111 protein-coding genes, 1 tRNA gene and 3 pseudogenes are annotated in these 110,937 nt (G+C 65.0%); 45 read left to right on the plus strand and 70 right to left on the minus strand.

All coding sequences use genetic code 11. The features are described from left to right. The coding region (locus E4K65_RS30015) for an IS5 family transposase (protein ID WP_135177204.1) at positions 1 to 584 on the plus strand (584 nt) is incomplete at its 5' end. 67 nt (positions 585 to 651) lie between these two features. On the opposite strand, the gene E4K65_RS30020 is transcribed toward E4K65_RS30015, so the two are convergent. The 13 genes from E4K65_RS30020 to rpoZ form a co-directional block, all read right to left on the minus strand. Beyond that, positions 652 to 2,196, minus strand: a complete 1,545-nt coding sequence (locus tag E4K65_RS30020; protein ID WP_135177205.1) for a GMC family oxidoreductase — start codon at positions 2,194 to 2,196, stop codon at positions 652 to 654. Between the two features lie 4 nt (positions 2,197 to 2,200). After that, entirely contained in the window at positions 2,201 to 3,751 is a 1,551-nt protein-coding gene (locus tag E4K65_RS30025; protein ID WP_135177206.1) for an ABC transporter substrate-binding protein, read from the minus strand. 463 nt (positions 3,752 to 4,214) lie between these two features. After that, positions 4,215 to 6,470: a DNA topoisomerase IV subunit A gene (gene parC / locus E4K65_RS30035; protein ID WP_135177208.1), complete on the minus strand. Its 2,256-nt coding sequence runs from the start codon at positions 6,468 to 6,470 to the stop codon at positions 4,215 to 4,217. 61 nt (positions 6,471 to 6,531) lie between these two features. Then, positions 6,532 to 6,816: a hypothetical protein gene (locus tag E4K65_RS30040; RefSeq protein WP_135177209.1), complete on the minus strand. Its 285-nt coding sequence runs from the start codon at positions 6,814 to 6,816 to the stop codon at positions 6,532 to 6,534. Between the two features lie 100 nt (positions 6,817 to 6,916). Continuing rightward, positions 6,917 to 7,669, minus strand: coding sequence for a DNA repair protein RecO (recO, locus tag E4K65_RS30045; RefSeq protein ID WP_135177210.1), 753 nt, complete (start codon positions 7,667 to 7,669; stop codon positions 6,917 to 6,919). Between the two features lie 137 nt (positions 7,670 to 7,806). Then, positions 7,807 to 8,187 (minus strand): hypothetical protein, encoded by a 381-nt coding sequence (locus tag E4K65_RS30050; protein WP_027547161.1) that lies wholly within the window; start codon positions 8,185 to 8,187, stop codon positions 7,807 to 7,809. 21 nt (positions 8,188 to 8,208) lie between these two features. Further along, positions 8,209 to 9,135, minus strand: coding sequence for a GTPase Era (era, locus tag E4K65_RS30055; protein ID WP_135177211.1), 927 nt, complete (start codon positions 9,133 to 9,135; stop codon positions 8,209 to 8,211). Beyond that, positions 9,125 to 9,940, minus strand: coding sequence for a ribonuclease III (gene rnc / locus E4K65_RS30060; protein ID WP_027547163.1), 816 nt, complete (start codon positions 9,938 to 9,940; stop codon positions 9,125 to 9,127). The genes era and rnc overlap by 11 nt, the downstream gene beginning before the upstream one ends. After that, positions 9,937 to 10,701, minus strand: coding sequence for a signal peptidase I (gene lepB / locus E4K65_RS30065; protein WP_011087823.1), 765 nt, complete (start codon positions 10,699 to 10,701; stop codon positions 9,937 to 9,939). Before lepB ends, rnc begins: the two co-directional genes overlap by 4 nt. A 249-nt stretch (positions 10,702 to 10,950) precedes the next feature. Then, entirely contained in the window at positions 10,951 to 11,370 is a 420-nt protein-coding gene (gene acpS, locus E4K65_RS30070) for a holo-ACP synthase (RefSeq protein WP_027547164.1), read from the minus strand. Then, positions 11,367 to 12,119, minus strand: coding sequence for a pyridoxine 5'-phosphate synthase (locus E4K65_RS30075; protein ID WP_135177212.1), 753 nt, complete (start codon positions 12,117 to 12,119; stop codon positions 11,367 to 11,369). Before E4K65_RS30075 ends, acpS begins: the two co-directional genes overlap by 4 nt. A 44-nt stretch (positions 12,120 to 12,163) precedes the next feature. Further along, entirely contained in the window at positions 12,164 to 14,452 is a 2,289-nt protein-coding gene (locus tag E4K65_RS30080; protein WP_135177213.1) for a RelA/SpoT family protein, read from the minus strand. A 209-nt stretch (positions 14,453 to 14,661) separates the two neighbouring features. Then, positions 14,662 to 15,054, minus strand: a complete 393-nt coding sequence (gene rpoZ / locus E4K65_RS30085; protein ID WP_027522935.1) for a DNA-directed RNA polymerase subunit omega — start codon at positions 15,052 to 15,054, stop codon at positions 14,662 to 14,664. 326 nt (positions 15,055 to 15,380) lie between these two features. On the opposite strand from rpoZ, the gene E4K65_RS30090 reads away from it, so the two are divergent. Continuing rightward, positions 15,381 to 16,025: a LabA-like NYN domain-containing protein gene (locus E4K65_RS30090; RefSeq protein ID WP_092193220.1), complete on the plus strand. Its 645-nt coding sequence runs from the start codon at positions 15,381 to 15,383 to the stop codon at positions 16,023 to 16,025. Continuing rightward, positions 16,006 to 16,680: a uracil-DNA glycosylase gene (locus E4K65_RS30095; protein WP_135177214.1), complete on the plus strand. Its 675-nt coding sequence runs from the start codon at positions 16,006 to 16,008 to the stop codon at positions 16,678 to 16,680. Before E4K65_RS30090 ends, E4K65_RS30095 begins: the two co-directional genes overlap by 20 nt. 8 nt (positions 16,681 to 16,688) lie before the next feature. On the opposite strand, the gene E4K65_RS30100 is transcribed toward E4K65_RS30095, so the two are convergent. From E4K65_RS30100 to dapA, 4 genes are read right to left on the minus strand one after another with little or no spacing between them, the layout of a single operon-like run. After that, on the minus strand, positions 16,689 to 17,270 hold the full coding sequence (locus tag E4K65_RS30100; protein WP_135177215.1) for a peroxiredoxin: 582 nt from the start codon (positions 17,268 to 17,270) through the stop codon (positions 16,689 to 16,691). Between the two features lie 4 nt (positions 17,271 to 17,274). Next, entirely contained in the window at positions 17,275 to 17,748 is a 474-nt protein-coding gene (gene smpB, locus E4K65_RS30105; RefSeq protein WP_011087830.1) for an SsrA-binding protein SmpB, read from the minus strand. Between the two features lie 59 nt (positions 17,749 to 17,807). Then, positions 17,808 to 18,224, minus strand: a complete 417-nt coding sequence (gene mscL / locus E4K65_RS30110; protein WP_027547170.1) for a large conductance mechanosensitive channel protein MscL — start codon at positions 18,222 to 18,224, stop codon at positions 17,808 to 17,810. A 57-nt stretch (positions 18,225 to 18,281) separates the two neighbouring features. Beyond that, on the minus strand, positions 18,282 to 19,172 hold the full coding sequence (gene dapA / locus E4K65_RS30115) for a 4-hydroxy-tetrahydrodipicolinate synthase (protein WP_167771265.1): 891 nt from the start codon (positions 19,170 to 19,172) through the stop codon (positions 18,282 to 18,284). A gap of 281 nt (positions 19,173 to 19,453) precedes the next feature. Between dapA and E4K65_RS30120 the strand changes: the two genes are divergently transcribed. Continuing rightward, entirely contained in the window at positions 19,454 to 21,853 is a 2,400-nt protein-coding gene (locus E4K65_RS30120; RefSeq protein ID WP_167771282.1) for a lytic transglycosylase domain-containing protein, read from the plus strand. A gap of 149 nt (positions 21,854 to 22,002) precedes the next feature. Then, on the plus strand, positions 22,003 to 22,278 hold the full coding sequence (locus E4K65_RS30125) for a DUF3551 domain-containing protein (RefSeq protein ID WP_209312097.1): 276 nt from the start codon (positions 22,003 to 22,005) through the stop codon (positions 22,276 to 22,278). A 76-nt stretch (positions 22,279 to 22,354) separates the two neighbouring features. Here the strand turns inward: E4K65_RS30125 and E4K65_RS30130 are convergent, their stop codons facing one another. The 4 genes from E4K65_RS30130 to E4K65_RS30145 form a co-directional block, all read right to left on the minus strand. Next, complete coding sequence (locus E4K65_RS30130) at positions 22,355 to 22,660, minus strand: DUF3551 domain-containing protein (RefSeq protein WP_347340977.1); 306 nt, start codon at positions 22,658 to 22,660, stop codon at positions 22,355 to 22,357. Between the two features lie 124 nt (positions 22,661 to 22,784). Continuing rightward, entirely contained in the window at positions 22,785 to 24,305 is a 1,521-nt protein-coding gene (locus tag E4K65_RS30135) for a porin (RefSeq protein ID WP_135177219.1), read from the minus strand. A gap of 583 nt (positions 24,306 to 24,888) precedes the next feature. Then, the gene (locus E4K65_RS30140; RefSeq protein ID WP_135177220.1) at positions 24,889 to 27,501 is read right to left on the minus strand and encodes a tetratricopeptide repeat protein; all 2,613 of its coding nucleotides are present in this window, start codon (positions 27,499 to 27,501) and stop codon (positions 24,889 to 24,891) included. 381 nt (positions 27,502 to 27,882) lie between these two features. After that, positions 27,883 to 27,976: transfer RNA gene (locus tag E4K65_RS30145), tRNA-Ser, on the minus strand. Positions 27,977 to 28,320: 344 nt separating this feature from the next. On the opposite strand from E4K65_RS30145, the gene E4K65_RS50060 reads away from it, so the two are divergent. Continuing rightward, a complete protein-coding gene (locus tag E4K65_RS50060; protein WP_135177221.1) occupies positions 28,321 to 30,342 on the plus strand; it encodes an O-linked N-acetylglucosamine transferase, SPINDLY family protein in 2,022 nt (673 codons plus the stop codon). Positions 30,343 to 30,405: 63 nt separating this feature from the next. Here the strand turns inward: E4K65_RS50060 and E4K65_RS30155 are convergent, their stop codons facing one another. Together E4K65_RS30155 and gatB are read right to left on the minus strand one after the other, a co-directional pair. After that, a complete protein-coding gene (locus E4K65_RS30155; protein WP_027547175.1) occupies positions 30,406 to 30,672 on the minus strand; it encodes a hypothetical protein in 267 nt (88 codons plus the stop codon). A 1,564-nt stretch (positions 30,673 to 32,236) separates the two neighbouring features. Beyond that, positions 32,237 to 33,721, minus strand: coding sequence for an Asp-tRNA(Asn)/Glu-tRNA(Gln) amidotransferase subunit GatB (gene gatB / locus E4K65_RS30175; protein WP_135177223.1), 1,485 nt, complete (start codon positions 33,719 to 33,721; stop codon positions 32,237 to 32,239). 195 nt (positions 33,722 to 33,916) lie between these two features. Here gatB and E4K65_RS30180 point away from each other — a divergent pair, with 195 nt between their 5' ends. Next, entirely contained in the window at positions 33,917 to 35,356 is a 1,440-nt protein-coding gene (locus E4K65_RS30180) for an FkbM family methyltransferase (protein ID WP_167771266.1), read from the plus strand. A gap of 4 nt (positions 35,357 to 35,360) precedes the next feature. Here E4K65_RS30180 and E4K65_RS30185 read toward each other — a convergent pair whose 3' ends face one another. The 6 genes from E4K65_RS30185 to E4K65_RS30210 form a co-directional block, all read right to left on the minus strand. After that, entirely contained in the window at positions 35,361 to 35,666 is a 306-nt protein-coding gene (locus E4K65_RS30185; RefSeq protein WP_135177225.1) for a hypothetical protein, read from the minus strand. Beyond that, positions 35,657 to 37,132, minus strand: coding sequence for an Asp-tRNA(Asn)/Glu-tRNA(Gln) amidotransferase subunit GatA (gene gatA, locus E4K65_RS30190; RefSeq protein WP_135177226.1), 1,476 nt, complete (start codon positions 37,130 to 37,132; stop codon positions 35,657 to 35,659). Before gatA ends, E4K65_RS30185 begins: the two co-directional genes overlap by 10 nt. Next, positions 37,129 to 37,344 (minus strand): hypothetical protein, encoded by a 216-nt coding sequence (locus tag E4K65_RS30195; RefSeq protein ID WP_135177227.1) that lies wholly within the window; start codon positions 37,342 to 37,344, stop codon positions 37,129 to 37,131. The genes gatA and E4K65_RS30195 overlap by 4 nt, the downstream gene beginning before the upstream one ends. Positions 37,345 to 37,368: 24 nt before the next feature. Then, positions 37,369 to 37,656 (minus strand): Asp-tRNA(Asn)/Glu-tRNA(Gln) amidotransferase subunit GatC, encoded by a 288-nt coding sequence (gatC, locus tag E4K65_RS30200; RefSeq protein WP_027547181.1) that lies wholly within the window; start codon positions 37,654 to 37,656, stop codon positions 37,369 to 37,371. Between the two features lie 87 nt (positions 37,657 to 37,743). Beyond that, complete coding sequence (locus tag E4K65_RS30205; RefSeq protein ID WP_135177228.1) at positions 37,744 to 38,820, minus strand: NAD(P)H-dependent flavin oxidoreductase; 1,077 nt, start codon at positions 38,818 to 38,820, stop codon at positions 37,744 to 37,746. A gap of 105 nt (positions 38,821 to 38,925) precedes the next feature. Beyond that, on the minus strand, positions 38,926 to 39,951 hold the full coding sequence (locus tag E4K65_RS30210; RefSeq protein ID WP_135177229.1) for an NAD(P)H-dependent flavin oxidoreductase: 1,026 nt from the start codon (positions 39,949 to 39,951) through the stop codon (positions 38,926 to 38,928). Positions 39,952 to 40,047: 96 nt separating this feature from the next. On the opposite strand from E4K65_RS30210, the gene E4K65_RS30215 reads away from it, so the two are divergent. Beyond that, a complete protein-coding gene (locus tag E4K65_RS30215) occupies positions 40,048 to 40,938 on the plus strand; it encodes a LysR family transcriptional regulator (protein WP_135177230.1) in 891 nt (296 codons plus the stop codon). On the opposite strand, the gene E4K65_RS30220 is transcribed toward E4K65_RS30215, so the two are convergent. Beyond that, a complete protein-coding gene (locus E4K65_RS30220) occupies positions 40,925 to 41,140 on the minus strand; it encodes a hypothetical protein (RefSeq protein ID WP_135177231.1) in 216 nt (71 codons plus the stop codon). The genes E4K65_RS30215 and E4K65_RS30220 overlap by 14 nt on opposite strands. A 47-nt stretch (positions 41,141 to 41,187) precedes the next feature. On the opposite strand from E4K65_RS30220, the gene ruvX reads away from it, so the two are divergent. From ruvX to E4K65_RS30235, 3 genes are read left to right on the plus strand one after another with little or no spacing between them, the layout of a single operon-like run. Further along, the gene (ruvX, locus tag E4K65_RS30225) at positions 41,188 to 41,667 is read left to right on the plus strand and encodes a Holliday junction resolvase RuvX (RefSeq protein WP_167771268.1); all 480 of its coding nucleotides are present in this window, start codon (positions 41,188 to 41,190) and stop codon (positions 41,665 to 41,667) included. A gap of 16 nt (positions 41,668 to 41,683) precedes the next feature. Beyond that, positions 41,684 to 42,151: a hypothetical protein gene (locus E4K65_RS30230; RefSeq protein ID WP_135177233.1), complete on the plus strand. Its 468-nt coding sequence runs from the start codon at positions 41,684 to 41,686 to the stop codon at positions 42,149 to 42,151. A 9-nt stretch (positions 42,152 to 42,160) separates the two neighbouring features. After that, positions 42,161 to 43,084 carry an AEC family transporter gene (locus tag E4K65_RS30235; RefSeq protein WP_135177234.1) on the plus strand — a complete coding sequence of 308 codons (924 nt, stop codon included), beginning with the start codon at positions 42,161 to 42,163 and terminating at the stop codon, positions 43,082 to 43,084. 9 nt (positions 43,085 to 43,093) lie between these two features. Here the strand turns inward: E4K65_RS30235 and E4K65_RS30240 are convergent, their stop codons facing one another. From E4K65_RS30240 to E4K65_RS30250, 3 genes are all read right to left on the minus strand, one after another. Then, complete coding sequence (locus E4K65_RS30240; RefSeq protein WP_135177235.1) at positions 43,094 to 43,864, minus strand: CPBP family intramembrane glutamic endopeptidase; 771 nt, start codon at positions 43,862 to 43,864, stop codon at positions 43,094 to 43,096. Positions 43,865 to 44,001: 137 nt separating this feature from the next. Further along, the gene (locus E4K65_RS30245; RefSeq protein ID WP_135177236.1) at positions 44,002 to 45,645 is read right to left on the minus strand and encodes an acyl-CoA dehydrogenase family protein; all 1,644 of its coding nucleotides are present in this window, start codon (positions 45,643 to 45,645) and stop codon (positions 44,002 to 44,004) included. Positions 45,646 to 45,665: 20 nt separating this feature from the next. Then, complete coding sequence (locus tag E4K65_RS30250) at positions 45,666 to 46,424, minus strand: M15 family metallopeptidase (protein WP_135177237.1); 759 nt, start codon at positions 46,422 to 46,424, stop codon at positions 45,666 to 45,668. A 180-nt stretch (positions 46,425 to 46,604) separates the two neighbouring features. On the opposite strand from E4K65_RS30250, the gene E4K65_RS30255 reads away from it, so the two are divergent. From E4K65_RS30255 to E4K65_RS30275, 4 genes are all read left to right on the plus strand, one after another. After that, positions 46,605 to 47,552 carry an aspartate carbamoyltransferase catalytic subunit gene (locus E4K65_RS30255; RefSeq protein WP_014494716.1) on the plus strand — a complete coding sequence of 316 codons (948 nt, stop codon included), beginning with the start codon at positions 46,605 to 46,607 and terminating at the stop codon, positions 47,550 to 47,552. Positions 47,553 to 47,557: 5 nt separating this feature from the next. Continuing rightward, positions 47,558 to 48,859: a dihydroorotase gene (locus E4K65_RS30260; protein ID WP_135177339.1), complete on the plus strand. Its 1,302-nt coding sequence runs from the start codon at positions 47,558 to 47,560 to the stop codon at positions 48,857 to 48,859. Between the two features lie 104 nt (positions 48,860 to 48,963). Next, positions 48,964 to 49,560 (plus strand): glycerol-3-phosphate 1-O-acyltransferase PlsY, encoded by a 597-nt coding sequence (plsY, locus tag E4K65_RS30265; protein ID WP_135177340.1) that lies wholly within the window; start codon positions 48,964 to 48,966, stop codon positions 49,558 to 49,560. A gap of 212 nt (positions 49,561 to 49,772) precedes the next feature. Next, a complete protein-coding gene (locus E4K65_RS30275) occupies positions 49,773 to 50,987 on the plus strand; it encodes a patatin-like phospholipase family protein (protein ID WP_135177238.1) in 1,215 nt (404 codons plus the stop codon). Here E4K65_RS30275 and E4K65_RS30280 read toward each other — a convergent pair. Continuing rightward, positions 50,979 to 52,223, minus strand: a complete 1,245-nt coding sequence (locus E4K65_RS30280; RefSeq protein WP_135177239.1) for an amidase — start codon at positions 52,221 to 52,223, stop codon at positions 50,979 to 50,981. The two genes, E4K65_RS30275 and E4K65_RS30280, sit on opposite strands and share 9 nt — an antisense overlap. Positions 52,224 to 52,524: 301 nt before the next feature. On the opposite strand from E4K65_RS30280, the gene E4K65_RS30285 reads away from it, so the two are divergent. Beyond that, entirely contained in the window at positions 52,525 to 52,950 is a 426-nt protein-coding gene (locus E4K65_RS30285; RefSeq protein ID WP_135177240.1) for a DoxX family protein, read from the plus strand. Between the two features lie 193 nt (positions 52,951 to 53,143). Here the strand turns inward: E4K65_RS30285 and E4K65_RS47665 are convergent, their stop codons facing one another. Continuing rightward, on the minus strand, positions 53,144 to 53,713 hold the full coding sequence (locus E4K65_RS47665) for a hypothetical protein (RefSeq protein ID WP_167771269.1): 570 nt from the start codon (positions 53,711 to 53,713) through the stop codon (positions 53,144 to 53,146). Between the two features lie 252 nt (positions 53,714 to 53,965). Here E4K65_RS47665 and E4K65_RS30295 point away from each other — a divergent pair. Beyond that, positions 53,966 to 55,060, plus strand: a pseudogene (locus E4K65_RS30295) (DNA-processing protein DprA). Here E4K65_RS30295 and E4K65_RS30300 read toward each other — a convergent pair. After that, positions 55,057 to 55,479: a winged helix-turn-helix transcriptional regulator gene (locus E4K65_RS30300; RefSeq protein ID WP_135177241.1), complete on the minus strand. Its 423-nt coding sequence runs from the start codon at positions 55,477 to 55,479 to the stop codon at positions 55,057 to 55,059. The pseudogene E4K65_RS30295 and the gene E4K65_RS30300 sit on opposite strands and share 4 nt — an antisense overlap. Positions 55,480 to 55,562: 83 nt before the next feature. Between E4K65_RS30300 and E4K65_RS30305 the strand changes: the two genes are divergently transcribed. Then, positions 55,563 to 56,171 carry an FMN-dependent NADH-azoreductase gene (locus E4K65_RS30305; RefSeq protein ID WP_135177242.1) on the plus strand — a complete coding sequence of 203 codons (609 nt, stop codon included), beginning with the start codon at positions 55,563 to 55,565 and terminating at the stop codon, positions 56,169 to 56,171. Between the two features lie 61 nt (positions 56,172 to 56,232). On the opposite strand, the gene E4K65_RS30310 is transcribed toward E4K65_RS30305, so the two are convergent. Both E4K65_RS30310 and E4K65_RS30315 read right to left on the minus strand, forming a co-directional pair. After that, a complete protein-coding gene (locus E4K65_RS30310; protein ID WP_135177243.1) occupies positions 56,233 to 56,415 on the minus strand; it encodes a hypothetical protein in 183 nt (60 codons plus the stop codon). Between the two features lie 176 nt (positions 56,416 to 56,591). Continuing rightward, a complete protein-coding gene (locus E4K65_RS30315) occupies positions 56,592 to 57,365 on the minus strand; it encodes an SDR family oxidoreductase (protein WP_027547204.1) in 774 nt (257 codons plus the stop codon). Between the two features lie 121 nt (positions 57,366 to 57,486). Between E4K65_RS30315 and E4K65_RS30320 the strand changes: the two genes are divergently transcribed. Beyond that, complete coding sequence (locus E4K65_RS30320; protein ID WP_135177245.1) at positions 57,487 to 57,966, plus strand: winged helix-turn-helix transcriptional regulator; 480 nt, start codon at positions 57,487 to 57,489, stop codon at positions 57,964 to 57,966. Here the strand turns inward: E4K65_RS30320 and E4K65_RS30325 are convergent. Beyond that, positions 57,917 to 58,312 carry a hypothetical protein gene (locus tag E4K65_RS30325; protein ID WP_135177246.1) on the minus strand — a complete coding sequence of 132 codons (396 nt, stop codon included), beginning with the start codon at positions 58,310 to 58,312 and terminating at the stop codon, positions 57,917 to 57,919. The genes E4K65_RS30320 and E4K65_RS30325 overlap by 50 nt on opposite strands. 55 nt (positions 58,313 to 58,367) lie before the next feature. Beyond that, positions 58,368 to 58,607, minus strand: coding sequence for a hypothetical protein (locus E4K65_RS30330; RefSeq protein ID WP_167771270.1), 240 nt, complete (start codon positions 58,605 to 58,607; stop codon positions 58,368 to 58,370). Between the two features lie 228 nt (positions 58,608 to 58,835). On the opposite strand from E4K65_RS30330, the gene topA reads away from it, so the two are divergent. The 4 genes from topA to E4K65_RS30350 are packed head-to-tail and all read left to right on the plus strand — an operon-like array spanning position 58,836 to position 65,137. Then, positions 58,836 to 61,580, plus strand: a complete 2,745-nt coding sequence (gene topA, locus E4K65_RS30335) for a type I DNA topoisomerase (RefSeq protein ID WP_135177248.1) — start codon at positions 58,836 to 58,838, stop codon at positions 61,578 to 61,580. Positions 61,581 to 61,587: 7 nt separating this feature from the next. Then, positions 61,588 to 63,927 carry a ribonuclease R gene (gene rnr, locus E4K65_RS30340; protein WP_135177249.1) on the plus strand — a complete coding sequence of 780 codons (2,340 nt, stop codon included), beginning with the start codon at positions 61,588 to 61,590 and terminating at the stop codon, positions 63,925 to 63,927. After that, positions 63,921 to 64,361, plus strand: coding sequence for a DUF983 domain-containing protein (locus E4K65_RS30345; protein WP_135177250.1), 441 nt, complete (start codon positions 63,921 to 63,923; stop codon positions 64,359 to 64,361). The genes rnr and E4K65_RS30345 overlap by 7 nt, the downstream gene beginning before the upstream one ends. Positions 64,362 to 64,387: 26 nt before the next feature. After that, positions 64,388 to 65,137 carry an NUDIX hydrolase gene (locus tag E4K65_RS30350; RefSeq protein WP_135177251.1) on the plus strand — a complete coding sequence of 250 codons (750 nt, stop codon included), beginning with the start codon at positions 64,388 to 64,390 and terminating at the stop codon, positions 65,135 to 65,137. A gap of 42 nt (positions 65,138 to 65,179) precedes the next feature. Here the strand turns inward: E4K65_RS30350 and E4K65_RS30355 are convergent, their stop codons facing one another. Further along, positions 65,180 to 65,716, minus strand: a complete 537-nt coding sequence (locus E4K65_RS30355; protein WP_135177252.1) for a hypothetical protein — start codon at positions 65,714 to 65,716, stop codon at positions 65,180 to 65,182. A 314-nt stretch (positions 65,717 to 66,030) separates the two neighbouring features. Between E4K65_RS30355 and E4K65_RS30360 the strand changes: the two genes are divergently transcribed. Beyond that, positions 66,031 to 67,356: an LLM class flavin-dependent oxidoreductase gene (locus E4K65_RS30360; RefSeq protein WP_135177253.1), complete on the plus strand. Its 1,326-nt coding sequence runs from the start codon at positions 66,031 to 66,033 to the stop codon at positions 67,354 to 67,356. Positions 67,357 to 67,564: 208 nt separating this feature from the next. Next, positions 67,565 to 67,732 (plus strand): 50S ribosomal protein L33, encoded by a 168-nt coding sequence (gene rpmG, locus E4K65_RS30365; protein WP_007603295.1) that lies wholly within the window; start codon positions 67,565 to 67,567, stop codon positions 67,730 to 67,732. 174 nt (positions 67,733 to 67,906) lie between these two features. On the opposite strand, the pseudogene E4K65_RS30370 reads toward rpmG, so the two are convergent. Continuing rightward, positions 67,907 to 68,213 (minus strand): annotated as a pseudogene (locus tag E4K65_RS30370) (GIY-YIG nuclease family protein). Between the two features lie 387 nt (positions 68,214 to 68,600). Here E4K65_RS30370 and E4K65_RS30380 point away from each other — a divergent pair. Continuing rightward, positions 68,601 to 68,867, plus strand: coding sequence for a DUF3551 domain-containing protein (locus E4K65_RS30380; RefSeq protein ID WP_430649043.1), 267 nt, complete (start codon positions 68,601 to 68,603; stop codon positions 68,865 to 68,867). 21 nt (positions 68,868 to 68,888) lie between these two features. On the opposite strand, the gene E4K65_RS30385 is transcribed toward E4K65_RS30380, so the two are convergent. Further along, the gene (locus E4K65_RS30385) at positions 68,889 to 70,127 is read right to left on the minus strand and encodes an MFS transporter (protein WP_135177255.1); all 1,239 of its coding nucleotides are present in this window, start codon (positions 70,125 to 70,127) and stop codon (positions 68,889 to 68,891) included. 129 nt (positions 70,128 to 70,256) lie between these two features. Between E4K65_RS30385 and E4K65_RS30390 the strand changes: the two genes are divergently transcribed. Next, the gene (locus tag E4K65_RS30390) at positions 70,257 to 70,883 is read left to right on the plus strand and encodes a TetR/AcrR family transcriptional regulator (RefSeq protein WP_135177256.1); all 627 of its coding nucleotides are present in this window, start codon (positions 70,257 to 70,259) and stop codon (positions 70,881 to 70,883) included. Between the two features lie 332 nt (positions 70,884 to 71,215). Here E4K65_RS30390 and E4K65_RS30395 read toward each other — a convergent pair whose 3' ends face one another. Next, the gene (locus tag E4K65_RS30395; RefSeq protein ID WP_135177257.1) at positions 71,216 to 72,589 is read right to left on the minus strand and encodes a PleD family two-component system response regulator; all 1,374 of its coding nucleotides are present in this window, start codon (positions 72,587 to 72,589) and stop codon (positions 71,216 to 71,218) included. 14 nt (positions 72,590 to 72,603) lie between these two features. Next, positions 72,604 to 72,969 carry a response regulator gene (locus E4K65_RS30400; protein ID WP_027547216.1) on the minus strand — a complete coding sequence of 122 codons (366 nt, stop codon included), beginning with the start codon at positions 72,967 to 72,969 and terminating at the stop codon, positions 72,604 to 72,606. 237 nt (positions 72,970 to 73,206) lie between these two features. Here E4K65_RS30400 and E4K65_RS30405 point away from each other — a divergent pair, with 237 nt between their 5' ends. Further along, positions 73,207 to 73,518 (plus strand): DUF3572 domain-containing protein, encoded by a 312-nt coding sequence (locus E4K65_RS30405; RefSeq protein WP_011087883.1) that lies wholly within the window; start codon positions 73,207 to 73,209, stop codon positions 73,516 to 73,518. Continuing rightward, the gene (locus E4K65_RS30410) at positions 73,515 to 74,819 is read left to right on the plus strand and encodes a DNA polymerase IV (protein ID WP_135177258.1); all 1,305 of its coding nucleotides are present in this window, start codon (positions 73,515 to 73,517) and stop codon (positions 74,817 to 74,819) included. Before E4K65_RS30405 ends, E4K65_RS30410 begins: the two co-directional genes overlap by 4 nt. Before the next feature lie 16 nt (positions 74,820 to 74,835). Here E4K65_RS30410 and E4K65_RS47670 read toward each other — a convergent pair whose 3' ends face one another. Further along, the gene (locus E4K65_RS47670; protein ID WP_162832276.1) at positions 74,836 to 74,991 is read right to left on the minus strand and encodes a hypothetical protein; all 156 of its coding nucleotides are present in this window, start codon (positions 74,989 to 74,991) and stop codon (positions 74,836 to 74,838) included. Between the two features lie 199 nt (positions 74,992 to 75,190). On the opposite strand from E4K65_RS47670, the gene E4K65_RS30420 reads away from it, so the two are divergent. Both E4K65_RS30420 and E4K65_RS30425 read left to right on the plus strand, forming a co-directional pair. Then, entirely contained in the window at positions 75,191 to 75,598 is a 408-nt protein-coding gene (locus E4K65_RS30420) for an ACT domain-containing protein (protein WP_135177260.1), read from the plus strand. Between the two features lie 74 nt (positions 75,599 to 75,672). Then, the gene (locus E4K65_RS30425; RefSeq protein WP_209312098.1) at positions 75,673 to 76,077 is read left to right on the plus strand and encodes a nuclear transport factor 2 family protein; all 405 of its coding nucleotides are present in this window, start codon (positions 75,673 to 75,675) and stop codon (positions 76,075 to 76,077) included. On the opposite strand, the gene E4K65_RS30430 is transcribed toward E4K65_RS30425, so the two are convergent. The 3 genes from E4K65_RS30430 to E4K65_RS30440 all read right to left on the minus strand — a co-directional run bounded on the left by E4K65_RS30430 (position 76,054) and on the right by E4K65_RS30440 (position 78,034). After that, positions 76,054 to 76,494 (minus strand): MerR family transcriptional regulator, encoded by a 441-nt coding sequence (locus tag E4K65_RS30430; protein ID WP_135177262.1) that lies wholly within the window; start codon positions 76,492 to 76,494, stop codon positions 76,054 to 76,056. The genes E4K65_RS30425 and E4K65_RS30430 overlap by 24 nt on opposite strands. Before the next feature lie 58 nt (positions 76,495 to 76,552). After that, positions 76,553 to 76,954, minus strand: coding sequence for a RidA family protein (locus tag E4K65_RS30435; RefSeq protein WP_135177263.1), 402 nt, complete (start codon positions 76,952 to 76,954; stop codon positions 76,553 to 76,555). Between the two features lie 234 nt (positions 76,955 to 77,188). Next, on the minus strand, positions 77,189 to 78,034 hold the full coding sequence (locus tag E4K65_RS30440; protein ID WP_167771271.1) for a cell envelope integrity EipB family protein: 846 nt from the start codon (positions 78,032 to 78,034) through the stop codon (positions 77,189 to 77,191). Positions 78,035 to 78,280: 246 nt separating this feature from the next. Between E4K65_RS30440 and E4K65_RS30445 the strand changes: the two are divergent. From E4K65_RS30445 to E4K65_RS30460, 4 genes and pseudogenes are all read left to right on the plus strand, one after another. Further along, positions 78,281 to 78,746 (plus strand): annotated as a pseudogene (locus E4K65_RS30445) (RidA family protein). A gap of 10 nt (positions 78,747 to 78,756) precedes the next feature. Beyond that, entirely contained in the window at positions 78,757 to 79,503 is a 747-nt protein-coding gene (locus tag E4K65_RS30450; protein ID WP_135177265.1) for a glycerophosphodiester phosphodiesterase, read from the plus strand. 242 nt (positions 79,504 to 79,745) lie between these two features. Further along, complete coding sequence (locus tag E4K65_RS30455) at positions 79,746 to 80,987, plus strand: GNAT family N-acetyltransferase (protein WP_135177266.1); 1,242 nt, start codon at positions 79,746 to 79,748, stop codon at positions 80,985 to 80,987. Positions 80,988 to 81,047: 60 nt separating this feature from the next. Further along, positions 81,048 to 81,476: an HIT domain-containing protein gene (locus tag E4K65_RS30460; RefSeq protein WP_135177267.1), complete on the plus strand. Its 429-nt coding sequence runs from the start codon at positions 81,048 to 81,050 to the stop codon at positions 81,474 to 81,476. Between the two features lie 120 nt (positions 81,477 to 81,596). On the opposite strand, the gene tsaA is transcribed toward E4K65_RS30460, so the two are convergent. The 4 genes from tsaA to E4K65_RS30480 all read right to left on the minus strand — a co-directional run bounded on the left by tsaA (position 81,597) and on the right by E4K65_RS30480 (position 84,458). Next, a complete protein-coding gene (gene tsaA / locus E4K65_RS30465; protein ID WP_135177268.1) occupies positions 81,597 to 82,088 on the minus strand; it encodes a tRNA (N6-threonylcarbamoyladenosine(37)-N6)-methyltransferase TrmO in 492 nt (163 codons plus the stop codon). Positions 82,089 to 82,119: 31 nt separating this feature from the next. Further along, entirely contained in the window at positions 82,120 to 82,470 is a 351-nt protein-coding gene (locus E4K65_RS30470; protein WP_027548116.1) for an AzlD domain-containing protein, read from the minus strand. After that, on the minus strand, positions 82,467 to 83,207 hold the full coding sequence (locus E4K65_RS30475; RefSeq protein WP_135177341.1) for an AzlC family ABC transporter permease: 741 nt from the start codon (positions 83,205 to 83,207) through the stop codon (positions 82,467 to 82,469). The genes E4K65_RS30470 and E4K65_RS30475 overlap by 4 nt, the downstream gene beginning before the upstream one ends. 228 nt (positions 83,208 to 83,435) lie before the next feature. Continuing rightward, entirely contained in the window at positions 83,436 to 84,458 is a 1,023-nt protein-coding gene (locus E4K65_RS30480; protein WP_235885780.1) for a lytic transglycosylase domain-containing protein, read from the minus strand. 39 nt (positions 84,459 to 84,497) lie between these two features. Between E4K65_RS30480 and E4K65_RS30485 the strand changes: the two genes are divergently transcribed. Further along, positions 84,498 to 85,514: a TRAP transporter substrate-binding protein gene (locus tag E4K65_RS30485; protein WP_167771272.1), complete on the plus strand. Its 1,017-nt coding sequence runs from the start codon at positions 84,498 to 84,500 to the stop codon at positions 85,512 to 85,514. Positions 85,515 to 85,588: 74 nt separating this feature from the next. Here E4K65_RS30485 and E4K65_RS30490 read toward each other — a convergent pair whose 3' ends face one another. From E4K65_RS30490 to E4K65_RS30525, 8 genes are all read right to left on the minus strand, one after another. After that, positions 85,589 to 85,789 (minus strand): hypothetical protein, encoded by a 201-nt coding sequence (locus tag E4K65_RS30490; RefSeq protein ID WP_011087899.1) that lies wholly within the window; start codon positions 85,787 to 85,789, stop codon positions 85,589 to 85,591. A 44-nt stretch (positions 85,790 to 85,833) separates the two neighbouring features. Beyond that, positions 85,834 to 86,076 carry a hypothetical protein gene (locus E4K65_RS30495; protein WP_027548121.1) on the minus strand — a complete coding sequence of 81 codons (243 nt, stop codon included), beginning with the start codon at positions 86,074 to 86,076 and terminating at the stop codon, positions 85,834 to 85,836. A gap of 60 nt (positions 86,077 to 86,136) precedes the next feature. Then, positions 86,137 to 87,435, minus strand: coding sequence for a glycoside hydrolase family 130 protein (locus tag E4K65_RS30500; protein WP_135177271.1), 1,299 nt, complete (start codon positions 87,433 to 87,435; stop codon positions 86,137 to 86,139). A gap of 34 nt (positions 87,436 to 87,469) precedes the next feature. Further along, complete coding sequence (locus tag E4K65_RS30505; protein WP_135177272.1) at positions 87,470 to 89,755, minus strand: glycosyltransferase family 4 protein; 2,286 nt, start codon at positions 89,753 to 89,755, stop codon at positions 87,470 to 87,472. Beyond that, positions 89,752 to 90,678 (minus strand): class I mannose-6-phosphate isomerase, encoded by a 927-nt coding sequence (locus tag E4K65_RS30510; protein WP_135177273.1) that lies wholly within the window; start codon positions 90,676 to 90,678, stop codon positions 89,752 to 89,754. The genes E4K65_RS30505 and E4K65_RS30510 overlap by 4 nt, the downstream gene beginning before the upstream one ends. A 12-nt stretch (positions 90,679 to 90,690) precedes the next feature. Further along, on the minus strand, positions 90,691 to 90,852 hold the full coding sequence (locus tag E4K65_RS49815; RefSeq protein WP_347340978.1) for a hypothetical protein: 162 nt from the start codon (positions 90,850 to 90,852) through the stop codon (positions 90,691 to 90,693). A 75-nt stretch (positions 90,853 to 90,927) separates the two neighbouring features. Beyond that, on the minus strand, positions 90,928 to 91,212 hold the full coding sequence (locus tag E4K65_RS30520; RefSeq protein WP_135177274.1) for a hypothetical protein: 285 nt from the start codon (positions 91,210 to 91,212) through the stop codon (positions 90,928 to 90,930). 50 nt (positions 91,213 to 91,262) lie between these two features. Beyond that, a complete protein-coding gene (locus tag E4K65_RS30525; protein ID WP_135177275.1) occupies positions 91,263 to 91,457 on the minus strand; it encodes a hypothetical protein in 195 nt (64 codons plus the stop codon). A 301-nt stretch (positions 91,458 to 91,758) separates the two neighbouring features. Between E4K65_RS30525 and E4K65_RS30530 the strand changes: the two genes are divergently transcribed. Then, the gene (locus tag E4K65_RS30530; protein ID WP_135177276.1) at positions 91,759 to 92,397 is read left to right on the plus strand and encodes an HAD family hydrolase; all 639 of its coding nucleotides are present in this window, start codon (positions 91,759 to 91,761) and stop codon (positions 92,395 to 92,397) included. On the opposite strand, the gene E4K65_RS30535 is transcribed toward E4K65_RS30530, so the two are convergent. Further along, a complete protein-coding gene (locus E4K65_RS30535; RefSeq protein WP_135177277.1) occupies positions 92,394 to 93,434 on the minus strand; it encodes a phenylacetaldoxime dehydratase family protein in 1,041 nt (346 codons plus the stop codon). The two genes, E4K65_RS30530 and E4K65_RS30535, sit on opposite strands and share 4 nt — an antisense overlap. Before the next feature lie 27 nt (positions 93,435 to 93,461). Continuing rightward, a complete protein-coding gene (locus E4K65_RS30540) occupies positions 93,462 to 94,478 on the minus strand; it encodes a carbon-nitrogen hydrolase family protein (RefSeq protein WP_135177278.1) in 1,017 nt (338 codons plus the stop codon). 197 nt (positions 94,479 to 94,675) lie between these two features. Between E4K65_RS30540 and E4K65_RS30545 the strand changes: the two genes are divergently transcribed. The 5 genes from E4K65_RS30545 (at position 94,676) to E4K65_RS30565 (ending at position 99,305) form a co-directional block, all read left to right on the plus strand. Continuing rightward, positions 94,676 to 95,632 (plus strand): AraC-like ligand-binding domain-containing protein, encoded by a 957-nt coding sequence (locus E4K65_RS30545; protein WP_135177279.1) that lies wholly within the window; start codon positions 94,676 to 94,678, stop codon positions 95,630 to 95,632. A 104-nt stretch (positions 95,633 to 95,736) separates the two neighbouring features. Continuing rightward, the gene (locus tag E4K65_RS30550; RefSeq protein WP_135177280.1) at positions 95,737 to 95,973 is read left to right on the plus strand and encodes a hypothetical protein; all 237 of its coding nucleotides are present in this window, start codon (positions 95,737 to 95,739) and stop codon (positions 95,971 to 95,973) included. A gap of 115 nt (positions 95,974 to 96,088) precedes the next feature. Beyond that, on the plus strand, positions 96,089 to 97,114 hold the full coding sequence (locus E4K65_RS30555; RefSeq protein WP_167771273.1) for an aldo/keto reductase: 1,026 nt from the start codon (positions 96,089 to 96,091) through the stop codon (positions 97,112 to 97,114). Between the two features lie 183 nt (positions 97,115 to 97,297). After that, positions 97,298 to 98,719, plus strand: a complete 1,422-nt coding sequence (locus E4K65_RS30560) for an MFS transporter (RefSeq protein ID WP_135177282.1) — start codon at positions 97,298 to 97,300, stop codon at positions 98,717 to 98,719. A gap of 127 nt (positions 98,720 to 98,846) precedes the next feature. Next, complete coding sequence (locus E4K65_RS30565; RefSeq protein WP_167771274.1) at positions 98,847 to 99,305, plus strand: PEGA domain-containing protein; 459 nt, start codon at positions 98,847 to 98,849, stop codon at positions 99,303 to 99,305. 70 nt (positions 99,306 to 99,375) lie between these two features. On the opposite strand, the gene clpA is transcribed toward E4K65_RS30565, so the two are convergent. Both clpA and clpS read right to left on the minus strand, forming a co-directional pair. Next, positions 99,376 to 101,784, minus strand: a complete 2,409-nt coding sequence (gene clpA / locus E4K65_RS30570; RefSeq protein ID WP_027548134.1) for an ATP-dependent Clp protease ATP-binding subunit ClpA — start codon at positions 101,782 to 101,784, stop codon at positions 99,376 to 99,378. A 292-nt stretch (positions 101,785 to 102,076) separates the two neighbouring features. Further along, complete coding sequence (gene clpS / locus E4K65_RS30575; RefSeq protein ID WP_027548135.1) at positions 102,077 to 102,409, minus strand: ATP-dependent Clp protease adapter ClpS; 333 nt, start codon at positions 102,407 to 102,409, stop codon at positions 102,077 to 102,079. A gap of 466 nt (positions 102,410 to 102,875) precedes the next feature. Between clpS and E4K65_RS30580 the strand changes: the two genes are divergently transcribed. Beyond that, the gene (locus tag E4K65_RS30580) at positions 102,876 to 103,103 is read left to right on the plus strand and encodes a hypothetical protein (protein ID WP_135177284.1); all 228 of its coding nucleotides are present in this window, start codon (positions 102,876 to 102,878) and stop codon (positions 103,101 to 103,103) included. 109 nt (positions 103,104 to 103,212) lie between these two features. Here the strand turns inward: E4K65_RS30580 and E4K65_RS30585 are convergent, their stop codons facing one another. Then, positions 103,213 to 103,551, minus strand: a complete 339-nt coding sequence (locus E4K65_RS30585) for a phasin family protein (RefSeq protein ID WP_027548137.1) — start codon at positions 103,549 to 103,551, stop codon at positions 103,213 to 103,215. Between the two features lie 389 nt (positions 103,552 to 103,940). Here E4K65_RS30585 and E4K65_RS30590 point away from each other — a divergent pair, with 389 nt between their 5' ends. Continuing rightward, complete coding sequence (locus E4K65_RS30590; RefSeq protein ID WP_135177285.1) at positions 103,941 to 105,773, plus strand: D-alanyl-D-alanine carboxypeptidase; 1,833 nt, start codon at positions 103,941 to 103,943, stop codon at positions 105,771 to 105,773. A 221-nt stretch (positions 105,774 to 105,994) separates the two neighbouring features. Here E4K65_RS30590 and E4K65_RS30595 read toward each other — a convergent pair whose 3' ends face one another. From E4K65_RS30595 to E4K65_RS30610, 4 genes are all read right to left on the minus strand, one after another. Beyond that, the gene (locus E4K65_RS30595) at positions 105,995 to 106,720 is read right to left on the minus strand and encodes a DnaJ domain-containing protein (protein ID WP_135177286.1); all 726 of its coding nucleotides are present in this window, start codon (positions 106,718 to 106,720) and stop codon (positions 105,995 to 105,997) included. A 75-nt stretch (positions 106,721 to 106,795) separates the two neighbouring features. Next, entirely contained in the window at positions 106,796 to 107,545 is a 750-nt protein-coding gene (locus E4K65_RS30600; RefSeq protein WP_027548140.1) for a vWA domain-containing protein, read from the minus strand. A 119-nt stretch (positions 107,546 to 107,664) separates the two neighbouring features. Then, a complete protein-coding gene (locus tag E4K65_RS30605) occupies positions 107,665 to 108,525 on the minus strand; it encodes an alpha/beta fold hydrolase (RefSeq protein ID WP_027548141.1) in 861 nt (286 codons plus the stop codon). 346 nt (positions 108,526 to 108,871) lie between these two features. Next, the gene (locus E4K65_RS30610) at positions 108,872 to 109,795 is read right to left on the minus strand and encodes a division plane positioning ATPase MipZ (RefSeq protein WP_135177287.1); all 924 of its coding nucleotides are present in this window, start codon (positions 109,793 to 109,795) and stop codon (positions 108,872 to 108,874) included. A gap of 282 nt (positions 109,796 to 110,077) precedes the next feature. Between E4K65_RS30610 and panC the strand changes: the two genes are divergently transcribed. Beyond that, entirely contained in the window at positions 110,078 to 110,929 is an 852-nt protein-coding gene (gene panC, locus E4K65_RS30615; RefSeq protein ID WP_135177288.1) for a pantoate--beta-alanine ligase, read from the plus strand. The last annotated feature ends 8 nt before the right edge of the window (positions 110,930 to 110,937 follow it).

Here is a 110,937-nt window from a genome sequence, read left to right on the forward strand (position 1 = left end):
ATTTTTACGCTTGGCGCGACACGGGTAGATGGCAGGAGATCGTCGAAGCTTTGGTTCGGAAGGCGCGCCGGAAGCTTGGGCGAAAGCCCAGACCGACAGCTGCCGTCATCGATAGCCAGACCGCCTCGACGACCGAGGCCGGCGGGCCACGCGGATTCGACGCCGGCAAGCGTCTCCATGGGCGCAAGCGCCATATCGTTACCGACACCAACGGTCTCTTGCTGGCTGCCTATGTTCATCCCGCCAACATTCAGGATGTCCATGGGGCCGTTCCCCTGTTGGAGATCTTGCGAGACCGCTTCCCAAGGCTTGAGCATGTCTTTGCCGATCGGATTTATCGCGGCAAACAGCTCGTCAACGCACTCTCCAACTGCGGACCATGGACGATCGAGATCGTCGAGCGACCGCTCGGGGTCAAAGGCTTCCAGCTCCTGCCCAGGCGCTGGGTCGTCGAGCGTACCTTTGCATGGTTCGGCAGATGTCGTCGCCTCTCCAAAGACTTCGAAGCCTCTGCCGCCACCGAGCTAGCCTGGTTGCTCGCCGCCCATCTGAGGCTCCTAACTCGCCGCTTGGCCAGACCCTGAAAACGTCTACGCTTTTTGAGTCAGGCTCTCAGGATGACGGGATAAGTGGAATTTGACGCAGTAGAAACTATCGCATCATCATCCGCGCAATCGCTTCCCCAATCACCACCGTCGTGAAGTGGGTGTTGGCGCGGCAATCCGACGGCATGATCGAGGCGTCGGCGACGCGCAAGCCCGCGATGCCCTTCACGGTGCCATCAGGGTTGACGACACCGCCGGCGTCGTTGACGCCGCTCATGCGGCAGCTGCCGGCGGCGTGCTGGATGTCGCCGGTCTCATGGCGCAGCAGCGCGTCGAGCTCGTGGTCTGGCAGCGCCGCGGCTTGCGGAAGCGTCAGATCGGTGTCGGTCAGCCTGATCCAGTCGGCAATGCCTGACAGCGCCGGCTGGGAGGTGATCACGGCCAGTCGCTTCACCGCATCCATCATGCGCAGCATGTCGCGGGGATCGGCCAGCATGTTCTCCTCGACAACGGGATCGATCGCGGGATCGGTCGAGGCCAGTTTAAGCGTGCCCCGCGAATAGGCGTTGAACAGTCCGGCGCCGATCGCGCCGGGCACGCCGATGCCGCGGTGGTTGAAGGCGATCAGGATCATGTCGCGCTTGCCGCCATTGGCGAACCCAGAGGAATAGGTCACGCAGCAATTGGTGTGGCGGGTGTCCGGATCGGTGGGACGCAGGTTTTCGTGGAGCTGGATCGTGGCGCGAAACAGCGGGTGGTCGAAGAAGTGGCGGCCGACCGGCAGATCGCGCTCGACCGCAATCCCCATCGCCTTCAACTCGTCGGCCGGTCCGATGCCCGAGCGCAGCAGGATCGCCGGGCTGTGGATCGCGCCGGCGCACAGCACGATCTGGCGCGCACCGATATCGCTCGTGCCCTGCCCCTCGATGTGAACGCGGACGCCGGTCGCCCGGCCGTCGCTGATCAGCACCCGATCGACCAGCGCATGACCGCGAATCTCCAGATTGGCGCGGCCGCGCGCGGGCTCGAGATACCCCTCATTGGTCGTGATGCGGCGGCTGTCGCGGCTGTTGATGGGGTAGCAGGCGACGCCCTCGCCATCAGGGCCGTTGACGTCGGCGCACCAGGGATAACCGCTCGCCAGCGCCGCATCGCGCAAGCCGCGATCGATCGGGCCCCATGTCTCGGGCGGCGCTCGATAGACCGGCAGCGGTCCGCCGCGTCCATGTCCCCCGGCGTCGCCGAATTCCATGTCGTCCTCGATCACCGAGAACAGCGGCATCACCTCTTTCGCCGACCAGCCGGTGCAGCCATTGGCCGCCCATTCGTCGAACGCATCAGCAACGCCGCGGATGGCGATCTGGCCGTTCATCATCGACGAGCCGCCCAGGCCCTTGCCGCGCCAGTAGAAGCGCGGCTCCTGCCCGGCCACGCGGCGCGTCAGGAGATCAGGCCACTGCCATTTCTCCTGATACTCGCGCTTGTGGATGATCGGGATGGGATTCGGCGTCATCACCTCCCAGGGCGCATCAATGGCGCGCCAGTCGAGGCCCGCTTCGAGCAGCAGGACGCGACGTGCGGGATCCTCGGAGAGCCGTGCCGCAACAGCGGCGCCGGCGGAGCCGCCGCCGACAACAATGACATCGTACATCGTGTTACTTCTCAACGTTCCAGAACACCGGGATGGCGGACGGTATCAGATTGCGCAGCGCCGCGCGAGAAAGCGCCGGCTGGGCGAACTGGCCCCACGGAATCCCGGGCGCCTGATCGTACATCACCGTCTGAATCTCGGCCGCGATCTTCTTGCGATCCTCCTCGGCAGGCGCCTTGGCGAAGGCTTCCATGAGTGGTGTGATGCGTGCATCGCATTGCCAGCCGGTGAAGTCGGCGCAATTGAAGGCGACCATGACGTTGGTCAGCGGCGAGCCGAGATCGAAGCCGCCGGCGTGAACGCCATAGACGCTCCAGCCCTCCTTCTTGGCGCGGCGCGCCAGCACGCTCGCCCAATCCATCACCTGGAGATCGACGTTGAAGCCGGCTTGCTTCAGCCGTTCGGCCAGCACCTGCGCCGAGACGCGCGGGGCTTCGAGGTCGTTGGCCTCCATGACGACAACGGGCTCGCCGGCATATTTCGTCGCCTTCAGCGCGGCCTTCGCCGCTTCGATCGACGGCTTGGCGGCGGCTTCCGTGCCGGCCTTGCTGTCATAGGTGGTGCCGCAGGTGAAGAAGGTCGCGCAGGGCGTGGCGTATTTGGCATCGAGACCGAGCGCATCCAGCACTTCGCGCTGGTCGACCAGCTTCCACAGCACGCGCCGGATCGCGGGATCGTCGAACGGTTTCGAAGCGGCGTTGAGGCGATAGGCCCCTGCGAACATGTTGCCGCCGGTGAAATTGACCAGCTTGACGCGGGGATTCTTTTCCAGCGTGGGCAGCAGATCGAACGGCGCGTATTGCATGAAATCGACTTCGCCGGCCTGGAGCGCGGAAGCCGCGGTCGCACCGTCCGGGATGACGCGGATCTCGAGCGTGTCGACATTGACGCGCTTGCCACCGGCGAGGAAGTCGGCGGGCTCCGGCCGCGGCACATAGTCGGCGAATTTCTTCAGGATCATGCGGTCACCGGTGCGGTGATCCGCCTTGCTGTAGACGAACGGGCCGGAGCCGACGATCTCGGTGATGCGCTGGTCGCCGGGCGTCCTGGCGATGCGCTCGGGCATCATGAAGGCGACCGGGCTGACGGGGTTGCCGAGCGCGTCGATGACGAGGCCGGAGGGCTCCTTCAGCGTCAGCACGAACGTCTTGGCGTCCGTCGGCTCGAGCGAGGCCGTGATGGCGAAGATGCGGCGGCCGAGCGCACTGCGGGTGCCCCAGCGGTGCAGCGATGCGACGCAATCGGCCGCCGTGACCGGCTGGCCGTCATGCCACTTCAAGCCGTCGCGCAGCGTGAAGCTGTAGGTCAAGCCGTCGGGCGAGACCTTCCAGTCCTGCACCATCTGCGGCTTGATCTCGCCCTTGGAATCCTTCGCGAACAGCGTGTCGAACACCATGTAGCCGAACGTGCGCGAAATATAGGCCGTGGAAAAATGCGGATCGAGCGTGACGATCTCCGCCTCGAGCACCGCGACGAGATTACCCGCCGCATGCGCCGGCGCCGCCACCAGCGCCAGGGCGAACAGCGCCGGAATGAAAGACTTTGGTTTGAACATTGGTGCCTTTTGCTGCTTCTTGAGAGTTCGTTTGCAGTCGAAGAAAAAGCAATGTTCGTGCCCGATCGACAGAGGCACTTATGCGCTCACGACTATCAGCCAAGCGTTTGCGCGCCACGCCGTCGGTGTCATCGCCCGGCTTGACCGGTCGATCCAGTATTCCAGAGACGGCTGAGGGATGCGGAACGGAGGAGCGATGCACTCGCCGCTCGTCATTGCGAGCGCAGCGAAGCAATCCAGACTGTCGCCGCGGAAAGATTCTGGATTGCTTCGCTGCGCTCGCAATGACGATGTAGAGGCGACGTCGCGCTACACTCCCTTGTGCCCCGGACGCAGCGCAACGCTACTTCAGCGGTGCGCTGCTGAGCCGGGGCCCATGTTTCCGAGCAGTCCGTGTGGCGTGGGTCCCGGCTCTGCGCAGCAACGCAAGGGCGTTGCAGCGCGTCCGGGACACGAGCCCGCCCTACCCGATCCCCCGGCCGAACTTGTTCGACTTCGGGAAACCCTTCGGCGGCAGGCGGCCGGCGTCGGCGCGGGTGCCCTGCCACTCGGCGAGCTCCTTCATGGTCGCGGAGAATTCGCGGCCCGCGGAGTCCTTCCAGGTCAGGCCAGCCTTGGCGTCGAACACGACGACGTCGGAGAGACCACCGTCCTTGTACTTCTGCAGGCGGACGCCGCGGCCGCGGGCCATCTCCGGGACCTGGTCGAGGGGGAACACCAGCATCTTGCGGTTCTCGCCGATGACCGCGACGGTGTCGCCGACCACCTCGGTGACCGTGCGTGCCTCGTTCGGCATGTCGACGTTGAGGACCTGCTTGCCCTTCTTGGTGGTGCCGACGCAATCGTCCTCGTTGACGACAAAGCCCTGGCCCTCGTGGCTCGCGACCAGGAATTTGCGTCCACCCTTGTTGACGAACAGCGCGACGGGTGCCGCCTCCTGCTCGAGGTCGATGAACAGGCGGATCGGCTCGCCATGACCGCGCCCGCCCGGAAGTTTCGCGACATCGAGCGAGTAGAACTTGCCGTTGGTGGCGAACAGCAGCAGCTTCGACGTCGTCTCCGCGAAGAACGCGAAGCCGAGCTTGTCGTCCTGCTTGAAGGCAAGGCCCGAGAGATCCTCGACATGCCCCTTCATGGTGCGGATCCAGCCCTTGTCGGAGACGACGACCGTCACCGGCTCGCGCTCGACGAAGGCCTCCTCGATCGCGGCGAGATCGTGCTCGGGCGCATCGGCAAAGGTGGTGCGGCGCTTGCCGAGCGGCGTCTTCGGCCCGAACATGTCGCGGACCTTGCCGACCTGCTCGCCGACCTTCTTCCACTGCTCGGCTTCCGAGGCGAGCACCGCATTGATGCCCTTGAGCTCGTTGCGCAGGTTCTTGTCCTCGGTGCGGATCTCCATTTCCTCGAGCTTGCGCAACGAGCGGAGCCGCATGTTGAGGATGGCTTCGGCCTGCACCTCGGTGAGCTTGAACGCCTTCATCAGCGCCGGCTTCGGCTCATCCTCGGTGCGGATGATCTTGATCACCTTGTCGATGTTCAGATAGGCGATCAGGAAGCCGCCGAGAACTTCCAGCCGATGCTCGATCTGCGCCTTGCGGTAGTTGCTGCGCCGGATCAGGACGTCGCGCAGATGGTCGAGCCATTCACGCAGGCACTCCGCGAGCCCCACGACCTTGGGAATGCGGCCCTTGATCAGCACGTTGAGGTTCAGCGGAATCTTGTTTTCGAGCTCGGTCAGCCGGAACAGCGATTCCATCATCAGCGCCGGATCGACGTTCTTCGACTTCGGCTCGATCACGATGCGGACGTCTTCGGCCGACTCGTCTCTGACGTCGCCGATCAGCGGCAGCTTCTTCTGGTCCTGGAGCTCGGCGATCTTCTCGATCAGGCGCGACTTCTGCACCAGGAAGGGAATCTCGGTGACGACGACGACCCAGGTGCCGCGTGCGCCCTCTTCCTGCTCCCACCTGGCGCGAACGCGGAACGAGCCGCGGCCGGTCGTGTAGGCTTCGGCGATCGCCTGCTTGGAATCGACGCAGATGCCGCCGGTCGGAAAGTCCGGGCCCTTGACCCATTTCAGCAGGGCCTTGGACTTCGCGTCGGGCTTCTCGATCAGGTGCAGCGCGGCGTCGCAGAGCTCGGCGGCGTTGTGCGGCGGGATCGAGGTCGCCATGCCGACCGCGATGCCCTGCGCGCCGTTGGCGAGCAGGTTCGGGAAGCCGCCGGGCAGGACGATCGGCTCCTTCGACTGGCCGTCGTAATTGGGACGGAATTCAACGCCGTCCTCGTCGATGCCCTCGAGCAGAAGCCGCGCGACATCGGTCATGCGCGCTTCGGTGTAGCGGTAGGCGGCGGGGTTATCGCCGTCGATGTTGCCGAAATTGCCCTGGCCGTCGACCAGCGGATAGCGCGAGGAGAAATCCTGCGCGAGGCGAACCATGGCGTCGTAGATCGCCTGGTCGCCGTGCGGATGGAACGAGCCCATCACGTCGCCGACGATCTTGGCGGATTTCTTGAAGGCCGTGCCGGGGTCGAGCCTGAGCAGGCGCATGCCGTAGAGGATGCGCCGGTGCACCGGCTTCAGGCCGTCGCGTGCGTCCGGCAGCGCACGGTGCATGATGGTGGAGAGCGCATAGGCGAGATAGCGCTCTTCCAGCGCCTCGCGCAGCGGCACCTCATGGATTTCGGCCGGTTCCGGCGGAATCAATCGTTTTCCCATGCCGCCCGGTTAAACCGTGGAAGCGAATCGGGCAAGGATGGAATGGTTCCCTGTGGGCGGCTTACTGCCCCGCCCAGCCGGCGGTCACGGTCTGGGTGGTCTGGGGGTGTTGAGCCTGTGTACTGGTCGGCGCGTTGGCCAAGCAGCGCCGGGCAGCCTCGATTTCCGCTTCCGTCGCGCCCTTGGACCGGGCCCATGCCTCTGCGGCTGCTGCCGAATATTTGGCCACGTAGAACCTGACGACCGTGCAGGAAGCGCGGCGAACCAGTCCTGTTTGCTCGCCTGCGAGGGCGTCCGGCGCCAGCGCAATCAGCGCTGCCGACACAATAAGTCCCTTGATCAGCATCAGGTTTATCCCCGGGTTGGAACCCCACGGCCCAATCCGGGAAACCCGGTTTGGTTCCGGGATATTTCATCTGATCAGGCAATACAGAGCCGCGCCGACGTCATGGCGCCGAGATCGCCGCCCTCGCCTGCTGCCGCGTCAAGGCATTGATGAAGCCGGCCCGCGCGTCGGAATGGACCTGCCCGCGCGGCTCCAGCACGTGGCGCAGCAGAAACAATCCGGTCAGCCGAAAACCGTCCTGGAGATCCTGGTCGGTGAGTTCGCTCGCGGTTTCGCCCTGGCGCAGGAACGGCGGCAGGCGCAGCAGCCGGTCGCGCCATGGCTCGCCCGCGCCGCGCGACACCGCGCCGCCGGATTTCGGCGAAACGTAGATCAGGTCCGTGGTCTCCCCGGTCACCGCGCAATTGTCCAGCGCGAGCCCGAAGCCGAGCTCGGCGAGCATCGCCAGCTCGAAATGGATCACGTGGACGGCGGCGCTGCCGATGTCGTCGAAATCGTCGAGCGAATGTTCGAGCAGCGCAAAGATTTCCTCGTGCGGATCGCGCTCGGGAAGGAGCCGCGCAATCGAGGCGAGATGGGTGACGCCGTAGACGCCGTGGGACGATGTCAGCAGCGTGGCCGCACGCAGCTTCAGGCCCTCGACCGCGTAGGTACCGAGATGCTCGTCGAGCCGCGCCCGCCACACCGCGCTGACGCTGTTGCCCGGTTGCAGCAAGGGCCGCATCCGCGAGCCGGCACCGCCGCGGACGAGACCGAGATGGCGGCCGTGTTCGCGCGTCAGCAGCTCGACGATGGCGCTGCTCTCGCCATGCCGCCGCACCCCCAGCACGATGCCTTCGTCGGTCCATTCCATTTAAGGAAGTCTAGCATTTCGAGCGACCGTAGGGTGGGCAAAGCGAAGCGTGCCCACCAATTTTGATCCCCCGCGATCGTGGTGGGCACGGCGCGCAAGGGCGCGCCTTTGCCCACCCTACGGCACCGCGCAAAACCTCACGCGTTGAACCAGCCCTGCGCGTCGCCGCTGAACGAGAAATACAGGCCCATCGTCGTCAGCACGCAGGACACGATCTCGATGGCGCTGTCGAGCTCCATTCCCTTCTCGCCGATGATCTGGCCGAGCGAGATCACCGACAGCACCAGGGCTGCCGCCAGCACCCAGCGCGGCCAGTTCTTGCGCCAACGCGCCGCCAGCCAGACGAAATAGACCAGCAGCAGGATCATGCCGCCGGCGAGCAGCGTCGCCGTCATGATCATCTGCTCGGTCATCTCGGCATTGGGCGTGCGGTCCTGCACCGCCACCGACAGCGCATCCAACATCAACGACGCATAGAGCAGCGCTTCGAAGCGCCGGACGTTCGTGGGCACGCTCATCGGATACCGATCTGTTCTTGCTTATTCTTTGGGAAATTCCAGGCCCATCTCGCGATAGCGATCGGGATCGTCGCCCCAGTTCTCGCGCACCTTGACGAACAGGAACAGGTGCACCGGCACGCCCAGGATCTCACTAATCTCCTTGCGCGAGTCCGCGCCGATCGACTTGATGGTGGCGCCGCCCTTGCCGAGCACGATCTTGCGCTGGCTTTCGCGCTCGACGAAGATCGTCTGCTCGATCCGCACCGACTTGTCCTTGCGCTCCTCCCACTTGTCGGTCTCGACCGTGGACTGGTAGGGCAATTCCTGGTGCAGCTTGCGATAGATCTTCTCGCGCGTGATCTCGGCCGCCAGGTGCCGCATCGGCGCGTCCGACATCTGGTCCTCGGGATAGAGGAACGGCCCCGGCGGCACCATCTCGGCAAGCGTAGAGCGGATGTCGTCGACGCCGTCGCCGGAGATCGCCGCGATCATGAAGGTCTTGGCGAACGGCATGCGCTCGTTGGCGGCCTGCGCCAGCGCCAGCAGCTTCTCGCGCTGGACCAGGTCGACCTTGTTGATGACCAGGATCTTCTCGTGATTGACGCTGGCCGCCTTGGCGAGGATCGCCTCGGCCTCCTCGTCGATGCCGGTCTTGGCATCCAGCAGCACGCAGACGAGATCGGCGTCATGCGCCCCGCTCCAGGCGGTCGAGACCATGGCGCGGTCCAGCCTGCGCTTGGGCGAGAAGATGCCGGGCGTGTCGACCAGAATGATCTGTGCGTTGTTCTCGATGACGATGCCGCGGATCAGCGCGCGCGTGGTCTGCACCTTGCGCGAGACGATCGTGACCTTGGCGCCGACCAGCGCGTTGACCAGCGTGGACTTGCCGACATTCGGTGCGCCAATGAGCGCAACGAAGCCGCAGCGCGTCGCAGCGGGCGCCTCGCCGCTTGCTTCAACCGTCATTGCCGCCGCCAACGCCTTCACGTTCGATCATCACCGAGGCCGCCACCTTCTCTGCCGCGCGCTTGCTGCCGCCTATGCCCTCGGCCGGCGCCAGTCCCGGCAGGTCCACCGCGACGCGGAACTGCGGATCGTGATGCGGGCCGGTGCGCTCGACCTCGCGGTAAACCGGCGTCGGCAGGCCCTTCCCCTGCGCCCATTCCTGGAGCACGGTCTTGGGATCGCGCAACGGACGCCGCGGCTTGTGCATGCGCTCGGTCCAGTTGCGCTTGACGAATTCGGCCGCCGCCGCATGGCCGCCGTCGAGGAAGATGGCGCCGATCACGGCCTCGCAGATGTCGCCGAGCACGCTCTTGCGCAAGCGGGCGTCGGCGCTGGGGCCGACCGAGCCGAGCTTGATGTCGTCGAGCAGCCCGAGCGATTTTGCGACGTCCGCGCAGCTCTCCTTGCGCACCAGTTCGGCGAGCCGCTTGGACAGCTCGCCTTCGTCGGCGTTCGGGAAGGCGTGGTAGAGCATGTCGGAAACGACCAGCCCGAGCACGTGGTCGCCGAGGAATTCCAGCCGCTGATAGCTGTCGCCGCGCTTGCGCCCGGACTTCAGCGCCGAGACATGCGTGATCGCCTGGATCAGCTGGTTCGGATCCGCAAAGCTGTAACCAATGCGCGCCTCGAGTGCCGCATTCGCGTCAGTTGCCTTGGCCTTGCGTACCCGCTTCTTCTTCGCAGGCGTCTTCGGTGCAGCTTCGCCCTCAGGAGCGGCTTGCGCCTCGATAGGTTGGGTCGCGATGTCCTTGGCTTCGTCTTTCATCGGACGATTTTGAAGAAGCGATTCCAGCGCACCGCCCACGGCCAGCGCCAGAACATCCAGGCATGCTCGCCTTCGGCGATGGAGAAGAAGATCATCTGGGCGCGGCCGATCAAATTCTCCTGCGGCACATAACCGACTTGGCCGAGGAAGCGGCTGTCGGTGGAATTGTCGCGATTGTCGCCCATCATGAAGAAATGGCCGGCCGGCACCGTGTAGACGTTGGTGGTGTCCATGTAGCCGTTGTCGGCGCAGTCCAGCGTCTCATAGGACACGCCGTTCGGCAGCGTTTCCTTCCAGCGCTTCACCCGGGAGATGCCGCCGCCTTCGGAGCCGCACGGATCCTCGCCGACATATTCGCTCATGCGCTGCCGCTCGACCGGGGTGTCGTTGATGTAGAGCAGCCCGTCCTTCATCTGGACGCGGTCGCCGGGAAGCCCGATCACGCGCTTGATGTAGTCGGTGGAATCGTCCTTGGGCAGGCGAAACACGACGATGTCGCCGCGGTTCGGGTCCGAGCCCCAGAGCCGCCCCGAGAACAGCGGCGGCGAGAACGGGATCGAGTAGTGGCTATAGCCGTAGGAATATTTCGAGACGAACAGATAGTCGCCGACCAGCAGCGTCGCCTTCATCGAGCCGGACGGAATGTTGAACGGCTGGAACAGAAAGGTGCGGATCACGAGCGCGATCAGGAGAGCGTGGATCACGACCCGGATCGTTTCGCCGACGCCGCTTTCAGTTTTCGTTCCCGAAGTCACGCTCATTGCTCTCTCAATTCCGGCCGGCGATCACAGAGCGCCCTCCTCCCGCGAACAGCCCATCGCTTCGCGGCCCAAGGAGATTGTCCTGATTCTGATAATGAGGGCCAATTCCGGCGTAAAGCCGAATTCGCCCAGCCTGATTTGCGTCCGCGGACTTTTAGACGGTTGTCGGAGACCACGCAATCAAGGATCGCATCAAAACTGCATAAGATATTGATCTTTAACAAGAATTATAAAATGACCCCGGAACGGTCAGGGCTTGGCCAGCGGAACGGCTGAAATGATGACGAAGGCCTGTGCGAGCGGCCAGTCATCGGTGATCGACAGGTCGATCCGCGCCTCGAAGCCAGCAGGCGTCAGGGCCTGGAGCCGCGCCAGGGCGCCGCCGGTCAGCTGCATGGTCGGCCGTCCCCCCGGCAGGTTGACCACCCCCATGTCGCGCCACCAGACGCCGAGCCTGATGCCGGTGCCGAGCGCCTTCGAGCAGGCCTCCTTGGCGGCAAAGCGCTTGGCGTAGGTCGCCACCACCATCTTCTCGTTCTTGGCGCGCCGCTCCGCCTTGGCCCGCTCGGCCGCGGTGAAGATGCGGTCGAGAAAGCGCTCGCCATGGCGCTCGATCACCTTGCCGACGCGGGTGATGTCGATCAGGTCGGAGCCGATGCCGATGATCATGCCCGGCTCCGGCCGCGGTCCATCGCCGCGCGCATGCTGCGCACCGTCTCGGCAAGACCCACGAACAGCGCCTCGCCGATCATGTAGTAGCCGATGTTGAGCTCCATGATCTCGGGCAACGCCGCGATCGTCTCCGCCGTCGCATAGTCGAGCCCGTGGCCGGCGTGGACCTCCAGCCCCGCGTCCTTCGCCAGCTTCACGCCCGCCACGATCCGCTGCCATTCGGCGTCGGCCTTCTCGGTGTGGCCATCGACCACGGCGTCGCACCAGGCGCCGGTGTGAATCTCGATCACGGGCGCGCGCAGCCGCGCCGCCATCTCGATCTGAGCGGGGTCGGCGGCGATGAACAGCGAGACGCGGATGCCGGCATCGTTCAGCCGCGCGATGTAGGGCGCGAGCGCATTGTGCTGGCCGACCACGTCCAGTCCGCCCTCGGTCGTCACCTCCTGCCGGCGCTCCGGCACGAGGCACACCGCATGCGGCCTGGTGGCGAGCGAGATGCGCATCATGTCGTCGGTCGCCGCCATCTCGAAATTGAGCGGCTTGGAGATCTCGGCCTTCAGCCGCGCCATGTCCTCGTCGCGGATGTGCCGGCGATCCTCGCGCAGATGCGCGGTGATGCCGTCGGCGCCGGCCTCGATCGCCAGCAGCGCGGCGCGCACCGGATCGGGATTGCGGCCGCCGCGCGCGTTACGCAGGGTCGCGACATGGTCGACATTGACGCCGAGGCGGAGCGGAGAAGCGGGCATTGCAAGGCTCACAAATTCGAAGGACAGGCGAATACGAAAGGCGCCTATCCATTAACACGTTCGACGCGGGCGACGACCGCCTTCGCGCGCAACTGGGCCAGGATCGCGCTCAGGTGCTTCAGGTCGTAGACTTCGAGATCGATCGTCGTCTCCGTGAAGTCCGGAGAGCGGCGCTGCATGCTGATGTTGTCGATGTTGCCGTCGTGCTCGGCGATCACGGTCGCGATCTGCGCGAGCGCGCCGGGCTCGTTGACGTTCTCGACCCTGATGCGGGCCGGGAAGCGCTGCGGCGCGGTGTCCTCGATGTCCCAGCGCACGTCGAGCCAGCGCTCCGGCTCCTCCTCGAAGTCCTTCAGCGCCGGCGCCTGGATCGGATAGATGGTGATGCCCTCGCCCGGCGTGACGATGCCGACGATGCGGTCGCCGGGCACCGCGCCGCCGTTCGGCGCGAACTTCACCGGCAGGTCGGAATTGATGCCGCGGATCGGGATCGCGACCGGGCTGCGCGGCGGCTCGGAGGCCACCTTCTCCTTGAGCTTGGCGGCGAGCCCCTTCTTGATGCCGTAGCGGGCGACGCGCTCCTCCTTGTAGTCGGGATACATCGCGCGCGCGACGTGGGAGGCCTTGATCTCGCCGCGCCCCACGGCCGCCATGACGTCCTCGATCGAGGTGCGCGCAAGCCGCGGCAGCGCGCCCTTGAGCTTGTCGTCGGCGTAGTCGATCTTGGCGCGCTCGAACAGGCGCTCGACGATGCGCCGGCCGAGACCGACATATTGGTCGCGCACGGCGGTGCGCGTAGCGCGGCGGATCGCGGCGCGCGCCTTGCCGGTGACCGCGAGCGTCTCCCAGGCGGACGGCGGCGCGGATTGCGCCTCCGAGGTCAGCACCTCGACCTCGTCGCCGTTCTGGAGCTCCGAGGACAGGGGCGAAAACTTGCCGTTGATCTTGCAGCCCACCGCGCTGTTGCCGACGTCGGTATGCACCGCATAGGCGAAGTCGATCACGTTGGCATGACGCGGCAGCGCGATCAGCTTGCCCTTCGGGGTGAAGCAGAACACCTGGTCGTGGAACAGCTCGAGCTTGGTGTGCTCGAGGAATTCCTCGGGGTTGGCACTCTCCGAGAGGATTCCGACGGTGTGGCGCAGCCAGGCGAACGCGTTGGATTCGCGCTTGAGGAACTCGGTCGGCGAGCCCGCGCCTTCCTTGTAGAACACGTGCGCGGCGATACCGCGCTCGGCGATCTGGTCCATCGCCTCGGTGCGGATCTGGAGCTCGGCGCGCTGGTTGCCCGGACCGATCACGGTGGTGTGGATCGAGCGGTAGTCGTTCTGCTTCGGCGTCGAGATGTAGTCCTTGAAACGCCCCGGCACGACCGGCCAGGTGGTGTGGACGATGCCGAGCGCGCGGTAGCAGGCCTCGACGTCGTTCACGACGACACGGAAGCCGAAGATGTCGGACAATTGCTCGAAGCCGACCGATTTGCGTTCCATCTTGGTCCAGATCGAGAACGGCTTCTTGCGGCGACCATAGACCCGCGCGCCAAGGCCCCGGTGGCGCAGATTGTTGGAGAGCTGGGCCTCGATCTCGCCGATCAGATTGCGGTTGCGCTCGGCGAGCGCATCGAGCCGCTGCATCACCACCGAATAGGCCTCGGGATCGAGCGTGCGGAAGGACAGATCCTCCAGCTCCTCGCGCATTTCCTGCATGCCCATGCGCCCGGCGAGCGGCGCGTAGATGTCGAGCGTCTCCTCGGCAATGCGCCTGCGCGATTCCGTCGGCACGAATTCCAGCGTGCGCATGTTGTGCAGGCGGTCGGCGAGCTTCACCAGGAGCACGCGGACATCGTCGGCAATCGCCAGCAACAATTTGCGCAGGTTCTCGGCCTGCTTGGCCTCGCGCGACACCAGCTCCAGCCGCTTCAGCTTGGTCAGGCCCTCGACCAGCGCGCCGATCTCGGACCCGAAGATCTGGTCGATCTCGGCCCGCGTCGCTTCGGTGTCCTCGATCGTGTCGTGCAGCAGCGCGGCCACGATGGTGGCGTCGTCGAGCTTCAGGTCGGTGAGAATCGCCGCCACTTCGAGCGGATGCGAGAAGTACGGATCGCCCGAGGCCCGCGTCTGCGAGCCGTGCGCCTTCATGGCGTAGACATAGGCGCGGTTCAGCAGATCTTCGTTGGTGTTGGGATTGTAGGACCTGACGCGCTCGACGAGGTCATATTGACGCATCATGCGCGCACGCGGCCTGGCCGGGCGTGCCACCGGCGCAGTCGGGGCCACGGCAACCGATTCGGTTGCGGCCTGCATCTGCGTTGGTCTGCGGCGTCGATACACCATGCCGTCCCGCCTTCAAACGGACCTCAAGGCGGCCCGTTGTATACATCTTAGCTCCGATCCCGCGCGCGTCCGATCAATTCGGTGACAGGCGCGCAGCGCGAACCGGCAACACTATGGTAACCACGAAAACGCCAACAAAAGCAAAGGCCCGAACACAGGTTCGGGCCTTTGATAAGATCACAAGAATTCGACGATTGCGACGGGACGATTTACTCGTCTTCCTCGGGCTGCTCTTCCGGCGGCGCGAGGCCTTCGAGGCCCTTCAGGAGCTCCTCTTCGGTCATGCGCTCAACGGCAACTTCGGTATCGTCCGCATCGACGCTGGCGCCGGCGGAACCGATCAGCGGCACCGTGTCGGGCTCAGGCTCGTCGACCTCGACGAACTTCTGGAGCGAGTGCACCAGCTCCTCGCGGAGGTCCTCCGGAGAGATGGTCTGGTCCGCAATTTCACGCAGAGACACAACAGGGTTCTTGTCGTTATCGCGGTCAACCGTTAGTTGTGAACCCGACGAAATCATGCGGGCACGGTGGGCGGCCAGCAGGACCAGGTCAAACCGGTTATCGACCTTGTCGATGCAATCTTCTACGGTGACGCGAGCCATGGACTGTCGCTCCGTTGTGGGTGGGACGAAATATGTGGATGATTGGGGCTAGTTATAGGGACCAAGACAATTTCGCAAGGCCAATTTGTAATTTGGCCTCGCCAAATGGCTCTGCTACCCCCACATTGGGGCTGGGATGGGCGATTTCCCGGGCTGCCATTGAGGGCGGCCCCGGGTGTTTGAGAGTTCGCCATAACTATACCTTGATTGCCCCGACTTCTCCGGATTTGCGGTTTCGACGGGTTTCGGCGGCACTCTAGAACTGCGCGGCCTGCTGCAGCGCCAACAATAAACGATCAATCACGAGCACTTCGCGAGCAAACTGAATGTCACCTTCTCCTACCAACAAGATCGCGCTCTTCATCGACGGGGCCAATCTCTACGCGACGGCGAAAACTCTGGGCTTCGACATCGACTACAAGCGCCTGCTGAAGGAGTTTCAGAGCCGCGGGACGCTGTTGCGGGCGTTCTATTACACCGCCATCATCGAGGATCAGGAATACTCCTCGATCCGCCCGCTGATCGACTGGCTGGACTACAACGGCTACACCGTCGTCACCAAGGCGACCAAGGAGTTCATCGACGCCTCCGGCCGCCGCAAGGTCAAGGGCAACATGGACATCGAGCTCGCCGTGGACGCCATGGAGCTCGCCGAGCACATCGACCAGATGGTGCTGTTCTCCGGTGACGGCGACTTCCGCTCCCTGGTCGAGGCCGTCCAGCGCCGCGGCGTGCGGGTCACGGTGGTCTCGACCATCGCCAGCCAGCCGCCGATGATCGCCGACGAGCTGCGCCGCCAGGCCGACGTCTTCACCGACCTCGTCGAGCTGCAGTCCAAGCTCGGTCGCGACCCGTCCGAACGCCCCGCCCCGCGCGATCGCGGCGATCGCGAGGCCCGCCACCACGCCCCGCAGTTCCTCCAGCGCGCGACCACGATGGCGCCGAGGGGCGATGACGACTTTGAGGAGTGAGGCGGCCCGGTCAGGCCGCCAGCCCCCCACCCTCGTCCCCGACCGTGACTGTCCGCTCTGTCCGCGCCTGGTCGCCTTTCGCGAGGCGAACCGCGCGCGCGAGCCGTCCTGGCACAACGCGCCGGTCGCGCCCTTCGGTGACATCAAGGCGCGTCTCCTGATCGTTGGCCTCGCGCCGGGCATGCAGGGCGCCAACCGCACCGGCCGGCCCTTCACCGGCGACTATGCCGGCGACCTGCTCTACGCCACGCTGCTCGAATACGGCTTTGCCAAAGGCACCTACCAGGCGCGCCCCGATGACGGGCTGAAGCTGGTCGACTGCCGCATCGCCAATGCCGTGCATTGCGTTCCGCCGCAGAACAAGCCGCTGCCGGTCGAGATCAACACCTGCCGCCAGTTCCTCGCGGCGAATCTCGCGGCGATGCCGAAGCTGCGCGCGATCGTCGCGCTTGGTCGCATTGCTCACGACACGGTGCTCAAGCCGCTGAACCTGAAGGCCTCGCAAGCCCCCTTCGGCCACGGCGCGGTGCATCAGGCCGGCGCGTTCAGGCTCTACGACAGCTATCACTGCTCGCGCTACAACACGAACACCGGCGTGCTGACGCCGGACATGTTCCGGTCCGTGTTCGCGAAGGTGAAGGCCGACCTGGACTAGCCCTCGGACTAGCCTTTGACGGGATTGGCCTTCAGCCAGTCCAGGACATCGCCGGCGTTCCGGTCGGGCGGAAACACCGGATAGAACACATGCGAGACCTTGGCGTCGTCGATGATCAGCGCGAGGCGCTTGATCAGCGTCAGGCCTGCGACCTCCATGGTCGGCAGTTTGAGGGCGCGCGTCAGCGCCAGCTTCTCGTCCGACAGCACCGGAAACGGCAGATGCAGGCGCGAGGCCATCTCGGTCTGGTATGCGTTGCTCTGGGTCGAGAGGCCGAACACTTGAGCGGCGCCGGCAGCCTTCAGCTCGGCGAACAGGTCGCGAAACGCACAGGTCTGCGGCGTGCAACCGCGCGCGCCCGGGATCATGTCCCAATCGTCGACCAGCGAGATCTTGCCGGGCTCGCCGGTGCGCGGATAGGCGAACACCACGGTACGGCCGGACAGCGCCGACAGCATCACTGACGTGTCGTCGGTCGCGAGCAGGCCGATCGCGGGCAGCGTCATGCCCGGCAGATGCGCCGCGCCGCCATCATCGGCCGGCGCCGGAATCTTGCTCCAGTCGACCTCGAGCAGGTTCTTCTGATTCATCCCGCTATCCCCTCGCCCTGAGCAGGCGGCCCTTCTCCCGGCTCCAGTCGCGCTTCTTCTCGGTCTCGCGCTTGTCGTGCAGCTTCTTGCCTTTCGCAACCGCCAGCTGCAGTTTGGCCCGACCGCGCTCGTTGAAGTAGAGCTTGAGCGGGATCAGCGTCATGCCCTCGCGGTCCACCGCGCCGATCAGCTTGTTGATCTGCCGGCGATGGAGCAGCAGCTTTCGCGGCCGCTTGGGCTCGTGGTTGAAGCGGTTGCCCTGGAGATATTCGGGAATGGTGGCGTTGATCAGCCAGATCTCGCCGTTCTTCGAGTCGGCGTAGGATTCCGCGATCGTGCTCTTGCCGTTGCGGATCGACTTGACCTCGGTGCCGGTCAGCGCAATGCCCGCCTCGATCGTATCCTCGATCGCATAGTTGAAGCGGGCCTTGCGATTTTCCGCCATGACCTTGATTGGTCGTTCGTTCTTGTCGGCCATGGCAAAAAAACCCGAGTGAGATACGCGCGGACGCTAACAGTTTGGGTGAAGCGTGCGCGTCAAGACTTCTTGAGGAGATCGCGGATCTCGGTCAGCAGCTCGACCTCGGCCGACGGCTTCGGCGGAGCGGCCGGTGCCGCCTCCTCCTTGCGCTTCAGCGTGTTGATGGCGCGGATCACCAGGAACAGCACGAAGGCAATGATGATGAAGTTGATCGTCAGCGTGAGGAAGCTGCCCCAAGCCAAGACCGCGCCTTGCTTTTTAGCGTCTGCTAAGTTGGTGGCGGTGACCGCCTTCGACAAGGGGGTGAAGTAGTTCGAGAAGTCGAGACCGCCGGTGACGGCGCCGATCAAGGGCATGATCACGTCGCCGACCAAGGAAGTCACGATGGCGCCGAAAGCCGCGCCGATGATGACGCCGACCGCGAGATCGACGACGTTGCCCTTCATGGCGAACTCGCGGAACTCCTTGAGCATCCGCCTGCCCGTTTCGTCGACCCCGCTCATGAAAGGCTCCCCGGAAAGGCTACCGCGTCAGTTGATCAGGCCGGCGTGCACCATGGCGCTGCGCACGGCAACGCGCGTCGGCTCGGACACCGGCACCATCGGCAGCCGCAGCGTCTCGTCGAGCTTGCCGAGCAGCGACATCGCGTACTTGATCGGCGCCGGATTGCTCTCGATGAAGAGGTTGTTGTGCAGCGGCATCAGCTTGTCGTGCAGCTTCAGCGCGGTGGCATGATCGCCCTTCTGCCAGGCGGTGTGGAACTCCGAGCACAGCCGCGGCGCGACGTTCGAGGTCACCGAGATGCAGCCATGGCCGCCATGGGCCATGTAGCCGAGGATGGTCGCGTCCTCGCCCGAGAGCTGGTTGAAATCCTCGCCCATCGCCGCACGCTGCTGCGACACGCGGACCATGCTGGCGGTAGCGTCCTTGACGCCGGCGATGTTCTTCAGCTCCCACAGCCGCTTCATGGTGTCGACCGACATGTCGATCACCGAGCGCGGCGGGATGTTGTAGATGATGATCGGAATCCCGATCGCATCGTTGATCGCCTTGAAGTGCTGGTACATCCCTTCCTGGGTCGGCTTGTTGTAGTAGGGCGTCACCACCAGCACGGCGTCCGCGCCCGCCTTCTCGGCGTGCTGGGCCAGCTCGATCGCCTCCTTGGTCGAGTTGGAGCCGGCACCGGCAACGACCGGCACGCGGCCCTTGGCCTCCTCGATGCACCACTCGACGACCTTCTTGTGCTCGTCATGGCTGAGCGTCGGGCTCTCGCCTGTCGTGCCGACCGGGACCAGGCCGTTGGTGCCCTCGGAAATCTGCCAGTCGACCAGAGAGCGGAACGCCGCCTCGTCGAGCGAACCGTTCTTGAACGGCGTGACCAAGGCGGTGAACGACCCCCGGAATTTCGTCTTGGCTGCCATGGACTTCCTCCGTACGCGGCGAGTTTTGAGAGCAAGCCCCATTCATATCGGGTCTATCCCGCCGGTAAAAGGGCCGCTCCCGTGCGACGCACCGTTTAGGCCGCGATTTTGCCGCGGTGATGGTGCAAACCCGCCCGCGGTAAGCGGCTGTTGGTATTTTGTCCGCATATTCAATCAAATTCAGCTAGATCTTGAGCCACTTGACTGATTCGGGGCGACGAAACGCCGTGACCTCATTTCCTCGTGCCACATGGCGATCCACCGGCCTGGTCGTGTGCCTGATGGCGGGCCTGTCGGTCGGCTGCGCCGCCCGGGCCAAGTCCAATGAGACACCTGCCGAAGGCGCCAAGGACACCGCGAAGCCAGCCGCCAAGGACGCCACGAAGGGATCCGGCAAAGGATCGGCCAAGGACACAGCCAAGGAAACAGCCAAGGGAACCGGCAAGGACGCACCGAAGGCCGCGAGCAAGGGGGCGGCCGGCGCCCCGGCCAAGGATGGCGCGAAGAAACCCGCCCAGAATGCCGGCAAGGATACTGGCAAGGAACCCGCCAAGGACAAGCCCAAGCCCGCGGCAGCGGCGCCCGCGCCGAAATCGCAGCCGACCGCCAACGGCTCAGCCCCCAAGGCCGCCCCCGCGCCGGCCGCAACGGCCATCGTCAGACCTGCCGCCGCTCCGGCCGCCAAACCGATCGCAGCTCCCGTGCTGGCTCCCGCGACCCGCCAGCACGCGACGCCGCGCAAGCCGGTCACGCCGGCCGCGGTCGCTGCGACCTCCTCGACGTCGCAAGCCGACAAGGACACGCTCGAGAACGTCATCGACCTCGTGCGCAAGCGCAAGGCGGCCGACGCCACCAATTACGCTGCCTCGATCTCGGATCCCGTCGCGCGAAAGCTCGCCGAATGGATCATCCTGCGCAGCGAGGACAACGGCGCGACCGTGGAACGCTACCGCGCCTTCCTCTCCGCCAATCCAAGCTGGCCGTCGCAGACCTTCCTGCGCCGCCGGCTCGAGGCTGCGATGTGGGACGACAGGCGCGACGATGCAGTTGCGTGGTCGTGGTTCGAGAACGAATCCCCAGTGTCCGCCAAGGGCCGCTTCACGCTCGCCAAGGCGATGCTGGCGCGCGGCGACCGCGCCAATGCCGAGCGGCTGGTGCGCGAGGCCTGGCGCAGCGATCCGATGTCGGAGGACACCGAGAACAACGCGCTCGACCAGTTCGGCGCCCTGCTGACGCCGGGCGACCAGAAAGCGCGGATGGACACCCTGCTCTACGGCAGCGAGAACGAGGCCGCGCTGCGCGCCGCAAAACGTCTCGGCGCCGGCTATGTCGCGCTCGCCAAGGCCCGCATCGCCGCCGTCAAGAAGGCGCCGAACGCGCACGCCTTGCTCGACGCGGTGCCGCGCGAGCTGCACAACGATCCCGGCTTCATCTTCAGCAAGATCCAGCTCCTGCGCCGCGAGGAGAAGTTTGCGGAAGCGGCCCAGCTCATGCTGTCGGCGCCGAAGGATCCGAACCGGCTCTACAATCTCGACGAATGGTGGATCGAGCGGCGCCTGCTCGCGCGCAAGATGATCGACACCGAGGAATTCCGCAGCGCCTATCTGATCGCGCGCGACGCGGCGCTGCCCTCGCGCGACATCTACAAGACCGAGCAGGAGTTCACGGCCGGCTGGATCGCGCTGCGCTTCCTCAACGATCCCGCGACCGCCACCCAGCATTTTGCCCGCATCGGCGTCGGCAGCGTCAATCCGACCACGCTGGCGCGCGCCGGCTATTGGCAGGGCCGCGCCGCGGAAGCGGCGGGCCGTCAGCAGGAGGCGCGCAATGCCTATGCGCGAGCGGCCGAGCAGTCAACGAGCTATTACGGCCAGCTCGCACGCGCGAAACTCGGCCTGCCGCAGATCGAGCTCAACAGCCAGCCGCGCGGCCGCGGCGCCGAACGGCTGGAGATCGTGCGCGCCGCGCAGCTGCTTTATGAGCTCGACGAACGCGAGATGGCGGTGCCCATGCTCGCCGACATGGGCGAGAACGGAGATCCCGAGGCGCTGGCCGGCCTCGGCGAGCTGACCCAGCGCCACAGCGATGCGCGCGGCATGCTGCTGCTCGGCAAGGCCGCGCTCAACCGCGGCCTGCCGTTCGACTTCTACGCCTATCCCGTCAACGGCATCCCGCAGTTCACGCCGATCGGCCCCGAGGTCGAGCGCAGCATCGTCTATGCGATCGCGCGGCAGGAGAGCGCGTTCAATCCCTCGGTGGTCTCGCCGGCGCAGGCTTACGGGCTGATGCAGGTGACACCGGACGCCGCACGCTATGTCTGCAAGCGGCACGGCGCGACGTACGATCTCGGGCGGCTGAAGAACGATTCGGTCTACAACGCCACGCTCGGCTCGGCCGAGCTCGGCGGACTGCTCGAGGATTATCGCGGCTCCTACATCATGACCTTTGCCGCCTACAATGCCGGCCGCGGCAGCGTGAAGAAGTGGGTCGACCGGTACGGCGATCCGCGCGATCCCAAGGTCGATGCGGTGGACTGGGTTGAGCTCATTCCATTCTCCGAGACGCGCAACTACGTGCAGCGGATCATGGAGAACCTTCAGGTCTACCGTGCCCGCTTCGGCGGCGGCACGCGGTTGCAGATCGAGGCCGATTTGCGCCGCGGCACCGGCAGCGTGGAATAGCGGGGCTGGATCGACCCGGCTTGGTCCTGAGCCGTGGCAGCGATGCTACAAAGCTTCGGGGTAGAATGTCGTGACGGGGCGGACGGCCCCGGCTGGAACGAGCACGACCACCAGCAGTTGGTTAGCCCTCACGAACCCGGAGAGATCTCATGTCCCGCGTGGTCGGTGTGCCCATGTTCGCAGCCGTGGCGTTGTCCGGCTTGGTCGTTGCCGGCTCGCCCGCCCACGGCAAGAATCGCCACTACTCGCAGCCGCAGGCGACCGGGATTCAGGATCGTTATTGCCTGCAAGGACGGCGTTGGGGGTACCCCGGCAACTGCCTGTTTTCCACCTACAGCCAGTGTATGGCGACTGCTTCGGGCACAATCGATTCCTGCGGTTTGAATCCAACCTACGCCTTCCAGGAGTGGAAGGGACCCAGGTGATAGTCTGATCGCTCTCGTTGAGGCGGTCAGACCGCACCGAAGCTGCGGGGCCCGATTCCGCAGAGGATTTCGATTCTCACCCGGCCGGAGCGGACCGGCCGCGGGGCGCGCGAGCCGGACCGGCTGAACCCGGCGGGGACCAATACGGGTTGGTCATGCACATCGCCGACAACCCCATCGCGGTAGCCCTGCAGTCTTCCCACGACAGGTAGCTGCAGTAGATCCTGTTGCCGCCGCCCCACTCCCATTTCTGGAGGCACACGGGATAGCGGGGATCCAGGGGTTCAGCAGCCGCCGGCGCGAAAAACGGGGTGAGCGCAGCGACCATGGATGCCGCGCCCAGCACGCTCAGCACCCGTCTCCGGATCCTCGAAACATTCACGCTCAGAAACTCCCGTACCGCGCGCAGACGAACGATCTGCCTTTTAGACGGTCTCCGCGAGACCCACAAAGAAAAACCCCGGCAGTTTCCTGCCGGGGTTCGCTGATCAGTCAGACGACCGATCTTAGAAGTTGCGCTGAGCGCGGAGGAGCAACTGGAGGTTGCCCTGGTCCTTCAGCTCGTAGGTGGCGACGGGCTTCGCAACCGCGGCGTTCCCCGTGGCAGCAACAGCCGGGATCGTGCCCGAGTACTTCTGGTCGAGCCAGACGTAGCTCAGGTCGGCAGTGAAGGCCAGGTTCTTGACCGGGGTCCAGACCACGTTGCCGCCGACAACCGCGAGGTTGAAGTCCGGGTTACACGTGGCAGTGGCGGCGCCGAAGGCGGCGACGAAGTTGGCGCAGATCAGAGCCTTGCCCGTGTCGCCGTAGCGAAGCGAAGCGTAAGCACCATAGATCGACGAAGCCCAGTTCGGGGACCAGTTGTGGGTGTAACCACCGCGGAAGCCCCAGGTCTTGACCGTGTCGATCCCGGTACCAGTGCCGAACACGCCATCAGCCATACCGGCGAAGCCGAGGCTCTGATAGGCGATGCCGCTGCCACCGTAGATGTAGATGTTCTGCGGGAACAGGCTCTGGAAGTTGTAGCGGGTCGCACCGTCGGTGTAGACGGCCTGCAAGTTGATCGAGTCACCCGCACCAGTCGGGATGTTCTTGATCGACAAGGCACCCTGCACCGCAAAGCCCCACTTGTCGTCGGGATGGCCGGTCGGCTCCGTCGTGCCGTAGTAGGCCGTGTGGAGTTCGTGCGCGGCAACCGAGAACTGGGCGAGACCCCAGGCCTGGTCAACGCGAACCTGACCGACGATGTCGGGCGTACGCGTGCCACCCCAATCGTTGGTGCCGTAGATGCCCTGGATGAAGGCGGCGCCAGCAGCCGAAGCCGAGGTGAAGCCACTGAGACCACCAGCAGTGATGCTGGCGTTATAGAGGTTCGACTGGCCACCAGCGGCGGTCGTCAGGTCCTGCAACGCCACCGAAGCGGTGATGCCCTGGCCGAAATCAGCCGTGTACGCAACCTGGTTCACACCGGTCACGTTGTTGCTGCCGCCCGGAAGGAAGTCGGGACCACCAGCCGGATAGCTCTGCCACGGTGCGTCGAAGATCGAGACCGTGCGGCCGAAGGTGAAGCCAGCGAACTGGATGAACGCATGGTAGAGGCCGAGCGTAGCCGAGCCGGTCGAGAACGCCGACGGGTTGCTGGCGGTGGTCGCCTGGCTATCCCAGGAGAAGATCACATCGGCGTAGGTGCGCACCACGCCATACTCGGTCGCCGTCCGCGTATCGGTGGTGAAGTCGAAACGAGCGCGGCTCTGGTAGTAGTTGTCCAGACGGTTGTTGCCACCGCCGGGAGCGCCCTGGCCGATGCCGTAGTCGCTGTTCGTGTTCCCCAGCATGTCGGCGCGCAGATAGCCGCCGAACTTGATGCAGGTGTCAGTGCCCGGCATGTAGTAGAAACCGGCTCCGTACAGGGAGCAGATCTTCACGTATTCGACCGCCTTGGCCTTCACGGGAAGATCGGCTGCCTGAGCTCCGCCAACGGCGATCAGACCCGCCGCCGTACCGAGCAAAAGGCTCTTAAAGTTCATGTTAAACCTCCAAGTTTGCTCTATAGGGAAGGTTCCGGATCCGCTGGGTGACGACACCCTAAGGTTGGTTCCCTTGTCCCTTGTAACCACCGCTTAGCCGCTTCGCGCTTTCGGACACACCCGCTGAAAACGCGAGGGACTTAAGCGAACCACCTAGAACGGGACGACCTCGGGATGCCCCCCTCCGTCGCTCGCTCACAATTACTGAACGTCTTTGCACACACAACAAAAGAACGCTTCGGACCGGGCCTCAAACACGTGTTTTCCGATGGGTGTTGCACAAATAACACGCAGTTGTGATCGACGCGACCGCGTAACTGACTGAAAAATATAGAGAAATTTCTCCGGTTCCAGCCGCCTTGAAAAATCCCCGGTTTGGGCACCGCTCTCCATGGCGCTGCTGCGCCTCCGTCCCACTCGAATCGAGCGGGCGAATCCCCGCCGAATCTGTGCGGCCGCTCCTTCAGGCAAAACGCGGAATCGCCACATGGAATCACATGGAATACGGCTGGGAGTATCGAGAACCCGGCATCGGCTGCTCGCGGCTGGATCCGGATCAACCGATCGGCCGGTGTTCCAACCATCAGTCGGATCGTACCGAGGGCACCTCGATGTGATCGGGCGGCAATCCGGCGCGATACCGCCGAACCATGGCCTCAAACGCTTGTTCCAGGTTTCGGGCGAGCAGAGACGTATCGAACAGCGGCATCGTATGACGACGCTTTGCCAGAGTTTCCCTGATGCCGCGGAGCTTCTCGCGATCTAGCGCCAGTTCAATCGCGCGTTCCTCATATTCATCGCGAGAATGCGTGATGAGTTCGACCAATCCGAGAGCATGCAGCAGGCTGGCTGCGACCCGGCCTGCATAGGTTTCTCCGGCCAGCGTCAGCACGGGCAGGCCGGCCCAGAGAGCGTCGCCTGCGGTGGTGTGGGCATTGTACGGCAGCGCGTCCAGGAACAGGTCTGCCAGGCCGTGACGCGCCAGGTGATCCGCCGTCGAGGCAACGCGCGTCGCAAAGACCAGGCGCTGGGGATCGATGCCGCTCGCCTCGGCCGCTCTCCGCAAATTGGATTTTGCGACATCCTGGAGATCGGAAAGCCAGACGACGGAGCCGTCGACCTCCTTCAGGATGCGCATCCAGCTCCCAAAGGTCGCAGGATTGAGTTTGTAGGCGTTGTTGAAAGCGCAGAAGACGATGCCTTCGGCAGGCAATCCCTGCGCTCGCCTGTCGAGCCCGGCATGCGAGATCGCGCGTCCCTCGGCATCGTGCGGCATGAAGCAATGCGGCAGCCAGGCGACCTTCTCTGAAAAGTGCTTGCGGTCCTCGGCAGGAATGACCCGCTCGTCGGCGATCACATAATCCAGCAATCCTCCGCCGACGGTGCCGGCAAAGCCGAGATAACCTGCGAGAATTGGAGCTGGCCGCTGCGCGAGAACAGCGAGCCGTGCTCCGAGCGTATGCCCCATCAGGTCCACGAGGATGTCGATTTTGGCCGCCTTGATGCAGCCCATGATTTCATCGTCGCTCCGCCCGAAGAGATCGGTAAACTGGTCGAAGCTCCGCTCCAATCGCGCGCGCAGATCGCTGTCGTCGGTCGGGCCGATCGAGAATCCATGCGTTTCAAATCGGGTGCGATCGTGGGCCTCGAAAAGACCTGCGGCCAGATAGCTGACCGGATGGGTGCGAAAATCCCCCGACAGGTAACCGATGCGGATCTTGTCGGCCTGAACGGGAACAGCGTCGACGGATTTGCGCGCGGCAAGACCAAGCATCCTTTCGATCCAGAAATCGGCGCTTCGTCGCTGGTCCTCGGCCGATGCCGCAATCGAGAGCAGCGCAAACGGCTGACAGCCCCCCTCGCCCGCACGAATGGATGCGATCAAGCGCGTTCTTTCAGCCTCTATCTCAGTCCAGTCGCAGCAATTCAGCTTCGAATAGAGCCTCGCGCCTTCCACCCCGGGCAGGTCGCGATTGAGCGAGAACGCCCTGTCGAAGGCCGCGAACGCGTCGTCGTGGCGACGAAGGTCGGCGAAGATGTTCCCTCGCCCGAACCAGGCCTCTGCCAGGTCGGACCTGATGGACAGCGCCTTGTCGTAGCCGTCGAGCGCCTCCCCGTAGCGCTTGACGTCGGCGAAAGCATTGCCTCGGCCCAGCCAGGCTTCCGCCCGGTCCGGCGCGATGGAGAGCGCCTTGTCGTAGGCGGCGAGCGCATCATCGTGACGCCGCAGATCGAGGAAGACATTGCCCCGGCCGAGCCAGGCTTCGGCCGAATTCGCTTTGCTCGAGAGCACCGCGTCGTAGAGCGCGAGGGCATCGTCGTGGCGCTTGAGGGCCGTGAAGACGTTGCCGCGGCCAACCACGGCTTGGATCGAATCCGGCTTGATCGCGAGGGCTTTGCCGTAGGCCGTGAGCGCTTCGTCATAGCGCTTGAGATCCGCGTTGACGTTGCCCCGGCCAAGCCAGGCGGCCGCCGATTCAGGGGCGATGCCGAGTGCGCGGCCGTAGGACGCGTCGGCATCCGCGTAGCGCCTGAGCTCGTACAGGACATTGCCCCTGCCGATCCAGCCCTCCGCCAGATCGCCCCTGATGGAGAGTGCCCTGTCGTAGGCGGCAAGAGCCTCGTCGCGGCGCCCGCCACGAGCCAGCGCCGTGCCGCGGCCGAGCCAGGCTTCCGCCAGTTCGGGCCTGACGGAGAGCACCCGCTCATAGGCGGCCAACGCCTCGGCGTGGCGCCCGAGTTCGAGCAGCGACTTGCCCTTGTTCGCATGAGCGTCGGCGTAGTTCGGATCGAGGGCAATCGATCTGTCGAAGTCGGATATGGCCGCTTCGTATTGGCCGAGATCGTTGCAGGCTACGCCGCGGTTGTTCCAGCTCTCGCGCACATTTGGATTGAGCCGCAAGGCCCTGGTGAATTGCTCGTGCGCGAGTGCGGGCTTGCCGAGCTGCTTCGCGATCAGCCCGTAATTGTAGAAGGAAACATCCGATCCCTGATTGAGCTTGACCGCGCGCGCGATGAATGGCTCGGCCTCGGCGAACCGGTTCGTGTTCACGAGAACGATGGTCAGCAGGTTGAGCGCAGGCACATGCGACGGCTCGGACTTGATGACCCGCCTGAAGCCCTCTTCGGCCTTCTTGAGATCGCGCGCATTGAGGGCCGAGAGCGCCTCATTGAAGATGGCTGCAATGTTCTTCATCGACGGGAACAGACCTCTCGCACGGCGTCCCACTACGTCCACGGATCGACGTCGCGCTCAGCACCCAAACCATGCCCATATCCGCCCAATCGAGCGAAAGACCGGTGAAGTACCTCACGCCGGCTCGGTTGAACATACGCCGGACGCCATGTTTTCTCAGGCAAGGTGCAGGGGATATGGTCCATTGGGCCGGGAGGACCTCGGCAGAGCCGGATTTGACGGTTCCGGGCCCTCCCTTACGGCGATTCGCCGAGCTGCAAACCAGCCGCCGCGGACCATGCGGGATGGCGAGGCCGGGGATGCTCCGCCCTTCAGCCCATCCGGGCAACCGAGCGCGCGGCCAATCCGCGAAAAATGGAAGACATTTCAATTGGATGCATCTGGCGGAGACGGAGGGATTCGAACCCTCGATAGGCCTTTACAAGCCTATAACGGTTTAGCAAACCGCCGCCTTCAGCCACTCGGCCACGTCTCCAACGCGCCGGGTATGCCCGACACGGCGGCGGGCTGCAAGCGGCAGAATTGGGACGAGCATGTTTCTTTGCACATGAAAGCTCTGGCCGTGATGAAAGAAGGACGGGCGGGACTGGCTGACGTCCCGGGCCGGCGGGCCGTCGTCACGCCCGCATAGGGGCTAGCCATCGCGCCGGTTGGCCGGCATCGATATTGTCATGCGTGAAATCTCGGCCCGAGCGCGATAGTTTCGGCCTCGAAGCGCGAGCGGCGCGGCCGTTGTTCTCTCCGGCGAAGGCGGCTAGAGTTTTTGCACCATTTCGCCAGAGCACAGCCCCGTCATCGGGGTCCAGAAAACCCAATCACATGTCGCAGCACAGCCGCAACAAGGGAGCTTCGGCCCCCTCCTCACTCCATCCGTCGACTGTTCTGGACCAGGCAATTGCGGCGCACCGTGCGGGCAACGTGTCGGAAGCGGAGCGGGCCTACACGGCGATCCTGAAGGGAAGCAGGACGCACCCCGTCGCGCTCCACATGCTTGGGCTGTTGCACGCACAGCGCGGCAATTTCGCGGATGCCGAGCCATTGCTCAAGAAAGCTGTCCGCGTCGATCCCGGCAATCCCGACGTCCTCTTCAACTATGCCAACGTGCTGCGTGCATTGGACAAGACAGACGATGCACTCGACTGGCTTGCGAAAGCGATTGCCCTGGCGCCGAACTTCGCCGGTGCGCATCTCAATCGCGGTGCGATTCTGATGGCACGGAAGGAGCTTCACGATGCCATCGCGGAATTTGATCGCGCCATTGCGATCGCGCAGTCGAGCGCAGCGTTCGCAAACCGAGGTAGTGCGCTTCACCAGCTCGATCGCCTCGACGAAGCGCATGACAGCTACCAAAGGGCCGTCGAGCTCGGACCGTCGAATCCACAGAACCATTTCCTCTTGTCTGAAGTCCTTACCCAGATGGGTCGGCACGACGAAGCGATCGGAGCGCTCGAAAGAACGGTCGCGCTGGACAAGGCGTTCCCGTTCGCATTGAGCAAGCTCGTTGGTTCCAGGCGGCAGCGTGCCGACTGGCGCAGTTTCGAAGTTGAACAGGCCGCTCTGGACGAGGCCGTCGAATCCGGCGTGGCGGTCGACCCTCTCACCTTCTTTCATGCCTCGTCGTCTCCCGCACATCAATTGACCTGTGCGAAGACATTTGTCGCCAAGGTCGCTTCGGAACGAGGTGCCGCGATCCCCAGAGCGCCGTCACCGGTTTCCCGGCTGCGGGTCGCGTATCTGTCAGCCGATTATCGCAATCACGCCACCGCGAATTTGATGGCGGGAGTTTTCGAGGAGCACGACCGCGAGCGCTTCGAGGTCAGCGCCATCTCCTACGGACCGGATGACCGCAGCGAAATGCGCAATCGCCTGCAGGCGGCGTTCGAACGCTTTGAAGATGTCCGCGATCTCGCCGACGAGGACGTGGTCAAGCTGATACGCCAGCTCGACATTGATGTTCTTGTCGACCTGGGAGGCTTCACCACCGGTGCGCGGCCGAAAATCCTTGCGTGCCGTGCGGCTCCCCTCCAGGTCAGCTATCTCGGCTTTCCCGGCACGATGGGCGCCTCATATATCGACTACGTCATTGCCGACAGGATCGTCATCCCTGAAGAAGAGCAGAAGTATTACGCCGAGAAGGTGGTTTATCTCCCCGACAGCTATCAGGCGACCGACGCGAGGCGACCGCTCCTGCCAAATGGTCCGACCCGGAGCGAGGTCGGTCTGCCGGAAGACGCATTCGTCTACTGCGCGTTCAACAGAGCGTCCAAGATCACGCCCGTGCTGTTCGATGTCTGGATGAGGCTGCTGACCAGGACCGCGGGCAGCGTCCTGTGGCTGCTCGATGGGGACCCCACCGCCAGGGAGAATCTGAGGCGTGAAGCCGTTGCGCGCGGCGTCGCTGCCGAGAGGATCGTGTTCGCCCCACCCGTCCCTGCCTACGAACACTTGGCGCGCCACCGGCTCGCCGATCTCTTCCTCGACACGTTGCCCTACAACGCCCATACCACGGCCAGCGACGCCCTCTGGGCCGGCTTGCCGGTCCTGACCTGCCTCGGCACCGCCTTTGCGGGACGCGTTGCAGCCAGTCTCCTGAACGCCGTCGGCCTTCCCGAGCTGGTGACGCGATCGCTGGACGAATATGAGGTTCTGGCGCTTCGCATCGCTCACGATGCTGAACTTCGAACCGCCCTCAAGAGCAAGCTGGCGGCGCATCGGGCCTCTTGGCCTCTCTTCGATACCGTCGGCATGACCCGACACATCGAAAGCGCCTTCAACGAAATGTGGCGCCGGCATTGCGCCGGCGAAGCGCCGGCCTCGTTTGCCGTCCAAATCTCATCGTGAGGGCGCCCTTGGCGCTCATCGCGCCAATCGGCCAGTTCGGCTCCCTACGGCGGAGCAAACCGGTCAGTGGGTGGAAACCCACGCCCTCGCCTCGCGCTGCGCGGCCGAAATCTCGGCGTCCGACATCTGCCCGGCGACTTCCTGGCGCAGCGCCACGGCGTCCTTGCGGCCCTTCAGGGCGGCGAGGTTGAACCATTTGTGCGCGGCGACGAGATCGACGAGGCCGGCGCGGCCGCTCGCCCAATAGATCCCGCGCTCGAACAGCACGTCCGACAGCGCGCTCGCGTCGATCGGCGTCGCGGTCTCCAGATCGAAAGTACCCTGAAACATAACGCATCCCCTGTTTTCTTATGCCGCCTCGTTCCCCCGAGCGCGGCTCCCGTCCAACTCTGATTTGCGTGATCCCTTCTGGGATCATGCGCCGTTCAACTCTCCCCATGCCGTTTGCCGGCTTGTTGGAGGCGATGATGGCGGGCAAATTTGAATGGCAGTTTAAGTATCGCGATGAAGCAGACGTAAACGCGGGCCGCCGGCGCCCGCATGGAGAATGCAAAAAGCCTACGTTTTGCAGGCACTTCTGCAATTCGTCAGATTCGATTTACCTTGGGATTTTCGGACAACGATAACCATCGCGCGCGGTGGCGGGGCGCTGCGGCGCACATTCCGCCACTCCTTGTCGTCACCCGCGACCCGGCCACGCCGGGGCTTGCGGTCCTGGGACGCTGAAGCTTCAGCCAACGGCAGGCGGGAGACCCGGTACTCCGCAGACGCCAGTCATCTATCAAGAGCCGCGGCGTCCTGGATCGCCGGTCGGAACCGGGCGATGGGTCCGCAAATCGGGAAACGGCGCACGGACGCCGCGCAACGACAAGACCGCGGCCATCGCCTGCCCCAAGGCAATGCACAGCGGCAGCGCGGCCACGTCGCGGTCAGATCGGCAATGTCGGGAAAAGGAATGCCGGCAATACCCCGGCCTCAGGAGAACGAGGGCGTCGGCGAACACGTCAGGACCAGATTCCACTTTGACCGCGAGGCCACTCGTGAAATTGCAGAACCGAAAGAATCAGCCCGCACCGAACGAAGAAAACTCGTTTCTTCTGCCGGACCGTGAAGAGAACGATCCGACCGTTGACCTGATGTCTCGCCGACACCCTCTATCGTCGACCAGAACCTTATAGGAGGCGCTGATGACGTGCCGGCTGTCTAGCAGCCGGCAACTTCAGAAGTCGAAGTTACTTCTTCTTCTTCGCGACCTTGCGGGTCTTCTTCGCAGTCTTCTTCACTGCGCTCTTCGCCTTCTTCGCCTTCTTCGCTTTCTTGGCCATGTTGCCCTCCGATGTGTGAGATGGCTTTAATCGCTGCGTGCACTCGGGGATCGAGATGCACACTCATCCCGAATACACCAACACGACGAAAAAAACAGCTTCTCGCTTAAAGAAGTGTTGACGCAGCAAGGCGCGTGCGCTTGGCCAGCGCGACGCAAGCACACTGCATGACGCGTTCGTGCGATCGCGTAGAGTGGGCGCATCATCGGTGTTTGCGAGAGTAATGATTGCAAGAAAACACTATGCAGAAAGTATTTTCCTGCACTCACGCATTGCGCATGACCGGCGCGACGACGCGTGTCGCAACGCGCGGGATCGCCTCGCGAAGGCGTTTCGCGGACTCTGAGTCGGAGATTTTGGCAACGAAAATATTTTCATGCTTAACGGCGCGAGCGCTCGTCGGAGCGTGTGCAAGCCGCCGTTTTGCGCGAATCGCGTGACGGCGATTCGGTCGCCGCGGAGCTATCGATCGGGATGAAGTTTGCCGCCGAGGACGCGCGCGAGCGTCGCATCGCGAACCGAAGGCGAGGTGACGAAGCGTGTCCGTCACCTCGTCCGAACGCGTGAGGCTAGACGCCGAGCTTGGACTTGAGCAGCTCGTTGACGCTTTGCGGGTTGGCCTTGCCGCCGGATGCCTTCATCACCTGGCCGACGAACCAGCCGAGCGACTGCGGCTTGTCCTTGACCTGCGCGGCCTTGTCGGGATTGGCCGCGATGATGTCGTCGACCACCTTCTCGATCGCCGAGAGGTCGGTGACCTGCTTCATGCCGCGGCTTTCCACCAGCGCGCGGGGATCGCCGCCTTCCTGCCAGACGATCTCGAACAGATCCTTGGCGATCTTGCCGGAGATCGTGCCCTCGCCGATCAGGTCGATGATCCCTGAGAGCTGCTCGGCGCTGACGGGAGCGCCCGTAATATCCCGGCCTTCCTTGTTGAGACGGCCGAACAGCTCGTTGATCACCCAGTTCGCCGCCATCTTGCCGTCGCGGGCGCGGTTGCCGAGCTTGTCGAGCACGGTCTCGTAGAACACCGCGCTCTCGCGCTCGGCGACCAGCACGCTCGCGTCGTAGGCCGACAGGCCGAAATCGGCGACGAAGCGCGTCTTCTTCTGGTCCGGCAGCTCAGGCAGCTTCGCCTTCAGCTCGTCGACGAGGTCTTGCGAGAACTCCAGCGGCAGCAGATCGGGATCGGGGAAGTAGCGGTAGTCATGCGCCTCTTCCTTCGACCGCATCGAGCGCGTCTCGCCCTTGTTGGGGTCGTAGAGCCGCGTTTCCTGGTCGATCTGCCCGCCGTCCTCGAGGATCTCGATCTGGCGCCGCGCCTCGTACTCGATCGCCTGGCCGATGAAGGTGATCGAGTTCATGTTCTTGATCTCGCAGCGGGTGCCGAGCGGCGCGCCGGGCTTGCGCACGGAGACGTTGACGTCGGCGCGCAAGGATCCCTTCTCCATGTCGCCGTCGCAGGTGCCGAGATAGCGCAGGATCGAGCGCAGCTTGGTCACATAGGCCTTGGCCTGCTCGGCATCGCGGATATCGGGCTTGGAGACGATCTCCATCAGCGCCACGCCGCAGCGGTTGAGATCGACAAAGGACATGGTCGGCGACTGGTCATGCAGCAGCTTGCCTGCATCCTGTTCCAGATGCAGCCGCTCGATACCGATGGTGGCCGTCTTGCCGCCATCCAGCTCGACGACGACCTCGCCCTCGCCGACGATCGGCGACTTGTACTGGCTGATCTGATAGCCCTGCGGCGAGTCCGGATAGAAATAGTTCTTGCGGTCGAACACCGAGCGCAGATTGATCTTTGCGTTGAGACCGAGCCCGGTCCGGACAGCCTGCCTGACGCATTCCTCGTTGATCACGGGCAGCATGCCCGGCATCGCGGCGTCCACCAGCGACACGTGGCTGTTCGGCTCGCCGCCGAACGTGGTGGAGGCACCCGAGAACAGCTTCGAGTTCGACGTCACCTGGGCATGGATCTCCATGCCGATGACCATCTCCCAGTCGCCGGTTGAGCCTTTGAGCAGTTTGTGAGGTGTCGCGTCAGCGTTCATGGCGAAGATATCGTTCTGTGCTGGAGGATGCGGGTCGGCCCCCGGCCGGGCGGGAGCTACCACGCCCAACTAATTAAGCCGGCGCGGAAAGCGATGCAACCTGGGCCCCCGCTCCCCGATCGGCCGAATTGGGCGTGAAACTGCATGCAATCCGTGCCATGACAACCGTAAATGGATCGAGGCGGGAGGGACATGATGGGCGAGCTATCGCTCCGGATGACTGACGGGACGCATATCGTTGTGCCGGCCACGCTCGGCGCCATCACCACTTATGTCATCCTCGAGCAGGAATCGTGGTTCGAGAAGGAGACGGCGTTTCTCGCAAGCTGGCTAAAGCCGGGCATGACCGTGCTCGACATCGGGGCCAATCTCGGCGTCTACAGCCTGCCGATGGCGCGGCTGCTCGCGCCTCATGGCCAGGTGTTCGCCTATGAACCAGCCAGCGAGCCGCGCCGCCTGCTCGCGCTCAGCAAGGCCAAGAACGAGGCCACCAACCTGCATGTCGTCGCCGCCGCGCTGTCCGACGGTGAGCGCGAGGGTCAGCTGGTGCTGGGCAGCTCCAGCGAGCTCAACTCGCTGCAAGGCAGCGGTCCCAGCGAAAACGTTCAGATCACGTCGCTCGACGCCGAACAGAAGTCAAGGAAATGGGGCGCCATCGACTTCGTCAAGATCGACGCGGAAGGAGAGGAAGAGCGCATTCTAGCCGGCGCGCAGGCATTTTTCTCCGAGCACTCTCCCCTGGTGATGTTCGAGATCAAAGCCGGCGAGAAGCACAATGACGGCCTGCCGGCAGCGTTCGCCAGTCTGGGCTTCGGCATCTACCGGCTCCTCGGCGGCGCCCCCGTCCTGGTACCGGTCAAGATCGGCGAACCGCTCGATCCCTACGAGCTCAACCTGTTCGCAGCCAAACCCGAGCGCGCCGCAGCACTCGCAGGCGAGGGTTTCCTGATCGAGACCATTCCGGTGTGGGAGCCCGACGACACCGCACGCGACTGGGCGCTTGCGCAGTTCAAGGCGCAATCCTTTGCACCGATTTTCAATGCGCTGCCCGGCGGCGCCGCGGCTCAGGACCCGATTTATCGCGACGCTCTTGCCGGCTATGCGATCTGGCGCTCCCAGGAGCACACATGGCCCCAGCGTTACGCGGCGCTGAAGTTCGCTTGCGATACGCTCGGCGCGCTCTGTCAGCAGCAAGCTTCGCTGTCGCGCCTTTCGACGCTCGCCCGCATCGCCTCGGACATCGGCAACCGCACGATGGCCGTCAACGCACTGCGGTTCACGGCGGAGGTACTCAAAGGCGGCAAAGGCCGCATCCTGGAACCATTCTGGCCGGCAAGTCCGCGGTTCGACCATCTTGCGCCCGGGGACAACGTCGTCGGCTGGTTCGTGGCTGCAGCGCTCGAGCGGTTCGAACAGCTCGCGTCGTTCTCCTCATGCTTTGCACCGCCTTCCGTCGATCTCGACTGGCTGGCAAAGCAGCCGCTGGTTGCCACCGAGATCGAACGCCGCCGTGTTCTCCAGCGGGCACGCGCAGGTCAAAAGGTCGCGGTCCCATCGCGTCTGCGCAGGGCGGCGCCGGACCACCTCAACGCCGCGGCCTGGCGCGCCGGCGTAGTGCCCAACACGAGCCTGTGAAGGCTCAGGCGCGCCCCGTTGCGAGCAGCGCCGTTGCGATCCGCTCCCACTCCGCTTCCAGCGAATCCTTTGCAGCTGGCTGGCCGGCCTGGCGGTACCAGTAGCCGGCGTTACCGAGATCGCCTTCGACGCGGTGCAGATAGGCGTGCACCCAGGCGGCCTCGTGGCTGCTCTCGTCCTGGACGATCTTGTGCGCGCGGTCCCAGTCGCCCTTCGCCCCCCACCAGAGACCGGCGAGCGGCGCGTTCAGGTCCGGCGCCGGCGCTGCGCCGTCGAGGCTCGCGATGAACGCGGCGACATTCACCACCACCTCGCGGGCGTGAAGCGGCCGGCGGCCTGCTCGATCACCTCGCCGAGCGAGAACAGCGTCTCCTCGTCGAAGGGACGGCCGATCAATTGCAGGCCGAGCGGCAGGCCCTGCGCGTCCTTGCCGGCGGGCACGGCGATGCCGGGCAGGCCCGCCATGTTCACGGTCACCGTGAAGATGTCGTTGAGATACATCTCGACCGGGTCGGCGCCGCCCTTCTCGCCGATGCCGAAGGCCGCCGACGGCGTCGCCGGCGTCAGGATCGCGTTGACGCCCTTGGCGAAGCAATCCTCGAAATCCTTCTTGATCAGCGTGCGGACCTTCTGGGCGCGGAGATAATAGGCATCGTAATAGCCGGCCGAGAGCACGTAGGTGCCGATCATGACGCGGCGGCGCACTTCGGCGCCAAAACCTTCGGCGCGGGTGTTCTCGTACAGCTCGATAATGTTTTTGCCCTGCTCGCGCAGGCCGTAGCGCACGCCGTCATAGCGCGCGAGGTTCGAGGACGCCTCCGCCGGCGCCACGATGTAATAGGCCGGCAGCGCGTATTTGGTGTGCGGCAGCGACACCTCGACGAGCTCGGCGCCCGCCGCCTTCAGCCAGGCCGCGCCCTCGCTCCACAGCTTCTCGATCTCGGCCGGCATGCCGTCGAGACGATATTCCTTGGGGATGCCGATCTTGATGCCCTTCACGGACTTGCCGATCGCGGCCTCATAGTCCGGCACGGCAATGTCAACCGACGTCGTGTCCTTCGGATCGTGCCCGGCCATCGAGCGCAGCAGCATCGCGCTATCGCGCACGCTGCGTGCGATCGGACCTGCCTGGTCGAGCGAGGAGGCGAAGGCGACGATGCCCCAGCGCGAGCAGCGACCGTAGGTCGGCTTGATGCCGACGGTCGCGGTGAACGCCGCCGGCTGGCGGATCGAACCGCCGGTGTCGGTCGCGGTCGCGCCCATGCACAGCAGCGCCGCCACGGCCGAGGCCGAACCACCGGACGAGCCGCCCGGCACCAGCGTCGTGTTGCTGCCGTCACGCCGCCACGGATTGCCGACGGGACCGAAGCACGAGGTCTCGTTGGCCGAGCCCATCGCGAACTCGTCATTGTTGAGCTTGCCGAGCATCACCGCGCCGTCGCGCCAGAGCTGCGAGGTGATGGTGGACTCGTAGGTCGGCACGAAATTGCCGAGGATCTTCGAGCACGCCGTGGTGCGCACGCCCTTGGTCGCGAACAGGTCCTTGATGCCCAGCGGGATGCCGGCGAGCGGGCCGCCCTCACCCCTGGCGATCTTCTCGTCCACGGCCTTCGCCATGTCACGCGCGCGATCGGGCGTCTCCATCACGAAGGCATTGAGCACGCGCGCAGCTTCGATCGCGGACAGATGCGCGTCGGTCAGCTCGAGTGACGTGAAAGTCTTGGCCGCGAGACCCTTGCGGGCCTCGGCGAGCGTCAGCGATGTCAAATCGGTCATTTATTGATCGGGCTGCAGAAGAACGGAGACAGGGTTTTGTCGTTGGCCGGGTCGTCTTTTTTCTTGGCGGCGGCGTTCGCGGCGGCCTCGATCTCGTCGAGCACGGCATTGACGGCGACATTGGGATCGGCAGCCTTGCCCTGCCGCTCCATCTTGTCGAGATAGTTCATGTAGGCCTGGTAGGCCTTCTCATCGTCGCAAAGCAGGCACATCGGACAACGTCCTGAATTAGAGACTTACTCGACGACCTTCGGCACCAGGAAGAAGTGCCCCTCGGTCGCGGGCGCGTTGGCAACGATATCGTCGGCGACCTCGCCGTCGTTGACCACGTCCTGCCGCTTCTTCATCTGCATCGGGGTGACCGAGGTCATCGGCTCCACGCCCTCGACATTGACCTCCGAGAGCTGCTCGACAAAGGCGAGCATGGCGTTGAGCTCGCCCTGCAGATGCGGAACCTCGTCCTCGGAAACCGCGATGCGCGCCAGATGCGCGATGCGGCGGACGGTAGTGGCGTCGACGGACATTATATAAGGCCTCTCACGGCAAAACCTAACCGCCGTATAGCAGAGGCCGCTTTTGCGCCGCAACCGGCGCTCCCGCCTATCTCCCGCCTATCCAGCGAGCGCCTTAAGGCGAGCCAAGGCCGATTTGGCCAGATCCCGGGTCAATTCGGCCGCGGGGACCTCGCGGCCCAGGGCGACGGCCTGGCCGGCCCAGAGATTGGTGAAATCCACCCGGCCCTGCTTTTCGGCAGCCGCCTTGAGCGGCCCCAGTGCGGTCGCGGCATGGGGAAAGGGAGGCGCATCAGGCGAGATCGGGCCCGCCTCGAGCATCAGGCGGTTCTGCACGCCCCGCGCCGGACGGCCGGTCATGACATTGGTGATGACGGTGGAATCGTCCCGCGCTTCAGCGAGCGCCTTGCGGCCGCCCGCGCTGACCTTGGATTCCGGGCAGCGCAGATACGCGCTGCCGATCTGCACGCCGGAGGCACCGAGCGCAAAGGCCGCGGCAATGCCGCGCCCGTCGGCGATGCCGCCGGCCGCGATCACCGGCACCTTCACGGCGTCGGCGACCTGCGGCACCAATGCGAAGGTGCCGGGCTGCTCGGCAATCTTGTCGGTCAGGAACATGGCGCGATGGCCGCCAGCCTCGGCGCCTTGCGCGATCACGGCGTCGGCGCCGTGCTGCTCGAGCCAGACGGCTTCCTTCACCGTCGTGGCGGAGGAGATGACGAGGCAGCCGGCTGCCTTGACGCGCTTGAGCAGCGCTTGCTCCGGCAGGCCGAAATGAAAGCTGACGACTTCCGGCTTCAGCTCCTCGACGACCTCGCAGAAGGCTGCGTCGAATGGCGCACGGTTGGCCGCGGCGATCGGTGCCGCCGGATCGAGGCCATGCTCAGTGTAATAGCCGGCGAGCCGCTGCCTCCACCGCGCTTCGGCATCCGTCGTGAGATCGACCGGCGTGTGGCAGAAGAAGTTCATGTTGACCGGCGCCTTCACGCGCTGGCGGATGAGACTAACCTGCTCGCGCGCCTTCTCCGCCGAGATCATCGCGCAGGGCAGCGACCCCAGCGCCCCGCCCTGCGCAGCCGCGATCACCAGCTCCGCATCCATCACGCCGGCCATCGGCGCCAGCACGATCGGGAATTCGGTCTTGAAGAGATCGATCAGTCGACGGTCAGGCCACATGGTTCTCACCTCATGTTCGCTCTTCCCTCTCCCCTTGTGGGAGAGGGTGGATCGCCGCACAGCGGCGAGACGGGTGAGGGGTTTGCATCCGCGGAGACAGACCCCTCATCCGGCACGGATTGCATCCGCGCCACCTTCTCCCACAAGGGGAGAAGGAAAAGAAGAAACCGAGTTGCGCCGGCCGGCAAGAAGCTGCTCGGCTTCGGTCGCGATCCGCTCGACGATCTCGGCCGCGGGTGGGATATCATGGATCAGGCCGACGGCCTCGCCCGCGATCACCGCGGCGATGTCGAAATTGCCGGCCGCCTTCGCCGCGGCATACTCGGCCGCGACCGTGGCGACATTCTGCATCAGCTCGACCTCGCGGCCGATCCAGCGACTGGCGTGGTCGTTGACCAGGCACCGGCCGGTAAACGGCGCCGGCCAGACGTTGTTGCGTGACAGGTCGAAGATGATGCCGCGCACCGTCGAGCCGCTGCTTGCGGCGCAGATGCGCCGCTTGGCCTCCTCGGCGCCGTCGGCCTCCTGGCTCGCATAGAAGCGCGTGCCGAGCAGCACGCCGCTCGCGCCCAGCATCATCATGGCGGCGAGACCGCGCCCGTCGGCGATACCGCCGGCCGCCACCACAGGCACACGGCCCGCCGCGAGATCGACGATGGCAGGCACGAGATCGATGCTGGTGCGTGACGCGCCGTGACCGCCCGCCTCCGTGCCCTGCGCGACCAGGATATCGGCGCCGGCGTCGAGCGCCTGCCGCGCCATCGCCTCGTCCTGCACTTGGCAGATCAGGTGCGCTCCCGCGGATCTGATCTTGGGTGCGAACGGCGCGGGATCGCCGAAGGACAGCATGATCGCCGATGGTCTGGCGGCGAGCGCAATGTCGAGCAGCTCGGGCCGCTTGGCGAGGCTCCAGGTGATGAAGCCGACACCGAACGGCGCGCGCAGGCCGGCGAGCTTTACGGTCTCCCGCTCCAGCCACGTCCTCTCGCCGTAGCCGCCGCCGAGAATGCCGAAGCCACCGGCGCGGCTGACGGCCGCCACCAGACGGCTGCCGGCGACGACATCCATCGGCGCCAGCAGCACGGGATGGTTGATTTCCAGCAAGCTCGTCAGCGGCGTCGCAATGGGCATGGCTCTCCCCGATCTGGACAGTGAGACTAAGCGCGACTAGCATTCTCGAAAAATGAATTGTTGCGAACGCTGCCATCACAAAAGCGAAACGACGCCATGGAACTCAGCGATATCCAGACCTTCGCCGCGGTCGCCCGCACCGGCGGCATCACCCGCGCTGCCGAGGAGCTCAACACTGTGCAGTCCAACGTCACCCAGCGCGTGAAGGCGCTGGAGGCGGAGATCGGCACGCCGCTGTTCGAGCGCCACAGCCGCGGCATGACGCTGACCGGCGCCGGCAAACGCCTCCTGCCCTACGCGCAACGGATGGCCGCGCTGTCGCGCGAGGCCGTGCTCGCCGCACGCGACGACGGTGAGCCGAAGGGACCGCTGGCAATCGGTTCGATGGAAACGACGGCCGCCGTGCGGCTGCCGCCGCTGCTCGCCGATTTCCACCGCCGCTTCCCGGCCGTGCGCCTCTCCTTGCGTACGGCGACGACGGCCGACCTCGTCGCGGGCGTGCTCGAAGGCACGCTCGACGGCGCCTTCGTCGCAGGTCCCATCGCGCATGCCGACCTCACCGCGACCAGCGCCTTCCGCGAAGAGCTGGTGCTGGTCAGCGCGCAGCGCTGGAGCTCGCTTGCGGAGCTGCGCGCCGGCACGCCAGAGTCCGGTCCGACGGCGCTCGTGTTCCGCACCGGCTGCACCTATCGCCAGCGGCTTGAGCAGGTCTTCGTCGAGTTCGGCTGGCCGTCGGCCGCACGCTTCGAGCTCGGCACGCTCGACGGCATGATCGGCTGCGTCGCCGCCGACATGGGCGTGACGCTGCTGCCGCGCACTGTGGTCGAGCGCAGCGCGATGAACGGCAGCGTGTCGATCCACCCGCTGAGCACCTCGCACGCGCGCGTCGAGACACTCTTCATCCAGCGCAGCGCCGGCCATCAATACAGCGCGCTTCAAGGCTTTGCGGCCTGCCTGAAGACGGATGACGACGTCATCGCGGCCTGAGATACCAGCGCCGCAGCGCCACCACGGCCCAGATCGCCTCGACGAGACCGAACGGCCAGGCGCCCTGCAGGAAGCCGTAGGCGGAGCCCAGCGCACAGGACATCGCGAACAGCAGCACGAACCAGTGGCTGCGATCCTCCAGGGCATAGCAGACCAGCATCGCCGTCACGGCAAACAGGCCGAATAGTGTCAGTGCATCCATTGTTACCGGTTCACCCCGCAGCGCGACGCGTGTTATGCGCTAACGCCATGCCCGCTCTTATCCTGCCCCTCGTCGATGCTGCAACCCACTGGCCCGAACGCGGAGGGCTGATCGGCCTTGACCTGGGCACCAAGACCATCGGCGTCGCCGTGTCCAATCCGGACCGGCGGCTGGCGACCGGCGTCGAGACCATTCAGCGCAAGCAATTCAAGCAGGACGCGGCGCGGCTCCTGGCGATTGCGACCGAGCGCAAGGTAGTCGGCTTCGTACTCGGCCTGCCCATCAACATGGATGGCAGCGAGGGCCCGCGCGCGCAATCGACTCGCGCCTTCGCCCGCAACCTCGCCAATCTCACCACGCTCCCCATCGGCCTCTGGGACGAGCGCCTCTCGACCGCGGCGGTCGAACGCGAGTTGATCGGCATGGATGTCAGCCGCGCCAAGCGCGCCGAGGTGATCGACGAGCACGCCGCGATCTTCATCCTGCAGGGCGCGCTCGACCGCCTCGCCAATTTGCGCCAGATCTGACCCCGGAAGCAGCGACATGGCATCGCCGGCGATAGCAAGGTTCTCATTCGCCGCGATTATCGGCGCTCTCCTTGCTATCCTGGCCGTGCCGGGTTCGTGCGCCGCCGACGACCATGCCATGTCGGAGCTCAAGGGCACGTGGTCCGGGACGTTCAATCAGTATTCGCATGACATCAACGGCAGCTTCCCGGTCAAGCTGACCATCGACGCCATCTCCGGAACCGAATTCACGGGCACCATGGACTGGCCGACCTTCGACAATACCCGGACAAGGGTGAAGGGAATGGTCGACGGCACGCTGATCAAATGGACCGAGACAGAATATCTGAGAGGCGACGACGCCGTCCTCGGCGGACTGTACGTCGCGCATTTCAAGGCGGACAACGAGATCGGCGGCGACTGGATAGACCCCAAGCACACCATCACGCCAAAGGGCCCCCGCTACGGGACGCGAGGAGCCGACTTCGTTCTGAAAAAGGAATAGGCGCCCGCCATGGCCGTCGTGATCGCGGCGCTGCTGCCGGTCTTCATCCTCATCGTGCTCGGCGTCGTGCTCCGGCACAGCCTGATGCGGCTGGATACGCAATGGCACGGGCTGGAGCGGCTGACCTATTTCGTGCTGTTTCCGATGCTGCTGATCCAGACGCTGGTGAAGGCCGACCTTTCCAAGGTGCCGGTCGCCGGCGTCGGCGGCGCGCTGCTGCTGTCGGCGCTGGCGATGTCGCTGCTTTGCCTCGCGCTGCGCCCTGCGCTGGCGCGGCTCGACATCGACGGGCCGGCCTTCACCTCGATCTTCCAGGGCGCGACGCGCTGGCAGACCTATGTGGCGCTCTCCGTCTCCGCCAACATGTTCGGCGATGTCGGGCTGGCGCTGGCATCCGTCGCGATGGTCGCGATCATTCCACTCGTCAACGTGTTCAGCGTCGCCGTGCTCGCCCATTATGCCGCGCCGGAAAAACAGTCCGCGCGCGCGATCGTGACGACGGTGATCCGCAATCCCCTGATCTGGGCCTGCGCGATCGGGCTCCTCGTCAATCTGACGCACCTGCCGCTGCCGAAGATCTGGCACGAAGTCGCGGATGCGCTGAGCCGGTCATCCCTGGCGATCGGCCTGCTCGTCACCGGTGCGGGCCTGCATCTCAAAGGCCTCCTGCGTCCCAGCCTGAGCGCGACGATCGGCGTCGCCTTCAAGCTGGTCCTGATGCCCGTGCTGGCGCTGGCGCTTGCGGCCTGGTTCGGGCTATCAGGCAACAGTCTGGCAATCGTCGCGATCTGCGCGGCAGTGCCGACCTCGCCCAGCGCCTTTGTGCTGGCCCGCCAGATGGGCGGCGATGCGCCGCTGCTGGCGCAGATCATCACGCTGCAGACGATCCTGGCGGCGGTCACGATGCCGATTGCAATTGCGCTGGTGGCTTGAGGCGGAGCCTCAACTCCCCAGCCACATCGTCAGCACCACCGCAGTCATGTTGTTCAGCGCGTGCAGCACGATCGTGAGCCAGAGCGAATTGGCGCGATGGCGCATGTAGCCGAACCACAGGCCGATGGTGAAGACCTCGGCGAGGAAGTACATGTCGTACTGGAGATGCACGACCGTCCACACCAGCGACGACAGGATGATCGCGCCGGGCACGCGCAGGAAGCTCGCCGACCAGCCGCGATAGAGGAAGCCGCGTGCCAGCACCTCTTCCGACATCGGCGCCGCCACGCTGAAGGCGAACAGCAGCAAGATGGCTGCGCCCTTGTCGCGGCCCGATTGCAGCAGGTCGGTCATGAAGCCCGGTGTCGCCTCGCGGCCGAGGCTCCGCGACATCGTCTCCCAGGCCAGCACGACCAGGATAAGCCCGACCACGCCGAACAGAAGCTGCTTCCAGGACGGCCAATGCAGCGCGAGATAGTCGACGAAGGAGGCCTTCTTGATGCGGATGGCGAGCCATACCGCCGCCAGCGTCGCCGGCAGGCCCATGATGACCGACAGCGCGAGCGCTGCCGGCTCCCGGCCGACCGACTGGATCGAGGCCATGTCGATCGGAAGGCCGCGCAGCGCGGCCAGCAGCAGGATCGCCCCGACCTGGCCGACGAACATCGCGACGAAGATGAGAAGGCCCCACAGCGCCGTGCCGAAGAACTTCCAGACGCGCGGCGCGTGATCCGCGGGCGTCATGATGAGTGGCGGATGCTCGGGATTGAGGGAGTCCATCGGGGGCTTTCGTCAGGAGCAGCGAAACATCGGGAGGTCGTCATGCCCGGGCTTGTCCCGGGCATCCATGCCGCGCAGCAAGACGTGGATGGCCGGGTCAAGCCCGGACATGACGGAATGGAGAGAGCTCGTCCCTTTCACGGCAGCGCCCTCTCCAGCAGCGCGCGCACGTCACCGCTCTCAAGCTCCACCGCGCCGTACATGCTGGCGTGGTTCGCGGCGAGGCGCGTGGCCGCGAACAGTTCGGCATGGCGCGGCGACACGCCGTTGAGCGCCGCGGCCGCCGCAAGCAGCGCCAGCTTCTCGACCGCGAGCCGCGCGACGCGCTCGCCGTCGGCGCGGCGGAAGGTCTTGCCGATGAACGCCGCCGCCTCGCCTGCGCCCGGCAGACCTTTGGTCTCGGCGGCAAGCGATTGCAGCACCGCCATCGCCGCCTCCGGCTCGCGCGAGAGCGCGCGCAGCACGTCGAGGCACATCACGTTGCCCGAGCCTTCCCAGATCGCGTTGACCGGCGACTCCCGGTAGTGGCGCGCCAAAATGCCGTCCTCGACATAGCCGTTGCCGCCCAGGCACTCCATCGCCTCGTAGAGGAAGGCGGGCGCGCTCTTGCAGGTCCAGTATTTGATCGCGGGCGTGAGTAGCCGCATATAGGCGGCCTCCGCCGCATCGTGCGGGGTGCGGTCGAAGGCGCGGCAGAGCCGCATCACCAGGGCGACGCTGGCCTCCACATGGAGCGCCATGTCCGACAGCACCGCCTGCATCAAGGGCTGATCGGCCAGATGCTTCTGGAACACGCTGCGGTGACGCGCATGATGCAGCGCATGCGCAAGCCCCGAGCGCATCAGGCCGGTGGAGGCGATTGCGCAATCCTGCCGCGTCAGCTGCACCATCTGGATGATGGTGCGAATGCCCTTGCCCGCCTCGCCGACCGCTTGCGCATAAGCGCCGACGAACTCGACCTCGGAGGACGCATTGGAGCGGTTGCCGAGCTTGTCCTTCAGCCGCTGGAACTGGATCGCATTGACCGACCCGTCGGGCGCAAAGCGCGGCATGAAGAAGCAGGTCAAGCCCTCGTCGGCCTGCGCCAGCACCAGGAACGCATCGCACATCGGCGCCGACATGAACCATTTGTGGCCGGTGATGCGATAGGCCACGCCGTCGCGCACCGCGCGCGTCATGTTGGCGCGCACGTCGGTGCCGCCCTGCTTCTCGGTCATGCCCATGCCGAGCGTCATGCCGCGCTTGTCCCACCACGGCGCGAATGTCGGATCGTAGCTCCTCGTCGACAGCACCGGCATCACGCGTGCCAGCAGATCCGGCTGCATCGCCAGCGCGGCGACGGAGGCGCGCGTCATCGTGATGGGACAGAGATGCCCGGTCTCGACCTGCGCGGCGATGTAGAATTTTGCCGCGCGAATGACCTCGGCGGCATCGCCCGCAGGCTTCCCCTCCGCCGTCCAGGTCGAATTGTGCACGCCCGCATGCGCGCTATGCGCCATCAGCTCGTGATAGGCGGGATGAAACTCGACCTGGTCGCGGCGATTGCCCTTGGCGTCGAAGCTGCGCAGTTTGGGTGTGTTCTCGTTCGCCGCGCGCCCGCGATCGGCCATCGCGGCCGAGCCCCAGTGCTTGCCGAACTCGGACAGCTCCCGCTCCGCCTTGGCGCCGCCATTGGCCTTGACCGCCTCGACCAGCGGCCGGTCCACGGCGAACAGATCGACATCCTCGAACGGCGGCGATTGGTTGAAAACCTCGTGAGTTGCGAAGCTGGGCTGGGTCATCTTGCTTCCCCGGCGCGGAATCAGTTCCGCCGCGGCTGGATCGGGAAATCATAGGCCGCCCCGCCTGCCCCCGGCAGGGAAAAATGCCACCACTCCTTCGAATAGTTCACAAAGCCTTGCTTGGCCATCGCAGCCACCAGCCGCTTGCGCCAGGCGCGCTGGTCCGGTGTGATCGACGGTGCTGCGGTATGGCCCTTCGCGTCCGTACAGTCGTAGCCGGTGCCCATGTCCACGCTGCCCTCCGGCGGCCGCGCCTCGACCGGCGCCGTGCAGTCGGCATAGGTTTTCGATGGATCATATTTGCCGGAGTTGTCGGCTTTGAGATCGACCAAGGTGAGATCGAGCGCCGCACCCGTCGAATGCTGCGAGCGGCTTGCGATGTAGCCGAGGCGAAACAGCTCGGTCTTGGGAATCCTGGGATTGTAGCGCCGCTCGGCGGCCGTCTCACGGCCGTTCTGCGACCACGCGACCATGTCGAGCGAGGCCCGCGCCGGCCGGTAGCAGTCGAACATCTTGAGCGACAGGTTTTGCGCGGCGAGGTCCTGCTGGACCGCCTTCAACCGCAGTCCAACCTCGCGCTTCACCACGCACTCGCCGGCAGCGTAGCCGACGAGCGGACGGCCGACAAAGTTGTTCGCGGTCGCGTAGCGGATGTCCTGGATGATGGTTGGATCGATATCGCGCAAATAGACGAAGCCGCCGGGGAGCGATTGGGCTGAAGCGGACGAGATTGAAGCGATCGCTAAAAGTGCGATCAAAATTGATTTGGCCGAGCGCATCCAGACTTCCCTGTCATTCCGGGGCGATGCGGAGCATCGAACCCGGAATCTCGAGATTCCGGGTCTGGCGCTTGCGCGCCATCCCGGAATGACGGTGTACCAGACTCCTCAGGGGATAACTCCCCGCCCCGGCATTGGCCCTTGCCCCCCCAGCCATCCCCGCCTATAGCTCTCGTTTTAATGACATCGAAATCGACCTTCGTCCTCGGCCACCGGCATTTGCTGGGCATCGAGGGCCTTTCCGCGGCCGACATCACCGGCCTGCTCGACCTGTCCGAAGAATATGTCGAGCTCAACCGCCAGGTTGACAAGAAGCGCACCGTCCTGCGTGGACGGACGCAGGTGAACCTCTTCTTCGAGGCCTCCACCCGGACCCAATCCTCGTTCGAGCTCGCCGGCAAACGGCTTGGCGCCGACGTCATGAACATGTCGGTGTCCTCCTCGTCCATCAAGAAGGGCGAGACGCTGGTCGACACCGCGATGACGCTCAACGCCATGCACCCGGATATCCTGGTGGTTCGGCATCACGCCTCAGGCGCGGTGGAACTGCTGGCCCGCAAGGTTGACGGTTCCGTGATCAACGCCGGCGACGGCGCGCACGAGCACCCGACCCAGGCGCTGCTCGACGCCCTGACCATCCGCCGCAACAAGGGCCGGATCGAGGGCCTCGTGGTCGCGATCTGCGGCGACGTGCTGCATTCGCGTGTGGCCCGTTCCAACATCATCCTGCTCAACACCATGGGCGCCCGCGTCCGCGTCGTCGGCCCCTCCACGCTGCTGCCGCCCGGCATCGAGCGGATGGGCGTCGAGGTTGCGCGCGACATGCGCGAGGGGCTCAACGGCGCAGATATCGTCATGATGCTGCGGCTCCAGCGCGAGCGCATGAACGGCTCCTTCGTGCCGTCGACCTCCGAATATTTCAACTATTTCGGGTTGGACCAGAAGAAGCTCGCTTATGCCAAGCCGGACGCTCTCGTCATGCATCCCGGCCCGATGAACCGCGGCGTCGAGATCGACACCGCGGTCGCCGACGGCGCGCAATCGCTGATCCGCGAACAGGTCGAGATGGGCGTGGCGGTGCGGATGGCCGTACTCGAAGCGCTCGCCCGCAATTTGCCGAACGCGTGATGCTCATGCTGACTGACCGCCGTCCCATCCTGCTTGCCAACGCCCGCGTCGTCGATCCCAGCAGGGATTTCGACGGCCCCGGCGATGTCCTGATTGCCGACGGCATCATCCGCGAGACCCGCCGCGGCATCGGCGCCGCCGGCGTCCCCGAGGGCACCGACGTCGTCAACTGCGCCGGGAAGATCGTGGCCCCGGGCCTGATCGACATGAAAGCTTTCGTCGGCGAGCCCGGCTACAGCCATCGCGAGACCTTTGCCTCCGCGAGCCAGGCGGCCGCTACCGGCGGCATCACCACCATCATCTGCCAGCCCGATACGGAGCCCGTCATCGACAATTCGGCGACGGTGGACTTCGTGATGCGCCGCGCCCGCGACACCGCGATCGTCAACATCCAGCCGATGGCGGCGCTGACCAAGGGGATGCGCGGCGAGGAGATGACCGAGTTCGGCCTGCTGAAGGCCGCCGGCGCCATCGCCTTCAGCGACGGCGACAGAAGCGTCACCAACGCCCAGGTGATGCGCCGGGCCCTGACCTACGCGCGCGATTTCGACGCGCTGATCGTGCATCACACGGAAGATCCCGATCTCGTCGGCGAAGGCGTGATGAACGAGGGCGAGTTCGCCTCGCGGCTCGGCCTGATGGGCATTCCGAACGCAGCGGAAGCCGTGATGCTGGAACGCGACATGCGCCTCGTCGCGCTGACCGGCGGCCGCTATCACGCCGCCTCGCTGTCCTGCATCGACTCGCTCGAGGTCCTGAGGCGCGCCCGCGACGCCGGGATCGCCGTCAGCGCCTCGGTCTCGATCAATCATCTCGCGCTGAACGAGAACGATATCGGCCCCTATCGCTCGTTCCTGAAGCTGTCGCCGCCGCTGCGCACCGAGGACGACCGCCGCGCGCTGGTCGCAGCCGTCGCCGCCGGCCTCATCGACGTGATCATGTCCGACCACAATCCGCAGGACGTCGAGGTCAAGCGCCTGCCGTTCGCGGAAGCCGCTCCCGGTGCCGTCGGGCTCGAGACCATGCTGCCCGCCGGCCTGCGGCTGATGCACAATGGCGAGCTGGACCTGAAGACGCTGATCCGGGCGATGTCGACCCGGCCGGCTGAGATTCTGGGGCTGTCAGGTGGAACCCTGCGCACGGGTAGCCCGGCGGATGTGATCGTGATCGACCCCGATGTCCCCTGGGTGGTCGATCCCGCCGAGCTCAAATCGCCCTGCAAGAACACCCCGTTCGACGAGGCCCGCTTTACAGGCCGCGTGGTGCGCACCATTGTCGGCGGACGGACGGTCTACGAGCATGTCTAGGGTGACGGTATTGGGTGTCGCCCTGCACCGCGGCAGCGGATCGGGACAGGATCATGCGTGGCGTCGCAGTTCAGCATGGAGATGCGGCCAAGGGATTTGCAGCCATGGGTCTTGAAGCATTTTTGCCGGTAGCGCTCGTCATCGGCTACCTCCTCGGCTCGATTCCGTTCGGGCTGGTCCTGACCAGGCTCGCCGGCACGCAAGATATCCGCTCGATTGGCTCCGGCAGCATCGGCGCCACCAATGTGCTGCGCACGGGACGCAAGAGCCTTGCTGCGGGCACCCTCCTGCTCGATGCGCTCAAGGGCACGGTGGCGGTCGTGATCGCCGGCTCCATCGCCGGCCCCAATGCCGCGATGGTGGCGGGCCTCGGCGCCTTCCTCGGCCATCTCTTCCCGGTCTGGCTCAAGTTCAAGGGCGGAAAGGGTGTCGCCGTCTATATCGGCATCCTGCTCGGCCTGTTCTGGCCGGCCGCGGTGGTGTTCTGCCTGCTCTGGTTGGCTACCGCCTTCACCACGCGTTATTCGTCGCTCTCGGCGCTGGTGGCATCCTTCATCACGCCAATTTTCCTGTGGTGGTTCGGCCACCTCGCATTGTCTGCGCTGTTCGCCGTGCTGACGCTGCTGCTGTTCTACGCGCATCGCGAGAACATCAAGCGGCTGCAATCGGGCAAGGAAAGCCGGATCGGCGAGAAGGCCTAGAGCGTTTTCGAGCGAAGTGGATACCGGTTCGCGTCAAGAAAACGCGTCAAAACAAAACCTGACGCCGGGAAAAAGTACGGATACCGCCGCGCTCCTTCCGCATTATACGCCAAATCCTGTTCGCAACTCAAAAGCCAGTCGTGGCCAGAGTGGCGAACGAGTTCCATGCCTGTCATCCTGACAGCACAAAAGGCGTTACGCGGTAGCTCAGAATGAGCGAGAAGATGGTCGGCGCGCATATCGACGGTGGTTCGCAAGCGGCGCCACGCACTGCGGCGAGCCGACTGCTGTCCATGACGGACATCTGGTCCGATGCGCCCTCGCCGCCGCCGGCTCCAGAGCCCGCCGCCGTCCCATCGCCAGCGCCGCCGCCCGCGCCCGTCGTGCAAACGCCGCAGCGCGTCGAGGCCGCGACCGTCGCGGCGCCTGTCGCGCGCGAGGTCCCTTCTAGACAATGGCCACCGCGAAAACTCTCGCTGGCGCTTCAGGGCGGCGGCACCTTTGCCGCCTTCACCTGGGGCGTGCTGGAGCGGCTCTTGGAAGAGCCTGATATCGAGATCGACACGATCAGCGGCGCCAGCGCCGGCGCCGTCAACGCGCTGCTGCTCGCCTGCGGCCTCGCCGAGGGCGGCCGTGAAGCTGCACGCTCGCGGCTGAATCGGTTCTGGGTCCGCCTGATGCACGAGGCCTCGTTCCGCTCGCTGATGCTGGTCGGCGGCTTTTCGCCGACGGGAAGCTCGGTCGCGTTCGGGCCGACGCTGCGCTCGGGCCAGTTCGATCCGTTCGATCTCGATCCGCTGCGGCAGGCGCTGTCGCGCGACATCGATTTCGCGGCGCTGCGCGCGGCGAAATCGCCAAAGCTCCTGATCGCGGCGACGCGGATCCGCGACGGGCAGCAGCAGATCTTTCGCAATGACGCCATCACGACCGACGTCGCGCTGGCCTCGACCTGCCCGCCCCTGGTCCACTGCGCCGTCGAGATCGACGGCGAGGCCTATTGGGACGGCGGCTTCGGCGGCAATCCGCCACTATTGAAGCTGGCGCAGGAGACGGCGGCGACCGACGTGCTGCTGGTCCAGCTCACCCCGTCCCGCGACAGCTACGTGCCGATCACGCTCGCCGCCATCGACCGCCGGCTCGACCAGATCACCGCAAACGCCGCGCTCAATGCCGAGGTCGCGGCGATCGCATGGGCGCATTCGCACGCCGCAACCTCGCTGCGGCTCTCCAGGATCGCGGCAGAAGACTCGATTGAAGGCCTGGCGCAGCGAAGCTCGGCCGATCTCGGCCGCGGCTTCATCCGCCTGTTGCACCGGAGCGGCCGCGAAGCCGCCGGGCGCTGGCTCGGGCAAGGTGCGACGATCAGTGCAGCTCCGCCGCCTGCATCCGATCAGCGCCCCGCCTCCGTAGAGCCCGCGCTAGCCTGATTTCGCCAGCGCGTCCTCCAGGAACCACGCCGTCGCAAGCGCATGCGCGTCGTTGCCGAAGCGCGCGATCACCTGCACGCCGATCGGCAGGCCATTGACCTTCAGCACCGGCACGTTGACGCAAGGATTGCCCATCAGCGTCCAGAGCCGGTTGTAGCGGGGGTCGCCGGTGGAGGCGAGCTCCTTGGCCGGCGGCGTGCCCGGCGCCGAATAGGTCAGGAGCACGTCGAAACCTTCGAACAGCTCGCCGAGCTCGCGGCGGCCACGACGGCTGATCCGGCGCGCCTCGTCATAATCCTTCGGCGTCAGCCCGACCGTCGCATCAAGGCTGGCGCGCAGCATCGGCGCGATCTCGTCGTGATGCTCGGAAAACTCCCAGGCCAGCGCGCGATGCGCCTCAAAGTCCTGGACGATCGGATGGATGCGCCAGGCCTCCTGCACCGCTTCGGGCAGGTCGATGATCTGCACGCTGGCCCCGGCGCGCTCGGCCGCCTTGATCGCGGCTTCCAGCCCCTGCTCGGCTGCCGGCTCGACAGCACCCGCGAATTCCTGCCTGACCACGCCGATCCGCGGCGCCTTGGCCGGGACGATGCCGGCGAATTCGCTGCGGCCGGTCATCGCCAGCAATCCGCGCGCGAGATCCTCCGCGCGCGCGCCGAACAGGCCGACCGTGTCGAGCGCCCACGAATAGCACTTCACGCCGACCGTCGGCAGCATCCGGAACGACGGCTTGATCGCGGCCGTCCCGCAATAGGCGGCGGGCCGGATCACCGAGCCGCCGGTCTGGGTGCCCAGCGCCAGCGGGATCATGCCGGCGCCGACCGCCGCCGCCGAGCCCGAGGACGAGCCGCCGGGCGTATGGCCGGTATTGTGCGGATTGAGCGTCGGCGTCGGATCGCGCGAGGCGAACGCCGTGGTCGTGGTCTTGCCGATGATGGTGGCGCCCGCCCGCTTCAGCATCATCACGACCGGCGCATCCGAGCGCGGCTGCCAGCCGCGATAGATCTGCGAGCCCATCTCGGTCGGCATATTGGCGGTGTCGATGATGTCCTTGATGCCGACGGCGATGCCGCGCAGCGGGCCGGAGGCTTGCGCTCGTGCTGACTTGTCGTGGCGGACGAAGGCATGGACCTCCTTCTCCCGCGCCTCGATCGCCGCATGCGACTGGGCAATGGCTGCTTCAGGCGAAAGCTCGCCCGCTTCGATGCGGCGCTGGAGGTCGGCGAGTGAGATCATGGCGATACCCTTCTTATTGGTATCGCTTTTAGCATTGCGATGAGGTCGCGCAAGCGCACGCGGGCGCGATCAATCCATGCGTGCAGTCAACAGAGACCAACGACGCGACCAGAGCATTCGTCTCCGCGACGTCGCGCCGCCAAGGCCAAAAATGGAAACAGTAACTTTCAATCATTTCTATTTCGGTCACAATTCGATCCGGCCAATCTGAGGACACAACGCAGGGCCCCGCGGCGCGCACTTTCTTCCAGGCCACACGCTTGGTGCCGTCGGACCTCAACCAAGTACAGGAGCGACTACCATGGACACGACCCGTTATGCTTCCCTCGTTGGCCGGCTGCTGATCGGCCTCCCGTTTGCAATGAGTGGCTTCAGCAAGCTCGCCGCTTATGGTGCGACGACCGCTTACATCGCCTCTGCGGGATTACCGGTGCCACCGGTGGCTTATGCGATCGCAGTGCTCGTCGAGCTCGGTGGCGGTCTCTTGCTTATCGCGGGCTATCAAGCCCGCTCTGTCGCACTGGCGCTCGCCATATTCTCTGTGGCCGCGGCAGTCTCGTTCCACAACAACTTTGCCGACCAGAATCAGATGATCCATTTCCTCAAGAACGTGATGATGGCAGGCGGCCTGCTTCAGATTTTTGCCTTCGGCGCCGGTGCGCTCAGCCTTGACGCTCGCCTCTTGCGGAGCGGCTTCGCTGTCGCTCAGGCGGCGCACGCTCGTTGAGTGGACGACCCTGCGGACGACCCGTCGACCACGTCGGGTCTTCCGGCCGTGCCTCTAAAGCCTGATCAAGCGCACCTCACTGTTGCCCACGCCCTCAGGTTGCTCCATGCCACGAGACGGCCGTGGACGGCATCAACCCAAGCGTGGAGCTGACCGAGCTCGAGCGGATGGCGCAAACGCCACAACTAACCGATCAATCTTCGATATCGGCAATTCGCCTGATGACGATCACGACTGCGAAGACCAGGCCAAATACGCCGCCAGCAGCTCCGGCCAGGCCAGAACCAAAGGCGCCACTTACATCCCGGTCGGAAAGCGCGAATACGACCGTTTCAGCCGCCAAGCTCGTTCCCAGCGTCACAGCAATTATGATCGCGACGGACGTGAGAAATTCGACCGCAAATCGAAGTGCCATATGTTTTGGAGTGCCGCGAGCGCGGCGCATACGAGTATCGGGACCTGGGGCCGCCGTGCGCGGCAAGCCTTTGCCGATCAATCGGTCCGCACGCGGATTGTCATTGGGATCGTCGAGGGCCTTGATGTCTCGTGAGAGTTCTCGTCGCATGATCAGAACGAAAATTAGCCCCCAGCATAAACATACGCCCCCTCCCAGGTAGATGCTGTAGCTGCCTGCCCATACGGTCAGAAAAAGGCCAACCCAAAAAAGGGCTTCGCCAAAAAAGTAAGCAACCCCCAATTTGGCGCGCTCGGTCAAAGACAGCTCACCGGAATCCGCCGGCGTCATCGGTTTGCCTTTCGACACTCCGCTTCCCGCACGATCAGCCACCGGTAAGATGTGGAGCGTGGTCGCCGCGTGCAACCCCATTTTTTTCGAGCACCACGCTTTCCAATTCCATCGCTGCAATGCACGCAAGGAGGAATGTTGCGAAGACTGTACTGCGCTTGACCATCATGGGCATCCCGACCTCAGTCTCCTTGATGCCCGATCGCCCTTAGCATTGCGACGAGGTCGCGCGAGCGCACGACGCTGTTGCCCACGCCCTCAGGTTGTTCCATGCTGTGCCTGCAAGGAGACACCGTGGACGCCATCAACAACAGCGTGGAGCTGACCGAGCTAGAGCGGATCGACCGCCTGCGGCTGATCCGCTCCGACAATGTCGGACCGCGCACCTTCCGCTCGCTGGTCGATCATTTCGGCACGGCGCGACCTGGCGCGCCGCGGCGGCGCGGCGCGGTCGGGGCGCATCTGTAGCGCGGACGAGGCGAAAGCCGAGCTCGCCGCCAGCCGCAAATTCGGCATCGCCTGGCTCGCGCCCGGCGAGGACGGCTATCCGGCGCGGCTTTCGACGCTCGATGACGCCCCGCCACTGCTCGCTGTGCGCGGCGATGTCGCGACCTTGATGCGGCCGATGATCGCGATCGTCGGCTCGCGCAACGCCTCGGGCGCCGGCTTGAAATTCGCCGGACAGTTGGCCCGCGAGCTCGGCGAAGCCGGCTTCGTCATCATCTCGGGGCTCGCCCGCGGCGTCGATCAGGCCGCGCATCGCACCAGCGTCGAGAGCGGCACGATCGCATCTATCCGCCCGAGCACGGCGATTTGCTCGGATCGATCCTCGACCACGCGGGCGCGGCGATCTCCGAGATGCCGCTCGGCCACGAGCCGCGCGCCCGCGACTTCCCCCGCCGCAACCGTCTGATCTCGGGCGCTTCGCTCGGCGTGGTCGTGGTGGAGGCGGCCCACCGCTCGGGCTCGCTGATCACCGCGCGCATGGCGGCCGAACAGGGCCGCGAGGTGTTCGCGGTGCCAGGCTCGCCGCTCGATCCGCGCGCCGCCGGCACCAACGATCTGATCAAGCAGGGCGCAACGCTCGTCACCGAAGCCGCCGACGTCATCAACGCGGTCGCACCGATCATGGAGCGGCCGCTGATGCATCGGGCGCGCGAGCCCGACAGCGAGCCGTTCGAAACCGATCCGCAGACGCACGACCGCGACCAGATCATCGGCCTGCTCGGCCCTGTGCCGATCTCGCTCGACGATCTCGTCCGGATGTCCGGCGCCTCGCCGGCCATCGTCCGCACCGTGCTGCTGGAGCTCGAACTCGCCGGCCGGCTCGAACGCCACGGTGGCGGATTGGTGTCGCTGCTTTAGTGCTCGCCGCGCTTGTCGAACCGCGTCCGTGCGGCCTCGATCTGCGCCAGATGCTCCATCGCCCACTTGCCGAGCGCCTCAACGGGCCGCGACAGGCCGCGGCCGAGATCGGTCAGCTCATAGTCCACGCGCGGCGGAATGGTCGGGAAGATCGTGCGCGTGACGAGGCCGTCACGCTCCAGCCCGCGCAACGTCAAGGTCAGCATCCGCTGCGAGATGCCGTTGATCATGCGCTTGAGCTCGTTGAAGCGCTTCGGTCCGTCGCCGAGCATCATGATGACGAACACGCTCCATTTGTCGCCGACGCGGGACAGCACGGAGGCGACCCCGCGGCAGTCCGCATGGTTGGGATCGGGCCTTTGACCCGACCTTGGCGAAGCAGGCAGATCGATGTGCGCAGGTTTCAATAATGTGTCCATGGCTCAAAAAAGTGCGTTCTTGCGGGGATTTCGATGGTCACTCATGTAGTGCGGGTTACAAATCTATACCATGGGTGACCTCAATGAAACTCCTCCATATCGACTCCAGCGTGCTCGGCCCCCACTCCGTCAGCCGGCAGGTTTCCGCCGCCATCGTCGACCGTCTGCGGCAGGCGACGCCCTCGCTGGACATCGTCTATCGCGACCTGACCCAGACCCCGCTCGCCCACCTCTCCGGCTCGCATCTGGCGGCCGCGCAAGGCGCGCCTGCGCCGGCGGAACTCGGACCGGACCTTGCCGCGAGCGTGGCCGTGCTCAACGAGTTCCTCGCTGCCGACATCGTCGTGATCGGCGCGCCCATGTACAATTTCACCATCCCGAGCCAGCTCAAGGCCTGGATCGATCGTATCCTGGTGGCGGGGAAGACGTTCCAATACGGCGCGAACGGCCCGCAGGGCCTTGCCGGCGGCAAGCGGGTGATCGTAGCGATCTCGCGCGGCGGCTTTTACGGCGCGGAGACGCCATACGCGGCCGGCGAACATCTCGAAACCTATCTGCGCTGGGTGTTCGGCTTCATCGGCATCACCGATCCCGAGTTCATCTCCGCCGACGGCATCCAGATCGGGCCGGATCATCGTGAGAAAGCGCTGGCTGGTGCACTTCAGGCAGCCACCAGCCTTCAGGCGGCGTGAGGCTCACGCCACCCGCAACGGCCGCTGCCGGAACCCGGCGGCGGCTGACAGATCGCACGGGCTAAAACCAGGCGCCCTGCATGCCCAGGATGACGGCCACGAGCGAAATGAACAGGCCGATGCCGGAGAAAAGGACCACCGCGATGAGCTCCGATTTGTCGGAGCGCCTGGCGGGAATGGCGGAACGCTCGGTGAAAATGCGCGGTGATGAAATCGACGAAAAAATGCGAGCTGCCTTTGGCATCACGGGCTCCCTGAAAATGAGTCTTATGACCCTCTGCCCGTAAAAGTGTCTTGGCAGCTTGCACCAAGGTTCAACCTCATCACGCAAGGTTCAGAAAATACATCCTGCAGGACGAGAAAACCGGCCGGCGCAACCGATGTGGCCGCGCCGACCGATTCAATTTGCACTTGATTTGATCAGCCGCGATAGATCGGCGCGCCGCTCGGAGAGGCGACTGCGCCGCCATCGACGAAAATCTCCTGACCTTGAATATGCGCGGAGTCATCGGAGGCGAGGAACAGCACCGTCTTGGAAATGTGATCGGGTTCACCGATGCGGCCGAGCGGCGTCGACAGCGCGATCCGCTTCTCAAACGCCTTCTCGGCTTCGGGCGTTGCGATCGCAGCGCCCCAGATCGGCGTGCGGATCGCGCCGGGCGCGACGACGTTGACGCGGATGCCGCGCGGCGACAGCTCCGAGGCCATGATCCGCGCCATCGCCCGCACGCCGGCCTTCGCCGCGCCGTACGCGGAGTAACCGGGGATGCCCAGCACCGAGATCACCGAGCCGTTGAGGATGATCGAGGCGTTGTCGTTGAGATAAGGCAGCGCGGACTGAACCGTGAAGAACACGCCGGTGAGGTTCGTGCTGATCACCTTCTCGAAGACCTCCAGCGTCGCCGCACCGAGCGGCGTGCTGCCGGGAATGCCGGCATTGGCGAACACGATGTCGAACTTGCCGAACTTCTCGGCGCCCTGCCTGATCGCGGCTTCGGTGGCGGCGATGTCGGTGGCATCAGCAACGACCGCAAGCGCGTTCGGGCCGAGTTCCTTGGCGGCAGCCGCCAGCGTCTCCTTGTTGCGCCCGGTGATCACCACCTTGGCGCCCTCGGCCACGAACAGCTTTGCCGTCGCAAGACCGATGCCGCCGTTGCCGCCCGTAATCAATGCCGTCTTGTTCTTCAGTCTCACGTTCGCCTCCAGTGGTTTCATAATGAAACTAAGTTGCCATCTAGGCCATTTGGTTTTATGATGCAACCACACAAGCGCGTGATCGCCACCGGAATCGGGCGAACGCGAAAGGACCAAGACGATGGTGAAACGAACCAGCTTCGAGGGCGATGCCTGCCCGATCGCGCGCTCGCTGGAGGCGATCGGCGATTGGTGGTCGCTCTTGATCATCCGCGAGGCGCTGTTCGGCCTGCGCCGCTTCGGCGAGTTTCAGAGCAAGCTCGGCATGGCCAAGAACATTCTGGCCGCGCGGCTGCGCGCGCTGGTCGATCACGGCATTCTGGAAACCGCCCCCGCCTCCGACGGCAGCGCCTATTCTGAATATTTGCTGACGCCGAAGGGCCGCGGCACCTTCCCGATCCTGGTCGCGCTCCGGCAATGGAGCGAGGCCTTCGACGATCACCCCGAGGAAATCGCAACCATCCTGGTCGATCGCGAGAAAGGTCGCCCGGTGCGGAAGCTCGAGCTGCGCGCGGAGGACGGACGGCTGCTCGCACCGGACGACACGGCGCTCAAACCGCGCCGCTCATCGAAGATGGTTGGCCGGAGCCGGTCCGGCTAGTCTGGCATCCGACGAGAGTAACCCGGCGGACGGTCTTGATGCGGTCATTGCTCTGGTGCCGGCCGAACACGACATCATAGTTGAGATCATAGACGCAGCCGACCTTCATTGCGGCAAATTCCGCATTGCGCTGGATCACGTAGTTGCCCGCTGGATCCGTCTTGAGATGGACGATGCCGGGCTCCGCCCATGCCTGGTCGACGCCGCGATAGATGACGCGATCCGTCCGGCCGGCCATCACGAACCAGAGGATCAATCCTCCGATCAGCAAGGCGGCGATGACGAGGCTGCGGGCGTCGCTGCGAAGTTTTTCGGCCAGGGGCGAGAGATTGAAGGCGTTTTTCACATCGGCTTAGTCGCCGGCAACAGCGCGGCAGTTCACGAGCAAGGCTCGCCATCCCTCACGACAGCTTGCGCCTGGTCCGCAGCCGCAGGTGCTCGTCGGCCTCCAGCTGCGTCATCCCTAAGAGATAATGCAGCACGTCGAGCCTGTGGCGCTCGGCGAGCTTGCGCAGCACCGCCACCTGCTCGGCGATGAAGGCAACCGCCTCGTCGGCGCCGCCCTCTCCCGGTTCCTCGAGGCGCGAGCCTTCCGGCGCGCCTGATGCGGCGCGCGCCCGTTTCCTTCCTGGCTTAGTCACCAGACCCCACCCCGAATCCATGCCCCGCGGGAACATTACGCCCACATCGATCGCAACTCCAAGGTGGTAATTTGCAACTTTCTCGATATGAAACTTTTCCCATCGCGGCCGCTTTCTGCACCCCTCGATTTGACAGCGACGACCTCACCACCCATGTTCGGTTCGAAACGGCCGACCCGAATCTCGTCGAATTCGGCCCAGAATTTCCCCGTAAGTTACTGGAACTACATGAATATCGTCATTGTGGAGTCGCCGGCGAAAGCCAAGACGATCAACAAGTATTTGGGCTCGTCCTATGAGGTTCTGGCCTCGTTCGGACATGTCCGCGACCTGCCGGCGAAGAACGGTTCCGTCGATCCCGACGCCAATTTCAAGATGATCTGGGAGGTCGACCCCAAGGCGGCCGGCCGGCTCAACGATATCGCCAAGTCTCTGAAGAACGCCGACCGCCTGATTCTCGCCACCGACCCTGATCGCGAGGGCGAGGCCATCTCCTGGCACGTGCTGGAGGTGCTGAAGGAGAAGCGCGCGCTCAAGGACCAGAAGATCGAGCGCGTGGTGTTCAACGCCATCACCAAGCAGGCGGTCACGGACGCGATGAAGCATCCGCGCCAGATCGACGGCGCGCTGGTCGACGCCTATATGGCGCGCCGCGCGCTGGACTATCTGGTCGGCTTCACCCTCTCCCCCGTGCTGTGGCGCAAGCTGCCGGGCGCCCGCTCGGCCGGCCGCGTGCAGTCGGTGGCGCTGCGCCTCGTCTGCGACCGCGAGCTTGAGATCGAGAAGTTCGTGCCGCGCGAATATTGGTCGCTGATCGCAACCCTGCTGACCCCGCGCGGCGACGCGTTCGAGGCGCGCCTCGTCGGCGCCGACGGCAAGAAGATCCAGCGGCTCGACATCGGCACCGGCGCGGAAGCCGAAGACTTCAAGAAGGCGCTGGAAGCGGCCGCCTACGCGGTCACCACGGTCGACGCGAAGCCCGCCCGGCGCAATCCGCAGGCGCCCTTCACCACGTCCACGCTGCAGCAGGAAGCCAGCCGCAAATACGGCTTTGCGCCGGCGCACACGATGCGCATCGCCCAGCGCCTCTATGAAGGCATCGACATCGGCGGCGAGACCACCGGACTCATTACTTATATGCGTACCGACGGCGTGCAGATCGATCCGTCCGCGATCACCCAGGCGCGCAAGGTGATCGGCGAGGATTACGGCAACGCCTACGTGCCGGAGGCCCCGCGCCAGTACCAGGCCAAGGCCAAGAACGCCCAGGAAGCGCACGAAGCGATCCGCCCGACCGACATGTCCCGCCGCCCGGACAGCATGAGCCGCAAGCTCGATTCCGATCAGGCGCGGCTCTACGAGCTGATCTGGAAGCGCACCATCGCGAGCCAGATGGAAGCGGCCGAGCTCGAGCGCACCACCGTCGACATCACCGCGAAAGTGGGCGGCCGCACGCTGGAGCTGCGCGCCACCGGCCAGGTCGTCAAGTTCGACGGCTTCCTCGCGCTCTACCAGGAAGGCCGCGACGACGAGGAGGACGAGGACTCCCGCCGCCTGCCCGCCATGAGCGCCGGCGACGGCCTGAAGCGGCAGTCGCTCGCCGTCACCCAGCATTTCACCGAGCCGCCGCCGCGCTTCTCGGAAGCCTCGCTGGTCAAGCGCATGGAGGAGCTCGGCATCGGCCGGCCCTCGACCTATGCCTCGATCCTCCAGGTCCTGAAGGACCGCGGCTACGTCAAGCTCGAGAAGAAGCGCCTGCACGGCGAGGACAAGGGCCGCGTCGTGGTCGCGTTCCTCGAAAGCTTCTTCAGCCGCTACGTCGAGTACGACTTCACCGCCAATCTGGAAGAGCAGCTCGATCGCATCTCCAACAACGAGATCTCCTGGCAGCAGGTGCTGAAGGATTTCTGGAGCGGCTTCATCGGCGCCGTCGACGAGATCAAGGACTTGCGCGTGGCGCAGGTGCTTGATGTGCTCGACGACATGCTCGGACAGCACATCTACCCGCCCCGCGCCGACGGTGGCGACATCAGGCAGTGCCCGAGCTGCGGCAACGGCAGGCTCAATCTCAAGGCCGGCAAGTTCGGCGCCTTCGTCGGCTGCTCGAACTATCCGGAGTGCCGCTACACCCGCCAGCTCGCCGCCGACAGCGAGGCGACCGCCGACCGTTCGCTCGGCCAGGATCCCGACACCGGCTTCGACGTCTGGGTCAAGGCCGGCCGCTTCGGGCCCTATATCCAGCTCGGCGAGCAGAAGGATTATGAGGAAGGCGAGAAGCCGAAGCGCGCGGGCATCCCCAAGGGCACCTCTCCGAGCGATGTCGAGCTTGAGCTTGCGCTGAAACTGTTGTCGCTGCCGCGCGAGATCGGCAAGCATCCCGAAACCGGTCAGCCGATCACCGCCGGCCTCGGCCGCTTCGGGCCGTTCGTGAAGCACGAGAAGACCTATGCCAGCCTCGAGGCCGGCGACGAAGTCTTCGACATCGGCCTCAACCGCGCGGTGACGCTGATCGCGGAAAAGGTCGCCAAAGGCCCGAGCCGCCGCTTCGGCGCCGACCCCGGCAAGGCGATCGGCGATCATCCGACGCTCGGCACCGTCACCGTGAAGAGCGGCCGCTACGGCGCCTATGTCACCGCGGGCGGCGTCAACGCGACGATCCCGGCCGAGTTCGAAAAGGACACCGTCACGCTGCCGCAGGCGATCGCGCTGATCGACGAGCGCGCAGCCAAGGGCGGCGGCAAGACCAAGGCGAAGAAAGCCGCGAAGCCGGCCAAGGCCAAGAAGGCCGCGGCGAAGGCCGCGGACGGCGATGATGCCACGCCCAAACCCAAGAAACCGGCCGCGAAGAAAGCCGCGGCCAAATCCGAATCCACCAGCAAGGCGCGCGCCGCCGTGTCGTCGACTGCAAAGACGTCGCCGACCAAGGCCGCCGCCACCAAGGCTCCGGCCAAGAAGAGTGCCGGCAAGAATTAGAGGTTAAGTGAAACGCAAGAATGACCGTGGCTTTCCCGACAGGCAAGCCATCGTCGCCTTCATCAAGGCAAATCAAGGAAACGTCGGCACCCGCGAAATTGCGCGCGAGTTCGGCCTGAAGAACGCCGATCGCGTCGAGCTCAAGCGCATGCTGCGCGAGCTCGCCGACGACGGGACCATCAAGAAGAAGCGCCACAAGGTCTCGGAACCAGACACCCTGCCGTCGACGCTGGTCGGCGACATCACCGGCCGCGACTCCGATGGCGAGCTGATCGCCTCCCCCACCGAATGGGACGAGGTCGAAAGCGGCGAACCGCCCAAAATCCTGATCGTCATGCCGCGCCGGCCGAAGCCCGGCACCGCCGCCGGCGTCGGCGACCGCGCGCTGCTGCGCGTCGAGCGCCTCGACGAGGCCGAAGGCCCGGCCTATCGCGGCCACATCATCAAGGTCTTCGACAAGGCCAAGAGCCGCATCCTCGGCGTGTTCCGCGAGCTGCCGGAAGGCGGCGGACGGCTGATCCCCGTCGACAAGAAGTCTGCCGACCGCGAGCTGAACATCGCCGCGGCCGACACGCACGGCGCCCGGGACGGCGACCTCGTCAGCGTCGACATCATCCGCTCACGCGCCTTTGGCCTCGCCTCAGGCCGCGTCAAGGAGAAGCTCGGCTCGGTCAAGTCGGAGAAGGCGATCAGCCTGATCGCGATCTACGCCCACGACATCCCGCTGCAATTCCGCCCCGCGGCAGAGCGCGAGGCGGAAGCCGCAGAACCCGCGAACCTGAAGGGGCGCGAGGACTGGCGCGACGTTCCGCTCGTCACCATCGATCCGCCTGATGCCAAGGACCACGACGACGCGGTGCATGCGCAGGCCGATGACGATCCCAACAACAAGGGCGGCTTCATCGTCAACGTCGCCATTGCGGATGTGAGCTTCTACGTCCGGCCGGGCACCGCGCTCGACCGCGACGCGCTCGACCGCGGCAACTCGGTCTATTTCCCCGACCGCGTCGTGCCGATGCTGCCCGAGCGCATCTCCAACAATCTCTGCTCGCTGGTGCCGGGCGAGCCGCGCGGCGCGCTCGCGGTGCGGATGGTGATCGGCCCGGACGGCCGCAAGCGCTCGCACACCTTCCACCGCATCCTGATGCGATCGGCGGCCAAGCTCAATTACGCGCAGGCGCAGGCCGCGATCGACGGCCGGCCGGATGACACCACCGGCCCCCTGCTCGATCCGATCCTGAGGCCGCTCTATGCCGCCTATGCCTGCGTCAAGCGCGCGCGCGACGAGCGCGATCCGCTCAATCTCGATCTGCCCGAGCGCAAGATCCTCCTGAAGAGCGACGGCACCGTCGATCGCGTCGTCGTGCCTGAGCGTCTCGACGCGCACAAGCTGATCGAGGAGTTCATGATCCTCGCCAACGTCGCGGCCGCCGAGATGCTGGAGAAGAAGTCGCTGCCGCTGATCTACCGCGTGCATGACGAGCCGACGCTGGAGAAGGTCCACGCGCTCGCGGAGTTTCTGGAGACGCTCGACGTTCCCTTCGCCAAATCAGGCGCGCTGCGCCCGGCCCTGTTCAACCGCGTGCTGGCGCAGCTCGAAGGCCACGACCACTTCCCGCTGGTGAGCGAAGTCGTGCTGCGCGCGCAGGCGCAGGCCGAATATTCCGCCGAGAATTACGGTCATTTCGGCCTCAACCTGCGCCGCTACGCGCATTTCACCTCGCCGATCCGCCGCTATGCCGACCTCGTCGTGCACCGCGCGCTGGTCCGCGCGCTCGGCCTCGGCGAAGGCGCCCTGCCCGACAGCGAGACGCCGGAAAGCCTCGGCGAGGTCGCCGCCCACATCTCGGTGACCGAACGGCGCGCGATGAAGGCGGAACGCGAGACCGTCGACCGGCTGATCGCCCATCACCTCGCCGACCGCATCGGCGCCAGTTTCCAGGGCCGCGTCTCCGGCGTCACGCGCGCTGGCCTGTTCGTCAAGCTGAGCGAGACCGGTGCCGACGGCCTGATCCCGATCCGATCCCTTGGCACGGAATATTTCAACTATGACGAGAGCCGCCACGCCCTCGTCGGCACGCGCAGCGGCACCATGCATCAGCTGGGTGACGTGGTCGACGTCCGTCTGATAGAAGCAGCCCCCGTCGCAGGCGCGCTGCGCTTCGAGCTGCTGTCGTCGAGCGGCGAGACCGCGCCGCAGGGCCGCAGGCGACCTGGTCCGCAACGCCGCCCCTCGCTCAAGGCACATCCCGGACGCAGTCCGGCGAAGAAGCACAAGCCGAAGAAGCCCGGCAAGGGCAAGAAGATCAAAGGAAAAGGCAAGGGCCAAAAGGGCAAGGCATGGTGACGATGAGCACGGCCCCGAAGATCTGGACGCGCGAGACCGGCCTCGTCGAGAAGCGCGACGTCTGGACGGCGATGAAGCGCGGCTTTCGCGGCCGCTGCCCGCGTTGCGGCGAAGGCAAGCTGTTCCGCGCCTTCCTGAAGACTGCTGATCATTGCTCGGTGTGCAGCCTCGACTTCACGCCGCATCGCGCCGACGATTTGCCCGCCTATCTCGTCATCGTCATCGTCGGCCACATCGTGGTGCCCGGCATCCTCTGGATCGAGACCAACTACACGACGCCGGTCTGGCTCAGCTTCGCAGCCTATCTGCCCTTCACGTTCTTCGCCTCGCTCGCGTTGCTCCAGCCGGTCAAGGGAGCCGTGGTCGGATTGCAATGGGCTCTGCGCATGCACGGCTTTGACGACAACCCTCCGGATGGTATTCCGCCGGTGTAAGCAAATAAGAAGCGTTGGGTGAGGACATGACGGATACGGCGCAGGTAGCGGACAAGTCAAAGGTCCACGAGGAGAAGGAAGCCGACCATCATCCCTATTTCCGCCCGAAGGATGCGGCGACACTGATCCTGGTCGATCGCAGCGGCACCGTTCCAAAAGTCCTGGTCGGCAAGCGCCACGACAAGGTGGTGTTCATGCCCGGCAAGTTCGTCTTCCCCGGCGGCCGTGTCGACAAGGCCGACTACCGCGTCCCGTGTGCCGCCCCCATCACCGCCGAGCTGGAAGCCAATCTCGCCAAGGGCAGCCCGAAGACGCCGGCCTCACGCGCCAAGTCGCTGGCGATCGCCGCGATCCGCGAGGCCTGCGAAGAGACCGGCCTCTGCCTCGGGCGCAAGGCCGAGGGCAAGGCCAGGCTCGAAGGCCCGTGGCAACCATTCGCTGATGCGGGCCTGCTGCCCGACCCCTCGAGCCTGTTCCTGATCGCGCGCGCCATCACCCCGCCCGGCCGCGTCAAGCGGTTCGACACGCGCTTCTTCACCGCGGATGCCTCCGCGATCACCCATCGCGTCGAGGGCGTGATCCATGCGGATGCCGAGCTGGTCGAGCTGGTCTGGGTCGAGCTCGGCTCGAAGCCGCTCGCCGATCTGCATCCGATGACGCGCAACGTGCTCAACGAGCTCGACACGCGCCTTGCCACCGGCCCGCTTCGCCACGACGCGCCGGTGCCGTTCTTCCATTTCTACGGCGGCAAGATGCAGAAGGATATTTTGAGCTGATCGGCTCTTCGGGGCGCCCCGGAATGACGGGAACGCGCTGGCCTAGTCCGCCTCGGGCTCGGTGCCGACATAGTCGCGCGCCGGTAGTTTGAGCGCCCGCCCGATCCCGCCCGCGAGCTTATCGGCCTCCTCGCGCCTGGTGAAGCTCATCAGGTTGATCGGCTCGGTGCCCTCGCTGCCGCAGAGATTGACGTCATAGGTCGTCAGATCCGCGTCGTAGTCGTCGGTGATGCTGATGAAATGATAGTCGGCGAGATTGCGGTGCTTGCGAATATTCAGCGGGCCGAACTGGCTGGTGATGACGATCTGGCGCAGCGTCTCGTTGAGCACGACGAAATAGCGGAACGTGAGCAGGATCAGGCCGGGGATGCCGACGAGCAGCCCGAGGCCCGTGAACACCAGCACCGGCACGAGGTCATCGGCGAGCCGGCCGAAGCCGGAAAAATCCTGGCGCAGGCCGAGCGCGACATTCCAGAGCAGATAGCTGCTCGCCGCCAGCAGCGGCAGCAGCCGGCCGATCCAGGGCAGGGGGCGGTCGATGCGGACCATGCCGCCATCCACTGTCATCGCGCCTGCCATTCAACGTCTCCTCGCGGGGTCATGGCTTGGTCGGAGCGAGCGGCGGAATGGTTCGATGTGCCTCTCCTTCGTCATTCCGGGGCGCGCCCCTTGGCGCGAGCTATGATGCGCAATTGCGCATCTAAGAATCCATCCCGCGTCAGTCTCTCTGCGGCCCGATGGATTCCGGGCTCGCCGCTCCGCGACGCCCCGGAATGACGCAATTGTGCTGAGCGTGTCGCGAAAAACAAAAAATTCTTCCCGCCTGCCCCAATGGCAGAGTTCCTCCGCATCCCTATGTCTTTGCGAACGACACCCAGAACGGATACGGGGCGATGGCACAACGGCAACTCAAGCTTGGCGCGTTCATGCGCCCGATCAGCATCCACACCGGCGCCTGGCGCTATCCGGGGGCCTGGCCGGACGCCAATTTCAATTTCGGTCACATCAAGACGCTGATCCGGAAGCTCGAGGCCGGCAAGTTCGACGCCTTCTTCATGGCCGATCATCTCGCCGTGCTGAACATGCCGATCAACGCGCTCAAGCGCAGCCACACGGTGACGTCGTTCGAGCCGTTCACGCTGCTGTCGGCGCTCGCCGCGGTCACCGAGCGGATCGGTCTGATCGCGACGGGCTCGACCACGTTCGACGAGCCCTATCACGTCGCGCGCCGCTTCGCCTCGCTCGACCATCTCAGCGGCGGGCGTGCGGGGTGGAACATCGTCACCACCTCGAACCCGGATGCCGCGCTGAATTTCGGTCTCGACGACCACATGGAGCACGCCGAGCGCTACAAGCGCGCCCGCGAATTCTATGACGTGGTCACGGGCCTCTGGGATTCCTTCGCCGACGACGCCTTCGTGCGCGACGTCGAGGACGGGCTGTTCTTCGATCCTTCGAAGATGCATACGCTCGATCACAACGGCAAATATCTGAAGGTGCGCGGGCCCCTCAACATCGCCCGCCCGGTGCAGGGCTGGCCGGTGATCGTGCAGGCCGGCGCCTCCGAGGACGGCAGGCAGCTCGCGGCCGAGACGGCGGAGGCCGTGTTCACCGGCGGCGGCAGCCTCGCCGACGGGCAGAAGCTCTATGCCGACATCAAGGGCCGCATGGCAAAGGTCGGCCGCGATCCCGAGCACCTGAAAATCCTACCCGGCGCCTTCGTCGTGGTCGGCGACAGCGTCGACGAAGCCAAGGAGAAGCGCGCCCTCCTCGACAGCCGCGTGCACTACGACAGCGCGATCGCCTCGCTCTCGGTCATCCTCGGCACCGATGCCTCCGGTTTTGATCCGGACGGACCGCTCCCCGAAATCCCCGAGACCAACGCCAGCAAGAGCGGCCGGCAGCGCATGGTCGATCTCGCCGCGCGCGAAAAACTCACCGTGCGCCAGCTCGCCCAGCGCGTCGGCGGCTATGGCGGGCTCGCCTTCGTCGGCACCGCCAAGACCATCGCCGACCAGATGGAGGAATGGCTGGTCGGGCGAGGCTCGGACGGCTTCAACATCATGTTCCCGTTCCTGCCCGCCGGCCTCGACGATTTCGTCGACAAGGTGGTCCCGGAGCTCCAGCGCCGCGGGATCTTCCGGAAAGAGTATGAAGGGACCACTTTGAGGGAGAATCTGGGCCTGCCGCGGCCGAAAAACCGGTTCTTTGAGGGGTAATCGGTCCGATTTGAGTGGTTTTGGAGCCCTAGAGACCCGTACGGGGCTCTAGGTTGCTGTTTTTGACGCGTTTTCTCGACGCGAACCGGTACCCACTTCGCTGGAAAACGCTTCGAAACCTTGACATCAGGCGGTTTCTGGCTAGGTTGCCGGCCAACGCGGGCCGTTTGGCCGGCTCCAGATTCCCCAATATTCTGAGGTTCAGAACATGGCCAAAGCGGTCACCATCAAGGTCAAGCTCGTGTCCTCAGCCGACACCGGCTTCTACTACGTCGCCAAGAAGAATTCGCGCACCATGACCGACAAGCTGGTCAAGAAGAAGTACGACCCGGTCGCGCGCAAGCACGTCGAATTCCGCGAAGCCAAGATCAAGTAAGATCGCGGGATACGCTGAAGGACTTTGACGGGGCCTCACGGCCCCGTTTTTATTTTAGATCCGTCATCCCCGCGCAACGGCGAAGCCGTTGTCGCTGGAGGTGCGAGCCAAGCGGCGCAACGCGCCGTTTGGAGAGCCTCGAAGGATGAACGGCCCCGGCAGCCGCATCGCCTCTTACTTCTTCGGCCTAGGCGCTCCAGCGCGACGGCGCGCAAACTGGCTCACCGATTTCCAGTCCGAGCGAACAAAAGCTTCCGTCTTGACCCGGCTCCAGCCCTTGAGCTGCCGCTCGACAGCGATCCCGTCAGTTATCCGATCGAAATACTCGGACCACACCAAAACGACCGGGCGCCGCGAAAAAGTGTACCCCGGATAAGCACCGGCATTGTGCTCGTCGACTCGCTTGGACACATCTCCGCCGGTCGCGCTCCCGATATAGAAGGAGCCGTCTGCATTTCAGCATGAACATATAGATGCCCAAAACATCATCCTTCGGGCTCTCCGCGCGGTGCTACGCACCGCACGGCTCGCACCTCGTCAGATGCGCGCTGATGCAAACCCTCTCGTATTTCGGGAAGCTTCCGGAAAGACAGCCGGCATCGCGACTTCAGGCGCTGGCTCGGCGACTGCGCCTTCCGCTTCCCGTCTCGGTCAAGGTGAACGTCGCGGCGTCCTAGCAAGCTCTGGCAGGCGTCTTCCGTCTGGCTACGCCGTTCGCAACAGCGGCGGCGGAGTCGGCCCGATCAGCGCAAACGCGATCTGGACAATGCCGGCGGCAACGGCCAGCAAAGCCGGGCCGGCTCCTTTCAGGCTCCAATTGTTTTCAGAATGCTCTATGATCTGTCGGCTTTAGATGATGGAGGGTCGAATGCGACTCGCTTTGTTCGTTGTCTTCATGCTGGTGGGGCTTTCGTCCGCCGCAAACGCTGAACGCGACTATCCTTGGTGCGTCTTCGGTGGCCAGCTCGGCTATTCCGGCGACTGCATGTATGTGACGAGAGAGCAGTGCCTGGCATCGGCGTCCGGCCGGTCGAACACCTATTGTGATATCAACCCGCGCGTGAGGTTCAGGCAGGAAGCTCCGCGTCGGATGACGTGCGACTCCCAGGGTCGCCGATGCGCGCCAAAACCGTGAGCCTTGTGAGCTCGCGTCCGGTTAAGCCGTCCGCAGCACCGGCGCCGGCGGTTGCGACGGCCGGATCAGCGCGAATGCGACCTGCACGATACCGCCGGCGAGGCCCAGTGCCACGCCGATGCGCCAGGCCATCGTGTACGATCCGAGCGCGTCATACAGCACCCCTCCCCCGTAAGCGCCGAGGAAGCTGCCGATCTGGTGGCTCATGAAGGCAAGGCCCTGGATCATGGCCTGCCAGCGCAGGCCGAACATCTCGGCGACCGCGCCTGCCACCAGCGGCCCTACTCCCATCCACAGGAAGCCCATGATGGCGCCGAACAGCAGCGTCGAGAACGACGTCGCCGGCAGCATGAAGTACCAGGCGAGCGCGAGCGAGCGCAGGATGTAGATCGCGCCCAGCAGCGCGAGCTTGTTCCAGCGCTGGCCGGCCCAGCCGAAGAACAGCGAGCCCAGCACGTTGAAGCCGCCGATCATGCCGAGCGTCTGCGCGCTCAGCATCGGATCGAGACCGCAGATCGCGAGATAAGACGGCAGATGCGTGGTCAGGAACACAAGCTGCATGCCGCAGACGAGATAGGCGCAGGTCATCACCACGAAGGAGGCATTGCCGAACGCCGTCCTCGCCGCCGTCGCGGCCGTGGCGTCGCCGATGTCGTCGGCGGACGGCTTCGGCAGCGGAATCCTGTCGACGCGCCCGGCATACCAGGCGGCGGGGATCATCAGCACCGACATGATGACGAAGCCGGCGAGCCCGATGCGCCAGCCAAAGCCTTCGTTGAGCAGCTGCCCGATCGGCGCCGACAGCAGCGCGCCGAGCGAGCCCGCGCCGGAGACGATGCCGAGCACGGTGGAGCGCACCGTCTCGGGCACCGCGCGCGCCGCCACCGACATCGCGATCGCCGCCGCCGTGCAGGCCAGCGACGTCCCGATCAGCACGCCGGCGCCAATCATGATGCTGACGAGCCCGTTCGCGGTCGCCATCAGGATCAGGCCCACGATGTACATCAGCGCGCCCACGATCATGATCGGGCGGAAGCCGTAGCGCACCGTCATCGCGCCGGCGAGCGGCTGGAGGAAGCCCCAGGCGAGGTTCTGCACGGCCAGCGCCAGCGTGAAATCCGAGATCGAAATGTGGATGTCATGTGTCAAAGGCTGCATGAAGATCCCGAGGCTCTGCCGCAGCCCCATGCTCAGCGTCAGCATGATCGAGGCGCCGATCAGGATGGGCAATGTCGGACGCAGGACCTGCAACAGGGGCATGTTCTTCTCCCTCGTCGGCGCGGCGCGCGCACCAGCGTCTGCAATATCAGTTGATTTTGGTTACACAGACCTGTGTACTTAGGCTATGAAAGGTCCAGGCTGTCAAGCGAAGAGGACGCGCGCTGTTGCATGGCTCCCCCGCCGACCAAACAGACGATGAAAGAGCGGATCCTCGAGACCGCCGACAAGCTGTTCTATCTGCAAGGCATTCGCGCCATCGGCGTCGACACCATCGCGGCCGAGATCGGCATCTCCAAGCGCACGCTCTACAACCACTTCCCCTCCAAGGACGCGCTGATCGCGGCTTACCTCGAGCGCCGGTTCGTGCAGCCGCGTCCGTCCGACAAGCCGCCGGCCGAGCAGATCCTCGCCACCTTCGATTCGCTGGAGCGGCGCTTTGCGGCCAAGGATTTTCGCGGCTGCCCGTTCGTGAATGCGGTCGCTGAGCTCGGCCCGGCGGACCGCGCCGTGAAGAAGATCGCAATCGCCTTCAAGGAAAGCCGCCGCGTCTGGTTTCGCGAGCGGCTCAACGAGCTCGGCGTCACGGAGGCTGATGCACTCGCCACCCAGCTCGTGCTGCTCGTCGACGGCTCCATCGCCCAGGACCTCGTGCGCGACGACCCCGCGATGGCGCGCGCCGCGAAGGAAGCGGCGAAGGTGCTGCTGCGGAATGCGGGGGTGGATGTGGGGGATGGTGGTGATGGTGGTGATGGTACGGTGAAGCAGGTGAAGCGGCACAAGCGCGCTCCACAATAATCGCTGTCGTCCCGGACAAGCGCAGCGAAGCGGAGCGCAGATCCGGGACCCATAACCACAGGGAGGAATTTGGCGAAGACTCGTGGTTAGCTGACCGCGCCATAACCCCTCCCTGGGGTTATGGGTCCCGGCCTTCGCCGGGACGACACTGGGTACGTGGCCGCAGCATTGGCCCCGCTACCCGACCCTACTAAAATGCGCCTGTCTTGCCCGACGAGTCAAACGGCGTTGCCGCCAGCGCACGCCCTTTTGCCGCCCGCGTAAGCCATTGATCCGACTACTGCCGGCTACTGTGCATGGGGTTGTTTTCGCGACTTTTGTGCGAGCGGCCCTCACGCCGCCTGCGACACCACGCGGTTGCGGCCGTCGTGCTTGGCGCGATACAGCGCAGTGTCGGCGCGCTTGAGGACGTCGGCGACCGCCTCGCCCTTCTGCTCCAGCGTGGTCAGCCCGATTGAGATCGTGACCTCGATGCGCTTGGTGCCCTTGTGGATCGCGAACGGTTCGCCCGCGATCGAGCGGCGCAGGCGCTCGGCGACCATGCCGGCGACATGGAGATCGGTCTCCGGCATCACGATGACGAACTCCTCGCCGCCGTAGCGGCAGGCCAGATCAATGCCGCGGATCGACTTGCGGACGCGCACCGCGAATTCGCGCAGCACGTCGTCGCCGGCATCGTGGCCGTAATTGTCGTTGATCGACTTGAAATAGTCGATGTCCAGGATCATCAGCGCCAGGGGCTTGCCGCGCGTCGCGGCCTGCTCGGCCAGCGTCGCCAGATGACTCTCCATGTAGCGGCGATTGTGCAGGCCGGTGAGCGCATCCGTGATCGCCATCTCGATCGAGTTCTGCACGTTGTCGCGCAGATGATCGGTGTAGCGGCGGCGGCGGATCTGGGTGCGGGCGCGCGCCAAGAGCTCGGTCTTGTCGATCGGACGCAGCAGATAGTCGTTGACGCCGATCTCGAGGCCGCGGAGCAGCCGCGTCGAGTTCTCGGGGTCCGCGATCGCCAGGATCGGCACGTGGCGCGTGCGCTCCAGCGAGCGCGCCTGGCTGCATAGCCTGAGGCCGTCGAAATTGTTGAGGTCGAGCGAGACGATCAGCAGGTCGTAATTGCCCTCGGCGGCGTGGAACAGCGCTTCGGTCGGGTTCGGCTCGACATCGACGGTGTGCTCGGCGGCAAGCAGCGTTGCCAGCCGCTCATAGGAGGACTGGCGGTCGTCGACCAGCAGGATTCGGCCGCCCTTGCCGGTGTCGGCGACTGCAGTGCGCTCCGGCGCGTGCATGCCGATCTCGAGCGAGGTGATGGCGCGCATGCGCAGCTCGTCGGTCATCATCTTCAGCCGCGTCAGCGAGCGCACGCGCGCGATCAGCACGACGTCGGAGACGGGTTTGGTGAGGAAATCGTCGGCGCCGGCTTCGAGCCCGCGGTTGCGGTCGGACGGGCTGTCGAGCGCGGTGACCATCACGACAGGGATGTGGTGCGTCGCCGGATCGGTCTTCAGGCGGCGGCAGACCTCGAAGCCGTCCATGTCGGGCATCATCACGTCGAGCAGGATGATGTCGCATTCGGCGCGGCTGGCCAGCACCAACGCCTCGGCGCCGTTCGAGGCGGTCATCACGTCGAAATATTCGGCGGACAGGCGGGCTTCGAGGAGTTTGACGTTGGCAGGAACGTCATCGACAACCAGGATACGCGCGGACACTTTGCACTCACTTCCTATCCGATGAAACGCCGGACCGTCTCAATGAATTTGCCGACCGAGATCGGCTTGGACAAATAGGCTTCGCAGCCGCCCTCGCGGATGCGCTCTTCGTCGCCCTTCATCGCGAAGGCCGTGACCGCGACGACGGGAATGGCGCGCAGCTCCGGATCGTCCTTGATCCAGCGCGTCACCTCCAGGCCCGAGACCTGCGGCAGTTGGATATCCATCAGCACGAGGTCGGGCCGCATCTTCCGAACGAGATCCAGCGCCTCGTAGCCGTTGCTGGTGCCCGTGGTCTGGTAGCCGTGCGCCTCCAACAGGTCGCGGAAGAGCTTCATGTTGAGCTCGTTGTCTTCCACGATCAGGACGGTCTTAGCCATCCCGTCCTCCTGATTGGCACGAAGCCCGATACATGTGACGCCTCAGGCGCCGCTCCCCGGCGCTTCGAAAACTGGATTCAAACTAGCCTCAGATTCGCTCTAGTTTCGTTAAACCCGAGGGGCCACTTTCTGCGATGTGGTTTCCAGTTGCTTGTCGGGGGTCGCAAGACTCAGGCGCGAGACTCGGGCATATTCCAAAGTAGACACTGAAAGTTAACGGAAAGGCAAACCGGCCCCTTGAAAAAGCCTGTTCACAACCCCCGCGAAGTCGCTGAAATCGTTGCGATTCAGGCATTGTCCTTTGTCGCGGGCGAGCCCGAGCGGCTGGGCCTGTTCCTGGCCGAGACAGGTGTCGGCCCGGAGACCCTGCGGAACGCCGCCTCGGACCCGAATTTCCTCCTCAGCGTCCTCGATTTCGTGCTGCGCGATGACGCGACCGTGAAGGCCTTTGCCACGGCCTCGGAGCTGCATCCGACCAACGTTGCAGCGGCGCGGCAGGTGCTGGGCGATGCGCTCGGCGACCGGACCTGGGAGCGCGACGTGCCGTGAGCGTCCTGGAGGCGGCCGGGCCCCGCTGCTTCTGCCGGGACTGCCTGGCCGATCTGGATGTTGACGTGCAGAAGCTGGGCGTGCGGCGCTGCTCGGCTTGCGGTTCCCCCCGCCTCGTCCGCCATCGTGCGCTCTCGAGCCTGACCATCGCCCATATCGATTGCGATGCCTTCTACGCCACGGTCGAGAAGCGCGACAATCCTGACATCGCCGACAAGCCCGTCATCATCGGCGGGGGCAAGCGCGGCGTCGTGTCGGCCGCCTGCTACATCGCACGCACCTATGGCGTCCGCTCCGCCATGCCGATGTTCAAGGCGCTGGAAGCCTGCCCGCACGCGATCGTGATCCGACCCGACATGGCGAAATATGTCCGCGTCGGCCGCGAGGTGCGCCAGGCCATGCAGGCGCTGACGCCGCTGGTCGAGCCGCTCTCGATCGACGAGGCCTTCCTCGACCTCTCCGGCACCGAACGGGTTCACGGCATGATCCCGGCAAAGGTGCTGGCGCGGTTTGCCCGCAACGTCGAACGCGACATCGGCATCAGCGTCTCGGTCGGCCTGTCCTGCAACAAGTTCCTGGCCAAGATCGCCTCCGATCTCGACAAGCCGCGCGGCTTTGCCGCACTCGATCAGGAGGAAGCGCGTTCGATGCTGGCTTCGAGGCCGGTCGGCTTTATCTTCGGCGTGGGCCCTGCGACGCAGGAACGCCTGGTCCAACGCGGCTTCCGCATCATCGCCGACCTTCAGAAGGCCGACGAGATCGAGATGATGCGGCAATTTCCGAGCGACGGCCGCCGGCTGTGGCGTCTTGCCCGCGGCATCGACGACCGCCGCGTCGAGCCCGATCGCGGCGCCAAGACGATCTCCAGCGAGACCACGTTCGAAACCGACATCCGCGATTTCGCGACGCTGGAGAAGATTCTCTGGCGCCTCTGCGAGAAAACGTCGTCGCGGCTGAAGAGCAGCGAGCTCGCCGGCTCGACCGTCACGCTGAAGCTGAAGACTTCCGACTTCCGCCAGCGCACCCGCTCGCAGTCGATCGCAGCGCCAACGCAGCTCGCCGCAAAGATCTTTTCGATCTGCCGCGAGATGCTGGCCAAGGAGATCGACGGCACCGCCTTCCGCCTGATGGGTGCCGGCGTCAGCGCGCTGCGCGAAGGCTCGCCCGCCGACGACACCGACATGCTCGACCGCCGCGCCGCCCACGCCGAGCGCGCCGTCGACAGCCTGCGCAAGAAGTTCGGCAGCGCCGCGGTGATCCGCGGCATCGCCTATGATGGGCCGGAGAAGGCGCGGGAGTGATAGAGCCCTGCTCAACTCAGTCGCGTTCGAAGATCCGTGCACCCGGATAGACGCGCCTGGCATACTGAACGACCAACTGCCGATCCTGAGTTTCCAGGAACGGAGTTCGGATCTGACAAGACCCGACAATGAGGTGCCACAAGCCGTTGAGTTTTCGAATGACGACGTTCATTTGAGCCTCTTCGCAGTGACCCGAGTGGACTCAAATTGTAAGAATCTCCCGCCGTCGCTCAATTGTACCAGCGTAAGGTCAGCGTATGAGAAGGATTAGGAAAGATATACAAAGGTATGTCGACCATGGCTCCAACAGCTTCCGGCATCGATAGCTTGGCGAGGGCTCAAATGGTCCTACCCGCTCGCGGACTGACACTATGACAGGCGAATGCGGTCTCGACGCGCTGCTGAGGAACATGAAGCCGGAGATGCAGCCCGGCACCTTCGTGTTTTGCACGATCCCATCCGGCGAGCCCATTCCCGCAGCGGTCAACCCACTGCTGACGTTCCGCGAGCAGGAAGGAACGACGCTGGCGATCCTGCGCGAAGAGGCCGAGGCATCAGGCTTACGCCACGCGTTTGCCTCGCGCCTGATCACGCTGACGGTTCACTCCGCGCTCGATGCGGTAGGCTTTCTGGCGGCCATCACGGCGCGACTGGCCGACGCCGGCATCAGCGTGAATGCGGTTTCGGCCTTCCACCACGATCATCTTTTCGTGCCTGCCGACAGGGCCGATGAAGCGATGGCTCTCTTGCATGACAGGTTCGGTCCGAAACAGGGTTGATTGAGCTTGATCTAGAGCATGCTCTAGCCTGTAAAGAGATGGCTGGCCTCGATTCAAGGAGACAGCCCATGACAGTGACCGACAACAAGGCGCTCATTCAGGACATCATGGATGCGCGCGCACGCCGCGACCCCAACCCGTTCATCGCCGCGATGGCAGATGACTTCGTCTGGCGGATCACCGGCTCGACGGCCTGGTCCGGCGAGTATGTCGGCAAGGCCGACGTGCTGGAGCGCCTGATGAGGCCTCTCCACCGACAATTCACCGCCCCCACCAGCCTCACGGCATCCCGCATCATTGCTGAAGGCGATTACGTCGTCGCCGAGTGCCGGGGCAATGCGACGACGCTTGCCGGCGAGCTCTACGCCAACACCTACTGCTTCGTCATTCGCATGGCGGACGGAAAACTGCGCGAGCTGACCGAGTACATGGACACCGCATTGGTCGAGAGGGTGCTAAGGCCGCCCGGCAGCCAATGAGGCCGGCGCAGCCTTGAGGCGTCCATGCGGCGATACGGCGGGTCTTTCACCGCCGGCGATCCACTCCTCATAGAATTCGACCTTGGCTTCGATGAGCGCCAAAGCCTGCGACCAACGCTGGATGTTGTCCTGCACGCGCTGCTGGTGGGCTGCGAGCAGCGCGTGACGCGCGTTCAGCGTTGCTTCGCCCCGTTTCGCAAGCGCCGCATATTCGCGCATCTGCTTGACCGACATGCCGGTGCCACGCAGGCGCTCCATCAGATCCAACCAGCCAACGTGAAAATCGCTGTAGACGCGCCGTCCCCCGCGATCCCTGATAACGCCGGGGATCAAACCCTGAGCTTCATACCAACGGATGGTGTGAATACTGCGGCCCGTTCGGCTGGCGACCTCTCCGATGCGAAGCTCCCGCGACATGGTCTTCCCTCTCGTTCGAAACCGCCTCACAAGGCTCAACCCATCCTGCGCGGTCTCCTCAATCCGCGACCGCCACCGCCTCGATCTCGATCAGCCATTCCGGCGCGGCAAGCGCGGTGACGCCGACGAGGGTGGAGGCCGGCGGCTCCATGCCTTCGAAGAAGGCCGAGCGGGCCTTGCCGATGATCGGGCGCAGTTCCGGCTTGTAGTTCACCACGAAGGTCGTGATCTTGACGATGTTGGCGTAGCTCGCGCCGGCAGCTTTCAGCGCGTGGCCGAGATTCTGCATCACCTGCGTCGTCTGCGCGGCGAGATCGCCCTCGCCGACGATCCGCCCCTCCTCGTCGGTCGACACCTGGCCCGAGATGTAGATCGTCCGCGCGCCCGTGGCGGTGACGACGTGGGAATAGGCCGGATTGTGATGCAGGCCGCTGGGGCGGAGATGGTCGAGCTTGGGCATGGTGCTTGCCTCCCGGAGTTTGTGGTTGGGAGAGAGCGTAGCTGGAGAGGGTCCCGAGGGCTAGCCCGTCATTGCGAGGAGCTCTTGCGACGAAGCAATCCAGAATCCCTCCGCGCAAAGTTCTGGATTGCTACGCTGCGCTCGCAATGACGACACCGAGTGAGAGCCGACGAACAACTCTCGCCGTCATTCCGGGGCGGTCCGCGGGACCGAACCCGGAATGACGATCGACGCTCAATTACAGGGCTTGCTGTCCTTCACGTCGAACTTGCCCATCGCGCCGGAGATGACGAAATCATTGTAGTCGAGCACGAGCTGGCGCGAGACGCCGTTCTCATAGAGCTCGAACGCCATTGCATAGATCGGCGTCTGCTCGCCTTCCTTCTGCTGGGCCTCGCGGTCGAAATAGCTGACGGTGACGGGCCAGCGCTTGAGCGACTTCATGTGCTCGTCCGTGGTCGACGGATCGGTCGAGGTGGCACGGTCGGCGGGGATCGGCTGGCCGATCACGGTCAGCGTGTTGTAGACCTTCTGGCCGTCGTCGGAGCCGTCGTAGACGGACAGCTCGAGCAGCGATTTGCCGTCTCTGGCGGCGGCGATGATGCGCTGGATCTGCTCGGTCGGGAACACGATCTTGCCGTCGAGCGTAAAGCTCTTCGGCGCCGGCAGCTTCAGCTTGACGTTGATGTGGTCGCCGTCGCGCTCCGCCGAGCCGTCGACCCGGCCGGCGTCGGCCTCGTTCATCCGCGTCTCGATCTTGAAGCGGTAGCTCTTGCCCGCGGCATCCTCCCAGGAATTCGAGCGGAGGTCGCTGAGCGTGACCTTGCCCTCGCCGCTGTCGAGCTCGGAGACCTGGCGGAATTCGGAGGTGTAGCCCTCGCAGGAGCTTCCGGTGAAGTTGTAGAGGATGCGGCCGCGCGCGCTGTTGACCGAATTGGAGCGCGATTTGACGAGGCTGAGGTCATAGAGCGCCTGATGCGCGAGGAACGGACCGTTGGCGGCCAGCGCCCCGCCTCCGGGGCCACAAGCGGCCGCCGCGAGCGCCATCACACCGAGCGAAGTCCGGAAAAGGTGCATCATGTCTGTTCCTTGAAGATGCGTCCTTGGGGACAGCAGATTCGACATTTTAATGACCGTTCCATTGCGTCGCAACTGAGGCCGTTTCACGTAAAGTTGCGGCCCTCGCCCTGAACCTCCTGCCCTGCCTCAACAAAATGCAGCCCCTTGGGGTTGCTTGCATGTGGCGGCACGATGGGCGAAACAGGACGCTCCCGGGCACCAATGGGCCGCGCCGGGGTGGATGATTTTTGGACAACGAGGTCGAAGATGGCGGGCACGGTCGAGCAGAAACTGGCGGAACAGGGCATCAAGCTGCACGAGGCCCACCCCCGTGGCCAACTACGTCCCGTTCGTGCGCACCGGCAATCTGCTGTTCGTCTCCGGCCAGGTCTGCTTCGATCCCGCCGGCAAGCTGATCGCCAAGGGCAAGCTGGGTGCCGGCGTCTCGATCGAAGACGGCGCCGCGGCGGCGCGCGGCTGCGCCGTCAACCTGCTCGCCCAGGTCAAGGCGGCCCTGGGCGATCTCGACAAGGTCGCGCGCGTGGTACGCCTCGGCGGCTTCATCAACTCGGCGCCGGACTTCCTCGACGGGCCGAAGGTGCTCAACGGCGCCTCCGACCTGATGGTCGCCGCCTTCGGTGACAAGGGTCGCCACGCCCGCACCACCGTCGGCGTCGCCTCGCTGCCGGCGGACGCGGCGGTGGAGGTCGAGGGCGTGTTCGAGGTCGCCTGAGGCTAGCATCGTGCGTGCCCCTGATTGGCTGACAGCCCGGCCGGTCGCCCATCGCGGCCTGCACGACATTTCCCGCGGCATCGTCGAGAACATGCCCGGCGCGGTCCAGGCCGCGATCGCGGGCAATTTCTCGATCGAGGTCGACATCCAGCTCTCCGCCGACGGCGAAGCCATGGTCCATCACGACCATGCGCTCGGCCGCCTTACCGAGGCCACCGGCGAGGTGGTCGAGAAGACCGCCGCGGAGCTGAAGGCCATCAAGTTCAAGGACACGGACGAGCGGATGATGTCGCTGTCCGACCTCTGCGCCATGGTCGCCGGCCGCGTACCGCTCGTGATCGAGGTGAAGAGCCATTTTGGCGGCGACCGCAAGCTGGTGAAGCGGATGGCCGAGGTGCTGGCGTCCTATCAGGGCCCCGCGGTCGGCATGTCCTTCGATCCCGACCAGGTCCTGGCCTTGCGCGAGCTATTGCCCTCCCGCCCGCGCGGCATCGTCGCGCAGCGCAGCTATGAGGACGAGTATTGGGCCAAGCTCACCGAGGCGCAGCGCGACGGCATGCTGTACCTGCGCCACGGCTTCCAGACCCAGCCGCATTTCGTCGCCTTCAAGGTCGACCACCTCCCGGCACCCGCCCCCTGGATCGCCCGCAATGTGTTCGGCTGCGCCCTGCTCGGCTGGACCGTCCGCACGCCCGAGCAGCGGACCCGGGCCGGACAGTATGCGGACCAGATGATCTTTGAGGGGTTCGTGCCGTAGGGCTGGCACGCTCCCTCCACCGTCATTGCGAGGAGCTCGCGACAAAATTGCGAAGCAATTTTGCGCTGATGCGACGAAGCAATCCAGAGTCCCTCCGCGGAGACGCTCTGGATTGCTTCGCTTCGCTCGCAATGACGGTGATTGTTGAGGGATATTCGCGCAATCGCTAGCATCGCGGTCGCGACGACATGTGAGTTCCCGCCCTCTTGAAGTCGCTGCTGCAATGCACGATCTTGGACGCGATGGCATCATCCGAAATCACGCTCGAGGCCGTACCGTCCATTGGCGAAGTGTCGCCCGAAGATTGGGACGCCTGCGCTAATCCCGGCAAGGCCTGCAACGGGCATGGCAAGGGATCCTCATCCGGGCTCCCAGGCGATTCGGCCGGTTTCTTAAAGCCTGCCTATAACCCGTTCGTCTCGCACGCGTTTCTCGCCGCCGTCGAGAAATCGGGTTCGGCGACCATCCGCACCGGATGGGGACCCCGGCATCTCGTCGCCAAGATCGACGGCCGCGTCGCCGGCGTCGTGCCCTGCTATCTGAAATCGCATTCTCAAGGCGAATACGTCTTCGACCGCGGCTGGGCCGACGCCTATGAGCGCGCCGGCGGGCGATATTATCCGAAGCTTCAGGTCTCGGTTCCCTTCACGCCGGCCACGGGTCCACGGCTGCTGGTCCGCGACGGTGTCGACCGCGAGCGCATCACGGAGGCGCTGGCGAGCGGGCTGGTGGCGCTGTGCGGCGTCAGCAAGGCCTCCTCGGTGCACGTGACCTTCGCGCGGGAAGCGGAGTGGAAGCTGCTCGCCGGGCACGGCTTCCTCCAGCGCACCGACCAGCAGTTCCACTGGCACAACGATGGGTTTACGAGCTTTGACGATTTCCTCGCCACCCTGAACTCGCGCCACCGCAAATCGATCAAGCGCGAACGCCGCGACGCGCTCGCGTCCGGCGTCACCATCCACTGGCTCACCGGAAAAGACATCACCGAGGAAGCCTGGGACGCCTTCTTCGAATTCTACATGGAGACCGGCTCGCGCAAATGGGGCCGCCCGTATCTGACGCGCGCGTTCTTCTCGCTGATCGGCGAGACCATAAGCGAGGATGTGCTGCTGGTGATGGCCCGCCGCAACAATCGCTGGATTGCGGGCGCGATCAACTTCATCGGCTCGGACACGCTGTTCGGCCGCAACTGGGGCGCTGTCGAGCATCATCCGTTCCTGCATTTCGAGGTCTGCTACTACCAGGCGATCGATTTCGCGATCACGCGCGGCCTCACACACGTCGAGGCCGGCGCGCAAGGCGAGCACAAGATCGCGCGCGGCTACCTGCCGAAGACGACCTATTCCGCCCACTTCATCGCCGATCCGGGCCTGCGCCGCGCCATCGACGACTATCTCAAGCGCGAGCGCGCCTATGTCGCCGAGGCCGGACGGGAGCTCGCCGAGCTCGGCCCGTTCCGGAAAGGCGCCGACGAGGCGCCTTGACGGTCCGATGCGGCTGGTGACAGTAAGCGCAAAATTCCGAGGAGCCGCCGAGGAGCTGCCATGACCGCCTACGACCCCAACAACATCTTCGCAAAGATCCTGCGCGGCGAGTTTCCCTGCCACAAGGTCTATGAGGACGAGCACGTCTTCGCCTTCCTCGACATCATGCCGCGCGTGCCGGGCCATACGCTGGTGATCCCGAAGGCCCCTGCCCGCAACGTCCTCGACATCAAGCCCGACGACTACGCCCATGTCGCCCGCGGCGCGCACAAGATCGCCGCAGCCGCGATGAAGGCGTTCAAGGCCGACGGCATCACCGTGCAGCAGTTCAACGAGCCGGCCGGAGGACAGGTGGTATTTCACCTGCACATGCACGTCTTGCCGCGCCACGACGGCGTGCAAATGCTGCCGCCCGCGAGCCGCAAGGAAGACGTCAAGGTGCTGGAAGAGAATGCGACCAGGCTGATCGCGGCGCTGAAGGCGGGCTGACCGCCTCCACATCGTCATTGCGAGCGAAGCGAAGCAATCCAGACTGCTGCTGCAGAGGCAATCTGGATTGCTTCGTCGCAAGAGCTCCTCGCAATGACGGGGTTGGAGCGGAGCGCCCCCTTACTCCGTCTGGAAATCCCCGGCTTGCGGCGCGGCCAGTGGCGTGAACTCGCAGCGGTCGGGCTTGATGTCGATCAGCGGCGTGTTGTCGAGGCAATCGAGCCCGCGCACCAGAATGGCATTGCCCTCGATGCCGACCAGCTTGACGATCGAGGTGCCGATCGGGTTGGGCCTGACCGGCGAGCGCAGCGAGAAGGTACCGCGGGTCTTCTCGTTGTTCTTCGGGCTTTGCAGGATGATGTCGCGGCGCGACTTGTCGAGCCAGTAGAGCACTTCGAGATTGCTGTAGAAATCGACGCCCTTGATGGCCGGCACGAACGGCTCGAAAATCTCGAGGCGGCAGATCGGGCCGTCGTGCCGCCCCTGCCGTGGCGTCTCCAGCCGCGACGTCCAGGGCGTGCGGATGCGGCCAATGAAGACGAGACCGGCATCCTCCACGGACGGCAGCTCGATGGCGACCTCGCCCTCGCGGAGCTCGTTTTCGCGAACCATATTTCCTGTTCCTTGCTGTTCGCCGGCGGTTTTAGCCCAACCACCACTTGCCGGCCAGCATGAAGACTTCGCCGGCGACTACGCCAGCAAAAATCGAGCGGCGCGTCAGCAGGAAGACGACCAGACCGGCACCGACCGCGCCATAGCGCAGGACATCAGGCACGCTGGCCAATGCGCCCGGCGGCTCGACCACGATCTGGGCGATGACGCCGGCCAGGATGGCGGTGGCAACCGCCCTCACCCAGACCAGCAGCTCGGAACCCTCGTCGATGCCGCCGCCGAACCACAGGCCCAGCATGCGCCAGATCTGGTTGGGAACGACGCCGGCGACGAACAAGACTGCGAGCGCATGCCAGTCGCCGATGAGCTGTGCGAAACTCATGCGCGCACCTCCCGCCACCAATGCACGCCGTAGGCGATCGTGCCGGCCACCACGCCGCTGACGAGGATGTCGAGGCCGGAGTTCATCTTCGCCGCCAGCGGATAGAGCAGAATCCCGAGCGACAGCGCGACCACGTCGGCGACCTCGCGGCTGTTGCGCGCGGTCGAGAACAGGAAGGACAGCGGCGTCAAGAGCAGGATCGCCGCTCCAAGCGTCTGCGTCAGGTTGGCGGCGAGGAAATAGCCGACCGTGTTGGCGGTGAGGCATACCGAGACGAGGCCGCAGCCGAGCCCTTGGACGAAGGCGATGCGCCGCTTGCGCGGCACCTGCGGCAGGAAGCGGTGGCATTCGACCCAGAGCGTCACGGCGGTGAGATGCGCGGCGAAGACCAGTTCGCGCCGTTTCGTCGTCGGCGTGCGCATCAGCGGCAGCACCGAGACCACCATGGGAAACAGGCGGATCGCGCTGACCGTCACCGCGATCGCCGACTGGATCACGGTCGCGCCCGAGCCGAGCGTCGTGATCAGGATGATCTGCGCGGGGCCCGCCCAGACGAACAGCGTCGAGCAGAGCGCCCAGAGCAGGCTGAAATGGCTGTCGTGGGCGAGCGCGCCGATGCCGAGATAGGTCACGAACAACACGATGGTGAGGATCGTCTGCGTGATCGAGCGCAGCCCCCACGCAAAGGCGCGCCAGGGACTTTGCCATTGAGGTGAATCGAGCGGGGGAAGCGCCACGGGACGGCCGGCCTGAATGAAGAATCGTGACCGCATAACGGGCAACGCGCGCGGCCGCGTCAAGGAAGGGCGCGGCGGGGCTGGCATGCGCGCTAACACGATCCGCTGTCATTCCGGGGCGCGCGACAAAGTCACGAGGCCGGAATCCATCGGGCCGCAGAGACCGCTGCGCGATGGATTCCGGGTTCGCGCCCAAGAGGGGCGCGCCCCGGAATGACGAGTGGGGTCCTACCCGCTCACACCCCGGTTCTTCAGCACGAAGCAGGCGCCGCCGGCCTTGCGGATGCGGTTGCAGAGATCATCCGCCTCGCTGCGCGTATCCGCGCCGATGCGCACCTGGTAGAACGCGCGCGTGCCGCGGCTGCGCATCACCGAACTCAGCAGGCTCGGATCGCGCTCGCCGATCACGGCGCTCAGCCTAGTGACGGCGCGGGAATACATCGCCAATGCCCTGTTGCGGTCGAAGCCGGCGGCGAGCTGCACGCCCCAGATCTTCGCGGCGGCCAGCTCTACATGCTGCTCAAGCTCGGCGACGAACGGATTCGGCGCGCGCTTCAACAGGGCCATGAGATCGCGGCAGCTCGTCGGCGGCGCGCTCGGCGGGCCCTTGCCGGTGCTGCCGGCCTTCGCCCAAGCCTCCACCGTCGCACCGGTGATGGCATAGACGTAATTGCGGGTCTGCTCCGGCATCGGGCCGGTGCCGGCGAGCCATTCCTGTACGCGGCGCGGTCCGGCATTGTAGGCGGCTGCCGCAAGTCCGAGATTGCCGAACTGGTTGCGCAACTCGTTGAGGAATTCGGCGGACTTCGGCAAGGCCTGAACCGGGTTGAAGGGATCGAGCAGCCCGCGCTCGCTCGCGGTGCCCGGCATGAACTGCGCGATCCCCTGCGCATGCTCGCCGCTGCGCGTCATAGGCCCCACCGCGTCGGCCTGGAAACGGCTCTCCTGCCAGATCACGCGGGCAAAGAATTCCAGCGGCAGATTGGCACCCCGCGCGGCCGCCTCGACGATCAGGCAGATCGATTCCCGCGTGTCGCTCTCGCGCGCATCCGCTGGCTTCTGCGGCGGCATCGCCAGTTCCTCGACGCTCGGCACCGCGACGTTGGTCCGCGCGGGCGAGCTGTCCCATGCCGCGACCTCTGTCGCAGAGGCCAGCAGTGCGGCAACGACGAGCGATGCAATTCGCGCCAACACTGCCCACGCATCGCTGTGGCGCACGCCGACGCGGCATGCGACAAGATGATCCGCCATGTTGTGGCATCGTGCCATGGTTTGACGAGTTGCCAATATATGCTGCCTGCCCCGCTTCTCCCAATGCGCTCCCCCTCCAGGCGGATCCGCGCGATCCTTGCCCTCGCCGCCCTGGTCCTGTCCGCCGCGCCGGCCCTGGCGCAGGTCAGCTGGCGGATGACCACGGAATATCCGCAAAACAACATTTCCGGGATCGGCCTCACCACTTTCGCCGATCGGGTGGCGGCACGCACAAACGGTTTCGTGACCGTGGCCAATGCCTTCGACAACGAGCTCAAGATCAACTCGGGCGAGATGCCGCGCGCTGCGCTCGACGGCCGGATCGCGGGCGGCGATGCCTTTGCGGGCGCGCTGTCCGGCCTCGACCCGGTGCTCGGGCTTTCGACCCTGCCCTTCCTGGTGCAATCGGCCGACGTCGCCCGCGCCACCAATGCGCGGGCACGCCCGCTCTACGAAAAGGCGTTCGCCGCCCGCGGTCTCAAGCTGCTCTATCTGACGATCTGGCCGGCGACGGGCCTCTGGTCGGATCATGCGCTCGCAGGCGCCGACGATCTGCCCAAGCTGAACCTGCGGGCCTATGATGCCAATTCCAGCGCGGTGATGCGCACGGCCGGGGCCAATGCGCAGTTCCTGCCGATGGACAAAGCGCTCGCCGGATTGAAGGAGCACCAGTTGAATGCGTTCCTCACCTCCGGCGACGGCGGCGCGGGACGCAAGCTCTGGGACTTCCTGCCGCATTTCACGGCGATCAACTATGCGATGCCGGTCTCGATCGCCTTCGTCCGCAGCGAGGCGTTCGCCGCGCTGTCCGAGCCGATGCAGCGCGAGGTGATGGCCGCGGCGGCCGAGACCGAGCAGAGCCAGTTCGCGCTGCTGGCCCATCGCACGGCCGAGAACTATGCGCGCATGCACGACAACCGCGTCAACATCGCCGAGCCCGCACCGCCATCCCTCGTCACCGCACTCCGCAACGCCGCGACGGACGCGATCGCCGCCTGGGAGACCCAGGCCGGCGCGGATGCGGCGGCGATCGTCGAATGGGCGAGACAACAGTAAGGGGACCGGTCGCGGCCATCGGCATACCGCGGCTCACCCGCGATGGGCGACCGCTGGCCTCGCCTGTCGCTGCGTCAGTTTTTGACGGGCACCAGGCTTTCGCCGCTGATGGCGCGGTCGAGGGCGTCGATCAGCGCCTGAATCTCCACGAACTTGTTGCGCGCCCGCTCGGCCGTATCGCGCACGAAGGGAGCGGCCAGCACTTTTGCATGCGCGTCTCTGTCCTCGATCATGCGATCGCGGGCCTTCTTCAGGGTTTCAAGTCGCTCGCTCATGTAGGCTCCTCCATAAAATATCTTCGCGATCGCAACCAGGGACTTTAGTCGAAGCCCGCCGGAAGCTCGCCTTTCCGGAAAAACACCGTCGGCTCGTCGTCATAGTCACCCATTTCGGCATCGCCGCTGGACGAGAACGCAACGACGCCGAGCTTGCTCAAGGCCAGTCTCTCCGCCGTTCGCAGCGCGCCGCTTTCCGATTTGCAGACGATCGGAGAGTCGGCCTTGAGATTCCCGCCCTTGCCGGCATTGAACGCCTGCACGACGTAGGTTGTTTGGCGGACCATGACGCCTCCTCTGACCCTGTTGGCAAACGGAATTGACGTCAACGACTGCGAACGCCGTGCTCAGCGTCGCATCGCCTCCATGAGCGCGGAAATCCTGATCGTTGCAAAACTGGAGAAGGTGTCCGACACGGCATATGGCAGGATGATCTGGTCATTGTGCCTCATCGCACCGCAGGTATAGACGACGTTGGGGACATACCCTTCGCGCTCCGATGGTTCAGGCCGCAACAGCGGCTCGCTCGAACGCGCCAGCACCCTGGATGGGTCGCGCTTGTCGAGCAGCGCCGCACCGATCGAATATTTGCGGACGGGGCCGACACCATGCGTCAGCAGCAGCCAGCCTTCGTCGAGTTCGATCGGCGACCCGCAATTGCCGATCTGGACGAACTCCCAGGGAAACTGCGGTTTCAGAAGGGCCTGGCCGCCTTCCCATGTGGAGAGATCGTCCGAATAGACCAGATACAGGTTCTCGTTGTCCTGCCGCGCGATCATGGCATAGCTGCCGCCGATCTTGCGCGGGAACAGCGCCATGCCTTTGTTGTGTGCCGCAGCCCCCCGCAAAGGCGTCAGTCGAAACGACATGAAATCGCTGGTCTCGATCAATTCGGACCGGATCGCCCGCCCGCTGTAGGCCGTGTAGGTCGCGTAATAGGTCTTGCGATCGCCGTCGCTGAATTGGACAAAGCGCGCATCCTCGATGCCGTTCGACTGGGATTCGGTCACGGGAAAGATGACACGCTCGCTGAGATCTTCCTCGGGCCTGAACGTCAGTTCGACCCGGTCGCCGTCCGGGCCGGATGCGCGATGGCTGATCCGCGGGAGCGAGGCAAGGCGCGCCGTCGGATCGACGGTCAGGCTCCCGTCAGCCGCGATCGTTCCGGTTCGAAACGTCAGTGACGACACGTGCCCTTCTCCAATCGCCCGGAGACTGATGATGAAGCGTTTGCCCCCTTCGGGCGCTCCGGATTGATCAGGGTGCGGCACGATGCTCGGATTGAACAAGGCTGAGGCCTCGAACGAATACTCACTGAGAAAATAGGCGCCGATCAGCTGTCGCTGGGTTTTCGAGAAGGCGCCATGCGTTGCGAAAGCATCCTCCATATCGTCGGCACGGGCCTCGAACCTCTCCAGGAGGTTACGATGTCGGCCCTCGAAATTGTCAAGGACGTCCGCGAGTTGGGCCGCAACGGCTTCCGAATTGAGTGCGAGAACCCGCTCGACGATATGATTTGCGCGCATCTTGTCGGTCGGATTGAGATCGCGCGGTTCGGTCGCCGGCTTGAACGGCCGCACGATAACGCGCGCTGGATCGGGGCGCAGGTGAAGCCCCTGCCGGTTCAGGAAAGAAGGTTGAGACACGGTATCCTCGGCTCGCTAGGTGAGAAGGTGAAGTTCAGGCGCCCACGGCGCGCAATGCTATGGGCCTCGTCAGGCTCGTGGTGATGCGTGCAAGCTGGCGCATCTCGGCAAGGCCGAGGAGATAGCAAACCACGGACTCGCCCCCGCGGTTTTCGTTGGCGCGATCGGGGTGCAGGCCGTCGCGGCAGCTGCCGGTGAGCGGATCGACCAGCGCCACCGAGAGATCATTGCTGCCGAGAAACCAGGCGAAGGCCCGCGTTGCCATGGCTTTCCATTCGGCATCGCCATCCGCACGCCACGCCGTGAGGCAGGCCGCAATCGTCGCCGTTGCTTCCACCGGCTGCTGATCGAAGGCACGGGGATGTTGCCGCTGCTCGCCGAAGCCCGCGGTGCCGACCGGCCGGAATTGACCTGCCGCGGTCGTTTGTTGCGTCATGAGCCAGCGCAGCGACCTCAATCCGGCATCGAGATATTGCGGCGTTTGCGTCGCCATGCCCGTGAGCATCAGGGCCTGCGGCAATCGCGCATTGTCATAGGCCAGCCCTTCCTCGAACCACACCCAGTCCGGCGTCTCCACCGACGCCAGACAGGACATCAACCTGTCGGCGAGGGAATGCCGGACCTCCCTGGCGTGAAGATCGTCCGGCGCCACGGCGCAGTATGCGTCCAGACCCAGCAGCATGAAGGCCCACGCGCGGGGCGAGCGAAAGCTCTCCGCGATCGACAATGCCTGCGCGAACAAGGCTGCAGCCCACTGGCGCCGCGCCGGGCTCGCGTCCGTGCGCGCCGCCTCACCCAGGGCCCATAGGGTTCGCCCGTGACTGTCTTCGGAGCCCCTGTCTTCAAGCCAGGTGCGATTGAAGCCCATGAAGTTGCGAAATTGCCCGGTGTCGGGGTTCCACGCGTGCTGCACGAAGGCAGCAAAGCGGGCCGTCAAGACCTCCGACAGAGGCTGCTCGCCCGGATTGTTGAGGGCGCAGGCCAGCAGCAACGCTCGGGCATTGTCGTCGACGCAATAGCCGTGCGCGCGATCGGGCACCGAATGCACCGCATGCTGGAACAGGCCGACATCGTCGCACATCGACAGGAAGTGGCCGATCTGCATATCCGGCGGCGCGGGGCCGCGCAGTCCCGGCGAGCCCATTTCGGAGCGCGCAAACACCTTGGGCCGGTGACCTTGCCGTGCCGTCTCGAAGACCGACATGTAACGCTCGGCCGTGCATTCCCACGTCATCATTCGGCTCGCGGCATAGGCGCGCCGGGACATCGCCTGCCGTCGCACGTCGTCGGTGAGCAATTTTGCGATCTCGCCGCCGATAGCGGCGGCATTGCCGAACGGCACCAGAACTCCGCATCCCTCGGTGAGCAGCTCGCGGGCGTGCCAGTAAGGCGTCGAAACCACCGGCTTCCCCAGTCCAAAGCTGTAGGCCAGGGTCCCCGACGTCATCTGGGCCTCGTTGAGATAGGGCGTGACATAGACGTCGCACATCGAGATGAATTCGAGCAACGTGGCCAGATCGACGAACCGATCGAGGAACACCACGTGATCGTGGATGCCAAGTTCACGCACCCGCGCCATCAGGCCCTCGCGATAGGCCTCGCCCTGGTTTCGAACAAGATTCGGGTGCGTTGCGCCGAGCACGACGTACACTGCGTCCGCGCAGCGCTTCAGGATCGACGGCATGGCGTCGATCATGACCTCGATGCCCTTGTTGGGTGATAGCAGGCCGAAGGTCAGAATGACCGACTTTCCCGCAAATCCGAGCCTGGCCTTCGCTGCATCGGACCCGACGAAGGCGACATCGGGAATGCCGTGCGCAATCACCTCGATCTTGTCGTCCGGCACCAGGTAGACGTCACGCAACAGCTCCCGGCCCTTGTTGGCCATCACCACGACCTTCGACGACGCGTCGACGATACGCTCCACGACGGCGCGTTGCTTGACCGTCGGACTGGCCAGCACCGTATGGAACGTCGTCACGACCGGCATGGTGAGGCGCGACAACAGCACCAGGATATGGGCCCCGGTCTCACCGCCGAAAATCCCGAATTCGTGCTGGAGGCACACGATATCGAACTGGCCGGCATTGAGGAAATCCGCCGCGCGCATGTAGTCGTCGATATGGCCGTCCTTGATCTGGAAGGCGACCGCCGGAGGATAGTCATAGGCCTGACCGGGATCGGTCATCGCCACGATGCTGGTCTCCAGATCCGCGCGCGACATCGATATCGCCTTCTGCAGGTCGGTCGTGAAGGTTGCAATTCCGCATCGGCGCGGCAGCGAGTTGCCGATGACGGCGATACGGTGGAGCGGCGTCATGTCGGTACCTCGATGATTTCGTTTGATGTCGGCGCCTGCACGGCGGCGGACTTTGTCGTCCGTCCCGTGCAATCCTGCAGCAGGGATGCAATTGGATCCGGCCCCGGATAGGCGAGCAGGATGCTCATCCCGCTCACGCCAACGTCGATGCCGGCATGATCGGCTTCGATGAAGATCGCCTCTCCGACGGTTGCATTCGTCCGTCCGACGCGCCCCTTCCCGTCGATCACGAGGAGCCAGGCTTCCCGATCAGTATCGAGCTCCCAATGCGAATTGGCCTGGAGATCGATCCGCTCAAGCACGAAAGGCGGACTCGCGACGAGAACCGTACGACCATCAGTGAGGCGCCGCGCAGGCCATTGCGTTGGCGGCGGCCCGGCATCGGAGGCGGCCACCGCGCTGTCCTCATGCAGCTCGCGCTGCCGGCCAAAATCGAACAGGCGGAATGTCGTATCGCTGCGCTGCTGGATCTCGGCAAGCACGATATTGGCGCCGATGGCGTGGATCGTGCCGCCGGGAACGAGGATGACGTCGCCTTGCGCGACAGGACGCCATTGCACATGGCCCGCAATCGAGCCGTCCCTGATCGCCGCGCGCAACGCCTGCGGCGTGAGAATCCGCTTCAGTCCCAGCGCAACCCGCGCGCCCGGTGGCGCCGACAGGATGTACCACGCCTCGGTCTTCCCGTTCGGCAAGCCGATGGCATGCGCGAATTCGTCATTCGGGTGAACCTGGATCGACAAGGGCTGGCTGGTGAACAGCAGCTTCAGCAGGAGCGCCGGGCTGGCCGCACGCTCGTCCATACGCCCAAACCACAATTCGCCGACCGGATCAGCCGAAGCGTCGATGCTGCTCCAGGGACGTAGATCGACGCGGCCCCAGGGTTTGCGGGCGATCTCTACGGAGGCATGCTCGATGGTCATCTCCCGTCCGGCTCAAGCCAGCCGATGGAATGCCGGCGACAACGGCTCGCGAACGAGCCCACTGAGATTCAGGGTCTCGTCGCATTCCCCGATGTCCGAGAGTAGAACCTCGCCGACGCGATGCGCGACCATGCTGGGTCGCCCGTCATGGAAGCCAAATTGTGTATGTGACATGGCAGATCCTCCTGGTAATGGCGCTGGTTCACGCCGTCGGCCCGCTGCCACGCCCGCGCTGTCTGGTGACAAGCCTTAACACCCGCGACAGATATTCTTCAGCTTCGCCGCGGTTCGGGCCTCTTCCGCAATGAATGGATCCTTGTATGGGGCCCGAGATAGGTCGTTCTCCACGGCAATGGGCTTCTTCACCTTCGGAGGAAACGCGGCGTCGTAACAGGCGAGCCGTCCGCTCGTGCTTTCGATCGCGTGGCAGTCGGATTCACCGGCGATCGCGCCTTGCGCGAATGTGCCGAGCGTCAATACGACTAGGAGCGTTTTCATCCAGATACCTTTCCGGGCGGCGTTCACACGAGGCATTCTCTTTCGATGAACCTGGGCGCGCCATTTGACGAACCGCAGGCGTCACCTCATGCCTCGAACTGGTCGAACTCATCGGAGAGCAGAATCCGGCCTTGCGGCGTGCATATCCGCACGTCGAGATAGCCTTCCTGCAACAGCTCCCTCGCCTTCTTCAAAGCGGCAGCCGTCGTGGTGCGACCCAGGCTCACATAGCCGCTTTGATCGCGCGCGCTCACCAGATATTGGAGCGGCGTCCTATCCATGCAGAAAAGCCGCAGCGGCCACCAGGAGCAACAGAAACAGCGGGACGATCACCGGCGGCACGATCCAGTCGGCCGGACGAAATCGAGACATGCACGCTCCTCCTCGTTCGGCGGGAGCGCTAGTGACCCTCAGTCACCGATGGATGCCATGGAAAGGGCGGTGATCCCGTGACCTTACGCTTACGTCCCGCCAATAGCGAGCTTTAAAACGGTACGCGACATCGACGGGGCGGCGTTGCCTCGGCCCGCGGCGTCGTTTAGTCAAGCAGCCGACGGCAATATCAACACGGGCACGGCCAGCATGGTTACAGTCTATTTCGATCTCGACGGCACCCTGACCAACCCGAAGCCCGGGATCACCCGCTCGATCCAGTATGCGCTCGAGCGCTTGGATCTCGCGGTGCCGAGTGAGGACGAGCTGACCTGGTGCATCGGGCCGCCGCTGCATGCCAGCCTGAAAAAGCTGACGGGAACCGACGAGCTCGCCGACCGGGCGCTGCTGCTCTATCGTGAGCGTTTTGCCGATATCGGCCTGTTCGAAAACGAGGCCTATGCCGGCATCATGGACACCTTGGCGACACTGGCCGCGACGACGCCGCGCATGTTCGTCGCCACCAGCAAGCCCGCGGTCTACGCCACCCGCATCGTCGATCATTTCGGCCTGAAACCGTATTTCGAGCGCGTGTTCGGCTCCGAGCTCGACGGCACGCGCGTCGACAAGCGCGACCTGCTCCGCTACGCCCTCGACGAGGCCAGGGTCGATCCCGCCAGTGCGATCATGATCGGCGACCGCAGCCATGACGTGGTCGGCGCCCGGACCAACGGCATGACCGCGATCGGCGTGCTCTACGGCTATGGCAGCGAGGCGGAGCTGCGCGACGCCGGCGCCCATCACATCTGCGCCGCGCATCCGGACCTGCTCGGCCATTGTGTGGCCTAGGCGCTGACCGTCTCCACCGCGGCCAGCATGCCCGTTTTCGAGTGACAGCCTCGATACTCGAAGAACTGCTCGTCCGCGGCCGCTACGGTAACCTCGTGGTAGAGCCGCAGCTTGGCTGACGGCCCGAGCGTCGAGAGGTATTTCATCGCCGCGCCGAAGATCTTGACGTGGGTCGGATGTGACTCCGCCCAGCGTTCCAGCGCCGCAAGGCTCTTCCACCAGCTCTGGCCGTAGGACTTTTCGCTCACGCTGCCGTCGGCGGCGAGCACATTCATGTAGCGGTTGGCGTAACAGCCGATACCGAGGCCGTCGTCGCGCAGAAAATCCATGCCCTCGCGCAGCACCGGCTCGACGTCGTCGAGATAGAGCTTTCGCTCCGACGCCTCGGTGTCACTCCAGTCCTGCCCGGACCGGATCAGGCAGAGATTGTCGTGCGCCTTCACCCGCAGCCGCGCGCCATCGCGGACCAGCTCGGGCACCCCGCCGGGTGCCATCGCGTCGGTCTGCGACAGCGGGATGCGATCACGCATGCCGCCCCAATAGGCGTGCTCCTGCACTTCGCCGCTCATGCCCTCCGCAATGACGGCGACACCTTCGGGCCGGCCGAGCGAGGAGAACAGCGTCTCGTGCCGCGCCACAGCGGGACGCAGCCCCTCGATGAAGGTGCCGACACCTTCCCGCTGCCTTCCGGTCCACGCCTCGCGCGCCGGCGCGAACCAGGCGTCGAAGCGTGCGACGTCGTCCCAGTAGGCGACCGAGACGACGTTCTCGTAGCCGGATTGATCGACATAATGCGCGCGGTCCCAATGCGGCGGACCGTTCTCCGCAGCGAAGAGAGCCGCGATCTCTTTCAGCGCGTCCGTCGCAGCCGATGGCGCCACGCCGCGATACTGGACGCCGAAATAGACCATCACGACGCGGCTGACGGCGGGCTTGTAGCGCGCCACGAAGGACGGATATGGCGGCTGGTAATCGTCCGGCACGCGCTTGTGGCGCGTGCGCTGAGTTTCAAGATGCAGAGGAATTGCGGATTCCATGGTCGTGCCCTCCCCTCGATCCGGCAGTCAGCTCGCCGCCGCGGCGATGTCCGCGGGCTCGACGGTGTCGACCGGCAGTGCGAACTGCTCGACGCGCTGGTATCGCTTCTTGTTGAGCAGCAGCCGCGTGACGTCGGGCCGCGAATAGTGCCCGGCGGGATCGGCCGCATTCTTGGCGACGCCGATGGCGCCGAGGTCGATCTCGGCAATCAGCAGGCCCTCCTGATCCGGCGCGAGCTTGTCGCCGATCTGGCTGCCGTCGGGGCCGTAGATCGCGGCAAAGCCGCCGCCGACGTGCAGCAGCGCGTGCTTGTCGGGCCGGTCGCAGAGTTCGTCGATCATCGCCTGCGACACCGTCGCGCACGGCGCGAGCACGAAGCAGGAGCCCTCCACGGCATAGACACGCGAAGCGGCGTTGTTCACCTCGGCGCCGAGCGCGGGCGCGAAGGGATCGTAGAGCGAGAAGCTCGGCCAGGCCGCGACATGCACCTGCTCGTTCTGGGCATACATCGCGTATTTCGACAGCGGCTGGAGGTGCTCCCAGCAGCACAGCGCGCCGATGCGGCCGATGTCGGGCCGCGCGTGCACGGCGAGATCGCTGCCGTCGCCCTCGCCATAGACCGTGCGTTCGGCATGGGTCGGCCGCAGCTTGCGGCGCTTTGCGATAGTCTCCCCGTCGGGGCCGATCAGCCATTGCGCGAGATAGAGGCTGCCGCCGTCGCGCTCGGACAGGCCGACCACCGCCGTCAGCTTCGCCTTGCGCACGGCATCGCGCAAGCGCTCGGCCTGCGGGCTGTCATAGGACAGCGAATTGTCGAAATAGCGCTGCACAAAGCCGCGGCCAATCGCCCAGGCCGGCGAGTCCATCCAGATATGCCAGGGGTAGCCGGGGATGAAGGCCTCCGGAAACGCGATCAGCCTGGCGCCCTTCTCGGCGGCCTCCCGGATCAGCGCGATCGACTTGTCGATCGAGGCGTCGAGGTCGAGCCAGGCCGGCGCCGCCTGCACCACCGCCACCTTGTACTTTGGATGTTCGATGCCCATTGCCGCCTCCATTGCCGGTTGATCGCAGACCTCGTCCGATGCAGTCTATTTGGCCAAGCCGGGCGGCCGGGCGCTCGACCAGGGCGGAACAAAAACTCGACCGGGCGGGATCGCCGCCCCGGTACGGAACTTGCCTGCAATCAGGCCGGATCTGCGCCGACATGCGGTTTTGCTGGATGTGAAAGGGAGGCTTGCCGATGCCAATCCAGTTCACGACGGACGGCAGCCCCGGCTACCGGCGGCTCGCCCTCTGGCAGGACATCGTCTGCGACGTCTTCGTCGGGCTCGACTGCAAGTCCGATCTCGGCAGCGCCTTCCGCGGCTCGGTCACACAGGCCACGCTCGGCAAGGCCGTGTGCTCCGACGTCTGCTCCGATCGCCAGCACGTGTTCCGCACGCCCTCGCGCATCGCGCGCTCCGACCAGGATTTTGTGCTCATCGCACTCGGTAATCGCGGCGACGGCGGCGTGGTGCAGGACGGCCGCGAGACCGTGATCCATCCCGGCGAGTTCGCGCTCTACGACACCACGCGTCCCTATGAGCTGAAGTTCAACGGCAGCTTCACGCAGACCATCTTCAAGGTGCCGCGCGAGATGTTGCAGCGACGGCTCGGCGGCACCGAGACGCTGACCGCGATCTCGTTCGGCACTGATGCGCCGCTCGAGCGGCTCGCCTACGACTTCATCTTCAGGCTGTGCCAGAGCGCGGACCGGCTCGCCCCGAACAATTCCGCCGCCCTGTCGGAGCAGGCCGTCGATCTCCTGGCGATGGCGCTGAGCGAGCGGCTCGGCAAGACGCCGCTGCCGTCCTCGACACATCGCTCCGCCCTGCTCTACCGGCTGAAGGCCCACATCCGCGCGCACCTCGCCGATCCCGACCTTTCGCTGGCGGAGACTGCGGCCGCGCTCGGTATCTCGCCGCGCTACGTGAACGATCTCCTCGCCGACGAGGAGACGTCGTTCCAGCGTCATGTGCTTGCCGAGCGTCTTGCCCAATGCCGGCGCGACCTCGCCTCGCCCATGCTCGCGCACCGCCACATCAGCGAGATCGCGTTTGCCTGGGGCTTCAACGACCTCTCGCATTTCGGCCGCGTCTTCCGCGAACATTTCGGGATGTCGCCGCGCGATTTCCGGCAGGGCCAGCTGCGGCACTGACGTTCACTCCGGTCAGCCATCATCGCAAGCCTTCGCCCTGAGCGAAGGCATCGCTCGGCAATTCCAGATTGTCTTGGTTGGCAGCCTGCATCAGGCTGGCTCACATGAGGACTCACACCACGATAAGCGGATCGGAGCTGTTGCTGGGCATGATCGCGATCCGGCTCGCCGCGCTGGTCGTGGTGGGCTGGAGCCTTGCGCTCCTGCCGCGGCAGGCGCGCAACGTCGAACTCGCCTGCACGCCCTCTGTCGCAGCAGCAATCGAGACGCAGGCTCCCGTGAAGACCGTCGGCCCGCGCCTCGTCGATGCCGCGTTCGATGACATGCTTCGGCACGACTAGAGCGCTCCCGAGCAAGGCCGGTATGTGAGCGCGTGATAGGACAAGGCGCCTGCTTGCGCTAACTTCGGCGCCAAGGCCGCACGGATCAAACCGCGGCCAGCCGAGGAGCACATCGATGGAATACCGACGCTTGGGCCGGTCCGGCCTCATGGTGCCCGCTTTGAGTCTTGGAACCGGCACCTTCGGCGGCGTCGGCCGCCTCGCTGCCTGGGGCACCACCGACGCGAGCGAAGCGCGGCGGCTTCTGGATATCTGCCTCGAGGCCGGCGTGTCGATGTTCGACACCGCCGACGTCTATTCGCTCGGCGAGTCCGAGCGCGTTCTCGGCGAAGCCATCAAGGGCCGCCGCGACAAGGTCTTGGTCTCGACCAAGGCGACGTTCCGTTTCGGCGACGGGCCCAACGACATCGGCTCGTCACGGCAGCATCTGCTCGCCGCCATCGACGGCTCGCTCGCCCGGCTCGGCACCGATTACATCGACCTGTTCCAGCTCCATGGCTTCGATGCCTTCACCCCGCCTGAAGAGGTGCTCGCAACCCTCGACGTGCTCGTGCGCGCCGGCAAGATCCGCTATGTCGGCGTCTCGAACTTTTCAGGCTGGCACCTGATGAAGTCGCTCTCCGTCGCCGACAAGCATGGCTTCCCGCGCTACGTTGCCAATCAGACCTACTATTCGTTGATCGGCCGCGACTATGAGTGGGAGCTGATGCCGCTCGGCCTCGACCAGGGGGTCGGCGCCGTGGTCTGGTCGCCGCTCGGATGGGGACGCCTCACCGGAAAGATCCGGCGAGGCCAGCCGAAGCCCGAGGTGAGCCGCCTGCCCAAGACCGCCGATTTCGGACCGCCCGTGCCCGATGAGCACGTCTATCGCGTGGTCGACGCGATCGACGAGGTCGCCAAGGAGACGGGCAAGAGCGTCTCGCAGATTGCGCTGAACTGGCTGCTCCAGCGTCCGACGGTCTCGACGCTGATCATCGGCGCGCGCAACGAGACGCAGCTGCGCGAAAATCTCGGCGCGGTCGGCTGGACATTGACCAAGGACCAGATTGCAAAGCTCGATGCCGCGAGCAAGGTGACGTTGCCCTATCCCTACTGGCATCAGCGCACCACCTTCACCGACCGCAATCCGCCGGCGGTGTAGAGACGGCCAACGGCCCGACCGCTCGGCTTCCTGAGCCCTCTCGAAAGCGGTCCCGACCCGTTGTCCTGTGCCGGAAGGCCTGCTTCCGGCACAGGAACTGTCCGTGTCCTGCCGGGTTGCGATCCAATCTGCAATTTCCTAATCCGGAGATGAAACACGGCTCGAATCAAGCGCGCCTTCATCATGTCGTCCGCCCCCACAGTGCATGCCGACGGCCTGCCGCAGCCCCAGCGCAACCAGGCGGTCCTGACCATTGCGCTCGGCATCATCATGGCGGTGGTGGACAGCGCCATCGCCAACGTCGCGCTGCCGACGATCGCGGCCGACCTCGACGCGAGCCCGGCCTTCTCGATCTGGATCGTCAACGGCTACCAGCTCGCGATCACCATCTCGCTGCTGCCGCTCGCCTCGCTCGGCGAGATCGTCGGCTATCGCCGAGTCTATCTGGTCGGGCTCGTGCTGTTCACGCTCGCGTCCGCCTTCTGCGCGCTGGCGCATACGCTGCCGCTGCTGACGGTCGCGCGCATCATCCAGGGCTTTGGCGCGGCCGGCATCATGAGCGTCAACGCGGCGCTGGTGCGCTTCACCTATCCGCGCAGCCTGCTCGGCCGCGGCATCGGGCTCAACGCGCTCGTCGTCGCCTTCTCGGCCGCGGTCGGCCCGACGCTCGCGGCCGGCATCCTCGCGGTCGGGAGCTGGCCCTGGCTGTTCGCCATCAACGTGCCGCTCGGCGCGGTGACGCTGGTGCTGGGCCTGCGCAGCCTGCCGCACACCAAGCCCGCGAGCCATTCATTCGACTGGCAGAGCGCGGGTCTGTCCGCGATTACCTTCGGTGTCGGCATTGCCGCGATCGACAGCGTCGGTCATGGCGAGGCCGCGCTCACCTGCCTCGTCCAGTTCGCAATCGCGATCGTCGCCGGCGCACTGCTGATCTATCGCGAAACCCACATGGCCTCGCCGCTGCTGCCGGTCGATCTCTTGCGCATCCCCGTCTTCGCGCTGTCGATTGCGACCTCGATCGCATCGTTCTGCGGGCAGATGCTGGCCTTCGTCGCGATCCCCTTCTATCTCCAGAGCCGCTTCGGCTATTCCGCCGTGCATATGGGCCTCCTGATCACGCCGTGGCCGATCGCGCTCGCCTTCGCAGCCCCCCTCGCCGGCCGCCTGGTCGAACATTATCCGGCTGGCCTGCTCGGCGGCATCGGGCTCACGCTGTTCGCCTGCGGGCTCGGCGCGCTCGCCCTCCTGCCGGCCGCGCCAACGCCGCTCGACGTGATCTGGCGGATGGCGCTGGCCGGGGCCGGCTTCGGCCTGTTCCAGACCCCCAACAACCGCACCATGATCGCCGCCGCCCCGCGCGAGCGCGCCGGCGGTGCCAGCGGCATGCTGGGCACGGCGCGGCTGCTCGGCCAGACCACGGGCGCGGCGCTGGTGGCGCTCTTCCTCGGCCTCTATCCAGTTGACGGGACCCGAGTCGCGCTCCTCACCGGCGTCGGCTTTGCGCTCTGCGGCGCGGTGCTAAGCATGCTGCGGCTCTCGCCCGCAGGCGCGCGCGGCGCCGAGCATGTCCGCGTGCAGGACGACCAGCGCCTGCGCGGCGAATAGAACCGGCCAAGCGCAGGTGCTCGACCCATCTCCACACAACCGGTGCGTGGCTTAACTATCTGGACCAATGACGTATTGCCCTCGCGCTCTGGTTGCGCTTCACTGGCGGCGGGACAAGGGGCATTTCATGCGATCATTTGGAATTGTGGCGCTCAGCGTCATGCTGGGCGGCTGCGCGTCCGTCACGCGCGGGACGACCGAGAATATCAGCATCTCATCGACACCTTCAGGCGTCGAAGCCGTCGTCAGCGGAATGGAGGTTCCGACCACCTGCACGACGCCCTGCTCCGTGGTCGTCAAGCGGAATGCCGACATCTCCATCACCTTCCAGAAGGAAGGCTACGAGCCGCAGATCGTGCCGCTCAGCCGCGACATCCAGACCGGCGGCGCCGCCGGCTTTGCCGGTAATCTTCTGCTGGGCGGTGTCGTCGGCATGGGGGTCGATGCCGCGACGGGCGCGGCAACCGATCACAAGCCGAATCCGGTCATCGTGACGATGCAGCCGTCCGGCCCTGCCCGCGCACGGCCACCCGCGCCGAAGAAACCGCGGCCACCTGCGGCACCTGCGCCTGACACCGGCACTTAAAACCCCGCATTGCGACACAAACAAAAAGGCCGGCTATTCAGCCGGCCTTTTCGATTTCATCACGCGCCGATCAAGCCTTGACCAGCGGCCCCTTGGAGGTCGGCCCCTTCGAGCCGCCGGGGCCGCCCGGCTTGGGCTTGCCCGGCGGACGCTTGCGGGCGCCGGGCAGCTTCTCCTGCTTCGGCGTGACCGGGCCCTCGACGAACTCGAAGCCGATCTTCTCCTTGGTCTCGTCGGCCTCGTCCTTGACCAGGACGACGCGGACGTGGCCACCGCTCTTGAGCTTGCCGAACAAGACCTCGTCGGCCAGCGGCTTCTTGATGTGCTCCTGGATCACGCGGGCCATCGGCCGCGCGCCCATCTGCTCGTCATAGCCGTGCTGAACCAGCCAGGTCTTGGCGGGCTCGGACAGCTCGATGGTAACGTCGCGGTCGCCGAGCTGCGCTTCGAGCTGAAGCACGAACTTCTCGACCACCGTGCCGATCACCTCGACGCTGAGATGGCCGAACGAGACGATGGCATCGAGGCGGTTGCGGAATTCCGGCGCGAATTGCCGGTTGATCGCCTCGTGGTCGTCGCCTTCCCGCTTCGAGCGGGTGAAGCCGAACGCCTGCTTGGCCAGATCCGAAGCACCCGCATTCGTGGTCATGATCAGGATCACGTTGCGGAAGTTGACCTGCTTGCCGTTGTGGTCGGTGAGCCGGCCGTGATCCATGATCTGGAGCAGCACGTTGTAGAGGTCGGGATGCGCCTTCTCGATCTCGTCGAGCAGCACCACGCAATGCGGATGCTGGTCGACGCCGTCGGTGAGCAGGCCGCCCTGGTCGAAGCCGACATAGCCGGGAGGCGCGCCGATCAGGCGCGACACGGTGTGCCGCTCCATGTATTCGGACATATCGAAGCGCAGCAGTTCGACGCCGAGCGACGCCGCGAGCTGCTTTGCGACCTCGGTCTTGCCGACGCCGGTCGGGCCCGAGAACAGGTAGCAGCCGATCGGCTTCTCCGGCTCGCGCAGGCCGGCGCGCGCCAGCTTGATCGAAGCGGCGAGCGACTCGATCGCCTTGTCCTGGCCGAACACGGTGCGCTTCAGCGTTTGCTCGAGATGCTTGAGCACCTCGGCGTCGTCCTTCGACACGCTCTTCGGCGGGATCCGCGCCATCGAGGCGATCGTGGTCTCGATCTCCTTGATGCCGATGGTCTTCTTGCGCTTGTTCTCGGCAACCAGCATCTGCGCCGCACCGGATTCGTCGATCACGTCGATCGCCTTGTCGGGCAGCTTGCGGTCGTGGATGTAGCGCGAGGAGAGCTGCACCGCAGCCTCGATCGCCTCATTGGTGTACTTCAGCCGGTGGTAATCCTCGAAATACGGCTTGAGACCCTTGAGGATCGCGATCGCGTCCTCGACCGTCGGCTCATTGATGTCGATCTTCTGGAAGCGCCGCACCAGCGCGCGGTCCTTCTCGAAGTGCTGGCGATATTCCTTGTAGGTGGTCGAGCCCATGCAGCGGATCGTGCCCGAGGCAAGCGCCGGCTTGAGCAGGTTCGAGGCATCCATCGCCCCGCCCGACGTCGCGCCCGCACCGATCACGGTGTGGATCTCGTCGATGAACAGGATGGCGTTGGGATGCGCCTCGAGCTCCTTCAGCACCTGCTTCAGGCGCTCCTCGAAGTCGCCGCGATAGCGCGTGCCCGCGAGCAGCGTGCCCATGTCCAGCGAGAACACGGTGGCAGCCGCCAGCACCTCCGGCACCTCGCTGTCGACGATGCGCTTGGCGAGGCCCTCCGCGATCGCGGTCTTGCCGACGCCGGCTTCGCCCACGAACAGCGGGTTGTTCTTCTGCCGGCGGCACAGCACCTGGATCGCGCGGTTGATCTCGGAATTGCGTCCGATCACCGGATCGATCTTGCCGTCGCGCGCCTTCTTGTTGAGGTTGACGCAATAGGTCTCGAGCGCTTCGCCCTTCTTCTTGGCGTCGTCGCTGCCCTTGGTCTCGGTCTCCTCGTCGACGCCGCGCACGGGGCGCGCCTCGGAGACGCCCGGCCGCTTGGCGATGCCGTGGCTGATGTAGTTGACCGCGTCGTAGCGCGTCATGTCCTGCTCTTGCAGGAAGTACGCGGCGTGACTCTCGCGCTCGGCGAAGATCGCGATCAGCACGTTGGCACCGGTCACCTCTTCGCGACCGGAGGATTGCACGTGGATCACCGCGCGCTGGATCACGCGCTGGAAACCGGCGGTCGGCTTGGCATCGTCGGCGCCATCCGTCACCAGATTCTCGAATTCGGTCTCAAGATAGTTGACGAGGCTCGTACGGAGCTTGTCGAGATCGACGCTACAGGCGCGCATGACGGCGGCTGCATCGGAATCGTCGATCAGGGAGAGCAAGAGATGCTCGAGCGTCGCGTATTGGTGATGACGCTCGTTTGCGATCGCCAGCGCACGATGCAGGGATTGTTCAAGGCTTTGGGAAAAAGTCGGCATTCGCGTCCTCTATGGCCCCCACCATCATGATCGTCCTCGCCCGGTCAGGCAACAACAACCTTTGTCACATATAGTTATACAAGACGGCGGCGAAAGACCGGTTCCGCGACTCGGCAGCTAGCCATCTGCGGTATTTTTCGATGCAAAACCCGTTCCGATTTGGGCGGGATCGGCGCCGGTTCAGAATTCCGTAGTTCTGCCGGCTGCAACGGACATCGCGCGCAGGCACCACGCGGCGGTCCACTGCGACATACACAAGCAAGAGCCGGCTACGAACGCGCCGTGAGGTGACTTATTTCTTCTCCATCACGCATTGCAGCGGATGCTGGTGCTTGCGGGCGAAGTCCATCACCTGTGTCACCTTGGTCTCGGCGATCTCGTAGGTGAACACGCCGCACTCGCCGATGCCGTGATGGTGGACGTGCAGCATGATCTTGGTCGCCGCCTCGACGTCCTTCTGGAAGAACTTCTCCAGCACGTGGACCACGAACTCCATCGGCGTGTAATCGTCGTTCAGGATCAGAACGCGATACAGGTTCGGCCGCTTGGTCTTCGGCTTGACCTTGGTGATGACAGAGGTGTTCGGCCCCGTCGGGCTGCCGGAACGGTTCTCGTCGTTGCTCATCCGGGGAGCGCGGGCGGCGGCGGCCGCAGGCAGGTCGAGGCTGGAAGTCAATTGCGGCATGGCTCAGGCGTTCAAATTCCCCACGGAAGCAGTGACGGCCCGCCGCGCGGCCCCGCCTTTCGGAGCTTCGCGCTGGCGCACCGCGTTTTGGGATCGCCGCTTCCAACCGATCCGGTCCAAACCAGATCGATTGCGAGAATATGGGTCTGCCCCCGGCTCGCCGCAAGCGTGCAAGATCCGGCTGCCGCGGTCCCGATTCCCGATCCGGGCGATCCTGACCGAGGTTAGTCAATCCGGACCGGTTTGACAAAAATTTCCGCGGCGCCGTCTCGAACATGGTGACCAGGAACCGGCCGTTAACGCGACCGCGACGGTTTCGCGCGGGACCATCTCCGGGCTTCTACGGTACCTGCTGTTCAATCGCGTGACGCGAAATCGGGCAAAATCGCAAATTCCGAGGATGGCCGTGCTTCATCCGCCCTGCCCTGTGTCAGCCGCGTCGCTCGACTTGCCCGGCACCACCATCACCTCGCAGTTAAGCAGCAAGGCGCAGGCCCAATTCAACGTGCGCTTCATTCGCGCTGTGCGCATCGGGCGGGCGAGCATCACGATCCACACTGTGCAGGCGAACACCGGCAAGCGTCCGCCCCCAAGCGTGCTGCCATATTGTGCGCGCAACATCGACAAATTCTAGTTGGTCCCGCCGGCAAACCAGACCGCGCGCTGAGACGGATCCGTCGCGACAAACGAAAAAGCCCGGCTGGTTCAGCCGGGCTTCTTGCTTCCAGGATGTCCAGGAAAGGTTAGTTGGCGGCCGGGGTGAACTTCGACACGATGGTCTCAACCGGCTTGAACGCCTGCTTGGCGAGATCGCTGTAGAGGCCGGCGATCTTCTGCGATTCCGCGACGAAGGTCTCGTAGGAGGAACGGGCGAAGTCGGTCTGCGCTTCCATCGCCTTGTCCAGCGACTTCACGCCGGAAAGCTTCTCGACGAAGGACTTGGTGTCTTCGAACGACTTCTTGGTGTAGTCGCCATAGGCGCTGGCGATCGCCTGGAGGCCGTGCTGCACCGAGGTCGCGGAGGCGACGCACTGCTCGAACTGCTCTTTCCCGTAGCTCTGAAAGTCTTCAACTTTGAACATTTCGGAATCCTTTTCCCTGGCTCGCGTCCGGAAGCCCCGGCTCCCTGACATTGCCCACAAATAGTGCAACGCACAAAAAAGTCAAGAATCTTGTGCGACGCACAAAAATTAGATCTAAACCGTGGAGATTCCCGGGGTTTCCCGCAAGGGTTCCTTAAGCTTTTGGAAACCGCGGACCCCTACTTTGATTCCCTGGACGTGTTCAGCTTCCGCAAGCGGCCAAAAGCCGTTTGAGAACATCACCTTAGCCAGAACAGCGGCTCAGGCCCAACGTCCCCCGCGGCAGACACCCGCGGAGGGGCAGCCTGAGCAGGTAATGATCCCGGGTCGATTGGGCACAATTTCGCCTCACGGGCCGGTGATCAAGTCAGAAACGGGGACGGGGTTTCATGCTTCGTAAAAACTTGTCTTCCTCGCGCTTGGCGCGGGTCGGGGTTTTCGGGCTTCTTACGGTCACCACCGCGGTCATCTTCACCACCGATGCTGCCGAGGCGCGGCGTCACCGCCGCCATTACGCGCACCACCGGGTGCAGCGCGATGTGTCCGAGAGTTCAAGCCCGAAATTCGCGTCGATCATCGTCGACGGCAATTCCGGCTCCGTGCTTCAGGCAACGAGCCCCGACGGGATCCGCCATCCGGCCTCGCTGACCAAGATCATGACGCTCTATCTGCTGTTCGAGCGTCTCGAGTCCGGCAAGATGAAGCTCGACACCGAGTTGCCGGTGTCGCAGCACGCCGCCGATCAGGATCCGACCAAGCTGAACCTGCGTGCCGGCCAGACCATCCGCGTCGAGGACGCGATCAAGGGTCTCGTCACCCGCTCCGCCAACGACGCCGCCGTGGTGATCGCGGAAGCGATCGCCGGCGACGAGGACGACTTCGCCCAGATGATGACGCGCAAGGCGCGTTCGCTCGGAATGTCCAAGACGGTCTACCGGAATGCCAACGGCCTTCCCAACGACGAGCAGGTCACGACCGCGCGCGATCAGGCCACGCTCGGCCGCGCCATCCAGGAGCGCTTCCCGCGCTACTACCGCTATTTCGCAACCTCGACGTTCAACTGGCGCGGCCAGTCGATCCGGAACCATAACCACCTGCTCGGCAGCGTCGAGGGCGTGGACGGCATCAAGACCGGCTACACCCGCGCCTCCGGCTTCAACCTCGTGAGCTCGATGCGCCGCGGCAACCGCCACCTGATCGGCGTGGTGCTGGGCGGCCGCAGCGGCGGTTCGCGCGACGCCATCATGCGCAACCTGCTCGCCGAGAATCTCGAGAAGGGCGCGACCACGCACACCGTCGCCGCAGTCACCGAGCGCAACGGCTCTGACGCCGCTGCCGAGGTCGCGGATGCGTCAGATACCCCGGCCCGCACCGCTCCGCAGGCCCAGGCCGCCGCCGTCCCTGCTCCCGAAGCGGCCCCGTCGCGTCTTGCCTCGCGCCTGTCTACGCTTGCGGCCGCCACCGCCGCAATGCCGCCCGCTCAACCCAAGCCTGAAGCTCGGCCGACTGAATCCAAGATCGAGCCCGCGCCGCTCACCAATGGCGTGATCTCCAGCCAGCCGCTCTCGATCATCCCGGGCTCGTCCGAACCGATGAAGCCGGTCCGGGTCAAGACGGTGCAGGTCAAGGCCGGCGCCGTGAAGGTCGCCTCCGCCGCTCCGGCTCAGGTCGCGCCGCAGGTTACCAGCACGGTTGCGTCCCGCTCCGACGTCGCGGAAACCTCCGGCGCCGTCGTCGCCCGGGCCGATCTGATCAACAAGCCCGAATTCCAGAGCCAACCGGAAGCGCCGAAGGCGGAAGTCGCCCGCACCGAGCTGCCGCGGCAGCCGGCCGGCTTCGGCACCGGCAACGGCGTCCTCGGCGTGCTGCCGGCTGCAACCGCCGCGCCCACCCCGGCCGCTCCGAAACTCGCGTCCGCCGACCCGGCGCCGCAGCCGATCCAGATGAGCGCCACCACCAAGCCGGTCGTCACCCACAGCGGCTGGATCGTCCAGGTCGGCGCGCTCGAGAGCGAGAACGAAGCCCAGCAGCGCATCGATGCCGCGCGCAGCTCGGCCCGCGGCCTGCTCAGCAAGGCCGATCCGTTCACAGAGCCGGTCGTCGCCAAGGACAATCGCAAGCTCTATCGCGCCCGCTTCGCCGGGCTCGAGCGGGATCAGGCCGAAGCCGTCTGCCGCGCCCTGAAGCGCGCCGACATCTCCTGCATCACCGTCCGCAACTGATCTCCTGCACCGTTCCGAAAAAAATGCCCGCGCCTTGCGCGGGCATTTTTGTTTTCGGCATGCGGCCGCCAAAGTCAGTTCCGCGACAACCTCTCGTCAACAATTTACGGTTAAATTTCTACTCAAGAGATCGACCACGCCGACAATGGCGGGCATCGGGGCGACGACAGACAGAGCAACGGAGCTCACGCGGTACGAGCGTTTGTAGCGTGGTGCCGGAGTTAGCCGTTATGCGTGCGAAGCAGAGTATCCTTGGCCTCGTTTACCCGGGCAGCGAGATACGTCGAGCCCCCCTGGTCGGGATGGAGTTTCTTCATCAAGGACTTGTGGGCCCGGCTGATGTCGTCACGCCCCGCTCCCGGCTGCAAGCCAAGGATCTGATAGGCCTCCTCCGCCGTCATTTTGCCGCTCGCCGCCGTGCGGCGCTGCCCCCCTGCCGCATCGCCCTGCGCGTTCTGACGCCAGGCGGGAAAGCGGCGGTCCAGATAGCTTTCAAGTAAGGCCACGCTCTCGGCGTCGAACGCCGGGACCATCGCCAGCAGGCCGGCGAGATCGAACTCGTCGAGATCGTGCCCGGCGTGAGGCCCGGCAACGATCTGGCCTCCGAGCCGGCCAGAATCGTGGTCGAGCCGCATGTCGAGGAATTGCGAGCGCACGCGCGAGGCCTGCCCGGACGCGGGCGCCGCGCCGCCACCGAACAGCCCGCCAATATTGCCGAAGCCGGCATTCGCCAACGGCGTCCAGCCGAGCAGCCCGGCGCCGAAAATCCCGAGCGGGATCGCGACCGCCAGCTCGCCCCGCAAGCCCGTGAAAGCCGCAACCGCCAGCGCCACCACGCCGCCGCCGAACTTGATGGTGCGCGCCAGCACCGCGGGATTGGCGGCGCGGAACATCTGAAGCAGCAGATAAAGCGTGATAACGGCGACAGCGCCGGCGATCAGGGTCATGACCGGAATATAGGCGCCCTGTTGCCAAAAAGCATGGCGTCCTTTCGCCCGTCCGCATTTGGCGGATGTGACCGGCTACTTCATCTGGCCGATCAGCTGGGCCGCACCGCTCGCGCTCTTCGCCAGCTTCAACAACGCCTCGCGGCCGCCGGCGGCATAGGTCGCGGCTGCCCGCAACAGCTCGCGCAGCTGTGCCGCCGCGCCGGGATCGAAACGGCACCAGGCACCGCCGGTCAGGCGCGCGATCTCGCGAAAGGCCTGCTCGGCCACCGCGTCATGCCCTTCCTGAAACACAAATACCGGCACCTTGAGCATGCCGAGCTCGCCGGCCTTGGCGCAGAGCTCGTCAACCTGCTCCTCCATCGCGTCGCCGACGAAGACCACGGCCCTTACGCCCGATGCGACCGCCTCGCGCCGCGCCTCGCTCAGCACCTTGCCGATCTGGGTGTCGCCGCCGCGGCAATCGATCTTGCTCATCAGCGTCGCGAGCCTGGCGCTGTCGGAGATCCACCCCGTGGCACGGCACTCGTTGAAGCCGCGATAGTAGACCAGCCGGATGTCGAGGCTGCCGAGCGCCGCGGTCTCACGAAACATGTCGGCCTGGAGCGCGCAGGCCATGTCCCAGGTCGGCTGCCGGCTCATCGTCGCATCCAGCGCGAAGATCAGCCGCCCTTTCGCGCCCGGAGCATGCGGTGACAGCGCACGCGCCTTGGCGACAAAGGCGGCGATATCGTCCGAGGTCGACGTCCCGGCCTGCGGCACCGCGCCGCCTGCTTGCGGCGAGACGGCACCGCGGCCGCGCGGTTTGATAGGTTCGCCCGACATGCCTTGGCCCAGTGTGAACGGCTAATGTGGTTAGCGCGTGCAGCCCGGTCAATGTGCAAAGCCTCCGCGGGCGGGCGCCGGCGGAGGCTTTGAAAGTCGTTTCTGACTGGATGAATACGTCAGCTCTTGGCGGGCGCCATCAGGGCGACCGGACCGGGCTCGAGAATATTGGGCGGGGACGATTGCGTATCAACCGGCGCCACCTCGCTGTCAGTCGCGCTCAGGAACTTGTCGAGCATGCTCTGGATCGAGTTCTTGGCCACATCCGGACCGGTGTCGCGCATGTCGTTGTGCTGGAATTCGGTCTTCACGACCTGGATGCCGGCCTTCTCGCATTCCTCGTCGCTCGGGATCACGCCCGCATCGGCCTTGAACTGCGGATCGGTGGAGCGGAACGACAGGATCTTGAACTTGCCGGCGGTGACGAACGGCACGCGCAGATTGTCGAGCGTGACGACCTTCTTGACCTCATCCGGATACTGCTTGGCGAAGTACATCGTGATGTCGCCGCCCATGGAGTGGCCGACCATCGTCACCTTCTCGTAATCGGCGTTGGGCTGAACCTTCTTCATCTCCTGCATCGCCAGATGGATGTTGGCCACACCGCGCAGGATCTGCGGCAACCGGCCGACATAGAGCTCGCCGGGCTTGGTCACCATCGGAGGATCGGTCGGCAAATCATGCTGCGGGCTCACGACGAGGTAGCCGCGCGCAGCGAAAATGTTGGCGAGGAAGCCGTACTCGGTGTTCTTGACGGTGTTGCCGTGGTTGATCACGGCCACAGGCATCGTGATCATGCCGGCATCGGCCTGCATTTCCTTGTCGCGACGGATCGCGATATCGACAGGCACCGGACGGTTGTCGCGCGAAGCGTCGTAGAAGGTGATGGTCTCATGCCTGATCGCCCACTTGCTCGCCGTGAAATAGGCGACGCCGCAGAGGGCACTGACCGAAACCAGAACGGCAATTCCACGCTTCATTTTCGTCCTCAGCCTCAGGCTCTTGCGGCCTGAATCCCTGTTGAAAATCGTGTTGTTCCGGAGCTCTTCGGCCCCTGGTCGCCTATTCGCTAATATATGTCACAGGCACGTGACAGGAAGGCCAAATATTGTGAACCGGCAGCCCTTTCATTGTGCGCCGCACACGTTTCTTGGGCACCCCCTCTCTGATACGACTACGTCAGGCTGTACGTCACCATAGGACACAACCGGCCTCGATTGGGTTCAATTTCGCAGTAAACGTAGAATGAAAACGGCCGAAGGCGCGCTCAGTTCCCACGGGGACCAGCCCCATGAGGTTGCCCGGAAGTAGCGATATACCGCTAACTTAGGCGCCGAGGATGTCGTGGACCTCGAGCGGCTTGTCGACCTGGCTGAACCACTCGGCCCGATTGGCCGCGCGGCGGCGGCCGCGCTCGTCGAGCGGCAGCTTGAGCTGGCGGAGCAGGCTCGTCACCTCCTCCCGCGCAGTGAGATGGCCGAGATTGGGCCGCATGCCGAGCGTCGCCTCGTCGATCTCGTCGAGGGCGGTGAGGCCGCGCGGGAAGAATTCGCGGTAGACGACGCGCTCGGCGAAGCCGTCGACATAGCGGAAGCCGAGCCGCAGCGACAGATCCTTCAACCCCTCGGCGACGAGCTGCTTGTTGCGCGAGCCGAGCATGGACAGGCGGTTGCGCACCACGATCCAGTCGGTGCTCGAGCCGTCGAGCTGACGACGCTTGCGCCTGACATCGCGCACCATCTCGGCATAGTGGCTCTCGCCGGTGACCGCATAGTTGGCGGGGTCGACGGTGCCGAGCACGTCGAAATCGAGGAAGCTGTCGTTGATCGGCGTGACCAGCGTGTCGGCCATCGAATGGGCGAGTCGCATCAGGTAGCTGTCGGTGCCGGGCGTATCGATGACGATGAAATCGAAACTGCTCTCGACCGCCGAGACCGCTTCCATGAACTGCTGGAACTCGGAGTTCTCGTTCTCGGCAATCTGCATGGTCTCGCCGAGCTTGATGCAGCGATGCACCGGCAACTCGAGGTCGAGCTTGGTGCGGCGAGCCCAGGCGGCGCGGTTGTCGATGTAGTGCGTAAAGCTTTGCTGGCGGCAGTCGAGATCGATGGTGGCGACGCGCTGACCGGCCTTCAGGAGCGCAACCGCGATATGCAAGGCCGTGGTCGATTTGCCGGAGCCGCCCTTCTCGTTACCCAGCACAACGACGTGCGCCGAGCCGGATTGGCCTTGGCTAGCCTGCACAAGCATGGTGATCCTCAACGCCCCTAAGCAATATCTTCGAGTTGACCGCGTCTGCGGTCAAGTGAAATGCGTGACAGGATAACGAAATCACAGCGCGTTAGTCGTCATCATGAATCGCGTCGCCGCATCACGCCTGTGATCCAGCCCACGATGTCGCGACAGCCTCAGCAGCTTTGCGCGGGATGCTGTGCCGCATCCGGATGCATGGCGTCCACGATGGCTGCTTGTTAAGGTTAGCCGGCTGCGCTGCAGGCCGCGCCCAACCCATCCGCAAGCCCCCGAGTCCCGATGCAACGAAGCCCCCTGATCGCCCGTACGGTCCCTGCGCTCCGACGCGCCGTCGATAATCTTCGCAAGCGAAAGGCCACGATCGCGCTGGTCCCGACCATGGGGGCGCTCCATGACGGCCATGTGTCGCTGGTGCGCCTCGCCAGGCGGCGCGCAAGCCGCGTCGTGGTCTCGATCTTCGTCAACCCGACTCAATTCGCCCCGACCGAGGATTTCGGCGCCTATCCCCGGACGTGGAAGGCCGACATCGCCAAGCTCGCGGCCGAGGACGTCGACATCGTCTGGCACCCCGGCGTCGAGGCCATGTATCCGCAGGGCTTTGCAACCCGAATCGTGCCGGAGGGTCCGGCGCTGGCCGGCCTCGAGGACCGTTTCCGGCCCCACTTTTTCGGTGGCGTCGCCACCGTCGTCGGCAAGCTGTTCACGCAATGCGGTCCGGACCTCGCGATCTTCGGCGAGAAGGACTTTCAGCAATTGCGGGTGGTGACGCAGATGGCGCGGGATCTCGATCTCGGCGTCAAGGTGATCGGCTCCCGCACCGTGCGCGAGCGCGACGGGCTCGCGATGTCATCGCGCAACGTCTATCTCTCCCCGCAGGAGCGGCAGACCGCGACCACGCTCTACCGCGCCATGAAGGACAGCGCCGGGCGCATCCGCGCCGGCGAGGCCATCGCGCCGGCGATGGCGCGCGGCGCCGCGACAATCGAGGCGGCCGGCTTCGTGCTCGACTATTTCGAGGCCCGTCACGCCGAGACGCTGGCACAGATCACCTCGCGCAAGGACGGCCCGTTGCGGATCCTGGTCGCAGCCAAGCTCGGCACGACCCGGCTGATCGACAATATCGCGGTCTGAAGCGCGAT

Source organism: Bradyrhizobium niftali (assembly GCF_004571025.1).
GTDB lineage: Bacteria > Pseudomonadota > Alphaproteobacteria > Rhizobiales > Xanthobacteraceae > Bradyrhizobium > Bradyrhizobium niftali.

Coding starts and splice junctions, on each gene's coding strand:
- E4K65_RS30460 (WP_135177267.1), top strand. CDS start 81,048: ATGACCGCCTACGACCCCAACAACATCTTCGCAAAGATCCTGCGCGGC.
- E4K65_RS30240 (WP_135177235.1), bottom strand. CDS start 43,864: ATGGACTCCCTCAATCCCGAGCATCCGCCACTCATCATGACGCCCGCG.
- E4K65_RS30025 (WP_135177206.1), bottom strand. CDS start 3,751: ATGTTCAAACCAAAGTCTTTCATTCCGGCGCTGTTCGCCCTGGCGCTG.
- E4K65_RS30430 (WP_135177262.1), bottom strand. CDS start 76,494: ATGTCGCGGGAGCTTCGCATCGGAGAGGTCGCCAGCCGAACGGGCCGC.
- E4K65_RS30095 (WP_135177214.1), top strand. CDS start 16,006: ATGACGACTTTGAGGAGTGAGGCGGCCCGGTCAGGCCGCCAGCCCCCC.
- E4K65_RS30285 (WP_135177240.1), top strand. CDS start 52,525: ATGGACACGACCCGTTATGCTTCCCTCGTTGGCCGGCTGCTGATCGGC.
- E4K65_RS49815 (WP_347340978.1), bottom strand. CDS start 90,852: ATGTCACATACACAATTTGGCTTCCATGACGGGCGACCCAGCATGGTC.
- E4K65_RS30400 (WP_027547216.1), bottom strand. CDS start 72,969: ATGGCTAAGACCGTCCTGATCGTGGAAGACAACGAGCTCAACATGAAG.
- E4K65_RS30545 (WP_135177279.1), top strand. CDS start 94,676: ATGCCAATCCAGTTCACGACGGACGGCAGCCCCGGCTACCGGCGGCTC.
- dapA (WP_167771265.1), bottom strand. CDS start 19,172: ATGGCAGCCAAGACGAAATTCCGGGGGTCGTTCACCGCCTTGGTCACG.
- E4K65_RS30600 (WP_027548140.1), bottom strand. CDS start 107,545: ATGTCGGGCGAACCTATCAAACCGCGCGGCCGCGGTGCCGTCTCGCCG.
- E4K65_RS30135 (WP_135177219.1), bottom strand. CDS start 24,305: ATGAACTTTAAGAGCCTTTTGCTCGGTACGGCGGCGGGTCTGATCGCC.
- E4K65_RS30495 (WP_027548121.1), bottom strand. CDS start 86,076: ATGGTCCGCCAAACAACCTACGTCGTGCAGGCGTTCAATGCCGGCAAG.
- E4K65_RS30555 (WP_167771273.1), top strand. CDS start 96,089: ATGGAATACCGACGCTTGGGCCGGTCCGGCCTCATGGTGCCCGCTTTG.
- E4K65_RS30380 (WP_430649043.1), top strand. CDS start 68,601: ATGCGACTCGCTTTGTTCGTTGTCTTCATGCTGGTGGGGCTTTCGTCC.
- E4K65_RS30155 (WP_027547175.1), bottom strand. CDS start 30,672: ATGTTTCAGGGTACTTTCGATCTGGAGACCGCGACGCCGATCGACGCG.
- E4K65_RS30470 (WP_027548116.1), bottom strand. CDS start 82,470: ATGAGTTTCGCACAGCTCATCGGCGACTGGCATGCGCTCGCAGTCTTG.
- E4K65_RS30565 (WP_167771274.1), top strand. CDS start 98,847: ATGCGATCATTTGGAATTGTGGCGCTCAGCGTCATGCTGGGCGGCTGC.
- lepB (WP_011087823.1), bottom strand. CDS start 10,701: ATGAGCGTGACTTCGGGAACGAAAACTGAAAGCGGCGTCGGCGAAACG.
- E4K65_RS30090 (WP_092193220.1), top strand. CDS start 15,381: ATGTCACCTTCTCCTACCAACAAGATCGCGCTCTTCATCGACGGGGCC.
- E4K65_RS30350 (WP_135177251.1), top strand. CDS start 64,388: ATGACGGATACGGCGCAGGTAGCGGACAAGTCAAAGGTCCACGAGGAG.
- E4K65_RS30075 (WP_135177212.1), bottom strand. CDS start 12,119: ATGCCCGCTTCTCCGCTCCGCCTCGGCGTCAATGTCGACCATGTCGCG.
- E4K65_RS30560 (WP_135177282.1), top strand. CDS start 97,298: ATGTCGTCCGCCCCCACAGTGCATGCCGACGGCCTGCCGCAGCCCCAG.
- E4K65_RS30195 (WP_135177227.1), bottom strand. CDS start 37,344: ATGTGCCTGCTTTGCGACGATGAGAAGGCCTACCAGGCCTACATGAAC.
- E4K65_RS30210 (WP_135177229.1), bottom strand. CDS start 39,951: ATGCCCATTGCGACGCCGCTGACGAGCTTGCTGGAAATCAACCATCCC.
- recO (WP_135177210.1), bottom strand. CDS start 7,669: ATGGAATGGACCGACGAAGGCATCGTGCTGGGGGTGCGGCGGCATGGC.
- E4K65_RS30260 (WP_135177339.1), top strand. CDS start 47,558: ATGCTGACTGACCGCCGTCCCATCCTGCTTGCCAACGCCCGCGTCGTC.
- E4K65_RS30275 (WP_135177238.1), top strand. CDS start 49,773: ATGAGCGAGAAGATGGTCGGCGCGCATATCGACGGTGGTTCGCAAGCG.
- E4K65_RS30320 (WP_135177245.1), top strand. CDS start 57,487: ATGGTGAAACGAACCAGCTTCGAGGGCGATGCCTGCCCGATCGCGCGC.
- E4K65_RS30510 (WP_135177273.1), bottom strand. CDS start 90,678: ATGACCATCGAGCATGCCTCCGTAGAGATCGCCCGCAAACCCTGGGGC.
- E4K65_RS30490 (WP_011087899.1), bottom strand. CDS start 85,789: ATGAGCGAGCGACTTGAAACCCTGAAGAAGGCCCGCGATCGCATGATC.
- gatA (WP_135177226.1), bottom strand. CDS start 37,132: ATGACCGATTTGACATCGCTGACGCTCGCCGAGGCCCGCAAGGGTCTC.
- E4K65_RS30125 (WP_209312097.1), top strand. CDS start 22,003: ATGTCCCGCGTGGTCGGTGTGCCCATGTTCGCAGCCGTGGCGTTGTCC.
- E4K65_RS30345 (WP_135177250.1), top strand. CDS start 63,921: ATGGTGACGATGAGCACGGCCCCGAAGATCTGGACGCGCGAGACCGGC.
- E4K65_RS30140 (WP_135177220.1), bottom strand. CDS start 27,501: ATGAAGAACATTGCAGCCATCTTCAATGAGGCGCTCTCGGCCCTCAAT.
- E4K65_RS30120 (WP_167771282.1), top strand. CDS start 19,454: ATGGCGGGCCTGTCGGTCGGCTGCGCCGCCCGGGCCAAGTCCAATGAG.
- E4K65_RS30585 (WP_027548137.1), bottom strand. CDS start 103,551: ATGTTCAAAGTTGAAGACTTTCAGAGCTACGGGAAAGAGCAGTTCGAG.
- E4K65_RS30180 (WP_167771266.1), top strand. CDS start 33,917: ATGGGCGAGCTATCGCTCCGGATGACTGACGGGACGCATATCGTTGTG.
- E4K65_RS30360 (WP_135177253.1), top strand. CDS start 66,031: ATGGCACAACGGCAACTCAAGCTTGGCGCGTTCATGCGCCCGATCAGC.
- smpB (WP_011087830.1), bottom strand. CDS start 17,748: ATGGCCGACAAGAACGAACGACCAATCAAGGTCATGGCGGAAAATCGC.
- E4K65_RS30435 (WP_135177263.1), bottom strand. CDS start 76,954: ATGCCCAAGCTCGACCATCTCCGCCCCAGCGGCCTGCATCACAATCCG.
- E4K65_RS30310 (WP_135177243.1), bottom strand. CDS start 56,415: ATGCCAAAGGCAGCTCGCATTTTTTCGTCGATTTCATCACCGCGCATT.
- clpS (WP_027548135.1), bottom strand. CDS start 102,409: ATGAGCAACGACGAGAACCGTTCCGGCAGCCCGACGGGGCCGAACACC.
- E4K65_RS30390 (WP_135177256.1), top strand. CDS start 70,257: ATGGCTCCCCCGCCGACCAAACAGACGATGAAAGAGCGGATCCTCGAG.
- era (WP_135177211.1), bottom strand. CDS start 9,135: ATGACGGTTGAAGCAAGCGGCGAGGCGCCCGCTGCGACGCGCTGCGGC.
- E4K65_RS30505 (WP_135177272.1), bottom strand. CDS start 89,755: ATGACGCCGCTCCACCGTATCGCCGTCATCGGCAACTCGCTGCCGCGC.
- E4K65_RS30245 (WP_135177236.1), bottom strand. CDS start 45,645: ATGACCCAGCCCAGCTTCGCAACTCACGAGGTTTTCAACCAATCGCCG.
- gatB (WP_135177223.1), bottom strand. CDS start 33,721: ATGAACGCTGACGCGACACCTCACAAACTGCTCAAAGGCTCAACCGGC.
- rnc (WP_027547163.1), bottom strand. CDS start 9,940: ATGAAAGACGAAGCCAAGGACATCGCGACCCAACCTATCGAGGCGCAA.
- E4K65_RS30220 (WP_135177231.1), bottom strand. CDS start 41,140: ATGGATGCACTGACACTATTCGGCCTGTTTGCCGTGACGGCGATGCTG.
- topA (WP_135177248.1), top strand. CDS start 58,836: ATGAATATCGTCATTGTGGAGTCGCCGGCGAAAGCCAAGACGATCAAC.
- E4K65_RS30540 (WP_135177278.1), bottom strand. CDS start 94,478: ATGGGCATCGAACATCCAAAGTACAAGGTGGCGGTGGTGCAGGCGGCG.
- E4K65_RS30535 (WP_135177277.1), bottom strand. CDS start 93,434: ATGGAATCCGCAATTCCTCTGCATCTTGAAACTCAGCGCACGCGCCAC.
- gatC (WP_027547181.1), bottom strand. CDS start 37,656: ATGTCCGTCGACGCCACTACCGTCCGCCGCATCGCGCATCTGGCGCGC.
- E4K65_RS30235 (WP_135177234.1), top strand. CDS start 42,161: ATGGCCGTCGTGATCGCGGCGCTGCTGCCGGTCTTCATCCTCATCGTG.
- E4K65_RS30205 (WP_135177228.1), bottom strand. CDS start 38,820: ATGTGGCCTGACCGTCGACTGATCGATCTCTTCAAGACCGAATTCCCG.
- E4K65_RS47670 (WP_162832276.1), bottom strand. CDS start 74,991: ATGAACGTCGTCATTCGAAAACTCAACGGCTTGTGGCACCTCATTGTC.
- E4K65_RS30250 (WP_135177237.1), bottom strand. CDS start 46,424: ATGCGCTCGGCCAAATCAATTTTGATCGCACTTTTAGCGATCGCTTCA.
- E4K65_RS30080 (WP_135177213.1), bottom strand. CDS start 14,452: ATGGTGTATCGACGCCGCAGACCAACGCAGATGCAGGCCGCAACCGAA.
- E4K65_RS30610 (WP_135177287.1), bottom strand. CDS start 109,795: ATGCTTGTGCAGGCTAGCCAAGGCCAATCCGGCTCGGCGCACGTCGTT.
- mscL (WP_027547170.1), bottom strand. CDS start 18,224: ATGCTCAAGGAGTTCCGCGAGTTCGCCATGAAGGGCAACGTCGTCGAT.
- E4K65_RS30305 (WP_135177242.1), top strand. CDS start 55,563: ATGAAACTCCTCCATATCGACTCCAGCGTGCTCGGCCCCCACTCCGTC.
- plsY (WP_135177340.1), top strand. CDS start 48,964: ATGGGTCTTGAAGCATTTTTGCCGGTAGCGCTCGTCATCGGCTACCTC.
- E4K65_RS30455 (WP_135177266.1), top strand. CDS start 79,746: ATGGCATCATCCGAAATCACGCTCGAGGCCGTACCGTCCATTGGCGAA.
- E4K65_RS30040 (WP_135177209.1), bottom strand. CDS start 6,816: ATGCTGATCAAGGGACTTATTGTGTCGGCAGCGCTGATTGCGCTGGCG.
- E4K65_RS30020 (WP_135177205.1), bottom strand. CDS start 2,196: ATGTACGATGTCATTGTTGTCGGCGGCGGCTCCGCCGGCGCCGCTGTT.
- E4K65_RS30590 (WP_135177285.1), top strand. CDS start 103,941: ATGCTTCGTAAAAACTTGTCTTCCTCGCGCTTGGCGCGGGTCGGGGTT.
- E4K65_RS30595 (WP_135177286.1), bottom strand. CDS start 106,720: ATGACCCTGATCGCCGGCGCTGTCGCCGTTATCACGCTTTATCTGCTG.
- ruvX (WP_167771268.1), top strand. CDS start 41,188: ATGCCCGCTCTTATCCTGCCCCTCGTCGATGCTGCAACCCACTGGCCC.
- E4K65_RS50060 (WP_135177221.1), top strand. CDS start 28,321: ATGTCGCAGCACAGCCGCAACAAGGGAGCTTCGGCCCCCTCCTCACTC.
- E4K65_RS30215 (WP_135177230.1), top strand. CDS start 40,048: ATGGAACTCAGCGATATCCAGACCTTCGCCGCGGTCGCCCGCACCGGC.
- E4K65_RS30100 (WP_135177215.1), bottom strand. CDS start 17,270: ATGAATCAGAAGAACCTGCTCGAGGTCGACTGGAGCAAGATTCCGGCG.
- E4K65_RS30530 (WP_135177276.1), top strand. CDS start 91,759: ATGGTTACAGTCTATTTCGATCTCGACGGCACCCTGACCAACCCGAAG.
- E4K65_RS30230 (WP_135177233.1), top strand. CDS start 41,684: ATGGCATCGCCGGCGATAGCAAGGTTCTCATTCGCCGCGATTATCGGC.
- acpS (WP_027547164.1), bottom strand. CDS start 11,370: ATGATCATCGGCATCGGCTCCGACCTGATCGACATCACCCGCGTCGGC.
- E4K65_RS30520 (WP_135177274.1), bottom strand. CDS start 91,212: ATGCCTCGTGTGAACGCCGCCCGGAAAGGTATCTGGATGAAAACGCTC.
- E4K65_RS30255 (WP_014494716.1), top strand. CDS start 46,605: ATGACATCGAAATCGACCTTCGTCCTCGGCCACCGGCATTTGCTGGGC.
- clpA (WP_027548134.1), bottom strand. CDS start 101,784: ATGCCGACTTTTTCCCAAAGCCTTGAACAATCCCTGCATCGTGCGCTG.
- rpoZ (WP_027522935.1), bottom strand. CDS start 15,054: ATGGCTCGCGTCACCGTAGAAGATTGCATCGACAAGGTCGATAACCGG.
- parC (WP_135177208.1), bottom strand. CDS start 6,470: ATGGGAAAACGATTGATTCCGCCGGAACCGGCCGAAATCCATGAGGTG.
- E4K65_RS30525 (WP_135177275.1), bottom strand. CDS start 91,457: ATGGATAGGACGCCGCTCCAATATCTGGTGAGCGCGCGCGATCAAAGC.
- E4K65_RS30480 (WP_235885780.1), bottom strand. CDS start 84,458: ATGGCGGATCATCTTGTCGCATGCCGCGTCGGCGTGCGCCACAGCGAT.
- E4K65_RS30050 (WP_027547161.1), bottom strand. CDS start 8,187: ATGAGCGTGCCCACGAACGTCCGGCGCTTCGAAGCGCTGCTCTATGCG.
- E4K65_RS30385 (WP_135177255.1), bottom strand. CDS start 70,127: ATGCCCCTGTTGCAGGTCCTGCGTCCGACATTGCCCATCCTGATCGGC.
- E4K65_RS30300 (WP_135177241.1), bottom strand. CDS start 55,479: ATGGACACATTATTGAAACCTGCGCACATCGATCTGCCTGCTTCGCCA.
- E4K65_RS30440 (WP_167771271.1), bottom strand. CDS start 78,034: ATGATGCACCTTTTCCGGACTTCGCTCGGTGTGATGGCGCTCGCGGCG.
- rpmG (WP_007603295.1), top strand. CDS start 67,565: ATGGCCAAAGCGGTCACCATCAAGGTCAAGCTCGTGTCCTCAGCCGAC.
- E4K65_RS30550 (WP_135177280.1), top strand. CDS start 95,737: ATGAGGACTCACACCACGATAAGCGGATCGGAGCTGTTGCTGGGCATG.
- tsaA (WP_135177268.1), bottom strand. CDS start 82,088: ATGGTTCGCGAAAACGAGCTCCGCGAGGGCGAGGTCGCCATCGAGCTG.
- E4K65_RS30485 (WP_167771272.1), top strand. CDS start 84,498: ATGCTGCCTGCCCCGCTTCTCCCAATGCGCTCCCCCTCCAGGCGGATC.
- E4K65_RS30280 (WP_135177239.1), bottom strand. CDS start 52,223: ATGATCTCACTCGCCGACCTCCAGCGCCGCATCGAAGCGGGCGAGCTT.
- E4K65_RS30605 (WP_027548141.1), bottom strand. CDS start 108,525: ATGAAGCGTGGAATTGCCGTTCTGGTTTCGGTCAGTGCCCTCTGCGGC.
- E4K65_RS30355 (WP_135177252.1), bottom strand. CDS start 65,716: ATGGCAGGCGCGATGACAGTGGATGGCGGCATGGTCCGCATCGACCGC.
- panC (WP_135177288.1), top strand. CDS start 110,078: ATGCAACGAAGCCCCCTGATCGCCCGTACGGTCCCTGCGCTCCGACGC.
- E4K65_RS30420 (WP_135177260.1), top strand. CDS start 75,191: ATGACAGGCGAATGCGGTCTCGACGCGCTGCTGAGGAACATGAAGCCG.